The 109,525-nt window shown below is 39.8% G+C and carries 78 protein-coding genes, 8 pseudogenes and 2 CRISPR repeat arrays (1 of these 88 running past the window's edge); of the genes and pseudogenes, 52 read left to right on the top strand and 34 right to left on the bottom strand.

Annotation, left to right across the window (positions count from 1 at the left end):
* A pseudogene (locus EGS47_RS18285) lies at positions 1–206 on the top strand (IS4 family transposase); the annotation flags it as partial.
* A 59-nt stretch (positions 207–265) separates the two neighbouring features.
* On the opposite strand, the pseudogene chrA reads toward EGS47_RS18285, so the two are convergent.
* Together chrA and EGS47_RS18275 are read right to left on the bottom strand one after the other, a co-directional pair.
* Positions 266–1,614, bottom strand: a pseudogene (gene chrA / locus EGS47_RS18280) (chromate efflux transporter).
* A gap of 2 nt (positions 1,615–1,616) precedes the next feature.
* Positions 1,617–2,531: pseudogene (locus tag EGS47_RS18275) on the bottom strand (chromate resistance protein ChrB domain-containing protein).
* Positions 2,532–2,896: 365 nt separating this feature from the next.
* Here EGS47_RS18275 and EGS47_RS18270 point away from each other — a divergent pair.
* Together EGS47_RS18270 and EGS47_RS18860 are read left to right on the top strand one after the other, a co-directional pair.
* Positions 2,897–4,989: pseudogene (locus EGS47_RS18270) on the top strand (ATP-dependent nuclease).
* Positions 4,990–4,994: 5 nt separating this feature from the next.
* A pseudogene (locus EGS47_RS18860) lies at positions 4,995–6,725 on the top strand (UvrD-helicase domain-containing protein).
* Between the two features lie 88 nt (positions 6,726–6,813).
* On the opposite strand, the gene EGS47_RS18260 reads toward EGS47_RS18860, so the two are convergent.
* Together EGS47_RS18260 and EGS47_RS18255 are read right to left on the bottom strand one after the other, a co-directional pair.
* Positions 6,814–8,022, bottom strand: a complete 1,209-nt coding sequence (locus EGS47_RS18260) for an IS256-like element ISAba26 family transposase (protein WP_000343018.1) — start codon at positions 8,020–8,022, stop codon at positions 6,814–6,816.
* Between the two features lie 101 nt (positions 8,023–8,123).
* Positions 8,124–9,346: pseudogene (locus tag EGS47_RS18255) on the bottom strand (tyrosine-type recombinase/integrase).
* 171 nt (positions 9,347–9,517) lie between these two features.
* On the opposite strand from EGS47_RS18255, the pseudogene EGS47_RS18250 reads away from it, so the two are divergent.
* From EGS47_RS18250 to EGS47_RS18235, 4 genes and pseudogenes are all read left to right on the top strand, one after another.
* A pseudogene (locus tag EGS47_RS18250) lies at positions 9,518–10,564 on the top strand (fumarate reductase/succinate dehydrogenase flavoprotein subunit); the annotation flags it as partial.
* Positions 10,565–10,582: 18 nt separating this feature from the next.
* Positions 10,583–10,827: pseudogene (locus tag EGS47_RS18245) on the top strand (4Fe-4S dicluster domain-containing protein).
* Positions 10,828–10,890: 63 nt separating this feature from the next.
* A complete protein-coding gene (locus tag EGS47_RS18240) occupies positions 10,891–11,883 on the top strand; it encodes a HEAT repeat domain-containing protein (protein WP_005003451.1) in 993 nt (330 codons plus the stop codon).
* The gene (locus EGS47_RS18235) at positions 11,873–12,151 is read left to right on the top strand and encodes a gamma-butyrobetaine hydroxylase-like domain-containing protein (RefSeq protein WP_005003454.1); all 279 of its coding nucleotides are present in this window, start codon (positions 11,873–11,875) and stop codon (positions 12,149–12,151) included. The genes EGS47_RS18240 and EGS47_RS18235 overlap by 11 nt, the downstream gene beginning before the upstream one ends.
* 178 nt (positions 12,152–12,329) lie before the next feature.
* On the opposite strand, the gene EGS47_RS18230 is transcribed toward EGS47_RS18235, so the two are convergent.
* Positions 12,330–12,707 (bottom strand): diacylglycerol kinase, encoded by a 378-nt coding sequence (locus tag EGS47_RS18230; RefSeq protein WP_005003455.1) that lies wholly within the window; start codon positions 12,705–12,707, stop codon positions 12,330–12,332.
* A gap of 384 nt (positions 12,708–13,091) precedes the next feature.
* Between EGS47_RS18230 and EGS47_RS18225 the strand changes: the two genes are divergently transcribed.
* The 3 genes from EGS47_RS18225 (at position 13,092) to EGS47_RS18215 (ending at position 18,485) form a co-directional block, all read left to right on the top strand.
* Positions 13,092–16,190, top strand: coding sequence for an efflux RND transporter permease subunit (locus tag EGS47_RS18225; protein ID WP_119686970.1), 3,099 nt, complete (start codon positions 13,092–13,094; stop codon positions 16,188–16,190).
* A 239-nt stretch (positions 16,191–16,429) separates the two neighbouring features.
* Entirely contained in the window at positions 16,430–17,779 is a 1,350-nt protein-coding gene (gene mgtE / locus EGS47_RS18220) for a magnesium transporter (protein ID WP_119686969.1), read from the top strand.
* Positions 17,780–17,945: 166 nt separating this feature from the next.
* Entirely contained in the window at positions 17,946–18,485 is a 540-nt protein-coding gene (locus EGS47_RS18215; protein WP_125269859.1) for a DUF4112 domain-containing protein, read from the top strand.
* Positions 18,486–18,557: 72 nt separating this feature from the next.
* Here EGS47_RS18215 and htpX read toward each other — a convergent pair whose 3' ends face one another.
* Together htpX and EGS47_RS18205 are read right to left on the bottom strand one after the other, a co-directional pair.
* The gene (htpX, locus tag EGS47_RS18210; RefSeq protein ID WP_004990141.1) at positions 18,558–19,463 is read right to left on the bottom strand and encodes a protease HtpX; all 906 of its coding nucleotides are present in this window, start codon (positions 19,461–19,463) and stop codon (positions 18,558–18,560) included.
* 149 nt (positions 19,464–19,612) lie between these two features.
* Positions 19,613–20,473: a lytic transglycosylase domain-containing protein gene (locus tag EGS47_RS18205; protein ID WP_119686967.1), complete on the bottom strand. Its 861-nt coding sequence runs from the start codon at positions 20,471–20,473 to the stop codon at positions 19,613–19,615.
* Positions 20,474–20,977: 504 nt separating this feature from the next.
* Here EGS47_RS18205 and ttcA point away from each other — a divergent pair.
* Positions 20,978–21,883 (top strand): tRNA 2-thiocytidine(32) synthetase TtcA, encoded by a 906-nt coding sequence (gene ttcA / locus EGS47_RS18200; protein ID WP_004990137.1) that lies wholly within the window; start codon positions 20,978–20,980, stop codon positions 21,881–21,883.
* A gap of 212 nt (positions 21,884–22,095) precedes the next feature.
* Positions 22,096–22,479, top strand: coding sequence for an SCP2 sterol-binding domain-containing protein (locus EGS47_RS18195; RefSeq protein WP_004990135.1), 384 nt, complete (start codon positions 22,096–22,098; stop codon positions 22,477–22,479).
* 80 nt (positions 22,480–22,559) lie between these two features.
* Here EGS47_RS18195 and EGS47_RS18190 read toward each other — a convergent pair whose 3' ends face one another.
* From EGS47_RS18190 to EGS47_RS18180, 3 genes are all read right to left on the bottom strand, one after another.
* Entirely contained in the window at positions 22,560–23,672 is a 1,113-nt protein-coding gene (locus EGS47_RS18190) for a transglycosylase SLT domain-containing protein (RefSeq protein ID WP_004990131.1), read from the bottom strand.
* Between the two features lie 434 nt (positions 23,673–24,106).
* On the bottom strand, positions 24,107–24,589 hold the full coding sequence (greB, locus tag EGS47_RS18185) for a transcription elongation factor GreB (protein WP_005003461.1): 483 nt from the start codon (positions 24,587–24,589) through the stop codon (positions 24,107–24,109).
* 195 nt (positions 24,590–24,784) lie between these two features.
* Positions 24,785–25,840 (bottom strand): aromatic ring-hydroxylating oxygenase subunit alpha, encoded by a 1,056-nt coding sequence (locus EGS47_RS18180; protein ID WP_005003462.1) that lies wholly within the window; start codon positions 25,838–25,840, stop codon positions 24,785–24,787.
* 143 nt (positions 25,841–25,983) lie between these two features.
* On the opposite strand from EGS47_RS18180, the gene EGS47_RS18175 reads away from it, so the two are divergent.
* The gene (locus EGS47_RS18175; RefSeq protein WP_125269858.1) at positions 25,984–26,910 is read left to right on the top strand and encodes a LysR family transcriptional regulator; all 927 of its coding nucleotides are present in this window, start codon (positions 25,984–25,986) and stop codon (positions 26,908–26,910) included.
* Between the two features lie 47 nt (positions 26,911–26,957).
* Here EGS47_RS18175 and EGS47_RS18170 read toward each other — a convergent pair whose 3' ends face one another.
* Entirely contained in the window at positions 26,958–27,593 is a 636-nt protein-coding gene (locus tag EGS47_RS18170; RefSeq protein WP_004990122.1) for a TetR/AcrR family transcriptional regulator, read from the bottom strand.
* Positions 27,594–27,705: 112 nt separating this feature from the next.
* Between EGS47_RS18170 and EGS47_RS18165 the strand changes: the two genes are divergently transcribed.
* From EGS47_RS18165 to EGS47_RS18145, 5 genes are all read left to right on the top strand, one after another.
* A complete protein-coding gene (locus EGS47_RS18165) occupies positions 27,706–28,707 on the top strand; it encodes a biotin/lipoyl-binding protein (protein WP_004990120.1) in 1,002 nt (333 codons plus the stop codon).
* Positions 28,708–28,717: 10 nt separating this feature from the next.
* Complete coding sequence (locus EGS47_RS18160; RefSeq protein WP_125269857.1) at positions 28,718–30,529, top strand: ATP-binding cassette domain-containing protein; 1,812 nt, start codon at positions 28,718–28,720, stop codon at positions 30,527–30,529.
* Positions 30,529–31,656 carry an ABC transporter permease gene (locus EGS47_RS18155; RefSeq protein WP_005003468.1) on the top strand — a complete coding sequence of 376 codons (1,128 nt, stop codon included), beginning with the start codon at positions 30,529–30,531 and terminating at the stop codon, positions 31,654–31,656. Before EGS47_RS18160 ends, EGS47_RS18155 begins: the two co-directional genes overlap by 1 nt.
* Positions 31,657–31,661: 5 nt before the next feature.
* A complete protein-coding gene (locus EGS47_RS18150) occupies positions 31,662–32,780 on the top strand; it encodes an ABC transporter permease (protein WP_005003471.1) in 1,119 nt (372 codons plus the stop codon).
* Between the two features lie 157 nt (positions 32,781–32,937).
* Complete coding sequence (locus tag EGS47_RS18145; RefSeq protein ID WP_005003472.1) at positions 32,938–34,122, top strand: hypothetical protein; 1,185 nt, start codon at positions 32,938–32,940, stop codon at positions 34,120–34,122.
* A 57-nt stretch (positions 34,123–34,179) separates the two neighbouring features.
* Here EGS47_RS18145 and EGS47_RS18140 read toward each other — a convergent pair whose 3' ends face one another.
* The gene (locus EGS47_RS18140; RefSeq protein ID WP_044435868.1) at positions 34,180–35,160 is read right to left on the bottom strand and encodes a LysR family transcriptional regulator; all 981 of its coding nucleotides are present in this window, start codon (positions 35,158–35,160) and stop codon (positions 34,180–34,182) included.
* A 100-nt stretch (positions 35,161–35,260) separates the two neighbouring features.
* Here EGS47_RS18140 and EGS47_RS18135 point away from each other — a divergent pair, with 100 nt between their 5' ends.
* The 7 genes from EGS47_RS18135 (at position 35,261) to EGS47_RS18105 (ending at position 43,474) form a co-directional block, all read left to right on the top strand.
* Complete coding sequence (locus EGS47_RS18135) at positions 35,261–36,373, top strand: tartrate dehydrogenase (RefSeq protein WP_049175173.1); 1,113 nt, start codon at positions 35,261–35,263, stop codon at positions 36,371–36,373.
* A gap of 39 nt (positions 36,374–36,412) precedes the next feature.
* Complete coding sequence (locus EGS47_RS18130; protein ID WP_162897688.1) at positions 36,413–38,068, top strand: BCCT family transporter; 1,656 nt, start codon at positions 36,413–36,415, stop codon at positions 38,066–38,068.
* The gene (locus EGS47_RS18125; protein ID WP_125269127.1) at positions 38,065–39,018 is read left to right on the top strand and encodes an alpha/beta hydrolase; all 954 of its coding nucleotides are present in this window, start codon (positions 38,065–38,067) and stop codon (positions 39,016–39,018) included. The genes EGS47_RS18130 and EGS47_RS18125 overlap by 4 nt, the downstream gene beginning before the upstream one ends.
* A gap of 64 nt (positions 39,019–39,082) precedes the next feature.
* Positions 39,083–40,198, top strand: a complete 1,116-nt coding sequence (gene cntA, locus EGS47_RS18120) for a carnitine monooxygenase subunit alpha (protein ID WP_125269856.1) — start codon at positions 39,083–39,085, stop codon at positions 40,196–40,198.
* A gap of 72 nt (positions 40,199–40,270) precedes the next feature.
* On the top strand, positions 40,271–41,722 hold the full coding sequence (locus tag EGS47_RS18115; RefSeq protein WP_125269855.1) for an NAD-dependent succinate-semialdehyde dehydrogenase: 1,452 nt from the start codon (positions 40,271–40,273) through the stop codon (positions 41,720–41,722).
* Positions 41,723–41,826: 104 nt separating this feature from the next.
* Positions 41,827–42,783, top strand: coding sequence for a carnitine monooxygenase, reductase subunit CntB (cntB, locus tag EGS47_RS18110; protein ID WP_004990099.1), 957 nt, complete (start codon positions 41,827–41,829; stop codon positions 42,781–42,783).
* Positions 42,784–43,129: 346 nt separating this feature from the next.
* Entirely contained in the window at positions 43,130–43,474 is a 345-nt protein-coding gene (locus EGS47_RS18105; protein ID WP_004990097.1) for a hypothetical protein, read from the top strand.
* A gap of 63 nt (positions 43,475–43,537) precedes the next feature.
* Here the strand turns inward: EGS47_RS18105 and EGS47_RS18100 are convergent, their stop codons facing one another.
* Positions 43,538–45,370, bottom strand: coding sequence for a monovalent cation:proton antiporter-2 (CPA2) family protein (locus EGS47_RS18100; RefSeq protein WP_004990095.1), 1,833 nt, complete (start codon positions 45,368–45,370; stop codon positions 43,538–43,540).
* A gap of 570 nt (positions 45,371–45,940) precedes the next feature.
* Between EGS47_RS18100 and cas1f the strand changes: the two genes are divergently transcribed.
* The 7 genes from cas1f to EGS47_RS18065 all read left to right on the top strand — a co-directional run bounded on the left by cas1f (position 45,941) and on the right by EGS47_RS18065 (position 57,222).
* Positions 45,941–46,906 carry a type I-F CRISPR-associated endonuclease Cas1f gene (gene cas1f / locus EGS47_RS18095; protein WP_004990093.1) on the top strand — a complete coding sequence of 322 codons (966 nt, stop codon included), beginning with the start codon at positions 45,941–45,943 and terminating at the stop codon, positions 46,904–46,906.
* Entirely contained in the window at positions 46,903–50,289 is a 3,387-nt protein-coding gene (gene cas3f, locus EGS47_RS18090) for a type I-F CRISPR-associated helicase Cas3f (protein ID WP_125269854.1), read from the top strand. The genes cas1f and cas3f overlap by 4 nt, the downstream gene beginning before the upstream one ends.
* 23 nt (positions 50,290–50,312) lie before the next feature.
* On the top strand, positions 50,313–51,563 hold the full coding sequence (gene csy1, locus EGS47_RS18085; RefSeq protein WP_005003488.1) for a type I-F CRISPR-associated protein Csy1: 1,251 nt from the start codon (positions 50,313–50,315) through the stop codon (positions 51,561–51,563).
* On the top strand, positions 51,563–52,447 hold the full coding sequence (gene csy2, locus EGS47_RS18080) for a type I-F CRISPR-associated protein Csy2 (RefSeq protein WP_005003490.1): 885 nt from the start codon (positions 51,563–51,565) through the stop codon (positions 52,445–52,447). The genes csy1 and csy2 overlap by 1 nt, the downstream gene beginning before the upstream one ends.
* Positions 52,448–52,470: 23 nt before the next feature.
* Positions 52,471–53,484 (top strand): type I-F CRISPR-associated protein Csy3, encoded by a 1,014-nt coding sequence (gene csy3, locus EGS47_RS18075; protein WP_005003494.1) that lies wholly within the window; start codon positions 52,471–52,473, stop codon positions 53,482–53,484.
* A 2-nt stretch (positions 53,485–53,486) separates the two neighbouring features.
* Entirely contained in the window at positions 53,487–54,080 is a 594-nt protein-coding gene (gene cas6f, locus EGS47_RS18070; RefSeq protein WP_005003495.1) for a type I-F CRISPR-associated endoribonuclease Cas6/Csy4, read from the top strand.
* A 132-nt stretch (positions 54,081–54,212) separates the two neighbouring features.
* Positions 54,213–56,700: a CRISPR direct-repeat array (repeat unit 28 nt; unit sequence GTTCATGGCGACATACGCCATTTAGAAA).
* A gap of 96 nt (positions 56,701–56,796) precedes the next feature.
* Complete coding sequence (locus EGS47_RS18065) at positions 56,797–57,222, top strand: hypothetical protein (protein ID WP_002121608.1); 426 nt, start codon at positions 56,797–56,799, stop codon at positions 57,220–57,222.
* Here the strand turns inward: EGS47_RS18065 and EGS47_RS18060 are convergent.
* Positions 57,219–58,244, bottom strand: coding sequence for an IS1595 family transposase (locus EGS47_RS18060; protein ID WP_002121625.1), 1,026 nt, complete (start codon positions 58,242–58,244; stop codon positions 57,219–57,221). The genes EGS47_RS18065 and EGS47_RS18060 overlap by 4 nt on opposite strands.
* Before the next feature lie 120 nt (positions 58,245–58,364).
* On the opposite strand from EGS47_RS18060, the gene EGS47_RS18055 reads away from it, so the two are divergent.
* From EGS47_RS18055 to EGS47_RS18045, 3 genes are read left to right on the top strand one after another with little or no spacing between them, the layout of a single operon-like run.
* Positions 58,365–58,583: a DUF6471 domain-containing protein gene (locus tag EGS47_RS18055; RefSeq protein ID WP_002121548.1), complete on the top strand. Its 219-nt coding sequence runs from the start codon at positions 58,365–58,367 to the stop codon at positions 58,581–58,583.
* Positions 58,584–58,614: 31 nt separating this feature from the next.
* Positions 58,615–60,411: a site-specific DNA-methyltransferase gene (locus EGS47_RS18050; RefSeq protein WP_125269853.1), complete on the top strand. Its 1,797-nt coding sequence runs from the start codon at positions 58,615–58,617 to the stop codon at positions 60,409–60,411.
* Positions 60,404–63,241, top strand: coding sequence for a DEAD/DEAH box helicase family protein (locus EGS47_RS18045; RefSeq protein WP_002121599.1), 2,838 nt, complete (start codon positions 60,404–60,406; stop codon positions 63,239–63,241). The genes EGS47_RS18050 and EGS47_RS18045 overlap by 8 nt, the downstream gene beginning before the upstream one ends.
* 88 nt (positions 63,242–63,329) lie before the next feature.
* Positions 63,330–66,358: direct repeats of the CRISPR family, unit length 28 nt; unit sequence GTTCATGGCGACATACGCCATTTAGAAA.
* Positions 66,359–66,501: 143 nt separating this feature from the next.
* Here the strand turns inward: EGS47_RS18045 and EGS47_RS18040 are convergent.
* Together EGS47_RS18040 and EGS47_RS18035 are read right to left on the bottom strand one after the other, a co-directional pair.
* On the bottom strand, positions 66,502–67,191 hold the full coding sequence (locus EGS47_RS18040; protein WP_004990083.1) for a pirin family protein: 690 nt from the start codon (positions 67,189–67,191) through the stop codon (positions 66,502–66,504).
* 504 nt (positions 67,192–67,695) lie between these two features.
* Positions 67,696–69,030, bottom strand: coding sequence for a L,D-transpeptidase family protein (locus EGS47_RS18035; RefSeq protein ID WP_005003501.1), 1,335 nt, complete (start codon positions 69,028–69,030; stop codon positions 67,696–67,698).
* Positions 69,031–69,234: 204 nt separating this feature from the next.
* On the opposite strand from EGS47_RS18035, the gene hemE reads away from it, so the two are divergent.
* Both hemE and EGS47_RS18025 read left to right on the top strand, forming a co-directional pair.
* Complete coding sequence (gene hemE, locus EGS47_RS18030; RefSeq protein ID WP_005003503.1) at positions 69,235–70,308, top strand: uroporphyrinogen decarboxylase; 1,074 nt, start codon at positions 69,235–69,237, stop codon at positions 70,306–70,308.
* The gene (locus tag EGS47_RS18025) at positions 70,280–71,119 is read left to right on the top strand and encodes a DUF817 family protein (protein ID WP_004998505.1); all 840 of its coding nucleotides are present in this window, start codon (positions 70,280–70,282) and stop codon (positions 71,117–71,119) included. The genes hemE and EGS47_RS18025 overlap by 29 nt, the downstream gene beginning before the upstream one ends.
* A gap of 79 nt (positions 71,120–71,198) precedes the next feature.
* Here EGS47_RS18025 and EGS47_RS18020 read toward each other — a convergent pair whose 3' ends face one another.
* The 3 genes from EGS47_RS18020 to folE form a co-directional block, all read right to left on the bottom strand.
* Positions 71,199–72,416, bottom strand: a complete 1,218-nt coding sequence (locus EGS47_RS18020) for an MFS transporter (protein ID WP_005003506.1) — start codon at positions 72,414–72,416, stop codon at positions 71,199–71,201.
* 287 nt (positions 72,417–72,703) lie between these two features.
* Positions 72,704–73,255, bottom strand: coding sequence for a VTT domain-containing protein (locus EGS47_RS18015; protein ID WP_004990072.1), 552 nt, complete (start codon positions 73,253–73,255; stop codon positions 72,704–72,706).
* Between the two features lie 93 nt (positions 73,256–73,348).
* Complete coding sequence (gene folE / locus EGS47_RS18010) at positions 73,349–73,897, bottom strand: GTP cyclohydrolase I FolE (RefSeq protein ID WP_171063284.1); 549 nt, start codon at positions 73,895–73,897, stop codon at positions 73,349–73,351.
* 359 nt (positions 73,898–74,256) lie between these two features.
* Between folE and xdhA the strand changes: the two genes are divergently transcribed.
* Genes xdhA through xdhC form a run of 3 tightly spaced genes read left to right on the top strand, consistent with a single transcriptional unit; the run spans position 74,257 to position 79,127 of the window.
* Positions 74,257–75,756, top strand: coding sequence for a xanthine dehydrogenase small subunit (xdhA, locus tag EGS47_RS18005; protein ID WP_005003509.1), 1,500 nt, complete (start codon positions 74,257–74,259; stop codon positions 75,754–75,756).
* Between the two features lie 2 nt (positions 75,757–75,758).
* On the top strand, positions 75,759–78,137 hold the full coding sequence (gene xdhB, locus EGS47_RS18000; RefSeq protein ID WP_005003513.1) for a xanthine dehydrogenase molybdopterin binding subunit: 2,379 nt from the start codon (positions 75,759–75,761) through the stop codon (positions 78,135–78,137).
* Between the two features lie 12 nt (positions 78,138–78,149).
* Complete coding sequence (gene xdhC, locus EGS47_RS17995) at positions 78,150–79,127, top strand: xanthine dehydrogenase accessory protein XdhC (protein ID WP_171064988.1); 978 nt, start codon at positions 78,150–78,152, stop codon at positions 79,125–79,127.
* 10 nt (positions 79,128–79,137) lie between these two features.
* On the opposite strand, the gene EGS47_RS17990 is transcribed toward xdhC, so the two are convergent.
* The 6 genes from EGS47_RS17990 to EGS47_RS17965 form a co-directional block, all read right to left on the bottom strand.
* Complete coding sequence (locus tag EGS47_RS17990) at positions 79,138–79,845, bottom strand: Smr/MutS family protein (RefSeq protein ID WP_005003518.1); 708 nt, start codon at positions 79,843–79,845, stop codon at positions 79,138–79,140.
* A 142-nt stretch (positions 79,846–79,987) separates the two neighbouring features.
* The gene (trpC, locus tag EGS47_RS17985) at positions 79,988–80,794 is read right to left on the bottom strand and encodes an indole-3-glycerol phosphate synthase TrpC (RefSeq protein WP_005003522.1); all 807 of its coding nucleotides are present in this window, start codon (positions 80,792–80,794) and stop codon (positions 79,988–79,990) included.
* 10 nt (positions 80,795–80,804) lie between these two features.
* Positions 80,805–81,854 (bottom strand): anthranilate phosphoribosyltransferase, encoded by a 1,050-nt coding sequence (gene trpD / locus EGS47_RS17980; protein ID WP_005003525.1) that lies wholly within the window; start codon positions 81,852–81,854, stop codon positions 80,805–80,807.
* Complete coding sequence (locus EGS47_RS17975; protein WP_004990052.1) at positions 81,855–82,439, bottom strand: anthranilate synthase component II; 585 nt, start codon at positions 82,437–82,439, stop codon at positions 81,855–81,857.
* 343 nt (positions 82,440–82,782) lie between these two features.
* Positions 82,783–83,409, bottom strand: coding sequence for a superoxide dismutase (locus EGS47_RS17970; RefSeq protein WP_004989896.1), 627 nt, complete (start codon positions 83,407–83,409; stop codon positions 82,783–82,785).
* A gap of 146 nt (positions 83,410–83,555) precedes the next feature.
* Positions 83,556–84,314, bottom strand: coding sequence for a Nif3-like dinuclear metal center hexameric protein (locus EGS47_RS17965; RefSeq protein ID WP_005003660.1), 759 nt, complete (start codon positions 84,312–84,314; stop codon positions 83,556–83,558).
* A 171-nt stretch (positions 84,315–84,485) separates the two neighbouring features.
* Here EGS47_RS17965 and EGS47_RS17960 point away from each other — a divergent pair, with 171 nt between their 5' ends.
* On the top strand, positions 84,486–85,670 hold the full coding sequence (locus EGS47_RS17960; protein WP_005003661.1) for a trypsin-like peptidase domain-containing protein: 1,185 nt from the start codon (positions 84,486–84,488) through the stop codon (positions 85,668–85,670).
* A gap of 60 nt (positions 85,671–85,730) precedes the next feature.
* Here EGS47_RS17960 and EGS47_RS17955 read toward each other — a convergent pair whose 3' ends face one another.
* Positions 85,731–88,328, bottom strand: coding sequence for a Lon protease family protein (locus EGS47_RS17955; protein WP_370684979.1), 2,598 nt, complete (start codon positions 88,326–88,328; stop codon positions 85,731–85,733).
* A 187-nt stretch (positions 88,329–88,515) separates the two neighbouring features.
* Between EGS47_RS17955 and EGS47_RS17950 the strand changes: the two genes are divergently transcribed.
* The 3 genes from EGS47_RS17950 (at position 88,516) to rpmE (ending at position 92,495) form a co-directional block, all read left to right on the top strand.
* Entirely contained in the window at positions 88,516–90,705 is a 2,190-nt protein-coding gene (locus tag EGS47_RS17950; RefSeq protein WP_416376710.1) for an AmpG family muropeptide MFS transporter, read from the top strand.
* 336 nt (positions 90,706–91,041) lie between these two features.
* Entirely contained in the window at positions 91,042–92,040 is a 999-nt protein-coding gene (locus EGS47_RS17945) for a bile acid:sodium symporter family protein (protein WP_004989886.1), read from the top strand.
* Positions 92,041–92,270: 230 nt separating this feature from the next.
* Entirely contained in the window at positions 92,271–92,495 is a 225-nt protein-coding gene (gene rpmE, locus EGS47_RS17940; RefSeq protein WP_004989885.1) for a 50S ribosomal protein L31, read from the top strand.
* Between the two features lie 192 nt (positions 92,496–92,687).
* Here rpmE and EGS47_RS17935 read toward each other — a convergent pair whose 3' ends face one another.
* The 6 genes from EGS47_RS17935 to EGS47_RS17910 all read right to left on the bottom strand — a co-directional run bounded on the left by EGS47_RS17935 (position 92,688) and on the right by EGS47_RS17910 (position 98,148).
* Positions 92,688–93,611, bottom strand: coding sequence for a CysB family HTH-type transcriptional regulator (locus tag EGS47_RS17935; protein ID WP_004989883.1), 924 nt, complete (start codon positions 93,609–93,611; stop codon positions 92,688–92,690).
* Positions 93,612–93,658: 47 nt separating this feature from the next.
* The gene (locus EGS47_RS17930; RefSeq protein WP_004989881.1) at positions 93,659–94,720 is read right to left on the bottom strand and encodes a sulfate/molybdate ABC transporter ATP-binding protein; all 1,062 of its coding nucleotides are present in this window, start codon (positions 94,718–94,720) and stop codon (positions 93,659–93,661) included.
* Positions 94,721–94,730: 10 nt separating this feature from the next.
* The gene (gene cysW, locus EGS47_RS17925; protein WP_004989878.1) at positions 94,731–95,621 is read right to left on the bottom strand and encodes a sulfate ABC transporter permease subunit CysW; all 891 of its coding nucleotides are present in this window, start codon (positions 95,619–95,621) and stop codon (positions 94,731–94,733) included.
* The gene (cysT, locus tag EGS47_RS17920; RefSeq protein ID WP_004989876.1) at positions 95,618–96,451 is read right to left on the bottom strand and encodes a sulfate ABC transporter permease subunit CysT; all 834 of its coding nucleotides are present in this window, start codon (positions 96,449–96,451) and stop codon (positions 95,618–95,620) included. Before cysT ends, cysW begins: the two co-directional genes overlap by 4 nt.
* A 64-nt stretch (positions 96,452–96,515) precedes the next feature.
* On the bottom strand, positions 96,516–97,121 hold the full coding sequence (locus EGS47_RS17915) for an alpha/beta hydrolase (protein ID WP_004989873.1): 606 nt from the start codon (positions 97,119–97,121) through the stop codon (positions 96,516–96,518).
* Positions 97,122–97,146: 25 nt separating this feature from the next.
* The gene (locus EGS47_RS17910; RefSeq protein ID WP_119686408.1) at positions 97,147–98,148 is read right to left on the bottom strand and encodes a sulfate ABC transporter substrate-binding protein; all 1,002 of its coding nucleotides are present in this window, start codon (positions 98,146–98,148) and stop codon (positions 97,147–97,149) included.
* Between the two features lie 165 nt (positions 98,149–98,313).
* Between EGS47_RS17910 and pabC the strand changes: the two genes are divergently transcribed.
* From pabC to tmk, 3 genes are read left to right on the top strand one after another with little or no spacing between them, the layout of a single operon-like run.
* Positions 98,314–99,126 (top strand): aminodeoxychorismate lyase, encoded by an 813-nt coding sequence (gene pabC / locus EGS47_RS17905; protein ID WP_119686407.1) that lies wholly within the window; start codon positions 98,314–98,316, stop codon positions 99,124–99,126.
* A 1-nt stretch (position 99,127) separates the two neighbouring features.
* Positions 99,128–100,210 carry an endolytic transglycosylase MltG gene (gene mltG / locus EGS47_RS17900; protein ID WP_119686406.1) on the top strand — a complete coding sequence of 361 codons (1,083 nt, stop codon included), beginning with the start codon at positions 99,128–99,130 and terminating at the stop codon, positions 100,208–100,210.
* A 50-nt stretch (positions 100,211–100,260) separates the two neighbouring features.
* Positions 100,261–100,860: a dTMP kinase gene (gene tmk, locus EGS47_RS17895; protein ID WP_119686405.1), complete on the top strand. Its 600-nt coding sequence runs from the start codon at positions 100,261–100,263 to the stop codon at positions 100,858–100,860.
* A 68-nt stretch (positions 100,861–100,928) separates the two neighbouring features.
* Here tmk and nadB read toward each other — a convergent pair whose 3' ends face one another.
* Positions 100,929–102,563: an L-aspartate oxidase gene (nadB, locus tag EGS47_RS17890; protein WP_005003677.1), complete on the bottom strand. Its 1,635-nt coding sequence runs from the start codon at positions 102,561–102,563 to the stop codon at positions 100,929–100,931.
* Between the two features lie 263 nt (positions 102,564–102,826).
* Here nadB and EGS47_RS17885 point away from each other — a divergent pair, with 263 nt between their 5' ends.
* A complete protein-coding gene (locus EGS47_RS17885; RefSeq protein ID WP_004989852.1) occupies positions 102,827–104,209 on the top strand; it encodes a DegQ family serine endoprotease in 1,383 nt (460 codons plus the stop codon).
* Positions 104,210–104,376: 167 nt separating this feature from the next.
* Here EGS47_RS17885 and EGS47_RS17880 read toward each other — a convergent pair whose 3' ends face one another.
* Complete coding sequence (locus EGS47_RS17880; protein WP_035272038.1) at positions 104,377–105,804, bottom strand: glutamine synthetase family protein; 1,428 nt, start codon at positions 105,802–105,804, stop codon at positions 104,377–104,379.
* 102 nt (positions 105,805–105,906) lie between these two features.
* Between EGS47_RS17880 and EGS47_RS17875 the strand changes: the two genes are divergently transcribed.
* From EGS47_RS17875 to EGS47_RS17860, 4 genes are all read left to right on the top strand, one after another.
* On the top strand, positions 105,907–106,356 hold the full coding sequence (locus tag EGS47_RS17875) for an acyl-CoA thioesterase (RefSeq protein ID WP_005003683.1): 450 nt from the start codon (positions 105,907–105,909) through the stop codon (positions 106,354–106,356).
* 225 nt (positions 106,357–106,581) lie between these two features.
* Positions 106,582–108,399 (top strand): translation elongation factor 4, encoded by a 1,818-nt coding sequence (gene lepA / locus EGS47_RS17870; protein ID WP_004989846.1) that lies wholly within the window; start codon positions 106,582–106,584, stop codon positions 108,397–108,399.
* A 63-nt stretch (positions 108,400–108,462) separates the two neighbouring features.
* On the top strand, positions 108,463–109,290 hold the full coding sequence (lepB, locus tag EGS47_RS17865) for a signal peptidase I (protein ID WP_004989844.1): 828 nt from the start codon (positions 108,463–108,465) through the stop codon (positions 109,288–109,290).
* 23 nt (positions 109,291–109,313) lie between these two features.
* A protein-coding gene (locus tag EGS47_RS17860; protein ID WP_119686404.1) for a DUF4845 domain-containing protein crosses the window boundary here: on the top strand, positions 109,314–109,525 show its 5' portion. It continues 163 nt past the right edge of the window; only the first 212 of its 375 coding nucleotides appear in the window; it begins with the start codon at positions 109,314–109,316; its stop codon lies beyond the right edge, outside the window.

The raw sequence follows: 109,525 nt of genomic DNA, 5'->3' as shown, positions 1-109,525 counted from the left end.
TGCGATACAAACGCAAATATGGATTGCATTAATTGCCTATTTGCTGTGAACTTCGCTAAACACATGGCACAAGAAGGATGGAGTGTTCAGCGTTTACTGAGAATTATTCAGGTCAATTTATTTGAAAGGAAACTTTTAAGGTCACTCTTTGTGCCTGATAAAAATGGCGAAAACAAGAAGAACCTCAATTGAGGTTCTTCTTGTGATATTTGTGGGACAGCAGTGAGCTTAGCTTCCTTTTTTATTAAGAAATAAAACTATAAGTTTATGCACCAATATATAGAATCAAGCCACAGAATGCAGAGGCAAAAATCACATACATGACTTTGACTTCAAAATGGAACAAGGCGATGAATGCTGCAATTGCAATGAATGCGGCTTCATAGTTGAAAGAATGGTTGAATCCATTGGGCCATAAAACGTGATAACTGAAGAAGAGTGCTAAATTCAATATTACTCCTACAACAGCAGCAGTAATTGCAGTCAAAGGTGCAGTAAACTTTAATTCATTGTGTGTTGATTCAATCACTGGGGCGCCAGCTAGAATGAAAATGAAAGAAAATAGAAACGTAAACCAAGTAACAATGACAGCACCTAAGGCACCTGCTAAAAATACATGATCACTTCCTAAAAGTGCATGATTAAAGCCACCTAAAAATCCGACAAATGCAACAACCATAATCAGTGGGCCGGGTGTACTTTCACCTAGTGCTAAACCATCGATCATTTGTGTTGGACTCAACCAACCATAAAAATTTACAGCACCTTGATACACGTAAGGTAATACCGCATAAGCTCCACCAAATGTTAGCAGTGCCGCTTTAGTAAAGAACCAAGCCATTTGTGTATAGGCATGCTCCCATCCCAAGGTAAGAGTCAAACCTATAATGGGTGTAAACCATAAAATTGCACCGATAAATAAAATTTTTCCTAAGTGCTTCCAACTAAATATGGCATGTTCTGGGGTTGGAGTATCATCATCAATTAATGCTGGACCATAATCTTTTTTACCTTGCTGATGTGAACTTCCACCAGTAAAAAGCTTGGATATTTTTTACTTGCCAAGTATCCAATGATTGCAGCGCTTAGAACAATTAAAGGAAACGGAAGGTTAAAGAAAAAGAGCAACGAATGCAAGTGCAGCAATTGCCCATAAAAACTTATTCTTTAATGATCGGCTGCCAATCCGGTAAGTTGCATGAAAGACAATAGCAACAACAGCTGGTTTGATTCCATAAAAGAGACCAGCAATGATAGGAACATCACCAAACTTTACATAGACCCATGAAAGGGCGATCAGGATAAATAAAGAAGGTAAAACGAATAAGACACCAGCAACAATACCACCTATAGTCCTGTGCATTAACCAACCTATGTAGGTTGCTAATTGTTGAGCTTCAGGTCCGGGTAATAACATGCAGTAGTTGAGAGCGTGTAAGAAACGTTTTTCAGAAATCCAACGTTTTTGTCAACGAGTTCTTGGTGCATGACAGCGATTTGTCCTGCTGGCCCACCAAAACTAATGAACCCCAATTTCAGCCAGAATAGAAATGCTTGCCAAAATGAAATTGACTGTATTTCTTGTTCTGGTTCTATAACAAGTTCTTGTTCCATGATTATTCTCTTGATAGGTTGGCATATAAGCCATCGAAAATGTGATTCGATAATGCAAATAATTGATCATCGTCACTTATCTGACTTCGAATTCCTTGAATAACTTTTCAATACCGATTGCTTCGGGAGGTTCAATCCCACCTACATCAAGTAATGAACAATTTCAGCGATTTTCTTTAATGCAGGTGTTCTAGATCAAAACTATGTAAAAGAACTTCGAAGGTCACCCAATGATTGATATGACTGAAAGTTGCACCATCAAAATCGAATCCTAATGCCTCTTCTGGGCAGTCACTTGGCGTTTCTAACCAAATGAATGTTGGTGAGGTATCAATAAATGTCTTGATTAGCCATGCAGAAGCTAGGCGATCAATCCAAGGTCTTTTACGAGTTGCCCAATTCTGTTTTGATAACTAGCTTTATCGAGAAGTTGAATATGAGCTTGTATTGCTAGTGGTTCATTCACTTCACCAAGACGTGCAATTGAAAGTTCTAAAGAGGAAAGCTCATTAGAACCTGTGCTTGAGTTTCATCGGGGTAGTAGTCAATTTCTACAAGCGCATCGATACTTTTTCTTAATTTCCGGATTTGCTTGAGCAGCTCTTTCTTTTCATCTTTGGTCTGCCGATCTCTTAATTCAGACAGTTGTTTATAGAGAGCATCGTATTCTTCTTTCCGACTGAAAAAAGAAGCAAGCTCAAGATTTAAGGGTTGTTCTGCATGAAAGATATAAGCAGCCCTTGTTCTGAGATAACATCATTAGCAATAGGATCAAACTTTTCACTATGGGAAATAGGGAGCAAATAGACGCCATCTCTTAGAATTGCTGCGCCGCTTGCTTTGAGAGATCGCCAGACTCTCATACGAGTGGTTGTATTCTGTGTAGGTAGCGAGGATATGAGCAAGGATATTTTCATGTAATATACTCAACTTATTTGTTTATTATATTACATTGCTTGTATCGTGGTACAAATATTAAGAACTGATTTCTTATATCAGGATAAATATTAAGACGGGCGGCAGACAAGCTTTGATTGAAGTAAAATTAAAGTTGAAAACTATTCGATGTGTTTACGTTACTGATCTATTGTGTTGAAAAAAGGCTCAGTCGTAGTTAGCTTGTAGAGATGGCAATTTCTATTTTGAAGATTATGTTAGATAGCTTTAAAAAGTTTATGCTTAAGTTGTATATTATTATTTTTAGAAATAATAATATCTTAGTTATTAAGCTATATTCATAGTCGAATTTTTAAAAGCTTAAAATAAATAATTGGGGATAATAATGCGCATTGAAAAAATTAAAGTAGAAGGTTTTAGGCTTCTTGAGAATGTCGAATTCGGATTGGAAGAGAATTCAACTGTAATTGTTGGACGTAATAATAGTGGAAAGACATCTTTTACCAGTATTTTTGATTGTTTTTGTGGTGAATCTGGAACAAGATTTCGGCTAGAGGATTTTCAGTTTTATCACGAGAAAAATTTTTAAAAGCTAAAGAATTAAGAGAGGCGGGGGAAAGTTCAGAAGTAATATTCGAAACACTTCCTCGAATTTCTCTTATACTTACATTTCAATATAATAAACTTTCTCCTGATTTAGGTTCTCTATCCCCTTTTATTATTGATTTAGATGAAGACTCTACAACGGCTATTGCGCGAGTTGAGTATCGGCCTATTTTGAAAAATATGCATTTGCTTTTTGACCTTACCCCATCTTCCGCAGTGGTTGAACCTCGTACACATTTTTATAAAAATTTGAAGGGTAATTTGTCTAAAGCTTATGGGGTTCATGTAAGTGCAATTGATCCTACTGATAGTACAAATACGAGAGATTTTGAAGGCACATCTGCTTTAACAGCATTATTACAATGTAACTTTGTATTAGCTCAAAGAAATCTTGATAAAACAAAACTAGGGGATGCTGATGTAATAGGTAAATTGCTTAGTGAGCTATTTAAGACAGCTACAGCACCATCTGCTGCTGAGGCAGATCAAAATTTAGCTATAAGATTAAAGCAATCTGTTGAAAATATTGAGCATAATGTCCAACTCGACTTTGATGGCATGCTTAAAGAATTATTACCAGTTATGAACGTAATGGGATTTCCAAGTCTTAATGATACTGAGATAAGACCAGAGACATCATTAAACGTGGAATCATTATTATCAGGGCATACTAAGGTCGTTTATAGCGGAGTTGATGGAGTACATTTACCAGAAGGGTATAATGGTCTAGGAACCCGTAATTTGATTTACATGTTGCTACAGTTAGCAAGCTATCACAAAATCTATAGATCAAAATCAATTAGCCCCGCTACTCATTTAATATTTATTGAAGAGCCAGAAGCTCATTTACATCCTCAAATGCAGGAGGTTTTTATCAATCAATTAAATGTGGCTGTTCAAAAATTATCGGAAAATTATTCTAACAAAGATAAATGGAATATCCAGTTTGTTATCACAACACACTCCCCACATGTTGCGAATGCTGCAAAATTTGATGCTGTTAGATATTTTTATAATGAAATTCATAAGATAGAAAACGTACGTCAGACAAAGGTTAAGATTTTAAGAAGGGGTTGAGTAGTATTTCTGTTAAAGATCAAAAATTTTTACATCATATGACCTTAACGAAATGTGATCTTTACTTTGCTGATAAAGCTATCTTAGTTGAAGGGACAACAGAACGTTTATTAATGCCAAAGTTATGTCAATTAGTTGATGAGTCTCTTGATGAACCACAAAAACTAGCCAGACAATATGTTACTTGTGTTGAGGTTGGTGGAGCACATGCGCATATTTTTTATCCACTCCTTGACTTTCTGGAGTTGAAAACGTTAGTAATCACTGATCTAGATTCAACAAAAAAGGCAAAATAACTAAGAATGGAAAACAGGAAGATGCATGGGTGAAATGCCCAGTAGTTGATGGTCAGAATACATCTAATGCTGCCATTAAAAACTGGTTTTATCCTAAAGAAGTCGATGATACTGGTAAAGTTAAGAAAAAAGCTAAAAATGAGGATAGTCAAATTTCCCCGTCAGTCTTGATTGCTAAAACTGCTCAAGAGAAACAAATTAAGTTCCGTAGAATTGCATATCAAATACCAGAAGATCCAGAAACTAATATATGCGCTAGAAGTTATGAGGATGCTTTCATATTAGCTAATCTTTCTAAATTTGAATTACCTGAAGGACAAGATATTGCTGTTGCTGCTTGGGAAAAAGCACAAGGGCTTATTAAATCTGATTTCGCCTTAGAATATGCAATTCTAATAGAAGATTGGTCGGCACCAAGATATATCAAGGAAGGTCTAATTTGGTTATCTGAAATGGACACTATAAAAAATCAAACTATGAATTAACTACAGGCGAATAAGTAGCATGAGTGAGATTCTAGACAATCCAGCAATAATTGCAGCTCAACTAGCTGAAGCAAAAATTAATGCAGCTATAAAAGCAGGACGAAGTTTCCGGCTAGAAGCTGGCGCAGGTGCGGGAAAAACATTTTCTTTAGTTCATGCTCTAAAATCCATTATTAAGGAGCGTGGTAGATCATTAACGCAAACAGGTAAAAAAGTAGCTTGTATTACTTATACGGAAGTTGCAAGAAATGAGATTGCCCAAGAAATTGAAGACCATCCAGCAATTTTAGTCGATACTATACATGGATTCTCATGGGCTTTTATGCGCCAATTTCAAAAAGCCATAAGAGAGATTCTTATTGAAGATGATTCAAGAAAAGAAAAGTTGAACAAGGTGGTGGCATTGGGTCTAAATCAGTGGAATACGAGTTGGGCTTTTTTGGTGTTAATGATCAGAAAATTACACTGAGTCATGATGATATCCCAACGATGATGGCTAAATTACTAAGTAAAGAAAAGTTTCGGAAAATATTTAGCAATCAGTTTCCGGTAGTTTTTATTGATGAATATCAAGATACCAATCGCCAATTTATGGATGCTATTACAGAGTATTTCTTAAAACCAAAGGTGGGACCACTTTTTGGTCTTTTTGGAGACCATTGGCAGACTATTTATGGTAGTGAATATGAATTGGCAGAGTATCCAATCGAAGAGATTGCAAAGGGATCAAATTTTCGATCAGTTCCAGCAATTGTAGATATATTAAATAATTTAAGACTAGACTTACCACAAGCTGTCAGTTCGCCAGATGCAAAAGGTGAAGCTAGATTTTTTCATACTAATTCTTATAAGGGGAAACGAACAGATGAGAGAAGTTCTAAAGATGATTTACCAATAGATATAGCTCGATCTACTCGTACAAGTTTGATACAGAGGCTACAAAATGAGGGTGGGATATTGAAAAAACTAAGATACTGATGTTAAGCCATAATGTTTTAGCATCTGAACAAGGATACCCTCAATTAATTAAAGTATTTGACGGACGTAATGATCAATTTGCTAAAAAGAAGACCCTGTAATAAAATTTTTTGCAGAAATAGTTGAACCAATGAGTGTTAGCTATAGCTTATCAAATTATGGTGAGATGTTTAAAATCTTTGGCTCAAGGCCTGCAATAACGAAGCATGAAGATAAATCTTGTTGGCGACGGGATATGGATCAATTATTAAAACTAAGACAAGAGGGGACTATAGGGCAAGTGATAGATCATCTTAAGCAGACAAAACGTCCCTCCCCCCCAGATAGAGTGCTTAGACGAGACGATGAGCTTATTTCTCTAAGAAATTCACCTGACACGGAAATGTCTTCAACACTACTTCGTTATAATAAATTAAGAGAAATTCCATATAAAGAAGTAATCGAAGTTACAAAGTTTATTGAAAAGCAAACTCCATTTGCAACTCAGCACAGTGTTAAGGGGGCAGAGTTTGAGAATGTATTAGTAGTTTTAGGTGGTGGATGGAATAATTATAAATGGCCACAGCTTCTCGAGTTGCTTGAGACTAAAAAGTTGACTAATGCAAACACAAAAGGTTTTTATAGAGCTCGTAATCTTTTCTATGTATCGATTTCTCGCCCAATGACGAGACTGGCTGTGTTAGCTACTCAGACATTATCTGATACAGCACTTGTAACAGTGAATAATCTATTTGGAAGTGAGAATGTAATAGAATTAAGTTTAGATACATAGAGTTGTTTTCAACTTATGTATCTAACTTTTTAAACATATTTTTTGGGAAAAAATGAGCCTGTAAATTATTTTGTGTAAGTTCCATTTTTTATAAATGATCTTTTAATCGATCATCGAACTGAATCGTAAACCAATTCATTGCTAAACGCCAATTTTGAATTGGCATCGTCCATTTCTTCGCAGCATTTGATGTTGCTAAGTAAATGACCTTCTTTACTGAGTCATCAGATGAAAAGATTTTCCTTTTCTTCGTTGAATGGCGTATTACGCTATTCAACGACTCAATCGCATTTGTTGTATAAATTGCATGACGTATTTCGGCTGGATAGCTAAAGATCGTTCGGATATTTTCCCAATTGGCCCGCCAGGATTCTCCAATTTTGGGATACTGGTGATTCCATTGATCACAGAAGATGTCTAGGGATTTTAAAGCATTTTCCTCTGTACTTGCCTGATAAATCGCTTTCAGACCCGACGTAACAGCTTTGTAGTCTTTCCAGCTTACAAATCTCAGGCTATTGCGTACAACATGCACGATACACAGTTGAATATCAGTATGAGGGTAAACAGAGGCTATCGCGTCAGGGAAGCCTTTTAATCCATCTACACAGGCAACAAGAATGTCCTGTACTCCTCGATTTTTTAGCTCTGTCATGACTGACAGCCAGAATTTGGCACCTTCTGTCTGAGCAATCCACATACCCAGTAATTCTTTTTGCCCATCCATATTGATGCCTAAAGCAAGGTATACGGACTTGTTAATCACATTGGAGTGCTGACGGACTTTGACAACAATACAGTCAAGATAGACAACAGGATAAAGGCTATCTAAGGCTCTATTTTGCCACTCAGTCACTTGCTCAATCACAGCATCGGTAACTTTGCTGATGAGAGATGCTGACACATCGGCATCGTACATTTCTTTGAAGAAGGCTACAATTTCCCTATTAGTCATTCCTTTTGCATACAGTGAGAGGATTTGGTCATCCATACTGGTGATGCGTGTTTGGTGCTTTTTGATAATTTGTGGCTCAAATGAACCTTCTCGATCACGGGGAATATCTAAAGCCAGTTGTCCATCTTGAGTTGTAATGGTTTTAGAACTAAACCCATTACGGCTATTTGAGCCTTTCTTGGGCTGATGCTTTTCATAACCGAGATGGTCTGAAAGTTCAGTATTGAGTGCAGTTTCAATCATGAATTTTTTAAAGACTGCTGTCATTTGGTTTAAGTCTTCTGGTGTTTTTAGACCTTTAGCCAATTCGGCAGCCATACTTTTGATTGTTGCTTCATCCATGTGAAGTACCTTTTGTAATTATCCTCTGAAGGATAAATGAAAATTAAGTACTTACACAAAATTTAGAACAGTCCCGAAAAAATAAAGAATTTATACCTATACTATAGATTATTATTTTTATCCCAACTATCTACATGTTCAGCCCACCATTGCATCATCGTTTTACGATCATTTAACCATTGAGCATGATTGTACGATGCCCTTGTTTTATTATCTGAAACGTGGGCAAGTTGTAATTCAACCCAATCCTTATTAAAACCATTCTCATTAGCCACAGTGGATGCAGTTGCTCTTAGAGTATGCATCCTGAACTCTAATTTCATATTACTCAGGGCTGTATTCAATGTGGTTTTACCCATCATTTCCCCGTCTTCTCCTGCAAATATATATTCACTATCTGGATAAAGTGCAAATTGCTCTTTTATGATTTCAATGGCTTGGTCAGACAATGGTACAACATGCATTCTGTTCTTTTTCATATTGCGCTTGCCAGCCAAAATATCAGCCCTTGATACTGCTGGAATCGTCCATGTCTTATCTTCAAAGTCAATATATTCCTTTTTACCTCGACGTATCTCAATGCTTCTAAGCCATGTGTATATTGCGGCTTTAATAGCATTTCGTGTGCTAATTGAGCCACCGTATGCATTGAGCTTAAGCATAAGTACTTTTTTTCAGACTCAGTTAATGGTCTGGCATGGGTTACATCTGGCTGTTTAATGTAACCCCTAAGAACATAAGTAGGATCTATAGAAATGCGTTTTGTGATAATTGCATATTCCATAACCTCACCAATGATTTGTCTTACAAAAATCCCTTTAACTTCTCCTGTGCCTCTTCCTGATTTTTTGATTCTTGCCATAGTGCTATCAAGCACAGTTTTAATATCAATAGAGTCAATCTCATGAATAGGTTTGTTACCAATAAGAGGGTAAACATCTTTCTCAAAATAACTGCTTCGGCGTTGTTCCCATTCCTTGGATTGTTGAGCTTTTCGGGAATTTATAAATTCACTTGCGACTAACCGAAATGTACCATTATTTGCTTTAATTGCTTCAAGGCGTTCATTTTTCTGGTGACCTATTGGGTCTACTCCTTTGGCAAGTTGCTCTCGATATTCAATAGTTTTTAATCGAGCATATGCTAAAGTAATTTCAGGATATTTACCGATTGTGAGCATTTTTGCTTTAGTAAGAAAGCGGTAACGATAACGCCAGAATTTGCTACCAGATGGGCGGACTTCTATACAGAGCCCTGAATGATCAGCCATGCGGTATAATTCTTCACGTGGTTTTAATCTTTTGATTTTTAAATCGTTCAGCATATGTTGTGAGTAACGCTATTTTTGAAAGGGCTTACTCACAATCTTACTCACAAAAATTGGTAATTGCATGTATTACATTGTTATGGAAGGTTAGAATAAAAATATCGTTGAATCAATTGGATAGGTTGTAATGTGATTTGTATTTATAGAAGGTTAGATTGTTAATTGGCATTATCCAATCTGGAATGCTTTCAGATTAATCCACTGATTAAGGATTATAACGGTCCTGCCTGTGCGTATGTTACTGGACCGCTAGGTGGCTACACCGCCAACAGTAAAGGTGAACGCTTTATTGAATGTGATTACTGGAGCGGACAGATGATGTGGGAATTTTATCAGGAACTTGAAAGTGGTAATGGTCCTGTATTCCTTAAAGTTGATCATCTGGCCGAAGAGACTATCCAGACGATTGAGGAGATTTTACATAGCAATGAGCGTCCGAGCCGAGGGCGTTTTCATCAAGGGCGAGGCACAAATTATCGTCAAGATATGGTCGAGATGCATATTTCCGAGATTGGTTTTTGTAGTGGGCACAGTGCATCCGGCGTATGGGTGAACGAGAAAGCGGAAACTTCGGTCAAAGGCTTATATAGTGCGGGTGATATGGCCGCTGTACCGCATAATTATATGTTAGGTGCATTTACCTATGGTTGGTTTGCTGGAGTCAATGCCGCGCAATACGTGATGGATGTCGAAGACAGCAAGCTAAATCAGGCGGAGATTGAACAGGAAAAAGCCAGAATCTATGCGCCGTTATCTCGTCAGGAAGGGTTATCACCTGAACAGGTCGAGTATAAATTACGTCGCTTTGTGAATGATTATTTACAGCCGCCCAAAACACGACAAAAGATGGAAATCGGTTTGCGCCGTTTTGAAGAAATCAAGCAGGATATTTTGCAGATTGCGGTCCACAACCCACATGAGTTGATGCGCGCCGCAGAGGTATCTGTGATTCGGGACTGCGCTGAAATGGCAGCTAGAGCATCACTCTTTCGGACTGAAAGTCGTTGGGGGTTATACCACTACCGTGCAGATTTTCCCGAAAAAAACAACGAAAACTGGTTTTGCCATGCGCATCTGAAAAAAGATGAACAAGGCAATATGGTGAGTTTTAAAAAGGCCATTGAACCCTATGTGGTTCCGATTCATGAAAGTGAAGCACAGTCCTATGATCAGCTTCGTATCCAGAAAACGCATAAAGAAACTGTGACAGGTTAAACAGAAGGATCATGACAAATGGCACTTATTTTTAAAGAAATTAATCATCGTAGCGTCGCTCCAGTTTTGGTCGATGAAGATAAATGTATTGCTGACAAGGGATGTACGGTTTGTGTAGACGTCTGCCCGCTGGATTTACTGGCGATTGATCCGCATACCCAAAAGCCTTTATGCAGTTTGATGAATGCTGGTACTGCATGCCGTGTGAAAAGGACTGCCCGACAGATGCGATTCAGGTCAATATTCCATATTTATTGAAATAATTTATTGGAAGAATGACCTAGAGGGTTAACAGCTGCATTCATAACATCGAAAAAGGATAATACATGTCTATTCAATACCCACAAGTGCTTGATCTTGATGAAGATGATCAAGAATTTTTTAGGCAGTTGAACACGAATGATGAAAAAATTCGTTTCATTACCCTGATGCACATTGCAGAAGAAGAACGCGAAGAACTTTTACCATGGTTACATTATGCACTACAGCATGATCCCGCAGTGATCGTTCGTCAGGAAGCGGCAAAACGACTAGAGGGTTGGGAGGATTCAGCATCCTTACAGGCATTGGCAAATGCCTTGAATGATGACTCAATGATGGTGGTCGATGCGGCGACACAAAGCCTGAGTGAAGTAAAAAATCCTGAATCTGCCGAGATCCTTACACCTTATCTGGACTCCAATAATAGCATGGTAAAAATTGCCATATTGCGTGCGCTTAAACCATTACGATCAATTGCTTCATATGACCGTATTTTGCAACATACCCAACATCGCGATATTCATGTACGTCGCGAGGCAGTCAGTGCTTTAAGCTGGTTGCAACAACAGCAGGCCGTAGACATTCTGGCTGATATTGCTCAGAACGATATTGATCAAGAAACACGTCGTATTGCGACTGGGGGGCTGAGCTATACTCAGCAGATATCGCCGCAAGTCAGCACTGCATTAGGAAGTGCTTTACACGCTCCTGATTGGCAATTGCGGGTCGAAGCAGCTTTGACCATCGGTAAACTTAGGGCAACTGCACTTGAGCAAGCCTTATTACCATTATTGCTGGATCCATACTGGCAGGTCAGAATTGCGGTGACCAGAAGTCTGGGATTGTTAAAATCAAGATTGGCGCTGGACGGTCTGGCAGAAAATTTCAAGCATGAGATCAGTAATTTACGTAAGGAAGTTGCACTGGCACTGGGTGAGATTGGTGGCGAGCAATCTACGCAACTACTCCGCGATCATGAACAGGATTCTGATCCTGAAGTGCGTAAAGCAATTCGTATCGGTCTGGATCAGATTCGGGAATATGCGCATGCAACTTAAACCGAATATCCATGTCGATGTACAACAACATACCGTTGCATTCAAATGGCCCGATAAGGATCTGTTCATCACCCATCAACAACTTCGCGAAATCTGCCCTTGTGGTTTCTGTAAGGCCAAACGTCTACGTCACCAAGCGGATGTAGATGCACATACTGTGCAAGTTACCGCTATGTTTGATCAGGGGTATGGCGCTCAAATCTGTTTTAGTGATGGACATGATCAAGGTATTTTTCCATGGGTATTTTTGAAAAATCTTGATCTATAGCTGATTTTTTGTTTTAGCCTATTGGCTAAAAGTTTAGGGTCTCCTTATTTACTTTTTTCCTTGCTAAACTTTGTAAAATATGGCTTTGATATTGGGATGTTTATATCTTACTTAAATAGGTATAAGCATCTTTGATTTTTTTGCCTTGCCCATCATAAAATTAGAGATATTATTTTTATCACCATAAAACAATCAACCAAGTGATTGCGATCAGGCTTAAGGCAACAAATTGAGCAGCGCTGCCCATATCTTTGGCATTTTTAGACAGTTCATGTTTTTCAAGTGAAATTCGATCCACCACAGCTTCAATCGCAGAATTAAATAATTCAACAATAATGGCAATGAAACCAACGCCAATCAGTAAAATCCGTTCAACTGGGCTGAAATCCAGACTGAAATTCACCACCAATAACACAATATTCAGCAAGATAATTTGTCTAAATGCGGCTTCGAGTTTAAATGCAGCTTTAAAACCCGAGATGGAATAGCTTGTCGCATTGAGAATGCGCTTGATGCCGTTTTGACCCTTGTATGGAGAAGGAGAGGTGGTTTTCATGGACATTTACCGTTATCAAATGATGCTTTGAAGTTTGAAGAATTTTACTTAAGACTATATGAGGAATGTAGAAATTTTTGATGATTGTTATCGATCTTCAACAACCTGATTTAAAAAAGGTTGATTGGGTAGCATGCCGATATAATTTGACAGGGTGATGACGTTTTGATGTTTTTTTGATGAAGAAAAGCCCTTAAAATCGCAGTCTTTATACATAATCTCCATGATTTATCCGTTTTTTTTCTGCTCTGAAAATTTATATTAAAAATACTTGTATTTAAATAAAGACTCATTGATTATCAATAGATTATTCAAGTTGATCATCGTTGCAACTGAACATTTTTATTTGACATTTCGCTCCCTTACATTGGAAGTAAAGCGCTCATGCTCTCCAGATTTTTTATTGATCGTCCCATTTTTGCTTGTGTACTTGCCATTATTGTCATGGCGGTGGGTTTGTTTTCAGTTTTAAATTTGCCTGTTGAGCGTTATCCAGATATTGCGCCACCACGGATTACGGTTTCTGCAAGCTATAGCGGTGCCGATGCACAGGCTGTTGAAGATAGCGTGACTCAAGTCTTGGAGCAACAGATCAAGGGAATTGATCATTTACTGTATTTTAGTTCCAGTAGTGATGCCAATGGTAGCAGTCGCATCAGTCTGTATTTTGCGCAAGGGACAGATCCTGATGAAGCACAGGTTCAGGTGCAAAATGCCGTGAATGGTGCGATTAATCGTCTTCCAGATGATGTACAGCGTCAGGGGATTACGGTTCGTAAATCCTTAAGTGATTCATTTATGGTGATTGGATTGGGTGACCGTTCTGGTCGCTCAAGCAATATTGATATTTCTGATTATTTAAGCAATAACTTTGAGCTGAATCTAAGCCGTATCGAAGGTGTCGGTGAAGTTAATGTTTTTGGTTCGCAATACGCGATGCGGATCTGGCTAGATCCAACCAAGCTTAGACAATATCAACTTATGGTCAGTGATGTCCGTACTGCAATTGAAAATCAAAATACCCAAGTTGCGGCAGGGGCAATTGGTGAATTACCAGCTGGTAATGATCAATATCTGAATGCCAAAGTGACATCGGGTTCACTGCTGCAAACGCCAGAACAATTTGAAAATATTATTATCAAAGCCAATCAAAATGGCAGTTTTGTTTATCTTAAAGATGTAGCAAGGGTCGAGGTCGGTGCTGAAAACTATCAGGTGTTTAACCGACTCAATGGTTATCCAGGTTCAGGATTATCGATTTCTCTTGCAGTAGGTGCAAATCTGATGCAAACCGCAAAAGCGGTGTATGCCGAAGTCGAAACTCTCAAGAAAAATTTACCAGACGGTTATTTTGTGATTTATCCACGTGATGATACACCGTTTGTCAAAGAGTCTATTTCCCAAGTCGTTTCAACATTGGTAGAAGCCATCGTATTGGTGGTCTTGGTCATGTTTTTGTTTTTACAAAATTGGCGCGCCACCTTAATTCCAGCCATCACCGTCCCTGTGGTGATATTAGGGACATTTGCGATTTTGTCCGTTTTGGGGATGAGTATTAATACTTTGACCTTATTTGCTATGGTACTCGCAATTGGTTTATTGGTCGACGATGCCATCGTGGTGGTTGAAAATGTCGAACGGATTATGCATGAGCAACAGGTCGATGCCAGACAAGCCAGTATTCAGTCCATGCAGGAAATTGGTGGTGCTTTGGTGGGGATTACTTTGGTACTCACCGCGGTTTTTATTCCGATGTCATTTTTTAGTGGCGCGACAGGGATTATTTATCGACAATTTTCGATTACCCTTGTCGCAGCGATGGCACTGTCTTTAATGGTCGCTTTGATCTTAACGCCTGCTTTATGTGCTGTACTTCTCAAACCTCAAAACAAGCAGTTCCGATGGGCGCAGTGGTTTAATCGCAGTCTAGATAAACTTAAAAGCCATTATTTAACACTTTCTAAAAAATCCATTGATTTTAAATATATTTCTGGTGCTGCTTTTATCCTCTTGATTGTCAGCTTTGTTTTAATTTATCGGGCATTGCCGACGAGCTTCCTGCCGCAGGAAGATCAAGGTGCCTTAATGGTTCAATTCACTTTACCTGAAGGGACGCCATTGAGTAAAACTGAAGAGGTTGGTAAACAAATCTCTGATTATTTTCAGACCACTGAAAAGAACAATACCAATGGCATTATGGTGATTAATGGCCGTAATTTCTCAGGAACAGGGCAAAATCTAGGGCAAGCCTATGTTTCTCTGAAACATTGGGATGATCGTAAGGGTAATCAAAATAGCGCACAACAAATTCGTGCCAGAGCTTCGAAATATTTTTCAAAAAATAATCAGGCACGAATTAATGTCTTAATGCCGTCAGTGATTCGTGGTTTGGGGAATTCAGATAAAGTGGATTTCTGGATACAGGATGTCAAAGGTTTGGGTCGTGACAAACTGATTGCTAGTTTTCAAAATCTGCAACAGCAAAGTGCAAAGAGTCAGCAAGTCAGCAATCTTGATAAAAAAGGTAATGATGATCAGGCGGTATTAAACATTAAAATTGATCATCGGATTGCGATGGCAAATGGTGTCAATGTCAATGATATCAATCGAACTTTATCGACTGCGTGGAGTGGAACCTATATCAATGATTTTATTGATCGTGGTCGTATCAAACGGGTTTATTTGCAAGGTGATGCACCGTATCGTTCTAAACCTGAAGATTTAAGTTACTGGTTTGTCAAAAATACCAAAGGTCAAATGATCCCGTTTAATCAGTTTAGTGCTGTGCAATGGCAAGGTGCACCGCCTTTGTTGGAGCGGTTTATGGGGTATCCTGCGATTGAACTGGAAGCCGATGCCGCTAATGGTTCCAGTACAGGTCAGGCGATGCAGCAGATCAGCCAAATGGTTGCTGATATGCCAGATATCGGTTTGGCATGGAGTGGGCTTTCATATCAAGAATTACAATCGAGTCATCAGGCGATCTGGCTATATATTATTTCGATTGCATTTATCTTTTTATGCTTGGCTGCACTCTATGAAAGTTGGTCGATTCCAACCGTGGTAATGATGGCGATTCCATTAGGCATTGGTGGAACAATTTTGTTTAGTTATTGGTTTAACTTTGCCAATGATATTTATTTTCAAATTGCTTTACTGACCACGATTGGCTTGTCTTGTAAAAATGCGATTTTGATGGTCGAATTTGCGGCGAACTTGCAAGAGCAGGGTGCCAGTGCAATTGATGCTGCCTTAAAATCTGCGGGTTTGCGCTTACGTCCTATTCTCATGACTTCACTGGCTTTTGGTGCAGGTGTAGTCCCGTTGATGTTTTCTACGGGCGCAGGTGCGCTCAGTCGTCAAGCCATTGGTTATAGTGTTTTTGGTGGGGTGTTATTCGGCACGATTCTGGTTCTTCTATTCATTCCATTGATGTATGTCGTGATTCGCTCTATGTTTAAATACCAGCCAGCTAAACGATGAAATCAAAAAGATTATCTGATGAAAAACAAAACCAAAAATTGAACGGCTGAATCTTGATTGAAAATTTGATAGCCGTTCAAGTCATCGTTACCTTTTTGATATGTATTCGATCGATTAATTCAGGTAAAAAATGAAATTAAGCCAGACAGAATAGTCTAATTTTTATTCGTGTCTACGCATACTTTATAAGCATAAACAGATGAAGTTTGAAGCACTGCTTCAGTTTTTGAGGGTCGATCATGAATGCTGCGCTTTTGTCTCAAGTCTACGAAGCGATGACTCAATTTGATATTGAGCGAGCTATTACACTGGTTGCGGGCATGAAAAAGGCAGATATTGCCGAAGTGTTAGAACACATGCCAGCACAATTCAGTTGTCAGCTTTTAGAACACTTGCCGCGCCGTGCGAAAATCTTTGCCAAAATTGATCCTGCTTATCAAGCTAAGTTGGTACATGAGTTTTCACGAGCGAGTTTAGCTGAAATCGTATCTGAAATGCCCTCAGATAAGCGCACCGATTTATTCAAACGTCTGGATTCTCAAGAACAACAAGCTTTGCTACCCGCGTTGGCTCAAGCACAACGCGAAGATATACGCCGTCTTTCGACTTATCAGGAGGAAACCGCTGGCGCAATCATGAGCTCAGAATATGTCACACTAAATCAGGACATGACTGTTGCTGAGGCGATGCAGACGATCAGGTTACAGGCACCTGATGCAGAAACCATTTATGAATCTTATATTATTGATGAAAAACGTCATCTGATCGGGGTTGTTTCATTGCATGAACTCGTTTTAGCGCCCTTACAACAGTTGATTCGAGAGTTAATGAATACTGATGTGATTAGTGCCTATGTGGATGATGATCAAGATGAAGTTGCTAAGAAAATCGCGCATTATGACTTAATTGCACTTCCAGTAATTGACCATCAAGGGACTTTGTTGGGTATTGTAACTTATGACGATGCTATGGATGTCGCCAGTGAAGAAGCCAGTGAGGACTTTTTAAAAGTGGGTGGGGTAGAGGCTTCAGCCCCCAGTTTAAATATCAAGGAAGCATCGCTTTTCTTACTTTATCGTAAAAGAGTATTTTGGCTGGTGATCCTGGTCTTTGGCAGTTTGTTATCAGGTTTAGGGATTTCACATTTTGAATCGGTGATTCAATCTAATATTGTATTGGTTTTTTTCTTGCCATTACTGGTTGGAAGTGGAGGGAACGCAGGCTCGCAATCGGCAACTTTGATGGTTAGAGCTTTAGCCACGGGTGACGTGGTCATGAAAGACTGGTTTAAATTGCTTGGTCGAGAATGTCTGGTCGCCTTAGGATTAGGAATTACCATGGCGATTGCAGTCGCAATATTAGGCTATATTCGTGGCGATGCGATGGTCGCATTAGTGCTCATTTTAAGCATGATCGGCATTGTCTTGATTGGTAGTATCATTGGAATGAGTTTGCCTTTTATTTTAGATAAACTCGGTTTAGACCCTGCTAGTGCATCAGCTCCATTGGTCACTTCGATTTGTGATGCAACAGGAGTGATCATTTATTTATTTATTGCTGCTCAGTTGTTGAATCAAGTGAACATCTAGAGAATTAGGATCTAATGACATTTCATTCCTAGTTGCAATATCTGTGAAAGATCACCAGACTCTTGATGAAAGTCAGAACAAAAATACTGGAATGCATTAAACTACTTCAATCCATTTGATTTAGAGTTTTTATGACGGAACAAAAAAATTAACAGAACACGAAGTCATTAAGCTTGAGCGCGATTTGGCCAAGTTCGCCAATATGATGGATAGCGTGGTGCGTATTCCTTTTACCAAGCAAGGCGTAGGAGCAGATGCCGCCTTAAGTACAATTCCTTTTGCAGGCGATGCAGCAGGATTTGCGTTGACTTGTTATGCCATTTACAAAGCCAAGCAAATTGGCGTACCGCAACATAAGTTGAATCCAGTAATAAAGCTGGCTGCGATGGATGCGGTGGTAGGCTGTATTCCAGTCGCAGGAACATTATTTGATATTTTTATTCGCCCGAGTCGTAAGGCGCTGGATATCGTACATGAACATATTCGTGAAGAATACCAGATTCAAAGTCAATCACATGTGATACACCCGTATCTGCATGAAGCGCTGGAAAGAAAACAGCAACAGTCTGCATTTTGGCGAAATCCTGTGGTGAGCTGGATTTGGTTGCACTTACCAGATTTGATTGGGCTGATTTTTCTAATATTCTTAGTTGCGGGTCTGTGGATGGGAACGCATTATCTTTGGTCACTGTATCAAGGTCGTTAGTGATTGTGATCCCATCAATAAAAAATGCCAGTCAATCAGGACTGGCATTTCTCTTTTCATTGTTTCATTAATTTATGGACAATTTAATTGTTGTAACGCAGCAACACGTTGTTCAATGCTCGGATGAGTATGAAACAATGCGGCTAAACTAAAGCCTTGTTCTTTACCTTCAGCAATCGCAAATGCTTTCATTTCTTTTGGCATTTGATCAGGCAGTTCAGATTCAGCTTGTAGGCGTAACAACGCAGAGATCATGGCTTGTTTACCTGCTAAACGTGCACCTGCTTCATCGGCACGGTATTCGCGTTGGCGTGAAAACCATAGCACAATCGTTGAAGCCAAAATACCAAACACGATGTCCAGTACAATGGTCACGACAAAATAACCCATACCCGGCGCTTCGCCATCTTGACGACCAAATACGTTACGATCGATAAAATCACCAATCACGCGAGCAAAGAACATCACGAAGGCGTTGACGACACCTTGAATCAGAGCAAGTGTCACCATATCACCATTGGCAACGTGACCAATCTCATGTGCCAGTACTGCACGTAATTCGTCTTTATTCATCCGCTCAAGCAGACCACTTGACACAGATACAAGCGCATCGTTTTTGTTCCAGCCGGTTGCAAATGCATTGGACTGGTAAGAGGGGAAAATTCCCACTTCGGGCATTTGAATGCCTGCACGTTGCGAAAGTTCTGCAACCGTTTGCAATAACCATGCTTCCGCCTGATTACGTGGAGCATTCGGATCGATCAATTCTGTGCCTGTGGTTTTTTTCGCCATCCATTTAGACATGAACAGTGAAACGAGAGAGCCAACCATACCAAACACAAAACAGATGACCAAGAGGTTGCCTAGATTTAAGCCACCCGCGCCATGGTAACTACCGACACCGAAGAGTGACAAAATAATGCCAGCTACAACCAGTACCGCGAGGTTGGTTAGCAAAAACAAACCAATCCGCATCATTGAGTAAATCCTCTTTTAGGGTATTAAAATAAAATACAGCATGATCCTAAAATCATTAGGCTAAATATGAGGGGCTTTTCTTAAAAATTCAAGACCTATTATTTTATTTAAGGAATTTTTAAGTTAACTATTGTATGCGATCTAACTCTCTAATTTGAAATATGAATTCTGGCAGATGCTGTCGCATTATCAGTCACATAGGTGCCTGGAGCATCAGTAAAACTGTTATTCGACACAGAAATAACCTGACGACTATATTTAGTTGGGTTGTCGGTACGTGGATTAGCGGCTGTCGCTGAGCTATTATAATTGGCAGACTGGGCGATAATTTGAGGCGCTGGAGTGGTCGTCGAACTATTACTCACCCCTGAGGCGTAAAGATTGTTAAAGCGACTGGTCACACGGTGCACATAGTCTTGTGTTTCACGAAAAGGGGGAATGCCACCATATTTATCGACATTACCTTCGCCTGCATTATACGCAGCCAATGCGAGTTGAGTATTACCATTAAAGCGTTTCAGCAACCAGCTTAAATATTTGGCGCCGCCAAAAATATTTTCGTAGGGATCATAAACATTAGACACATTAAAACGCTTTGCTGTCGCAGGCATCAGTTGCATTAAACCTTGTGCACCTACAGGCGAGCGGGCATTGGTATTAAAGCCAGATTCAGTATGCATGACGGCTTTAATCAAACCTTCAGAAATACCATGCTGTTGAGCCGCCTGACGAATAATTTGATCAAATGCATTCTTATTTTTACTATAGCTTGGTAAAACGGCGGCTTCAGAGCTGCCCCAGTTGCGATAAGAATGAATATTACTATCTGGATAATACGTGGCTTTAATTTTTGTCAGTGAGCGATCCGAACTTTTTCGATTGGTCAGTAAGGTGCCGCCCTCTCGATCCTTATAAATGTAAATTTGTCCAGCATGCGTAGCTACAGTCATTATACTGGTAACGACTGCCCCCAAAATAAAATGTAAAGAAAAATGCACACTCTTTTTCATTGTATATTATTCACTGTATCAAAATGTGTAACGTCACGTAATTTAGTTTAACAAAAAAAGTAAATTGGCTAGATTTGATGTTAGTTTTTTTAAAGCTGTTTGACAAATAAAATCAAGTTTTTTTGTCTGAATCTTCATCAAAAAAAAATTAAAAAATATTTTAGAAAAGTCTGCTTGACATGTTTAAAATGTTGAAAAATATAAATAAAAATAATTGATTAAAAAATGATCAATTTAAACAAAAGCCTTATTTTCACATCACAATACTTTGTCAAGCCTAAAGAAATCCACAATTTTATCCACAGGTTTTGTGGAAAACTGTGGAAAAGTCCAAAATATAAGCATCTTGACCAAATCTTACTCAATCAGGCTTAATTTTTTCTTTAAAGCTCACCAGTATAAATCTTAAAAATGACAAAGCTGAGAAATTAAAATTCTTTAGGTGCGCTTCATGGATGAATCGGATAAAATTATGCGGTATTTTTCTTATGGTAACGTGTGTCTATGTACTCGCCAGTTGAGTCCGATCAGGGATTTAATTTTAAACCTGAGCTGCCAACCAGTTCAGCATATTATCGTTTGCTCAAAAAACTTCGCCGTCAGGTGGGTCATGCGATTCGTGACTTTAAGATGATTGAGGATGGCGATAAAGTCATGGTGTGTGTGTCTGGTGGCAAAGACAGCTACACTTTGCTGGATATTTTATTGCAGTTTAAACGTATCGCGCCGATTAATTTTGATATCGTTGCAGTAAATTTGGACCAGAAACAGCCGGGTTTTCCAGAAGATGTTTTGCCACGTTATATGGAAGAAAATCATATTCCCTATTACATTTTGGAAAAAGACACCTATACCATTACCAAGCGTTTAACCCCTGAGGGTAAAACGTATTGTGCCGTTTGCTCACGGTTACGTCGTGGTTCGCTTTATGGTTTTGCTCAGGAAATAGGGGCGACCAAAGTTGCGCTTGGACATCATCGTGATGATATTATTGCGACTTTCTTTTTAAACCTGTTTCATGGCGGTAGTCTGAAGGCGATGCCACCCAAACTTTTATCTTCAGATAAAAAGAATATTTTGATTCGTCCTTTGGCGTATGTTGAAGAAAAAGACATCATCAAATATGCCGAAATGCGTCAGTTCCCAATTATCCCATGTAATTTGTGCGGTTCTCAGGAAAACCTGCAACGTGCCATGTTGAACGACATGTTACGTGAATGGGACAAACAGTACCCAAAACGCCTACACAGTATCTTTGGTGCTTTGCAAAATGTCTCACCATCACAATTGGCAGATCGTGAATTGTTTGATTTTGAAGTACTTGATTCACAACGTGAATTGGATTTTAAAGACCCTGAAGAAATCAAGAAAAAACTGGATGTTGTTAATCTTAGTTTTGCCGCTGAATAAGCCATTTAAATGCTAACTTACTTATAAGTTAGCATTTTTTTTACTCAATGAGTTTGAAAATAATCAGAAATGAATGGTGCGTACAAAAAAGGTTAGCTCAAAATAAAAAGAACGTGCTATAACAATGCACAAGCAAATTGCTTCAAAATGATGTTGTCTATGCTTGATTTAGTCAACACAAGGAATTGAACAAATATATTTGAGGAAAAAACATGCCTGCATTTTTAACTGATGACTGGTTTTCTACTGTCGACCAATTAACTGCTGAGGCAGGTGACTTAAATTTACCACCAGCATTGGCGAATTTGGCAATTAATCTTGTTGTTACCGATTCTACTGGCAACACCGAATTAGCTTTAGATGGCGGAAAAATTCAAAAGGGTTTGTCATCAAATGCAAAAACAACGTTGAATATGGATGCTGAAACTCTTCGTAAAGTGTTTCTAGAGTTTGATATGGCTGCGGCTATGCAGGCATTTATGACGGGTAAAATTAAAGTACAGGGTGATATGTCTCAATTGATGGCATTACAGACTGCTAAACCGAGTCAGGAACAAAAAACTTTGTTCAAAAAAGTGCTTGAACAAACAGCATAATAGTGCGGTATAAAAAAGCTTAGTCCGTCTGGACTAAGCTTTTTTCTAAACAGCAACAGACTTTAAGATAAATCCAAATATTAAACATCAATCCAGCGTTCACTGGTTTTAATGTGCTCTACATAGGCTCGAATGCGAGTGACATACTGTACAGCCTGACGATAACGACCATTACTGGCTTTATTACGATTTAAATAATCATAAAAAACGACCCAGTTATTTGGGTTTTTACCTTGGTTTTGTAAACGCTTCTGGATCTGACTAACGGCACCTGGCCCCATGTTATAAGCCACTAAGGCATACCAGTTACGGTCTGGGTAGGGGATATCCTGATATTGACTGAGCATCAGATCATAATATTTAGCGCCACCTTGAATACTTTGTGCTGGATCAACACGATCGGTTACACCCATCGCCCGTGCGGTATTGTTGGTGAGCATCATCAGCCCACGGACACCTGTAGGTGAAACTGAATTAGGTTTCAGATACGATTCCTGATAACCAATTGCAGCCAGTAGTTGCCAATCCAAATCATACTTTTCAGCAGTTTTCTTGAAACTTGCCTTATAGATCGGTAAGCGATTATCTAAATCACGTTTAATGGTGGGCCATGATTCAGGCGTGACCACGTTGCGATTATAAAATGACGCTAATTGGCCAGTAATACCGTTTTGTTTGCTTTGACAAATAAATCCACTGGCTGTTTGTGAAAGTGGATCGTCGGCATATTTAAATACCCAATTCAATTGAGTATTTAGACCATTTTTGGCCAAATTGGCGTCGTCACCGCAACTGGCTGAAAATGAAATCAAATGCTTATTTTCGACCGTTTTAAAAGTTGCAGTAGTCATGGCAAAGTTTGCTTTGCCTTGTGCAACCATATTTAAGGCGGTCGCATTGTCTTTCACAGTTTTAAAATTCAGCTTAACATTTAAACTTTTTGCATACTGTCTGGTAAGGTCATAACCAAAACCATGTAAAAACTGACCTTCTTTGAACACAGTCGTGGGAGATTCAACTGCGACAACGGTGAGTGTACTGCTATTTACGACATCATTATATTGATGTGTTTTCCCCGCATTAATACTATGAAAAGGAATGAGGGCGGTGCTTAGCGCTAAGGCTCTAAATGGGATGGACGGAAATAGTGAATTTAGGCCAAGCCTCGATCCAGTGGTTGAACTACTGTGCATGTTGTCTCCGCTACAGATAATTTACGCCCTAAAAATCCAGACAAAATGCTTCCAGATTTTCAACAAGTTGGTAAATCCAAGAGGGGTGGGCAGTCATGACGTCATTCAAAAAATGACTATAGAAAAACTGACACTATGTAGAAATACTACATAGTTTAAAAAATGACCAAATGTAAGTCAGGGCGAATAATAATCACCTTGAATCTAAATGTCAAATATTCTGCATAAAAAACATACCGACCAATTGCTAAGTTAATGATTTAAAAAAGAGATGTATTTATATAATTTCTACATGTTGAAATCACGGATAAAATGCTAATTCTTGTAAAGACAATGTTGTGTTTTAGTTGGTGGAGATCATGAAATTTCACTTAAAGAGCATCGTCGGCGCAAAACCAAACCAGTTGGCTTTTTTTAAAGGGCTGGTATGAGATTCATGCAGATGGATCTGAGTAACTGATCCCAATGATATACCAGTTTTTCTTGCCAGAAGGGGTTAAGACCTGTACTTCATCATCGATGCTTTTTCCTAAACACGCTTTTGCCATAGGTGACTGGAGGGAAATGTAATCTTTGCGACCATAAATTTCTTCATCGCCGACAATACGAAACTGAATGGTTTCTCCGTCATCATTTTCTAACGCCACCCATGCACCAAAATATGCTTTACCGTCTTGTTCGGGACTATATTCAACTTTGTGTGCAATCTCAAAAAGTTTGGTCAAGTATCTGATTCGACGATCAATTTCTCTTAATTTTCTTTTATTATAGTGGTAGTCTGCGTTTTCAGAGCGATCGCCGAGACTGGCTGCCCAAGACACAATACTAGTAATTTCAGGTCGTTCTTTACGTACCAGATGATTTAACTCATCTTGCAAACGTTGATAGCCTTCCGCTGTTAATAATTTTCGGTTCATCCACCCCTCCATATTTAAAAAAAGTAACTGATTGTACCAGTCCGCAAACTGGTGGTCATTTTTATCTCCAACAAGTTAAAACTGCATTGTAAAGTTTTGACAAGTTTTTTATGTTTTCAGCACTTTGAATAATGGAATGATCACAACCCGAGGTATCTTAAGCATAGGCTGTCGAGTTAAAGCCTGAGCTATACATCATACTGTATAGCGTTTACTCAAGCCTAAGTCCGCCAAGATACGACGATACATCGTTGAAGAGCGATCGGCTTCAAAATGTGCTTCCATCATCAAATCAAGCGGTAATTCTTCAGGCTTTTGTGCTTCCACCATGTCTTGATCCTCTGCAAAAATTTGTGCATTAAAGTCGTACACAGCTTGTAAATCACCTGTTGTGTCAAAATTACGAGTGAGTGGTACAAATAAACGAGTTTTATTATGAGAGATTGGACAGCAAGCATTTAAAATCTTGAGGATCCCATCATGAGGAAAATGAACAGTTAATATGGCCGAAAATGGTGGATAAACATCAAACACACGTTTCCATAAAAAACCTTCAGGAGCTAAATGCTGCAAACCGTGCGGGTAGTTACTTACATCGCTGACATATTCTGTTTGGAGGCCATAATCTGTTTTGATAGTTGAATATTTAGGAACGACAGGATTTTCACGGCTCGCAAAAGCTTCGTGATGTACCCATGCAAAATGTGCCACATCAATAAATCCTTCAAGCTGACGACCACTCGAACCTGCGATATCTACATAAGGTGGTAAAATGGCTTGATGAGCTGGATCTTCCCATGTATCAAGCACTGGGAAATGAGCAGATTCGACATCGTGGTTTTGGATGCTGGTCCAGATCAGCCCATATTTTTGCACAACAGGAAATTTGCTTAGACGAAATCGATCTGAAATCTTGGTGAGCTCTGGCTGTGCAGGTATTTTTGTACATTTGCCTGCTGCGTTATAGCGTAAACCATGATAAGGACATACAATTTCTTCACCTTCCACCCATCCTTTTGTTAAAGGAACACCACGATGTGGGCAAATATCCCGTACCAGATGAATGTCGCCAGATTCAGTTTTATACAATGCCATTTTGACATCTAACAATGTCACTTGTTGCGGTTGAGTTGAAACATCTTCAATGCGAGCCACTGGATACCAATGTTGAGAAAGAATTTCCCAATCCCGATCTTCGAATTGGCTATTGCACGGTTTATTGATTAAATTGATCACTGGGATGGCATTCATGGCTGCACCTTGTAGATAATTTTGCTGAGATTGGATGCAGTATTGAATAGATGCTGTATATTATCTATTAGAATGATTTGTATAAACTGTTCTAAAAAACAGAATGATCTTAAACGTGATGCATTTGCTAGGCCATGACATTGATGAACGTTCCATTTTCACGCTTTGCTGAGTACTTTTTGGTGGTGGCTGAAACCGAAAATTTACACAAAGCGGCAGAACAGCTTTTTATTTCTGTGTCAGCAGTGCACCGCCAAATAACGCTCGCTGAAGAACAATTAGATATTGCACTTTTTGAACGTTTGCCCAATGGTTTAAAACTAACGCTCGCAGGCGAATTACTTTATTCAGATTTATTACGTTGGAAAAAAGAATTTCAGCAAACCCGTATTCGTTTTGATGAGATACAGGGGCTAAAGCGTGGTTCTATCGAATTAGGATTGATTTCTGCTTTGAGTGATGGCTTTGTGATTGAATCCTTAGCCGATTTACAGCAGCAATATCCGTGGATTAGCTTCAATATTCATACCCATGAAAGTAAAGTGATTATTCAAAAAATTATCAACACCGAAATCGATTTTGGTTTGATTTTAGATCCTATCATTCATACTCAACTTGAGGTTTTATCTTTCATTGAAATTCCAATCGGTTTTGTCATGAGTCCAGATCATGCTCTTGCTACCCAGTCCAAACTCACACTGGCGGATACCTTTGAAAGTCGTCATATCATGGCAGATGCTCCTTTAATTATTCATGAGCGAGTGATGGCTATGTATAAAAAGCAGCATATCGTGCCTATACATCAAACCCTGACCAATGATATTCGTCTTATGATTTCCATGTTAAAAAGAAATATGGGCATTGCAATTTTAAGTTATCTGGATGTTTACACAGCGGTTGCAAATAAAGAGTTAGTGTTTGTTCCGATTCATGAAAAGGGCATTCAGCCTTTAACACTGGCGCTTTGTGCAGGGCAACGTCGTCAACTTTCCAGAATTTCTCAAATCTTGATACAACAATTGAGTCGAAAGATGGAAACATTAAAAGTCCATGTTAACGACCAAAAATAGTTTGTAAGCCTACTAAAGGCTTCACATGAATTAAAAATATCGGTTACTTATGGCTGATTTTGCTTAATGGCTTGCAAACCAGCTAGAGAGAACGTCATGAGATGTTGAAGTAATTGCTGTGAGTCCATCTGAGAAATATTTTGTAGCGGTGTTGGAACATTGTTGCTGGCAATAATCAGCATCATACATGGTGCAACGACACTTAGCACACAAGGCAAAATTGAGGGATGGTTTTCATCTAGTCCTGAGACCTGACTGATAATTTGGCGAATATAATGAAATTTTCTGGCACCATCATGTGCCATGAATTGTTCTAAATAAGGGGAAGGGGCAAATAACTCACGAATAAAAACTTTACTATGCCAAAGATCTTTTTCAACCAATTTCTGAATGAGTGTTTCAAAAAAAACTTCCAGTTTTCGAGTAGGAGAGAGTGAGCTTTGTACTAACTCCGCCAATTGCTGTTCGTCGATATAATGTCGATGGGCTTCTACCAAAACTGCTTTATATAAGCCATCTCGTCCTTCAAAATGATAATTAATTGCGGCAAGATCGACCTGAGCCAGTTGGGCAATTGCTTTATTGGTGGTTTGAGCTAAACCTTCTTGCGCAATTAAATGACCTGCTGCTTCAATAATTTTCGCTTTTGTTAAATCACCATCGCGGCGACGAGATCTGGACATAAGATAACCTAAATCAAATTTTGCTTTTTAAGTATATATTTTTTTGTCAAGTTGAGGTAATTTAAATTTAAATTGAATTTAAACTTTAATAATTTTATTCAAGGCGACTCACATGAAGAAAAGTGTCATTTTGACTATATTGGTCGTTCTGATCATTGCCCTAGCATTTGTAGCCTATTGGTATTGGAATAAAGATAAATCTTCAGAACAGGAGTTGACCTTGTATGGCAATGTTGATATTCGACAAGTGTCATTGGCGTTTGAACAGGCGGGGCGTATTCAGCGCTTAAATGTTCAGGAAGGTGATCAAGTTCATCAAGGGCAAATATTGGCAGAGCTTAATACCGATGCACTTGATATACAAAAACAACAAGCACAAGCGCAATTGAATGTACAAAAACAAGCCGTTATTGCACAGCAAGTAGGCACTCGACCTGAACAAATTACCCAAGCTCAAGCACAGTTGGCTTCTGCACAAGCACAGCTTGAAAAAGCCACTAAAGATGTTCAGCGTTTACAGTCATTGAGTAATAGTACCGCAGGGCAAGCCATGAGTCAGCAGGAACTCGATTTTGCTAGAGCCAGCCAGAAGACTGCTGCTGCCACGGTCAAAGAACAACAAGCCAATCTTGTTTTGTTAGAAAAAGGGGCAAGGGCTGAAGATCGGGCTGCCACCAAAGCACAATTTGACGTCAGTCAGGCGAATCTGAATTTGATTGAATATCAATTAAGCCAAAGTGTATTACGTTCACCAGTCAATGCTGTAGTACGCGCTAGATTACAAGAAGTAGGGGATATGACCACTGCTCAAAAAGTCGTTTATACACTGGCACTCACAGATCCTAAATGGGTACGTGTCTATGCCAATGAACAGCAATTGGGTTTAATTAAAATGGGAAATCAGGCGCAAATTTTTCGTGATTCACAACCAAACCAGCCGATTTCAGGCAAGATTGGTTACATCTCTTCTGTAGCAGAATTTACACCAAAAACAGTGCAAACCGAGGATATTCGAACCACTTTGGTTTATGAGGTTCGAGTTTATGTAAATGATCCTCACGACCAATTAAAAATGGGTCAACCTGTGACTGTTAAAATTGCCAAGACGCAGTGAGTAATTATTTATGAATGACTTGCTAAACCATACATCTGATGTGGTGATTACGCAAAATTTGCGACAGGTCTTTCGCGCAGAAAATAAAAAAATGCCTGATATTTGTGCTCTTCAGGATTTAAATATACAAATAAGATCAGGGCAACTGACTGCTTTGGTCGGACCAGATGGTGCAGGGAAAACCACATTTTTGCGTTTAATCGCGGGGTTGTATCAACCCACTTCAGGTTCTTTACAGGTACTAGGGATTGATATTTGCCAAAATCCGCAAGCCGTACAGAATCGTATTAGTTATATGCCACAACGATTTGGTTTATATGAAGATTTAACTGTTCAGGAAAATTTAGACCTCTACGCAGATTTGCATGGCGTTCCTCTTGAAATACGCAAACAACGTTTTGCTCGATTATTAGAGATTACAGATCTTAGTAAGTTTACCCAAAGACCCGCGGGCAATCTATCTGGTGGTATGAAACAAAAACTGGGTTTAGCTTGTACTTTGGTCCGATCACCCGAGTTATTACTTTTGGATGAACCCAGTGTAGGGGTTGATCCTTTGTCCAGACGTGATTTATGGCTGATTATTGAACAGCTAGTGAAAGAAGAAAGTTTAAGCGTAATTATCAGTACCGCATATATGGATGAAGCCGAACGCTGCGCTGAAGTTTATGTGATGTATGACGGGAAAATACTGCAACAAGGAACGCCACAGTATTTAAGCGAGCAGGTTCGAGGACTAACGTGGCAGGTCAAGCCGCCCGAGCAGATGAAAGCACGAGAACTACAAGCCCATTTATTGGACAATCATTCATATATTACGGACGCGGTACCTAAAGGAGATGAAGTTCGATTTATTACCCGTCCTGATCATCCTAAATTACCCGATGAACAATTACCAAAGGGCGCGGTAGTTTCAGCTCGAGAACCTGAACTTGAAGATGCTTTTATGTGGTTTTTACATCAGGCACAGCAACATGCTCCTACCACGCTTCAGTCCGCACATGATTCGGTTTCTACGGTGCAAATGACGGATGTTCAAGTGGCTAATGTGCAAGTGGCTAAGGTACCAGTTGAGTCTGTAATTGTCGTTAAAGATTTAGTACGAAAGTTTGGGGATTTTACCGCTGTGGCTAGCACCTCTTTTGATGTCAAACGAGGAGAAATTTTTGGTTTGCTTGGCCCAAATGGTGCGGGTAAAACCACGACATTTAGAATGCTATGCGGGTTGTTACCTGCAACAAGCGGGACACTTGAAGTTGCTGGATTAAATTTGCGTCATGCTCGAGCAAAAGCACGGGCGCGTATTGGTTATGTTTCCCAAAAATTCGCACTCTATGGAAATTTAACAGTTCTGGAAAATTTAAAATTTTTTGGTGGAGCTTATGGTTTATCGGGCAATAAGCTCAAACAACAAATTGAAAAAGCCTTACAACAATTTGAACTTCAGCCACAAGCCAGAAGTGGTGATTTACCCAATGGATTTAAACAGCGCTTGTCGATGGCAGCTGCTTTATTGCATCAACCAGAAATTGTCTTTCTGGACGAACCGACAAGTGGCATTGATCCTTTAGCCAGACGAGCCTTTTGGTACACCATTGGGAAACTAGCTGATCAGGGTATGACGATTATTATTACTACGCACTTTATGGAAGAAGCAGAATATTGTGACCGTATTGCGATACAGGATGCTGGCAAGATGCTGGCTTTGGGTTCTCCAAAACAAGTTCGTCGACAAGCAGGCACAGGCAGTAGTAGTGATATGAATCGCGCGTTTATTGCAATTGTAGAGCAATCTCGTGCCCATCAGCAGGAGCCGGTCTGATGAAATGGTCAGCTTCCATTTTACGTGTGGCTGCTTTAACGCGTAAGGAAATCCAGCAACTACTCAGAGATAAAAGTAGTTTAGCAATTGGTCTGATTTTACCGCTAATTTTGATTCTATTATTTGGTTATGGCTTATCTTTCGACTTAAATAATGGCCGGGTAGGCGTGGTCGCACAAAATATTACGCCTCAAAGTCAGCAATTACTTGCAGGTTTAAATGGAACGCCCTATATCACCGCAACGCCTTATAGCAGTTTTTATCAAGCTGAACAGGCGATGGGACGCGCTGAAATAGATGCTATTGTCAATTTACCTTCTGATTTTGCACAGCAAAGCGCACAAAATACTGCAACCATACAAGTCATTACTAATGGTCGATCAACCACCATTGCCTCTGCTTTACAGGGATATATTTCAGGTGCATTGCAAACAGCGCAAATCATTCAGTCTGATCGAAATAATATGGGCTCAATGCTGGGCCTGATCAGTGTCGAACAGCGTATGTGGTTTAATGAGTCAGCAAATAGTACTTGGTTTTTAGTTCCTGGATTAATGGTATTGGTATTGACCTTGATTGGTGCATTTCTCACTGGATTATTAATCGCGAGGGAGCGAGAGCGGGGAACGCTCGAAGCTTTATTTGTGACACCAGTTCGACCATTGGAAATTGTTTTATCCAAATTGATTCCTTATATCGTGATTGGCATGATCGATATTGTGATGTGTTTATTGGCTGCCAGTTTGATTTTTGATGTTCCCATTCGTGGCTCATTACTTTCGATTATGAGTGCTTCATTTTTATATTTATTGGTTTCATTGTTATTGGGATTGACGATTTCAGGTTTTTCTAGCAGCCAGTTTCAAGCTAGTCAAATCGCTTTATTGGTCAGTTTTATGCCAGCAATGATGTTATCGGGATTTGTTTTTGATACACGAAATTTACCTTGGTTGGTGCAAACGATTAGCCAAATTTTGCCTGCGACTCATTTTATGTCTTTAATTAAAACGCTATTTTTAGGCGGAGATGACTGGGGACTTTGGCTAAAAGAATGTGGCATTTTGATGGTGTATGTCGTGATTTTAATGACAGCATCCTGTCGATCACTCAAAAAACGTCTGGAGTAACAGCCATGATACATAATTTCGTGATGTGGTTGAATTACTTGATGGTATTAGTCAAAAAGGAATTCCTGACCATTTTTAGTGATCCTGCCAATCGGGTCATTTTATTTGCACCTGCCTTGATTCAGGCTTTATTGTTTGGCTATGCCGCAAATTACGATGTAAACCGAGTGGATTATGCGGTCTTGGATCAAAGTAAGACGCAAGCTTCTCAACAGTTATTATCACGTCTGGATGGCTCTGGTATTTTTCATCGAACAGCCACTCTTCAGGATCATTCACAGATTAAAGAAGTAATTGATCAGCGAACAGCTTTAGCTGTGATTAGTATCCCTTCTGATTTCGAAGATAAGCTCAACCGTGCTCAATCCTCACCTATACAGGTAATTTTAGATGGACGTAATTCCTCAACCGCAGGAATGGCAGGCACTTATATCACTAATGTTGTGAGTTCTTTAAATCAGGAGCGTTTGGGAAATATAACGCCTTTTCAACTGGAAATACGCACATGGTATAACCCAAATCAGGAGTCCAGATGGGGGATTATGCCTTCATTAATTGCTGCTTTGAGTATGATGCAAACTTTATTATTGTCCTCACTTTCAGTTGCGCGAGAACGCGAACAAGGGACATTTGACCAGCTTTTAGTGACTCCTTATACCCCGCTTCACATCATGATTGGTAAAGCATTACCCCCTATTTTTATTGGTTTAATACAATCGACTATTATTTTATTGATTATTATGTTCTGGTTCGATATTCCCATGAATGGTTCTTTGGGACTTTTATATTTTGGTTTGTTGTGTTTTAACATTGCGGTAGTGGGTGTGGGTTTATCAATTTCTGCAATTTCCCTCAATATGCAACAGGCGATGTTATTTACTTTCTTTTTGATCATGCCTTTAATGTTGTTATCCGGATTGCTAACCCCTATACAGAATATGCCACATGTTCTACAAATTGCGACGTATGCCAATCCTTTACGTTTTGGAATTGATTTGGTGCAAAGGGTTTATCTGGAAGGAGCAACTTTTAAACAGGTAAAAAATGATTTTGTACCTATGTTTGTCTTAGCAATTATTACTTTGCCATTGGCTGCGTGGCTATTTAGAAATCGTTTATCTTAAATAATGTTTGGATAGTTTTATTATTTTTCATACTGTATTTTACTAGCTGAGAATAAGGATTAAACACGTTTTGTAAAAACCGACTTCATAGTTTAGCCATTGTTCATTGAGTTGAATTTCTTCATTTTTACATGAGTTTAAACAAGGATGTAAAACTATGAAGAGGACACTTCTTTTTTTAGGATCAATAGGGCTTTTTAGTAGTATGCCAATGTATGCCTCGGATTTAAGCATTGGCGATCCAAGCACAGATATAGGTCAATTGAAACTTTCTGGCGCAATTCGCACTCGATATATTCATAAGGATTATGTGGTTGAAGCAAATGAAGGTTCAAAAAATGATGACTGGCAACTTGCTGATATTAAAACAGTTTTAATCTATGAAAATCCAGATTGGATTGCATCATTAGATTTGCGTTGCTATCAATATCATCGATTGTGTGACGCATTATTTTTAAAAGATGCATGGGCAGGTTATAAAATTTCAAATCAGCAGCGCATCTCAGTTGGTTTTCAATCAGTCGATTTTGGATTTGGACGACTATGGGGCAATAGCTATTATGAAACTTTGCTCAATACTGTAGGGCTAGAAGATATTCAAAATTTAGGGATGAAGTATCAATTTAAGGATGATCAATACAATTTTATTTTAGGTTTTTATCCTACTGATGGTGGAAATTATAAAGGGACTTCTAAAGATTCCAGTCGTTATAGTGGTAACTTCGTTGAAGCTGATGATTTGACTCAAGGTACTGATATTAATGAGAAAAATATGTGGATCACACGTTTTTCACGGAAATTTGAATTGAATGCTACAGAAAACTTTTCGACTGAAATTGGAGGATCGTACTGGTATTCAGAACTGCAAAATCATCGCACTGATCAACATGGAAATCGTCGTACATGGAGCATTTTTAGCACCACTAATTATCAGGCGTGGCAATGGTTATTTTTATTTGGAGAGCAAAATATCAAAAATGGAGATGATTTGCTGCCAAACACTTCAACGATTGGGGCATTTGATTATCCTTATCAAGTCGCCAATAAAGGCCAATATATGGCTAATGAGATTAATTATACTTTTGCCAAGCCCTTCCATCAGTTAGAAAATATTAAGCCATATGTATCTTATAGTCGTTTCTATAAAGATGAATCTGGATATCAAGATTCTGATCGTTTAATTGCGGGTTTATATTTTAACTATAAAAAAGTGGGAATACAGGGAGAATATATCTTGAGTCGTAATGATCCCATGACAGGTAGTGGTGCAGATGGACTTGCTCAAGGTGATAGTAATCAATGGAATAAGTTATTTTATTTATCGATTGGCTATTATTTCTAAAGCCGTCAATCCCATGTATAAGGCCAGCCAAATTTAATCATGAGGCTGGCTTCTTTGCTACAAAAAGACTTTTTCTGTCTGTTGGGTGATTGGTTCAATCGGTTGGATCAACTGACCACGACTTAGATTCTGAATATGTTGTAAACGGTTGATCAGTTCATTTTGAATAAATAGGATACAGGTCTGTAGTTTAGATGAACTTTTTAAACGTGAAGGATACACCGCCCAAACATCAGCATCTTGCCAGTACTGAGGCAAGATATGCTGTAACTGACCGCTAATCAATTCATCAGCCACATCCCAGATTGAACGTAGGATAATACCATGCCCCTCGGTTGCTAATTGGTGAATAATTTCACCGTTATTAGATACGAAACGTGGAGTAACGTGTACTGACCGATCTTCTGACCAATGACGAAGTTTCCACAGCACTGAGGATTGGTCACGTTCACTAATAGTTAAACAATCATGAGTCCGCAGATCTTCTAGACTTTCAGGTATTCCATTTTTCATTAGATAGCTAGGTGATGCACAGAAAATCCGAAAATTAGATGCTAATTTTTTAGCGATCATATTGGGGGCAATATCATTGCCAATGCGAATATCCAGATCAATGCTGTGTTGAATCAGGTCTTTGGTGTTATCGATGGTATCAAACTGAATTTCGAGTTTGGAATACATGGTCATCAATTTAGATAAGATCGGCGCAATATGCTTTCGCCCAAAACCGAAGCTGCTGACAATGTCGAGATGACCTGTGGGCGTGCTTAAGGGGTTATTCACCAGTTCACTGATTTCATCAAATTCATCCAGAATATTTGATACACGATCCAAAATGAGTTTGCCATCTTCAGTTAAGCTCACGTGTCGAGTACTACGATGAAACAGTTTGCAGTTCAGGTTGGTTTCTAAAATATTGATGCGTTTACTGATAAATGCAGGTGAAGCACCCAGCTCCTCAGCTGAATCGACAAAACTCTTGCGTTTGGCGACTGTGCAAAAAACCTTTAAATCCGATAGGTTAGGTAGATTATTCACGATCCGTGTCCATTGGGGTGATAGTTTTCTTATTGATCATTGTTGCTGAAAACAGCATGTTTACAGCTAAGGATATTAACCAAAGGTGTAAGGGAGCGTTATGGCAAAAAAGTATAAAGTTGCCACGATTGCGGGTGATGGGATTGGTTTAGAAGTTCTACCAGAAGGCATCAAGGTTGTAAAGGCGGCAGTAGATAAATATGGCATTCAAGTTCAAATGGATAGCTTCGATTGGGCCAGCTGCGATTATTACCTTGAACACGGCAAAATGATGCCAGATAACTGGTTCGAAGTCTTACAGGAATATGATGCTATCTTCTTTGGTGCGGTGGGTTGGCCTGAAAAGGTGCCTGATCACATTTCACTATGGGGATCATTACTCCAGTTCCGTCGTTGTTTTGATCAGTATGTGAATTTACGTCCTGTTCGGTTAATGCCTGGGGTGAAATGTCCATTGGCTGGCAAGCAACCGGGCGATATCGATTTTTATGTGGTGCGTGAAAACAGCGAAGGTGAGTATTCTGCCATTGGTGGTAAAGCCTTTGAAGGTACTGATCGTGAGTTTGTCTTGCAGGAAGCGGTGTTTACCCGTCATGGTGTTGACCGTATTTTAAAATATGCATTTGAATTTGCTGATCAGCGTGAGGCTAAAAAAATCACGGCTGCGACCAAATCCAATGGCATTGCAGTCAGCATGCCGTACTGGGACGAACGTGTCGATGAAATGGCAAAACGCTATCCACAGATCAAGGCAGATAAACAGCATGTCGATATTTTAGCGGCACGTTTTGTTCTACAGCCTGAGCGTTTTGATGTGGTGGTGGCATCGAATTTATTTGGTGACATCTTGTCGGATTTAGGCCCTGCATGCACGGGTACCATTGGTTTGGCGGCTTCGGCAAACCTCAACCCTGAACGTAAATTCCCGTCATTGTTTGAGCCTGTACATGGTTCAGCACCTGATATTTACGGTCAGCAAATTGCCAATCCGATTGCGGCGATCTGGTCGGGTGCGATGATGTTGGATTTCTTGGCAGATGGAGATGAGCAGGTCATTCAGGCAGGACAGGAAATCATGCAGGCAATTGAGCATGTGTTGGTGCATGGCCCGAAAACGCCTGATGTCGGTGGAACTGCCAAGACCTATGAAGTGGGTGATGCGATTGCATCCTGTTTGACTCAGCAAAAAATGGATTTATTCGCAATGGAGTAAGTACCCCTGAGGGAATAGTCACTATCCGAGATGGATTGAATAGATATGGATAATCAAATTACAAAACCTTATACAGATAAGACGCTTGCGATCACCAGTCTTGCCGTTGTATTTACATCGGTGGCTGGTTTGGCAATCTACTCATCTGAATCAATACAACTGGCTGCAAAATGGATGCAGTGGACCACGTCGGTGTTTACCACGCCAGTGCTTTTATTTACGTTTTTATCAATTATTTTTACCTTCGGTTTGGCCTTTAGCAAATACGGCAAAATCAAGCTTGGTGAAGGTAAGCCCCAATACAGCACCATGTCATGGATTTTCATGTTCATTTTGTCGGGGATTGGATCTTCTACCTTGTACTGGGGATTTCTAGACTGGGCCTATTACTACCAAACTCCGGGTTTGAATTTAGCCCCTGAATCGGCTGAAGCACTGAAATACAGTGTGGCTTATTCCTTCTTTCACTCCGGTTTGAGTGCATGGTCGATCTATGCTTTGGCATCGATTTCACTGTGTTACAGCTACCATGTCAGAAAGAATAAAGGCCTGAGCTTAGCGTCAATGGTGGAAGCGGTCACTGGCTTTAAAGCGACAGGACCTGTTGGACGTGTCGTTGATCTGATGTTCTTGCTGTGTATGTTTGGTGCCTTGACCATTTCACTGGTTTTGACTGCGGTCACTTTTACCAACATTCTGTCGCAACTCACGGGTATTCCCAATACCTTCATGACCAAAGTCATCATTATATTGGCGGTGTCGGTGTTATTTGCACTCAGCTCCTATGTCGGTATGGATAAAGGCATGCAGCGTTTGAGTCATATGGTGTGCTTGGGTGTGGTGCTGTTCGCGATCTACGTGCTCTGCTTTGGGCCAACCCAATTCATTATGAATAATTCATTGATGAGTTTTGGTCTGATGGCGACTAACTTTGTCGATATGAGTCTGTTTACCGACCCGATGGGCGATGGAAAATTCACCCGTGAATGGACGGTGTTCTATTGGTTATGGTGGATTTCTTATGCACCCGGTGTCGCGCTATTCGTAACACGTGTCTCAAAAGGCCGTACCATTAAAGAAGTGATTCTTGCCATGGTCATCGGCGGTAGCGTTGGTTTATGGTTCATCTTTGGCGTATTTGAAAATTACAGCGTTCATAGCTTTATTCACGGCATGGTCAATGTGCCGCAAATCTTGAGTCAGCAAGGCGGTGAAGTGGCAATTGGTCAACTGTTGGGCTTATTGCCAGCAGGCAAGCTGATGATGTGGTTGTTCCTTGGCATTATGGTGATTTTCCTTGCAGCACATATGGATGCGGTGGGCTATGCGGTTTCTGCAACCTGTACCCGTGGTTTAAGTGAAGGGCAAGATCCATCTCCGAATGCGCGTTTGTTTTGGTGTCTGATGTTAACCCTAGTGCCGATTGCGATGATCTTCTCTAAGGCGCCGTTAGACACCATGAAAACTGCGACGATTGTGACTGCCTTGCCGTTTATTGTGATTATTCTGGTGCAGACTTATGGTTTGGTGAAGTGGCTGATTGAGGATTATTCCAAGGTGCCATCACATTTGATCGAGCAGAGTAGCTTTAGTGAGCTGGAAGCCCTTGAGCATACTGATTCAAATCAACAGATGCAGATTGATATTGCTGCAACACCACTTGCACATAAAAGTAGTCAAAAGGAATTGTTATGACACAGCAACCGAACACGCGCTATGAGTTAAGCGAAGAAATGCAAAGTCTGGTGTATTGGAGCAGCATTTATTCAGCAGCGGATAACGATATTGATTCAATTCGTGCAGCCTACGATGCCATGTGCCTGCATTACACCTTGCCACGCGATGGTGCGGTCAATATTGAAGATAAAACCGTTGCGCATGCCACTCATCCCGTCAGTGTTCGGTTGTATTCCCCACTGGGTGAGGCACCTGAAGCGGGTTGGCCTTGTATTCTGTTTATCCATGGTGGTGGCTGGATGCTGGGTAATCTAGATTCACATGAATTTATTACTCGCTATTTATGTCGTGATCTGAATGTTGCAGTACTGAGTGTGGATTATCGTTTGGTACCAGAACATCATTTTCCCGCTGCTTATGAAGACTGTGAAACGGTCTATCACTGGCTCCGCGCGCATGGCGCAGACTGGAACATTGATCCAACGCAGATTGTGTTAGCTGGCGACAGTGCAGGAGGCAATTTAGCTGCGGCATTGGCGGTTCAGTTACAACATACAGGTGTGCAGGCTTGTGGTTTGGCTTTGATCTATCCATGTTTGGGCAGCAGTTTTGATACTGCGTCTTGTCAGCAACATGCACGGGCGCCGTTACTGACACTCGAGGAAATGCATTATTACTTAAGTGAATATGCACTGAATGCAAGCGACTGGCAGGACACTCGTTTAACACCACTTTTGGCAGAAGATTTGAGTGACATGCCACGTAGCTTTGTTGCGGTGGCTGAATACGATCCACTGAGTGACGATGGGCGTATTTTTGTGGACAAGTTAAAACAAGCCAATATTGCCGCCGAGTTTTATCTCGGCAAAGGATTACTACATGGCAGTTTACGTTTAGTACGGGATTGTCCTGTGGTGCAGGATTTATATCAGCAGATGCTGAGTTCGTTAAAGCAAATGTTCAAGTGATTTGAACATCAGCCAATTTTGATAAAACGGTCTTTAGGACAAAACATTTTAATGGAGTAAAACCATGAATGCAGTTGAAAAATTACCAGAAGATTTCTGTTCAAACCCAGATGTGGCATGGACATTTCCAAAAGTGTTCTATACCTCATCTCAGGTGTTTGAGCGTGAAAAAGAAGAAATTTTTGCGAAAAGTTGGATTTGCGTGGCACATGGCAGTGAAGTCGCCCAAGCCAATGACTATATTACCCGTAAGGTAATTGGTGAAAATATTATCGTGATTCGCGGCAAAGACAGCGTATTACGTGCATTTTATAATGTCTGCCCGCATCGTGGCCATGAGTTGTTAAATGGCAGTGGCAAAGCCAAAAATGTGATTACCTGTCCGTATCATGCATGGACATTCAAGCTGGATGGGAGTTTGGCATTGGCGCGTAACTGTGATCATGTCGAATCTTTCGACAAGCAAAACTCAAGCATGGTGCCGTTAAAAGTTGAGGAATATGGTGGTTTTGTCTTTATCAATATGGATGAAAATGCCACTTGTGTTGAAGATCAGTTGCCAGAGTTTGCACAAAAACTGAATGAAGCTTGTGCGGTCATTAAAGACTTGAAACTGGCTGCACGTTTCGTAACGGAAACACCTGCCAACTGGAAAGTGATCGTGGATAACTATTTAGAATGTTATCACTGCGGCCCTGCACATCCGGGCTTTGCCGACTCGGTACAGGTGGATAAATACTGGCACACCACCCATCAAAACTGGACGCTGCAATATGGTTATGCACGTTCTTCAGAAAAGTCATTCAAGCTTGATCCATCAGTCAAAGATCCAACTTTTAGCGGTTTCTGGACTTGGCCGTGCACTATGTTTAACGTTCCACCCGGCGCAAATTTCATGACCGTGATCTATGAATTTCCGATGGATGCGGAAACCACTTTGCAGCACTACGATATTTTCTTTACCAATGAAGAGTTGACCCAAGATCAGAAAGATTTGATCGAATGGTATCGCAATGTCTTCCGTCCTGAAGACCTTGAACTGGTTGAAAGTGTACAACGTGGCTTGAAATCACGTGGCTATCGCGGTCAGGGCCGTATCATGACCGATAAGCAACGTTCAGGCATCAGTGAGCATGGTATCGCGTATTTCCAGAATCTTGTTGCACAGTACCACAAGTAATTTTGTATCAGGCTCATTAAGGGTACGGTGAAGATAAGGCCGTACCTTGCTTTCAATCGATAGGATCATGACATGTCAAGTTTGCAAGGAAGTCAATTATTTCAACAACGCGGATTGATTAATGGCCAGTGGGTCAATGCGCAAACCAATGCCACCATTGCTGTGACCAATCCAGCCACGGGTGAAGAAATTGGCTTGATTCCGAATATGGGTGCTGCGGAAGCCACTGAAGCGGTTGAAGTAGCATATCAGGCTTTAGCATCGTGGAAAGGATTAACGGCACAAAAACGTGCAGATCTGTTATTGGCTTGGCATCAACTGGTTTTGAGTCATGCTGATGAACTGGCACGCATTATGACTATTGAGCAGGGGAAACCTTTAGCCGAAGCATTGGGTGAAGTGAAATATGCCGCTTCATTTATTCAATGGTTTGCCGAAGAAGGCAAACGCGTTTATGGCGATGTGATTCCGACCACCAACAGTCAGCAGCGTTTTATTGTGACCAAAGAGCCTGTCGGCGTGGTTGCAGCCATTACGCCGTGGAATTTCCCGATTGCGATGATTACCCGTAAAGCAGCACCGGCTTTGGCAGCGGGCTGTAGCATTGTGATCAAACCTGCCAATGAAACGCCGTATTGCGCACTTGCGCTTGCCAAGCTGGCAGAGATGGCAGGTATCCCAGCGGGTGTCATTAATGTGGTGACAGGCAAATCACAAGAGATTGGTTCGGTCTTTACTAGCCATGAAAAAGTCAAAAAACTGACCTTTACCGGTTCTACACCTGTGGGTCGTTTATTGATGCAGCAATGTTCAGGTACCATTAAAAAGTTAGCTTTGGAATTGGGCGGCAATGCACCATTAATCATCTTTGATGATGCCGATCTGGATAAAGCGGTACAAGGTGCAATCTTTGCCAAGTTCCGTAATGCAGGGCAAACCTGTGTTTGTGCCAATCGAATCTACGTACACGACAAGGTTTATCAGGCCTTTACCGAGAAATTTGTGCAAGAAGTACAAAAATTCAAAATCGGCAATGGTTTGGAAGCGAATGTGCAGATTGGGCCATTAATCAATGACAAAGCGGTGTTGAAAGCAAAACAGTTGATTGATGATGCCTGTGGCAAAGGTGCCCAAGTGGCGTGCGGTGGTCAACAACATGCACTTGGACAAACTTTCTTCGAACCAACGGTTCTAACCGATGTTTCGCGTGATATGGACATTGTTCAGGAAGAAATTTTTGGCCCTGTAGCCCCTTTAATTCGCTTTACAGATGAAGCGGATGTGGTGGCGCAAGCCAACGATACCATTTTTGGTTTAGCGGCTTATGTGTATAGCGAAAATATTTCACGGATTTGGCGTGTCGCTGAACAGCTGGAATATGGCATGGTTGGAATGAACTCAACGGCTATTTCCAATGAAGTTGTACCATTTGGTGGTGTCAAACAGTCAGGTGTGGGGCGTGAAGGTTCTAAATACGGTTTAGAAGAATTTATGACTATTAAATATATGTGTTTAGGATTGTAGAGACACAGTGGATTGGGCTGTTTTCGAGGACAGCCCAATCTACAATATGTGTTTAAAACTAGAGAATGCTTAGATGAGCAGAATGTGGTAAAGAGGATTTAGACATGGCTAGTCATTATGAAATGTTTGCATCAGTGGTCACACGGGTAGAGCAACTGACTCCACTAATCAAACGGTTTACATTTAAACGTCAGGACGGACAAAATTTCCCTCAATTCAATGGTGGTAGTCATATTATTGTGAAAATGAATGACCAGCTATCCAATGCCTATTCATTGATGAGCTGTGCTCAAGATCTATCGACTTACCAAGTCTGTGTCCGTAAAGATATTGAAGGTAAAGGTGGTTCAGTTTTTATGCATGATCAATGCAATGAAGGCTGTGAGATTCTTATTTCTGAACCGAAGAATTTGTTTCCATTGGCGGCAGATGGTGAGAAACATATTTTAATTGCGGGAGGTATCGGGATTACTCCGTTTGTACCGCAAATGGATGAGTTGGCTGTACGCGGTGCTGATTATGAATTGCATTATGCCTATCGTTCGTCAGAGCATGCTGCACTCTTAGAAGAGCTCAAACAAAAACATGCTGAACATATTTTCAGCTATATCGATTCGGATGGAAAATGTCTTGATCTGAATCAATTGATTGGGTCTCAACCCAAAGGTACGCATGTGTATGTGTGTGGGCCTAAGCCAATGATTGATGCGGTGATCGATCGTTGTAATTATCATCGTTACCGCGATGAATATATTCATTGGGAACAGTTTGCATCTACTGTACCAGAAGAAGGTGAAGCATTCACAGTGGTACTTGCGAAATCCAATCAACAAGTCGAAGTTCAAGCTAATCAAACCATTTTACAGGCAATTGAACTCCTCAACATTGATGTGGAGTGTTTATGTCGTGAAGGGGTGTGTGGGACTTGTGAAACCATGATTCTGGAAGGTGAGGCAGAGCATTTCGATCAGTATCTGAGTGATGATGAAAAAGCATCACAGCAGTCCATGATGATCTGCGTGTCACGTGCTAAAGGGAAAAAATTAGTATTGAATTTATAAGTTGTATGGATTAGAAAGATAGCTTGATCAAGAATGATTTCTTTTAAAAGTATAATTCAAAGTGAGAATACTTGGTCTAAAGTTGTTTTACTCAAAGACATTAGACTTCTTTCATAATTGTTTAGACCCTCTTTATTTTTCTCCTCTATGGGAGAATAATCAAGAGGATTTAAACAATGATCAAAGCGGTCTCCTGCATAATTAAAATAAAATATTTAGAGTTCATCTGCTTTCACTACTACATATGTAATCCTTTCAAGTAATGCTGTTAAATCTTGTGTGAAACACTATGCCTTTGTCCTGATTCATTCCATGATAAATGTGAATAAACGATTGAGTATTTATAATGAAATACTGTAAAGATAAGGCGTCAATTTTTTTTAAATTATCATTAATTGTATGTAGTGTTGTTGCAGGAATAACGCATGCAAGTTCAGATCAGGCATGGAAACAGCACGATCAGGCGATTAAAACTGCATGTGCGAAAGCCAGTACCTTAAAAAATGTAAAAGCAGTCAGCGATATTATGTTATTTGATGATCGTGTGGGTTATTCGGCTGTAGTCCTAGAAGGAAATTATCCGCAGAAACATATGAAGAATCAAAAAGGACGTGAACTTTGCTTGTATCAAAGACAACAGAAAAGAGCAGTCGTCACACCAGCTGATAGTCTTTTAACAATAAAAAAATAAAACCGAATCATGTCTAACTCGGTTTTATTCATATTTGCGGAAAAGAAGGATATAAAGATTCAGTTATTGTTTCATAGCCGACTTATCTGAATCATTTAAAATTTGACTGTGGGTTTTAGGTTTGATCAGTGGTGAAGTTGGACGAGGTTGATGTTCAGTGTTTGAAAATTGAAAACCTATACCTGCATCTATGTCATCCGCTGCAATTTCAGTTTCAAAACGCTCTTTATCCAATTCTCGTATTTCTTTGGTGATCGCGTGGATTTCACTACTCTCTACTCCCAAAGCATCAAGTGTGGCACCGCCAAACAGCAATGCTGATTCAAAGGTTTCACGAATTTGGTAATCGACATCTTTTTTGACCAATGATAATGAATGTTCACGGTCATAAGAGCGCACTAACAATTTGGCCAGTGGAAATTCATGTTTGACTAATTCAACGATACGGTTGGTCGTTTCTTTATCATCCACACATACCATAATTGCCTGAGCATTTGCGGCTCCAGATGCATGCAAAATATCTAAACGAGTCCCATCACCATAATAAATTTTGAAACCAAATTTTGTGGCATTTTGAATCATGTTGATATCAGTGTCGATCAATGTGACATCCACGCCACGCGCCAGTAAAAGCTGACTGGCAACTTGCCCAAAACGTCCAAATCCGATGAGTAGTACACGTCCATGTAAATTATTGGCGACTTCGATATGGTCAAGAGAGGCAGAACTCTTTGGACTGATGAAACGTTTGGCCAAAATACCAAGCAGGGGGGTAAAAATCATGGACAAAACCACAATCGCCGTGAGATTGGATTTGATCGTTTCATCAATCACTTGCGCACTTGCGGCGGCTGTAAAAAGCACAAATGCAAACTCACCCCCTTGTGCCATCAGTACCGCACGATCTAGAGCAACTGCATGACTACTTTTCGTGAGACGCGCGACAAAATAAATGAGGACAGCTTTGGTGAACATCAACGCAATGACGCTACTGAGAATAAGGAGCCAGTTATTTTGTACAACCGATAGATTAAGTGACATTCCTACACTAAGGAAAAATAGACCTAATAAAATACCGCGAAATGGTTCAATATCAGCTTCAATCTGATGACGAAAAGTCGATTGAGAGAGTAAAACACCTGCAAGGAATGCGCCCATTGCCATAGACAAACCACTAACTTGCATGAGTAATGCTGCGCCTAAAACGACCAACAATGCTGCGGCTGTCATGACTTCACGCGCTTTGGCAGCCGCCAGAACTTTAAATAATGGATTGAGCAGCCAACAGCCAGCCGCAATGAGACCTGCGATAGCTACCAGTGCAATCCCGATATCTTTTAAACGATCTGGTGTACTTTCAACCACTTGATTCGGAGACATAAAGGCAACAATGGCGAGCAATGGCACAATCAGTAGATCTTCAAACAATAAAATAGCGACAATTTTTTGGCCATTGGGCTGACTTAAATCACCACGATCTCCCAAAATTTGCATCACGATGGCCGTTGAAGTGAGAACAAAACCTGCCGCACCAATAAAGGCAATTTGCCATGCAAAACCATACAGTAAACCAATTGCAGTGAGTCCTATTGTACAAAACGTAATTTGTAGTGTGCCTAGACCAAAAATATCACGTCGCATATTCCATAAATGAGAAGGCTGCATCTCCATCCCAATGATAAAGAGATACATGACAATGCCGAGTTCAGCGATATGTAAAATAGAAGCGGGATCATGGATAAACGCAAAACCAAATGGACCAATAATTAAGCCTGCAATAAGATAACCAAGGACTGATCCAAGCCCTAAGCGTTTAAAAATTGGGACTGCGATCACAGCCGCAGCCAGTAAAATAACAGGGCTGAGTAGTCCTAGAGAATGTGCTTCTGCTGCCATGAAAATGTGTCCAAAGAACAAAATGGTGTTAAAAAAGAAATCATCATTGTTTATATGTCAGATAGATCATAACAATCTTTTACTGTTATATAGAGAAAACTTGAGTTTTTAACTCAAGTTTTTCTGAAAATTTGCTTAAATTTATTGATAAATTAGTGAAAATCATAAAAAGACTTTGAAAGATTTGAAATTAAAATGATTAAAAAATCATAAAACGTTCAAAATATTGTACTAATACAGCTTGATCTAATCATCTTACTTTATTCATTTATCATTATAAAAATTAGAGATTGATGGCGGTATTGCTTGATTGAATTACCCGTTAGATCGATCTGTAATAATAAAATTTATTCTAAACTGATATCTGTGGGACAAAGAGAATTTGATCAATATGAAAGTGATTTTATGATTGATTTAAAGCGAATAGTGATAATCGAAAATTAAAATAATTTTTGTCTTTAAGGATAAATATACACGACATTTTATGACGTTTAACAGAAAAAATGATGTAAAACAAAAACGGACGTATGTTAATTTAGTTAATAACATCAAAGCAATACGATGATAAAAATGGAACAACTTTCACCATCAGACTTAAAAGCGATATTACATTCTAAGCGAGCCAATCTTTATTATCTTGAACATTGCAGAGTCATGCAAAAAGATGGTCGCGTTTTATATTTAACTGAGGCCAAAAACGAAAACCAATACTGGAATATTCCGATTGCCAATACCACAGTAATTTTATTAGGAACGGGGACATCGATTACCCAAGCAGCCATGCGAATGCTTGCCAGTGCAGGGGTATTGGTGGGGTTTACAGGTGGAGGTGGGACGCCACTGTTTATGGGATCTGAAATTGAATGGATGATGCCACAAAGTGAATATCGACCCACGGAGTACATGCAAGGCTGGATGAGTTTTTGGTTTGACGATGCTAAACGTTTGGAAGTGGCAAAAGCTTTTCAAATAGCCCGTATCGAGTTTATCCGCAGAATCTGGGCAAAAGACAAAGACCTCAAAGATGAGGGCTTCTATCTTGATGATGCAGATATCGAACAAGCTTTAACTAGTTTTGAAAAGAAAATTCCACATCAAAGCAAAGTCGGTGATTTGTTGCTTGCTGAAGCGCAGACGACCAAGCAACTTTATAAAATCGCAGCGACGCGTTGCAAACTCAGTTTTGAACGAAATCCTGAACAAGGGGATTTAGCGAATGACTTTTTGAATCATGGCAATTATCTGGCTTATGGACTGGCAGCAACCACACTTTGGGTATTAGGTATTTCACACAGTTTTGCAGTCATGCATGGCAAAACCCGTCGTGGTGCATTAGTGTTTGATGTGGCTGATTTAATAAAGGATGCAGTGGTTTTACCGTGGGCTTTTATTTGTGCAAAAGAGGGGATGTCTGAGCAGGAGTTTCGTCAGCAGCTTTTGCAGAAATTTACAGAATATCGGTGTCTGGACTGGATGTTTGAACAGGTGAAATTACAGGCGTGTCGAAACTTTCCAAATTTGGAGAGCGAATTATGATTGTCACCTTTATTTCCCAATGCGAAAAGAAAGCGATTCCTCGAACTCGTCGTGTGTTAGATGCATTTGCTGATCGTATTGGGGATAACACATGGCAAACAGTCATTACGGAAGATGGTTTGATTGCTGTTAAAAAATTGTTGAGAAAGACTGTCACTAAAAGTACGGCAGTCAGTTGCCACTGGATTCGTGGTCGTCGTAGAAGTGAATTGATGTGGATTGTAGGGAATCGGAACAAATTTAATAATGAAGGCATAGTCCCTGTAAATACTACACAGAAAAAATTAGATCAAAATAAATGGGAAAACGATTGGCATTATTTGCCCTTAATCAAAGCATTGGTGGCGGTATCTGCTTTATTGCATGATTGGGGTAAAGCTACTGTTTTATTTCAAGAAAAATTACAGCGCAAAAGTAAAAATGCAAAAAAGGGTGATCCGTTAAGACATGAATGGATTTCTTGTTTATTACTCAATGCTTTGGTGCAATCGTCAGGAAATAATCAGTCTGATGAAGCATGGCTAGGTTTACTCATGCAACACAGTTGGGATGAACAAACACTTAAAAATACGTTATTGCAAAATTCTGATCAATCAAAAGTGCTTGACCAACTCCCGCCATTGGCGCAATTGGTGGCATGGTTGATTGTTTCACATCATCGGTTGCCTGCATTAGATGAAAAATCTCGTAGAGAATATGCGGATATAAAAAAAGACACGTTCGACAGTTTATTCAAAAGTATTAAATCAAATTGGGGATATCAAAATAAACAGGATGAAACGGAGTACAAGCAACGTTTAAAGCTATGTTTCGAGTTTGAACAAGGACTATTAAGCCAATCGGTTGAATGGACAACACAGTTAAAAAAATGGTCAGGTCGTTTAGTTCAAGAATTAAGCTCATTAGAGCAAATTTTTAAAGATGGCAGTTGGCGAGTCGTTTTACACCATGCTCGACTCTGCTTAATGTTAGGCGATCATTATTATTCATCTTGTAATGCTGATTTAAATTGGAAAACCAGTTTATCGCTCATAGCGAATACCGATCCAAAAACGAAAGAGGGCAAACAAAAGCTTGATGAGCATTTGGTGCGTGTCAGTGATAATGCCATGCGAGTCGCGCAGTCTTTGAGTCGTTTGGCTGACGAGATGGAACCCGCTTATGACTTGAAAAAGCTAAAAAAGAAAAGCCCAGAAGGTTTTGAATGGCAAGATCAAGCGGTTAAAGGCATTCAGCAATTTATCCAGAAAAATGAAATTGCAGCCGATAAAGGCTGGTTTATTGTCAATATGGCCAGTACAGGTAAAGGCAAAACCATTGCCAATGCCAAAATTATGCAGGCTCTTTCGAAAGATGCGCAATCATTACGCTATATTTTGGCATTAGGGTTAAGAACTTTAACTTTACAAACGGGTGATTCTTATCAACATGATATTGGTTTAGCTAAAGATGAGTTGGCAATTCTAATTGGCTCAAAAGCAGTGCAGGAATTACATCAACAAAAAAATAAAGCGAGTCATGAATCTGAAGAGGCGGATATTGAGGAATTAGGTTCGGAGTCTTTAGAAGAATTATTAGGCAATGAACTGATTTATGACAATATGCCTCAAGCTGATTTTATGGATGCACTATTCCCTCAACATCAAGCCGAGCGCAACAAAGCTTTTTTATATAAACCTGTTTTAGTCTGTACCATTGATCACATTATCTCGGCAACTGAAACCAAACGAGGTGGAAAATATATTTTACCGAGCTTGCGATTATCATCATCCGATTTAGTGATTGATGAAGTGGATGATTTTAATGGGCAAGATTTAATTGCGATTGCGCGACTGGTGCACTTGGCAGGCATGCTTGGACGTAAAGTCATGATTTCATCGGCAACCATTCCACCTGCTTTAGCAGAAGGGTTTTTCAATGCGTACCAGCAAGGGTGGCAGTTGTATTGTGCATTTAAAAAAATAAAAAAAACAGATGTGCAGTGTATGTGGGTCGATGAGTTTAAAACGCAAATTCAATCGATTGACTTACTTGAGCCAAAAAATAGTATTCAAAACTATCAAACGGCGCATGCTCAATTTGTGAAAATCCGTGCAGATGCCTTAAATCAGCAAATCATTAAGCACAAAGCTTATATTGTTGATTGTAAGGATTTGGTGGCTGAAAAAGAACAGCCCCGTTTAGAAGAAAGTATTCAACAGCAATATTTCAAACGAATCAAAATTGAAGCTGAAAAGCTGCATCAAGCACATCATAGTATTGATGCCAAAACTGGGAAAAAAGTTTCTTTTGGCGTGATACGTGTTGCCAATATTTCGCCTTGTGTTGCACTCACCCGATATTTGTTAAACGCCGAATGGTCGGAAAATGTTGCACCACGGGTGATGGCTTATCATAGTCGGCAGGTGCTATTATTGCGTAGTAAACAAGAACAACATTTAGATGAAACGCTGAAACGTAAAGAAAAACAGGGTGAACAGCCTAAGGCATTTTTAGAAACAGGCAATGATGGCGTTATTCGTCAACATTTAGATACCACAGATTGCGGTGATGTAATTTTTATTCTCGTTGCAACACCAGTTGAAGAAGTCGGACGAGATCATGATTTTGATTGGGCTATTATCGAGCCATCATCTTATCGTTCGATTATTCAGTTAGCAGGGCGTGTTTTACGACATCGTAAATTAGAACAAGATATTCAGCAGTCGAATATTGCGTTGATGCAATATAATCTGAAAGGTCTACGTGGGGCGAAAGTTGCTTTTGAAAAACCAGGGTTTGAGGTTGATTCTGCTAAAGCGAATTTTATTTTGGAGACAAAAGATTTATCTAAACTGATTGATATTGAAAATCTAGTACAAGTTAATGCCATTCCAAGAATTCGAGCCAATGAGCCTTTGCAGGCAATTAAAAACTTGGCAGATCTTGAGCATGCGGTCATGATTGATGCGCTTACATCATATCAAAAACAAGGTGCTAAACCCTTGAATGCATGGTTGACGCAAAAATGGTTTTTAACCGCATTGCCGCAGCAATTTACGCCATTTCGACAGAGTACCGCCAACATTCAGCTTTTTGCTGTGTTGAAAAATGGCAAGCTTGCATTTTGTGAACGAGATGATTTTGGTGAGTATATTGATCGTAGTGGTCTCTACAAGATTAAGCCGTATGAATTAAATGTCATTGAACAACAGCGATTATGGTTAAATCGTGATTATCACGACATTTTAAGTTGTATGGCACTTGATAAATTAAATGAAAATGAGGATATTAATGCAAAGATTGAAAAATTATCAAGGCGTTATGGGGAAGTTATGTTGCCCAAATATGATGAAGATAAGCAGTTAAATTATTCAGAACAATTTGGACTAATCATTTTATAGTAATAACAATATAGGGGGAAAGTATGACTGAGAGTATTCATACTTTTTTAAACGAGCGTAAAGAATTGTGGTTAAAAGATCATTTAAAAAAGGCAGAAACAGAAGCTGTAATTTCAGAATTAAATCAACAGGCAGATGATAAATTTAGCTTAAATGAATGGTTGCCTGATGCGGCAAAGCGTGTTTCTCAGCTTTCAATGGTGAGTCATCCAAGTAAATTCAGCCATCCAAGCGCTAAAACATCAAGTGTGATTGCTACATCGAATAAGAAGAGTGATGGTTATCTGCGTAGCGGTAATGTTGATTATAGTTTGGATGTTTTTGGTAATGCGGCTGCAATGGATGTTTTTAAATTTTTATCTTTACCTTTGACTGATCAATCAACAGTGTTAGATGGATTTGAGCAGCAAAATGAAGATTTAAAAAAACTTTTAGTTCAAAATAAGCTTGATTTTGAACAGTTAAGTTTTGAGTTTTTAAAAATAAAAACAACGGATTTTTCTGTGAAAACAGATCATTTGGTAAAACAGGTGTATTTTCCAATAGCAGAGGGCGAATATCATTTATTGTCGTTATTAACGCCATCAGGTTTAATCACAAAGTTAAAACAAACCATTGATCAAATTCGTTTTTCGGAAGAAACCAAACAAGCTAAAGAAAATCGTAAGAAGAATGAGTTAAATGAGATTGGTTATGCTGATATTTATGATCTAACAGTGACTGCCTATGGCGGAACTCAACCACAAAATGTGAGTGTTTTAAATAGTCAAAATGCAGGGCGAGCTTATTTACTTTCAAGCTGTCCGCCTGTAATTGAAAAAAGAGCGATTCGTTTGCCTAAAACAGATTTTTTTGCACAGTGTTTATATCGAAGAAATTATCAGGATAGTTTTGTTCAATTGCATAAATTTATGCAATTAGATCTGAATAATATCGATATTCGCACAGCGATTCGAAACATTATTCAATTTGTCATTGATCAAGTTCTTTTACAGGCTCTAAAAACACGAGAATATGCCGAAAGTGGATGGTCAAATCAGGACTATTATGTTGGATTGCCTAAATTACAACGCATTTGGTTAGATCAAATTTATAAAGAAGAACGTGAAGAAAATTCAGAATGGCGAGATGAGCTAAGCCGAGAAATTGCAAGGTGGATCATTCGTAGCTATGAAAAAGTGATCAGCGATGCTTATAAGTTAGGAACAGGGGAGCTGTTGGATGTTAAACAGCGTATTGAGAAATCGTTACAACAGATCAAGGAGTTTTTTTAATGCGCCGCTTTATTTTAATTCCACATTTAAAAATTCATAATGCCAATGCCATGAGTAGTCCGTATAGCATTGGATTTCCTGCGATAACGGCATGGCTAGGGGCAATGCATGCCTTACAGCGTAAATTAAATGCCAAGGGGCATGATATTGAATTGACGCGACTCGCTGTGAGTTGTCATGACTTTAACTTGCAAACGCATAAAGGACAGAGTGATTTTGTTCATTCCATTATTGGTACAGCAAATCCACTAGATAAGGATGGTAGCCGACCTGCATTTATTGAAGAAGCACGTTGTCATTTAGAAGTTTCGCTTTTAATTGAATGTCAAAATATTGATCCAGATGAGAAAGAAACATTACTAAACGACATACAAAACTGTATTTCTAGTATGAAATTTGCGAGCGGTGATTTACTTGCAGTAAAAGCTTGTGAGCTTTTGACTGTTGATGAAGATGGTCAAAAAGATCAAGAACTCAAGCCAATTTTAAATAAACTCATGCTCGGTCATGTGTTGATCGAGCGTCGTGATTTAGTCATTCAAAGTATGCAAGAAGGGCAGGATGCTCTAGATGCTGTTTTAGACCATTTAAAAGTCACACATAGTTCACAAATAGATGATGATGGAAAAATCACGTGGTCAAGCAGCCGAAAAGAAAAGGGGTGGCTTGTACCCATTGCGGTGGGTTTTCAGGGAATTTCTGAATTAGGTATTGCAAAAAATCAGCGTGATGCCGACACACCGCACCGTTTTGCGGAAGCTGTTTTGACGCTTGGGGAATTTGTTATGCCTTATCGTATTAAAAGTATGGATCAACTCCTATGGCAATATCATGTTGATTTAGAAAATAATCTTTATCTTTGCCAAAACTTAATAACAAACTAATTTAATCTTTAAAAGGAAAAATCATGGCTAAAAATGACAAAGTAGTTGCAAGTGTACTTGCGTTTGAAAAAAAATTGGTTCCATCTGACGGTTATTTATATGGAACAAATTGGAATAAACGAAATGAACAAAGCGCTTTAAAACTGATTGAAAAATCTGTGCGCGGTACGGTTTCACATCGTTTAAAAAATACAACTGATAAAGACTTGTTAAAACTTAATATGGATATTGCTCATGCTAATCCACAAACTGTTGATGCTTGTGCATTAGGCGAGCATCAAGATACTTTAAAAGTTGGATTTACCCTAAAAGTATTGGGTGGAGTTGAACATCCATCTGCTTGTAATAATGAAATTTTCTTAAAATCATATAATGACGTTGCTAAAAATTATATTACTACGTATGGCTTTAGTGAGCTTGCAAAACGATATGCACTCAATCTCGCCAATGCACGTTTTTTATGGCGTAACCGCGTTGGTGCTGAAAAAGTAGAAGTGGTTGTGACTGTGAATGATCAAGCAGCAGTGACATTTAATGCTTTAAATTATCCGTTGCATAATTTTGATGCTACAGATGAAAATATACAAAATCTAGCTCATCAAATTGCAAGTGCTTTAAAAGGAGAAATTCCCTATTTACTGATTAAAGTTGAAGCTTATGCTTTGGTGGGTAAAGGTCAAGAAGTCTATCCAAGCGAAGAACTTGTATTAGATAAAGGTAAAGGTGAAAAAAGTAAAATTCTTTACCATGTAAATGATGTTGCAGCAATGCATTCACAAAAGTTAGGTAATGCTTTACGTACCATAGATACTTGGTATCCAGAATTTGATGAGAAAAAAACAGCAATTGCGATTGAGCCATATGGTGCTGTGACTAACCTCGGCAAAGCGTATCGTACCCCGAAAGATAAAAAAGATTTTTTTACCTTATTTGATAAATATGCTTTGGGTGAATCACTTGAAAATCCTGAACAAGAGCATTATGTCATGGCAGTTTTAGTACGTGGTGGTGTCTTTGGTCAAAGCAGCAAGGATTAACTATGCTCTATTATTTAGAAATTACTTTATTAGAGCAGGAGGAAATACCTCTGCATTTAATTTGGTCAAAAGTTTATACCCAATTACATATTGCTTTTGTTGAACAAGCCGATGAAGAGGGAAAGATTAGTTACGGTGTATCTTTTCCAAAATATCGCTTAATTCAGCAGAAAAAATTGGGTTATTTAGGCGATAAAATTCGTATTTTTGCGGATTCAGTCGAAGCATTGGAGCAACTGAATCTAACTCATTGGTTCGCAAGGCTGCAAGATTATGTACATGTCTTATCCGCCCGTAAAGTTCCTGAGGATAAGATCAACGGCTATGCTGCTTATTTTAAAGTTAATCCAAAATTGACGGTTGAGCAGCGTGTTGTTCATCAGGCAGAACGCCGTGGAATTTCAATTGAAGAGGCACAGGAACACTTTAAAGCATTAGATCTAACGGAGACTTTTGAACCTTATATCAATATGAAAAGCCAAACCAATGATATGAGCTTCCGTTTGATTATTGGAAAAAGACGTGTTGATGAAGCAAATATTGGAAAATTTGGAAGCTATGGATTAAGTCGTACATCTACGGTACCTGAGTTTTAACCCAATATTTTTTACACTCTTTAACAGCTTAATAAAATCAATAAGTTATAACTTTGCTTTAAAACTTTGGGTATTTCATACTTTTTAGGGATAAAGCACTGTTATAACTTTATTTTTTGCTTTATTCTTACTGTTCATGGCGACATACGCCATTTAGAAAACCCATAGAAAGAATTGGCACATCCTCAGATTGTTCATGGCGACATACGCCATTTAGAAAAGTCCATCATCAACCAAGTTCTTCACTTGGGCGTTCATGGCGACATACGCCATTTAGAAAGATCAACTGGAACATGCTTAACTTCACGAATGGTTCATGGCGACATACGCCATTTAGAAAATGTAGCAATCTTTGCTACATCCACCTTATCAGTTCATGGCGACATACGCCATTTAGAAAATGCGCTGAGAACGTGCCAACGGCGATACAAAGTTCATGGCGACATACGCCATTTAGAAATGCAAGTCAATAGCAACTTGTGTGTAATGATCGTTCATGGCGACATACGCCATTTAGAAAAATGGTTAATGAAAATAAAATCACGGCGGCGTGTTCATGGCGACATACGCCATTTAGAAATGGCACTTGTGTTTTTCGAGTAGCCATAAAAAGTTCATGGCGACATACGCCATTTAGAAAATTAACATCTGCATGACCATAATTCTCTAAGCGTTCATGGCGACATACGCCATTTAGAAAAATGCAGCTTTAGACAATGAAGCCGCAATTCAGTTCATGGCGACATACGCCATTTAGAAAAATGGAAGGAAAAATATTGGGATGAAAATCGCGTTCATGGCGACATACGCCATTTAGAAAGCCCTTAGACTCAACAATCTCAACAGACTCAAGTTCATGGCGACATACGCCATTTAGAAAAGAACGCAATGCCAAGCCAAAACACCGATCTAGTTCATGGCGACATACGCCATTTAGAAAGAACGGCTCAACAGATATTCAATCATTACTTCGTTCATGGCGACATACGCCATTTAGAAAATGCGCTGTGCCACGTTTGCGCCGCTTACCCAGTTCATGGCGACATACGCCATTTAGAAATTTTCCGCCGCTGCTGCTGCATCGGCTTCTGGGTTCATGGCGACATACGCCATTTAGAAATTGAGTCGGACGTTGATGAATCCCACGAAAATGTTCATGGCGACATACGCCATTTAGAAAGTGGACGATTCCAGATGCGGGGGTTCGTACTGGTTCATGGCGACATACGCCATTTAGAAATAGAAAATCAAAAGGTGCGGGGCAGATCAATAGTTCATGGCGACATACGCCATTTAGAAAGTATGGGTGTATTCAATGATTAGTGGGTGCGTGTTCATGGCGACATACGCCATTTAGAAAATCTCTACTTACTTCAATTATTCCATCGATTAGTTCATGGCGACATACGCCATTTAGAAATCAGCCATTACACTTAGATAAATGGAACGGCAGTTCATGGCGACATACGCCATTTAGAAAATAAAACCACAAATTTATAAATCATTTTATGAGTTCATGGCGACATACGCCATTTAGAAATCATCTCAAGAAGACATTGATGCTTCTTATTTGTTCATGGCGACATACGCCATTTAGAAAAATGCGAATGCTGCGGGTTCAGGCATTGATGTGTTCATGGCGACATACGCCATTTAGAAAGTAGTTGAGAAAAACGGAAAAACTTCACTTGCGTTCATGGCGACATACGCCATTTAGAAATTGAATGGGTAGAAATGCCCACTGTGTTACCGGTTCATGGCGACATACGCCATTTAGAAAATCAACTTAACTTCCGTGATCTGATCGTCATCGTTCATGGCGACATACGCCATTTAGAAATTAGTGATTGCATGTACCAAGCCAAAAAAGGCGTTCATGGCGACATACGCCATTTAGAAAAATTAGTCAAATATTCAGTTGAAGCTCAAGATGTTCATGGCGACATACGCCATTTAGAAATAAACACGTTTATAACTTGTATAAATCCACCAGTTCATGGCGACATACGCCATTTAGAAAAGACTATCGCAGTAGCAACATATCCAAAAATAGTTCATGGCGACATACGCCATTTAGAAAAGAACCTGGAGTCGCTGACAGAAAGTTAATCAGTTCATGGCGACATACGCCATTTAGAAATTGATGTGACTTACTCGGCACGTTTTAGAAATGTTCATGGCGACATACGCCATTTAGAAATAAGTTATTTAGCATGATTGATCTTGGTGCTGGTTCATGGCGACATACGCCATTTAGAAAATGGGTGATGAAGCGAAAAAGATTGATGACGAGTTCATGGCGACATACGCCATTTAGAAATCCACATAACACATCTTGCACATATCAATGGGGTTCATGGCGACATACGCCATTTAGAAAATTTAATAAAACATCTGTTGCTATACTTTCTGGTTCATGGCGACATACGCCATTTAGAAACATTCTTTTTACGAATAGTTTTTAATTCATCTGTTCATGGCGACATACGCCATTTAGAAAATGCGCCATTGAGAAGCGTTAGGGCCTTGAAGGTTCATGGCGACATACGCCATTTAGAAAAAGAAGAAGATCGACTGGTTTATTTGAGTAGAGTTCATGGCGACATACGCCATTTAGAAAGAATAACCCTAAATACGCGCTATTATGTAGCAACAGCACAATAAATAGAGTGATTCGCCATTTAAAATAATTCCTTTACACATAAGGAAAGGGATTATGGCTGAATCACATATCGTATCAGGATTAACTAAAAAACGTGCGGAATTGCTTGGTCAAATTGAAGCACATCAAAAAGAAATTCAACGTATCTCTGAAATGCTACTGCATGTAGATCACACTATTAAGTTATTTTCACCTGAATTTGATCTAAGAAGCGTTAAATCTAAGCGTACAAATCAAAGAAACCCTTATTTTGGAAGAGGTGAACTACAGTCATTAGTCTTAACTTGCTTGCGTGAAGCAAAAGAGCCAATGAACTACAAAGATTTAATGATGAAAGTTTTGGACATTAAAGGCATAGATTCATCTGTAGGCAATGATATTTCACCTAGCTTCATCAAAGTGCTGAACCGATTAAGAGATAAAGGTATTATTATAGCCCATAGCAATCATCGTCCTCATTTGTGGGGCATAGCGGATTAGCAGACTAAACGCTCTGATTTACGCTTATTGCCCTGCCAATAGCCACACCAATCTTTATGTGTTCGAGTTTGAGCGCATTTCATTAAAATATCAGTAAAGATTTCACCATTCGACCATCTACGAGTATCTTCACGATAAGCAGCTTCATTGGCATAGTTGGCAAGGTACATCACACCAAACTTGTGCATCTGCCCTAACTGCATACGTCTGAACCGACTAAAATAGCTTTCAGCAAGATTATTGGTCACACCATCTTTAGAACGGTATTCATATTGATGATTGACACGCTTAGTCGTGAAACGAGCATTTAGTGTATCGTATGCGGTACTTTCATCTGCATGGATTGTTGAGCCGTGTTTGATATGCTGATTGGCAAGATGATTAATGTCTTTTTGGTTTTCACTATAAACTACATAAGTTTTGGTTTTATCAGCACCTTGTAGATTACTGTTCATTGCTTTTTGGCGTAGTACCACAATGCACCGTTTATTTGGATTTTGATATTCAGCCTTGCGCCGATCTACACGGTCATCCTTGTGGTTTTTAGGGCGTACATAGCCATTTACATACGCACCATCCATGTGAACATCACCTGATAGTAATTCATCGTCACGCTGATCTATAAGGCTTTCACGGATTTTATGTGCCAATACAAAAGCAGTCTTATACTGAACACCTAAATCCCGACCTAACTGCAAAGCAGATAAGCCTTTTACAGCGTTAGAGTAAATGGCAATAGCAGCTAAATAGATTTTGAGTGGTAGTTTGTGAAAGGCAAAGATCGTACCTGATGTTACGCTGAACGTATGATTACAGCACTTGCAACGCCATTGCTTGCGTCCACGTATGAAATAGTGATGATCTTGGGTATCGCAATGAGGGCATATCGGTTGTTCTTTTCCCCACCGCATTTCTTTGAACAATAAGAAAGCTTGTTCATGGGTGATTTGCATAATTTCATATACAGATAAAGTACGAGCCTTTGCTGATAGTAGGAAATGTTGCTTAGATTCTTTTTTCATAAAATCACCCATCACAAACAAGATATGCTTAATATATTGTAATAGTTTTAATCATCAAATATAATGATTTAAAATATTATAGCGACATGCTATGTCGTTTATCTTTTATGAGGTCAAACCGTGAGTGACGATGAATGGAAAGACTATGCCAAAGGCTTAATTAAGGCAGAAATTGCCCGAAAAAATATAAGCCTGATTGATCTATCCAAAAAGCTTGAAGCAATGGGTATATCAGAAACACCACAAAACATTAGCAACAAGATCAATCGTGGTACGTTTGGGGCAATATTTATGCTTCAAATACTTAAAGCGATTGATTGTAAAGAAATTCGACTATAACCACTTACCAAACCTAAATAGGATATTCTTAATGTCTGATAATTCACTGAAAAAAGGCAGATACACACGCCATAGCAATAAAATTGGGCTTTACTCCACAAGCCATGATCGAATTGGTTTTTTAAATAATAATAACGATGTGGTTTTAAGCTTCCCTTTTAAAGATACTGTGCTTGAAGCAGGTATGAGTAAAGAGGATTCAGGGCGTGAAGAACGCTTTTTACATCAAGAAATTGATGGAAAAGATATTGATACGTTATTTGAGCCAAAAGCATTGACTAATTTTCAATATTATTCGCACCCTTGCACAGCACAGCACAGCACAGCACAGCACAGCACAGCACAGCACAGCACAGCACAGCACAGCACAGCACAGCACACAGTAGACGAATCTGAAACTAAAATAAATTTTTTTGATCAAAATGGTGAATTACAACAAAACCTTTTAATTAAAGGTAATAACCTACTCGCTTTGCATTCTTTGAAGCAACGATTTTCTAATGCAGTAAAATGTATATTCATTGACCCACCTTATTATTTTATAGATACAAAACCTGCGGACACTTTTGCATATAATTCAAACTTTAAATTATCCTCTTGGTTGGTTTTTATGAAAAATCGCCTTGAAATTGCTAGAGAGTTTTTAAAAGAAAACGGCATTATTTTCATCACTATTTCAGATGATGGCGCACATTACCTAAAGGTATTAGCAGATGATATTTTTGGACGGGAAAATTTTATTGCGGATGTAATTTGGCAATCAAGAAAATCTATTTCTAGTGATGGTTTATTATCTATTTCAAGCACACACGTTCTTACATACGCTAAAGACAAAACAGCAATCAATAAGGCTCATTTTAAATTAGCCTTGGATATAGAGGGTTTTGATCTTGAGGATGAACTAGGTAAATACAAAATTGAACCATTTGATGCTCCTAATGTCCGTGAAAATTTAGAATATAAGATTACCAATCCTAATAATGGAGATGTTTATACGCCACCTAAAGGTCGTCATTGGCGTACAACAGAAAAAGAATACCTCAGTTTACTTGAAAGAAATCGCATTCAATTTGGTTCAAAGGGCTTAACTAAACCACAATTAAAAGTATATTTAGAAGATGCTATTGAAGCAGGTAAAGGAAAAGCTGCATCAACACTTTGGTCTGATGTAACACCTGATACAATTTTATGGACTTCTACTGATACCACCACAAACGCAACAAAGCACCAACAAGCCATGTTTGGTGATGTTGTATTTGAGAACCCAAAACCTGAAAATCTAATTCAACGTGCAATAGAACTATCAACTGATGAAAATGACATCGTTCTAGACTACCATTTAGGTTCAGGAACAACATGTGCTGTCGCTCACAAGATGGGACGCAGATGGATTGGTATTGAGCAAATGGACTACATCGAAGATATAACCAAAGCTCGCTTACTGAAAGTCCTTGAGGGTGAACAAGGTGGTATTTCTAAATCGGTGGATTGGCAAGGTGGTGGTTCATTTGTTTATTTTGAGCTAAAAAAATATAACCAAGATTTTTTAAATCAAATTATGGCAGCGAATAGCAAAGGCGAATTGGATGAAGTCTATGCTGATATGGCTAAAAATGCCTTTCTAAAATTTTGGTTTGATAAAAATGAGTTTGAAAAGGACGAAAACTTCCGTTCCCTTGACTTAGATCAACGCAAGGAATTGTTGATTAGCATTTTGGATGAAAACCAATTGTTTCTTAACCATGCTGATATGCGTGACAGTCGTTACCATGTTTCAGAAGAAGAAATGAATTTAACCGATTTATTCTATGGTGCTAAAAATGACTAAACGTGTAAAAAATAAAGTTAAAGATACGCTAGACCAATTTTTATTTAGTCAAATTGAATCTAACCCTGAATATCAGGAATGGGTGCAAGATTACAAACTCCCGACTTATATAACTGATAACATCTCAAAGACATTACGTGATTATCAAGAAGTTGCGATCAAGCATTTTATTTGGTTATTTGAGCAAGACCCTGACAAAGCAAAGCATCTACTTTTTAACCTAGCGACAGGGACGGGTAAAACGCTCACGATGGCTGCTGCTATTCTGTATCTATATCAAAAAGGCTACCGCAATTTTGTGTTCTTGGTACACCAATTGCAAATTAAGAATCAGGCGGTAAAAAACTTCACCGATTATAAATTTGACAAGTATTTATTTAATCCTAAAGGGGTTAAATTAAATGGTAAAACTATTCATATCCGTGCGATTGATCGCTTTCAAGATGCCCAAAAAGATGCGATTAACTTCATGTTTTTCAGCACAGCACTGTTATATAATCGCCTGACAGAAGACAAGGAAAATAGCTTAACTGCTCAAGATTTTGCGGATAATGCTGTTGTGGTGATTGCCGATGAAGCACACCGTTTAAACGTAGATACACGTAAAAAACTCAAGAAAACCGATGAAGAAGATATTCGCAATTGGGAAACGGCTGTTCAATCGGCAATCTATGCTCGTCCCGATAATTTACTGTTAGAGTTTACCGCTACCGTAGATTTAGAAAACCCTCTCATCCATAAAAAATATCGTGATAAGTTGATTCATCGTTACGATTTTCTGCAATTCAATAAGGATGGATACAGCAAGGAAGTCGGCTTCCTTTATAACGAAGAAACGCAGATTGAAGATCAAAAGCGTTTATTGGTCATCAATGCGGTTGTGATGAGTGAATACCGCAGATTACTTGCTGATCGTGAAATGAATGTTGAGATTAATCCGATTATTTTGATTAAATCCACTAAAATTGCTAAGAGTGAGGAAGATCGGGAGTTTTTCCATAAAGTAATTAGTTCACTCAAAATAAGTGACTTAGATCATTTAAAAAACTTAAGTTCAGGCACACAGCAATCACTCATAGAAGAAGATCGAAACCGATTTATCTCTCAAATGTTTAGTTGGCTTGGTTCACGAAAATCAGGGCTGGTATCCTCTCAAGACCCTAATGGCTTAAATGCGTTTATTGCTGAAATTAAAATGCGTTTTCGTGAAGATAACAGCATGCCGTATAACAGTAAGGAGAAGGAGAAAGCATATCTACTTCCTCATTTAGATAGTAAAAGAAATGTCATTCGAGCAATTTTTTCTGTTAATGCACTCAATGAGGGATGGGATGTATTAAGCCTGTACGACATCATTCATTTTGATATTTCAGAGTCTAAAAAAGTATCACTACAAGATATTCAGTTGATTGGTCGTGGTGCAAGATTGTGTCCATACAAACTGCCAAGAGCTTATAAGATTTCTCAAATTGGAGGGTTATTTGATGAAGAACATAGTTATGAGTTCGACCCATTCAAACGTAAATTTGATAATGCACCTCATGAGCATGGGCGTATTTTGGAAACTTTCTTCTACCACTTTGTTAAAACAGGCACGTTCTTAGATAACTTGCAATATGCCTTACTCGATGAGGGAATTGTCAATAAAAGTATGGAAAAACGGACGATTAAACTCAAGTCCGAATTCCTCAATAGTGAAACCTATAGAAAAGGTTTTGTATTGGTTAATCAACAACTACACCGCAGTAAAACAACGGATACAGAAATTGATGCTACTTTTAGGAGGGAAATCAAAGCAAGTACCTACCGACTTTATACAAGAAGCTTAACGGATAAAGAGCAAAATAGTATTCAGGCAGGGATTCAGTATAAAACCATTCATTTAACGGATGAATACTTTTCACCGTTTATTATCCGTAAGGCATTAATGTCATCAGAAAATAATTTCTTTCGATTTAACCATCTGAAAAATCATATTGTTGGGATAGAGAGCATTGATGAGTTGATTGAAAAATATCTACCTTTATATGAGATTAAATATTCGTATTCGGAAGGTAAGGATATTGATCAACTTGAAGCCCATGAAAAACTGCAATTATTGGTCGGTGTGATTCTACCCGAAGTGCGTAAAGCCATAGATCGGCACATGCCACAAATTACAGGAAGTCATATTTTTAGACCAAAATCACTGTCGTCTATCTTTCAGCAAGAAAAGAACATCTACTTGGTTTCATTCCCTATCCAAGATTTAGATGGTGAAACAAGTGATCATGCACCTGATGAACGTGCAAAACCACAGTCAAGCCATGACAACCCCGATCTACAGTTTGATGTTGAAACTGCCGATTGGTACGCCTACAGTGAGAACTATGGCACAAGCGAAGAAAAACGCTTTGTTAAGTTTGTTGCAACTCAGATTGAAGAGCTTAAATCACGCTACAAGGGTGCAGAAATTTACTTGATACGCAATGAACTGGACTATTGGTTGTTTAGTCCTAAAGATGGTCGAAGGTTCAGCCCTGACTATATGCTGATCATTAATGATGCTGAAAATGGCGAAATGTACTATCAATGCCTAATTGAGCCTAAAGGCGGTCATTTACTTGAAAAGGATGCTTGGAAAGAGGAAGTATTGATAAGTTTGGACGATGAAAGCCAAATTGTTTTTGACGCAGAACAAGATGATTCAAAAAACTATGTTGAGTTCTTAAATGAAGTCAAATCGCATGGTTATAAAGAGGTCAAGTGTTTAGGCTTTAAATTCTACAATACAGAACCACGCACTGAATCAGAGTTTGCCATTGATTTCCAAACAAGAATGCCGAGTTAATCTCGGCTTTTTCTAAATGTAAGCAATTGATTATTATATCTTTGTGCGGTTGCTACATAATATCGTAAATACGCTTCATGTCTACCATGTTCATGGCGACATACGCCATTTAGAAATCAAAGATAGAATCTGACAAATAAGCAATTTGGTTCATGGCGACATACGCCATTTAGAAACAGCGATTTAATAAATAAACTGCTGCGTACTTGTTCATGGCGACATACGCCATTTAGAAAAAACTTTAATGCTAAAGGAGCGAGTTGTTCCTGTTCATGGCGACATACGCCATTTAGAAATGACCGTTTACACGCTCAGGGTTTAGCCTTCGGTTCATGGCGACATACGCCATTTAGAAAAACCGCATCTACAACTGGAATACCTGCATTAAGTTCATGGCGACATACGCCATTTAGAAAACGATCAACCAATATCACACGACCACTAGCTGGTTCATGGCGACATACGCCATTTAGAAATTTATAATATCATTTTGGTTAGTACCACCCGAGTTCATGGCGACATACGCCATTTAGAAATAATGGTGAGCGTTGCCAAGCAACACTAGCTCGTTCATGGCGACATACGCCATTTAGAAAATGTAGCCGATGGAAATGCTGTATGAAATGATGTTCATGGCGACATACGCCATTTAGAAAATAAGACATCCATTCAGTATCCTCCAAGTGATGTTCATGGCGACATACGCCATTTAGAAAATAAATGGAAAGACTCGAAAAATGTTGAACGCGTTCATGGCGACATACGCCATTTAGAAATCATATCGGTTCACACACTGGATGAATTGCTAGTTCATGGCGACATACGCCATTTAGAAAACACAAAAGAGCAAATTATTAACGCTTTAAATGTTCATGGCGACATACGCCATTTAGAAACAAGGCTTATCAACAGGACTACACAAAATAAAGTTCATGGCGACATACGCCATTTAGAAAACCAGGAGGACGCAAAAAAACCGACTGGAACGGTTCATGGCGACATACGCCATTTAGAAATGTTAAATCGACCAAGTCAGGTCTCATTCGTAGTTCATGGCGACATACGCCATTTAGAAAATTTGCCAAAATTCTCCATTTGTAGGTATTGCGTTCATGGCGACATACGCCATTTAGAAAAAACAAGTCAGGAAAATAAAATGACATTACATGTTCATGGCGACATACGCCATTTAGAAAAGAATCGTGACCGTTTCCGCGGGCGTTTTTCAGTTCATGGCGACATACGCCATTTAGAAAATCACGTACGAACTGCACACCGCGAAGTGAAGGTTCATGGCGACATACGCCATTTAGAAAAGTAACGGTTTAAACGCTGAAACAGTATTCAAGTTCATGGCGACATACGCCATTTAGAAAAGACGCATTACTTGTAACACCAGATGAGTTAAGTTCATGGCGACATACGCCATTTAGAAAGCTAAAAACACGGTAATTGACAACATTAGGGGGTTCATGGTGACATACGCCATTTAGAAATCAATGAGTGAAAGTGATGCTTGATCAAATTGGTTCATGGCGACATACGCCATTTAGAAACAATTTTCTGGTCAAGATGCGAATGCTGTATGGTTCATGGCGACATACGCCATTTAGAAATTAACATGCGTTTAACGATGACAACTCCAAACGTTCATGGCGACATACGCCATTTAGAAAATCACTGGTGATATCCACCAGAGAAGCATCAAGTTCATGGCGACATACGCCATTTAGAAACGATGCAAAACACAATAAACGCTCGTATTTAAGTTCATGGCGACATACGCCATTTAGAAAAGTAGCATAGCCTTCTGCCATACACACAATTTGTTCATGGCGACATACGCCATTTAGAAAAAGAGATTCATGCCGATGGTTTTAAGCCATATGTTCATGGCGACATACGCCATTTAGAAAATGTGTAGGAACTTCGCTAGTTCTACACCACCGTTCATGGCGACATACGCCATTTAGAAATGTTTGCCCTGTCACTACACGATCAAGGGTAAGTTCATGGCGACATACGCCATTTAGAAAGTATCGGAAAATGGGAGTGTGACATGCATAACGTTCATGGCGACATACGCCATTTAGAAAGGGCGCAAGAATAATGGGGTAGTTCATGAAGCGTTCATGGCGACATACGCCATTTAGAAATGTAGCATCGCCAGAAATTGAACCATCGGTCGGTTCATGGCGACATACGCCATTTAGAAATAGCCCCAGATAACTCCGTGCTGTATTGATCCATTCATGGCGACATACGCCATTTAGAAACAGGACTCATTACCTGCTTATGATATTCTGGAGTTCATGGCGACATACGCCATTTAGAAAACGACGACCAGCCAATTCCATGTGAACAGTCTGTTCATGGCGACATACGCCATTTAGAAACATTTAATTGGGCCACGCTGAAACTGATACAGGTTCATGGCGACATACGCCACTTAGAAACGGTACATGTTTGGCGTGTACATATGATTAACGTTCATGGCGACATACGCCACTTAGAAAGTCAGAACGTGTAGAACCGATAAAACAATTGCGTTCATGGCGACATACGCCACTTAGAAATGCTTAAAGTTCCACTTAAAAACATTATTTTGGTTCATGGCGACATACGCCACTTAGAAACATTAAAAAACCCGCCGAAGCGGGTTTGTGTTGTTCATGGCGACATACGCCACTTAGAAAAGTTTCGATTCCAGCGATCGACACTGTTTTGCGTTCATGGCGACATACGCCATTTAGAAAAAGTGGAGTGGTTAAAGTAGATGCTGTTTTTGGTTCATGGCGACATACGCCATTTAGAAATTCAAATGTTGCTTCACTATCAACCCAAAAACGTTCATGGCGACATACGCCATTTAGAAAGATTACAAAAAAGCAAGCCGCGGAATATCTTCAGTTCATGGCGACATACGCCATTTAGAAAGCGCATTCATTTGCAGCAGGTCTACGGATTAAGTTCATGGCGACATACGCCATTTAGAAAAAACAATTCAAGCAAATGCAGCAGTTTAATCCGTTCATGGCGACATACGCCATTTAGAAATTTGGGTGATATGTTGTGGCATATACTGAAAGGTTCATGGCGACATACGCCATTTAGAAATGCAAACGATGTGTAAAAGCTTAAGCTGATTGATTCACGAGAGTAGAATATGGAATCTAATCGCCCGTAAAAATGAGTTAAAAAGAAATAATATAAACAAAAACGCACTGCTTCTGGCGAAACAGTGCGTTAGGTTAATAAGATTATGCTGGTAAATCGAACCAGATCATTTCACTATCTTCAAGTGCATGAATCGTAGTTTTCTCATCAAACAATAAAGCATCACCTGCTTTAACAATTTGATTCTCAATCATAATTTGACCTTTAATCACATGCACATAATTGTGTTTTTGAGTTGCAGCAATCTCAAGTGTTTTACCAGCTTCTAACACAGCCGCTTTCACTTCTGCATTTTGGCGAATATGCATAGCAGCATTATCATTTGGTCCTGCAATCAAGTGCCATTGGTTTGGCTGTTCACTTGGATCAAGTTTGATTTGTTGATACGTTGGTTCAGCATCGCGTACATTTGGATGAATCCAGATTTGAAATAGATGCACTGGCTCATCGCTATTATTGAACTCACTATGTGCAACACCCGTACCCGCACTCATCAACTGCCATTCACCTGCGGTGATATGTTCTTCATTACCCATTGTATCACGGTGGCTCAGGCGACCATCGGTGACATAAGTCAAGATTTCCATATTGTCATGTGGATGAGTACCAAAACCATTATGTGCCGCAATCGTATCGTCATTAATCACACGAAGTGGACCAAAACCCATATATTTTGGATCATACCAGCTTCCAAATGAAAAGCTATGATAGGTATTTAACCAACCTGCTTGGACATGACCACGGTTTTCACTACGATGTAGATATGCATTCATTCTGCACCTCCCAAATTCTTATGTATTACTTCATGAACACATCGTAGCAATCCCTCAGCAAAGTAAAAACACCAGTATTGGAACAAATTGTTCTATTTGTGAAATGATTTTATGATATTTTTATAATTATTAAAAATAATAGAACAGTAAAAAGTATCAAAATAATTGATAACTAACCTGAGTTCGACAATGGATATGATACTCGTAAACGTCATCTGCAACCTGCATAGTTTAAACAAGATACTGTTTCTGCGATATATTTTAATAAATCCAAGAAGACAACAGGTTTTGCAGATGACAATGCTTTTGGTTACTTTGGACGAAACCAAAGTAACTCTAGCTGAAAGCTAATCCTAAAATTAGATGAGAACTCAGTAAGACTCCGCCAAGATCATTGTTTTTCAATAAGTTAAAGAAATATTTTCATCGAACTTACGTTAACTATAAAAGTGGAATATAAAAAAGCCCGCATTAAGATGCAGGCTTTAAAAGGGCTAATTGATTTTATTCAAGGAATTTAACAGTTACACCGCTACTGACTTTATTGCCCAAATCATTGGCATCCCAGTTGGTTAGACGAATACAACCATGTGATGCTGTTTTGGAAATCGCAGATGGGTTTGGTGTTCCATGAATACCAAAAGATTTTTTACTTAAACCAATCCAGATATTACCTACAGGGGCATTTGGACCAGGTGGCAAAGACAGTGGTTTTAAGTTATTGCCTTGAACGAAGTTACTTGGTGAATAGCTATACCAAGGGTTACGCGCAACACCCACTACCTTATAAGTACCTGTTGGAGATGGTGTATCACTACTGCCAATGGTTGCAGGAAATGAGGCAATCATTTGGTTGCGACTGTTAAATAGATATAACTGACGTGCACCTTTATGCGCAATGATCAGATGAATATCTTCTGGGAGATCATTACGCACATTGGCGACAATAATCTTTTCACCTTCTTTTTTAAAGCTTGCCTTAGGATTTAACTTTTTCAAAAAGTCTTCATCCATATGGAATTTTTCACCCAACATTTCTGTAACACGAGTGTAGTACAAACCTTTCATTTTGGCCTGTAGTGCATAATCATGGGGAATAGATGCAGCATAAGGACCTTTTAAGTCTTCTGCTGTCAAGGTGTATTCTACAAAAGCGGGTTTATTTTGCTTGGCGACCAAGGCATCCCACGTTTCTTTGGTGAGCTCACCCGTTGGTTTTAAACCATTCATTTGCTGAAAAGATGAAAGAGCTTTCAGTGTATTCATACCACTTGTGCCGTCGATTGCACCTGGAGACGCATGGGTATTATTCAGCATGACTTGCGCACGCGCATAGACTGGAAATTGACCACGTCCGATATTTTCATACCAGTCAGCATTATTTAGACCGTCAAGTGTCCAAGATGCTTTACCTGCTTGAGTTTTTGTAGCAGTTGTCGTGGCTGCTGCTTTTTGAGCAGGGGTAGGTGCAACACCTGTATCTGCATTTTTCGTTTCGCTGCTTTCAAGGTTTTGCAATGTTGCAGAGGCCTGATTCAGATCATGTTCTTCTTGAGCACTGACTTGTGCCTGATCTGAACTTGCTGGGCTAGATGTAGCCGCAACATTTGCAGCAGGAGCTGAAGCCGAATTTGTCACAGGTGACGAAACAGGACTAGATGCTGAAGATGTATTTTGAGAGAGAGGCTTACGTTCAATGGCAAGTGGATCAATCGGATCTTGAACAGATTGAGTGCGGATCACTTTTGGATTTAACGGTTGCTCGGCCGTAGGTGCAGCAAACGCTGTGCCAGTCATAATACAAGTTAGACTCAAAGCGAGCAAAGAGCGAACAAACATGTAATTCAACCTTAAGAATTATTCATATAGTTAGGACAGAAAACGGAGTAAGTATTACAGAAAATACATCACGATGCAGTAGTTCTTTTGTGTAGTTATCCAATTTTATCTTGCCTAATCTGGATTTTATCGCACAGAGAAGTTATTAAATCGCAAACCTTTTTGTTATGATGCATGCAATAAAAATTGAGATAGAGAAAGTAAATGACGACCTTAAAAAATGATCGTTTTCTACGTGCTTTATTGCGTGAACCTGTGGACACCACACCTGTATGGATGATGCGACAAGCAGGTCGTTATTTACCTGAGTACCGCGAAACGCGCGGTAAAGCGGGTGATTTTTTATCATTATGTAAAAATACTGATTTTGCCTGTGAAGTGACTTTGCAGCCTTTACGTCGATATGATTTAGATGCGGCTATTTTATTTTCAGATATTTTAACCGTACCAGATGCATTGGGTTTGGGGCTTTATTTTGAAACGGGTGAAGGGCCAAAGTTTAAAAAGACCATTCGCACTGAACAAGATGTTTTAAATTTACCTAATTTCAATGCCAAGTCCGATCTGGATTACGTCATGAATGCAGTTTCGACCATTCGTTCTGCATTGGGCGGTCAGGTTCCTTTGATTGGTTTTTCTGGAAGTCCATGGACATTGGCTACGTATATGATTGAAGGCGGTTCGAGTAAAGATTTCCGTCATACCAAACATATGCTCTATGCTCAGCCAGAAGTTTTGCATGCCTTGCTTGATCGTCTTGCTGTCGCTGTGATTGATTATTTAAATGCACAGATCGATGCAGGTGCTCAAGCGATTCAAATTTTTGATAGTTGGGGCGGTGCGTTGGCGCACCGTGAATATATTGAATTTTCACTCAACTATATGCAAAAAATTGTCGCGGGTTTACAACGTGAAAAAGACGGTCGTCGTATTCCAGTGATTTTATTTACCAAAGGTGGTGGTCAATGGTTAGAACCAATGATTGCGACAGGTGCTGATGCGCTTGGACTGGATTGGACAACTCCCTTAAATGTTGCGCGTCAAAGTATTGCAGGTCGTGCTGCTGTACAGGGGAATCTAGATCCTGCGGTATTGTATGGCTCTAGAGCATCCATTGAAAAATCTGTCAAAGCAATGCTGGACGATGCCTATGCCAATGGTGAAACAACAGGTTATGTAGCAAATCTTGGACATGGCATCACGCAATGGGTAGATCCTGCTCAACCGAAAATTTTTGTTGATACCGTACATGAATATAGCGCCAAATACTTGGGATAAGGTTTTTGTGTACGTTCTGAAACTTGTTTCTCAATTTTGTTTTAAGGCAGCTTCGGCTGCCTTGTTTGGTATTTTATTACTGCTCGCATTTGTGTTTACTGCGCCGATGGGCAGTCATGACTATCTTGGTTTTTATCGTTATGACTATTTGCTTTTTTATGCCTTGGCGATTCAAGCTTGTTTACTTTACTTAAAACTTGAATCTTGGGCTGAGGCCAAAGTGATTGCTTTGTTTCATATCATGGCGATGGTGATGGAGATTTTTCTGACGCATCCCGCGATCGCTTCATGGCAATATCCTCAGCCTGCTATATTTAAACTTTGGACAGTGCCACTTTTTGCTGGATTTATGTATTCAGCAGTCGGAAGTTTTTTTGCTCGTTCTCTACGTTTATATCATATCTCATTTGAGGCTTTGCCACGTTTTGGCAATATGCTGGCATTGGCGTTATGTTCATATATCAATTTTATGAGCAAATTTTTTATCCCAGATCTGCGTTATGCCTTATTCCTTTGGAGTGTCGTCATTTTCTGGAAAACTCGATTAACTTTTTGTTTATCTGCAAGAGCCTTTCAACTCCCCATGTTACCTGTACTTTTAGTCTTGGCATTTATCATCTGGATTGCTGAAAACATTAGTACTTTTTATAAAATCTGGCTCTACCCAAGTCAGGTGAATGCTTGGCATATGGTGGGTTGGGGCAAACTTGGATCGTGGTATTTATTGTTATTGTTAAGTTTGGTTTTGGTGTTAAAAATACTGGGAAATCGAAGTCATAATGGGCGTTGGAAACTAAACGAATTTCAATAAAATACAAAATTATCTTGGGCTTTCCAAAGGCGTTTTTTAGCAATTTTGAAAATGATAGGGCACGTTAGTGCCCTAAATTTTATGGGTTGATTCGTGTTTGCAGCGCAAACTTTCGCGTATAAATATTGATGAGACAACCTAATAATGCACAAAATGCAGCTGTGATAAAGACCGATGGATAGCCCAGATAAAGGGCAACTAGTCCAAATACAGGGGCATAAATGGCGTAGGCAATATCCTGACAGGCTGAAAACACGCCCATTGCCGTACCACGAATTTGAGCAGGAGCGCCTTTAATCAGTTCGACTCCTAAAGCTGGATAAATTAAAGAACATCCTGCGCCAGTCACTACTGCACCGATTAATGCAATTTCCACACGTGGTGATATAAATAATAAAAATAGGCCAATGGCTTCAATGATTAATGAATATTTAACCAGTTTAAAGCCCGAAACTTTATCAGTTAAATGTCCACAGAAAATCCGCACAGCCACAAAAGCCAAACCAAAAAAGGTCAGTGCATAACCTGCATAGGCCCATTGTTGCTCTTTAAAATAAAGAGCGACAAATGTGCCGATACAGGCAAAACCGACACCTTGTAAAGCTAATACCAGACCAAAACGCCAAACGTATTGAATGACCTGTTTGAGTGGTGGATAGGTGCCTGTATGCGGTTGAGTCGCTCGGATAAAAATATCAATTAGCAAAGAGACAAGGGGTAAACTGATCAGAAGCAAAGCAACCGCGTAAAATCCAAAGCTTTCATATAACCAGAGTCCCAAGGGTGCGCCTGCGGCCAAAGCACCAAACATGGCCATGCCTGTAAAGGATAGTAATTTTCCTGCACGTGCTTGTCCGACTAAGCCAAGTCCCCAAGTTAAATGTCCGCTGACCAGTAAACTTTCTGCATAACCATGAACCAAACGGCCGAGCAGTAAGATCACAAACTTGAATATCATCGAAACAGGTGCAAAAAAAGCCAGAATATAAATGAATCCTGCCATTAATAAAGATGCCATACCTTGCAAAGTCGCGCGTTTTGCGCTGATTTGATCGGCAATACGACCTGCATAAGGACGTGTCAAAACTGTGGCTACAAATTGTGTACCAACAGCGATACCCACCCAAAAATTATTGAATTTTAAACTGTCATGCACATACAGTGGAATCACTGCAAGAGGAGCGGAGATGGTGAGATAAGAAAGAAAAAGCGCGATCACTAAAGGGTAAAGCGTTTTAGTATCGTTATCTAACGAGGAGGGTGCTGTCATGGTCATATTTTGATTAGACTGTGTCATTTGGTACTCCATGGAAGGGATACCGTATAGACACGTGCATCCACTTCCATTATTAAAAAATACTGGAACAGATGCGTTGGATAACGTGAACGCTTACGATTTTAGTCAGGCAATGAATGACCTGCTAACGCTTTGGCAGAATATCCCATGTTTTACAGCAATGATCAAGCTGATTTTTATAAATTAAATCATCGTTATTCAATAGCGATTAGATTATCTTTGATAACTTTATAGAGCCTTTTAGTTTTCTCGCATCGGATAAAATAAAACGAACTGATGATAGAAATCTATTCAATATCACCAATAAACATCACGGTATGACCAAGTAAATAACCTGCGGTTACCAACAAGGCAATCCAGATAAAAGCCCCGACAATGTTATACAAGGAGAACACACTATAATTCATGCCACTCGAACCCGCAGCAAAAGGGGCAAAAGAGCGTACAAATGGGATAAACCGAGCGACTAATATCGTCAAGGCGCCATGTCGTTTAAAGTAATCATGGGTTTTTAATAAATGTTCGTGCTTAATCAAGCGTGATTTGATTTCAAAAATACGCACTCCCATACGACGACCAATATGATAATTCACCATATAACCAAGTGTGGCTGCGATAGAAAGCAAGATGATGATAAAACCAAGATTCATCATGGGGATGGTTGAACAAAGCGCACCAACCGCAAGAAGTAGACTATCACCTGGCAAAAAAAACATGAAAACGAAAGCCGTTTCACAAAAGATAATCAAAAAGAGCAGGGCATAAATCCATAACCCATATTGTTGAATCAAAATAGGCAGATAATGTTCAAAACTGAGTAAAAAATCGAAAAATTCCACTAACGATCTACCTTCATTATTACTTCGTTAATGTCAATAATCGCCAGACTTTATGTAATTGTCTGGCTGATAATTTAAAACTTTGGCAGAAAGTTAATAACTCTCAGGTACAGCACTTAAAAATTCACGACGAACTTCTTTATCGGTTTTAAAGTCACCTAAAAAAGACACAGTACGCGTCGTCGATTCCTGTTTACCTACGCCACGCATCATCATACACATATGTGCTGAATCAATCATGACAGCAACGCCACGTGCTTGTGTTACTTCTAATACAGCCTCTGCAATTTGCTGCGTCAGATTTTCCTGAATCTGTAAGCGACGCGCAAACATTTCAGTAATACGGGCAAATTTAGATAATCCTAAGACTTTACCCTCAGGTAAGTAGGCGATATGCACACGTCCGTAAAATGGCAAAAGATGGTGTTCGCATAAAGAATAAAATTCAATATTTTTAACCAACACCATTTCATGGTTATCTGATGGAAAAACCGCACTATTGGTGACTTCTTCCAGTGTTTTGCCATAGCCAGAGGTCAAAAAAGAAAATGCCTTGGCAGCTCGAATAGGCGTATCTTTAAGCCCAGGACGATTTAAATCCTCACCCACTGCGGTCAGAATATTTGCATAGGATTGCTGCATTGACATAAGACGTATTGGCTTACTCTATTAAACAAGCTCGGCATTGTATCAGAAAACCGATCAAGTGGGTCATGTAACTTTGCAGGATATTTATTCAGATGGTGCTTCATATAGAAAAGCTGAATAAAATTCAGTTTTATTGTGGCTGATATTTCATCAAATGCTAATTTTCTCCTCATTTTGTGATAAAAATCTGCTAAAAAAGAATAATAGTTTGGCTGTTTATAGTTGATTTTAAAGATATATCTAAACTCTTATATCGGTTATTTACAACTGCAAAAACCAAGTCATCACATTTAATGTGGCATTTTATTTGCTCGTCTTTGAGTATCTGGATGCAGAAGTAAAAAGGATAGAAAATGTCAGCACGTCCCATCACGTTTTATTTCCGAGGACAATGCCAGCAAATTGAAATGCTTGCACCAACCACGACCGTTTTACAATATTTACGTGAATATGTTTCGGCTGAGAAAACGCGCCAAACTGGAACCAAAGAAGGCTGTGCAGAGGGCGACTGTGGGGCATGTACGGTGGTCATTGGAGAGTTGGTGAATGATCAATTACAACTGCGTAGTGTCAATGCATGTATTCAGTTTTTACCTACTTTAGATGGTAAAGCCCTTTTCACCGTAGAAGATCTTCAGCAACTCATTTCAGCTTCAACAGGTCAAATGCATCCTGTGCAGCAAGCAATGGTTGAACAACATGGCTCACAATGTGGCTTTTGTACTCCAGGCTTTATCATGTCGTTGTGGTCAATGTACGAAAATGAACAACATGCTCCCAATAAAGAAAAAGTCAGCGATTATGTTTCAGGGAATTTATGCCGCTGTACGGGTTATCGTCCAATTTTAGATGCCGCACAACAAGCTTACAACTATCCACGTGTGCAATTAGAACGTGAAAAAGTCATCAAAGTTTTGACGGAGATTCACGCTTTACCGTCTTTAGAATTAAATTATCTGGGGCAGCAATTCTTTGCGCCTAAAACCTTACAGGAATTTGCAAGTTTACGTCAGCAATTTCCACAGGCACGTATTGTCGCAGGTAGCACCGATGTCGGATTGTGGGTGACGAAGCTCGGTCGAAACTTGGGCGATATGTTATATATTGGTCAGGTTGAAGAGTTAAAGAAAATAACAGTAAGCAATGATCAACTTGAGATTGGTGCCAATGTTAGTTTAAGCGATGCATTGGCTAAAATATCTGACATTTATCCAGATTTTTCTGAATTACAGCGCCGTTTTGCTTCCATGCCCATCAAAAATGCAGGGACTTTAGGCGGTAATATTGCCAATGGTTCTCCAATTGGCGATTCAATGCCTGCTTTAATCACACTGGATACCATGTTGCGCTTGCGCTGTAGCGAGCAAACTCGTGAAATCACTTTGGCTGATTTTTATCTGGATTATCAAAAGACAGCTTTGCAGGCAAGTGAATTTGTTGAAGCGATTTTAATTCCTGTGCGTCAAGATAGTATCCATTTTAAATTTGCCACTTATAAAATCTCAAAACGTTTTGAACAGGATATTTCGGCGGTGTGTGCTGCCTTGAGTTGTGAGTTAGATAAGAATAAAGTGGTTCAATCCATCAAAATCGCATTTGGCGGTATGGCGGCGATTCCAAAACGCGCTTTAAAGACCGAAAAAGTTTTGTTGGGTCAAGTGATGACTCCTGAATTACTTGAACAGGCACAAATTGCATTAGCGCAGGATTATCAGCCGTTGAGCGATGGTCGAGCCAGTAGTGCTTACCGACTGCAAGTGGCACAGAACTGTTTACAGCGGTTTTATGTAGAAAAAATTCAAGCGCAAAATCTTACTCGAGTTGAAGATTTAATCGCATTGGTGGAGGTATAACAATGAATCAGTCCATCGACTTAAAGAGTTTAAAAGCATCGGCCAAAGCAGGGCAATCGATTCCACATGAAAGTGCGCATTTACATGTAACAGGGCAAGCGACCTATATTGATGATTTGCCAGAGCTTGAAAATACCTTACATCTGGCAGTCGGTTTTTCTCAATGTGCAAAAGGTAAAATCACACAATTTGACCTAAACGCAGTTCGTCAGGCAGATGGTGTCTATGCAGTGTATACGGCTGATGATGTCACTATTGAAAACAATTGGGGACCAATTGTCAAAGACGATCCGATTTTTGCCAAAGATCAGGTCGAATTTTATGGTCAGGCGTTGTTTGTGGTGGCAGCTAAAACTTATCAACAGGCACGTAGAGCTGTGCGTTTAGCCCAGATTGAATATGCTCCTGAAACCCCGATTTTAAGTATTCAAGAGGCGATTGAACAGCAATCTTGGGTGTTGCCACCTGTCGATTTTAGTCATGGTGAGGTTGAGCAGGCATTTCAAACTGCATCGCATCAACTTTCTGGTTCTATTGAACTCGGTGGACAAGAGCATTTTTATCTAGAAGGGCAGATTTCGTATGCGGTTCCTCAAGAAGATCACACTTTAAAAGTCTATTGCTCGACTCAGCATCCCACCGAAATGCAATTACTGATTTGTCATGCATTAGGTTTCAATATGCATCAGGTCAGCGTTGAGGCACGTCGTATGGGCGGTGGCTTTGGCGGTAAGGAATCGCAGTCGGCACAATGGGCGTGTATTGCCTCTCTTGCAGCACAGAAATCTGGTCGTCCATGCAAACTTCGTTTAGACCGTGATGACGATATGAGTTCGACGGGTAAACGTCATGGTTTTGCCTATGAGTGGTCGGTGGCTTTTGACGATTTAGGAGTTTTACAGGGTTTAAAAGTTCAATTGGCATCCAATTGTGGTTTCTCTGCGGATTTATCAGGCCCAGTGAATGAGCGTGCGATTTGTCATATTGGCAATGCGTATTATCTAAATGCCGTGCAACTGCGTAATTTACGTTGTAAAACCAATACCGTATCCAATACAGCCTATCGTGGTTTTGGTGGACCACAGGGAATGTTTGTCATTGAAGTGATTATTGACGACATTGCCCGTTTTCTAAAATGCGATCCAGTCTTGGTGCGTCAACGTAACTTTTTTGCAGAAAAGCCTGGCAATGGTCGTGACCATATGCATTATGGCGCAGAAGTTCGGGACAATGTTGCGCCACAAATTGTCGAAGAGTTATTGGAAAGTAGTCAATATTTTAAACGTAAACAAGCGATTGATTTATTTAACCAAGATAATAACATCATTAAACGTGGAATTGCGCTGACACCACTCATGTTCGGTATTTCCTTTAATGCGGTGCATTATAACCAAGCAGGTGCACTGGTCTATGTGTATATGGATGGCACAGTTGCCATCACCCATGGTGGCACCGAAATGGGGCAGGGTTTATATACCAAAGTGCGTCAAGTTGCTGCGCATGAACTCGGTTTAGCCATTGATCAGGTGCGTTTGGTTGCAACGGATACGTCACGTGTACCGAATACTTCAGCAACTGCGGCTTCGAGTGGTGCTGATTTAAATGGTAAAGCCGTACAAAATGCCTGTATCAAGATTCGTGAACGCCTTGCCAAACTTGCGGCTGAAATAAGTCAAAGTGATGTTGAAGGCATTCAGTTTGAAGATAATCAAGTCACTACAAGTAATGGTCAGTCGTGGGCATTTCCTGATTTGGTTAATCGTGCTTATATGGCACGGGTGCAGCTTTGGGACAGTGGTTTTTATAAAACCCCAGAAATTCATTATGATCAGGTCAATCATTTAGGTCGTCCATTTTTCTACTATGCCTACGGTGCGGCGGTCAGTGAAGTGGCGATTGATACTTTGACGGGGGAAATGAAAGTATTAAGAACTGATATTTTGCATGATGTCGGTCGTTCGATTAACCCAGCCATTGATATTGGTCAGATTGAAGGTGGTTTTATACAAGGCATGGGCTGGCTCACCACTGAAGAGCTGTATTGGCAACCGCAAGGGCCACATGTAGGACGTTTATTTACCCATGCGCCGTCGACATATAAAATCCCGACTAGCGTCGATATTCCGCATGTCTTTAATGTCAAATTGTTTGATAATCAAAACGCTGTCGATACTATTTATCGCTCTAAAGCTGTGGGCGAGCCGCCGTTTATGTTAGGACTTTCGGTATTCTCTGCGATTCGCCAAGCCGTACAAGCTGCGATTCCAGAGGATGCACCGCTTGAGTTAAATGCACCCGCGACAGCAGAAGAAATTCTACGTGCGATTTCAATCGGTCGAGGTCATGCATTGCTGGATCGCCCAGAACCAAAATTGCGTTAACCATTAAACATGATGCAGCATTTACAATGGTGGCGAGACTTGGTCGAATGGCAGCAGCAAGATATTTCTGTCGTATTGGTCACTGTGCTTCGTGCAGATGGTTCAACCCCACGAGAAGTAGGGGCAACCATGCTGTTACGACTCGATCAGCAACAACAGATTCAGCAATCTGATACTATCGGTGGCGGACATTTGGAGTTTCAGGCGATCGATATTGCCAAACAAATGCTATTGAGTTCTGAATCATGCCATCAACGGATTGAACGATTCAATCTTAGTGCACGTTTAGGACAATGTTGTGGCGGAGTGATGTGGCTGTTATTTGAAAAAATAGAAGCCATTAAGGATGAACTGATTGCTTGTCAGGCTGCATGGCAAAAACGTCAAAGTATCATCAGGACAGTGTCGGATGGTCAGGCATCCAGTTGGTCGATTGCAAATGATTCATCGGCTTCATCTAACAGTGAATTTCAGCAAGATGATTCCAGATGGCAATGGATTCAAAGTATTCAACCCTATGCCATGAAAGTGATGATTTTTGGTGCAGGTCATGTGGGTGAGGCGATTGTGCGCTGTTTATTGCCGATCGGGGTACAGATCACTTGGGTGGATAATCGGGACGACATTTTTCCACGTGATTTAATGGATCAAGTCAAGTGTATCAGTACTGATGTGCCAGAAGCGGAAATTACTCATTTTGATCGATCAGGGGCAATTTTGATTTTAACCCACGATCATCAGTTAGATTTGCAATTGTGTTTTGAAGCGTTGAAACCTTCAGATCAAGCTTTTACCTATGTCGGAATGATTGGCTCAAAAAGTAAACGGGCGATTTTTGAAAAACGCATGAGTGCACGGGGTTATCCACAAACTCAACTTGAATCTCTGGTTTGCCCGATTGGTATCGATGGGATTAGCTCCAAGCAACCTACAATCATTGCAGTGTCAGTCGTGGCACAGTTGCTACAGGTGTTTAATATTCAGAAATGATGCAATGGAATCATTTCTGTGCATCATATTTTGGATTCTTTTCTGCCCGTTTAAGTAAAACCAAAACCGCACCTGTACCGCCTTGATTTTCTGGTGCGCTGACAAATGCCAATACATCGCGATGCTGGCGTAACCAGCCATTCACATAGGTTTTTAAAATGGCTTCTGGTCCTTTGCCATGTACGATTTTAATCACATTTTGATTTTCAGCTTTTGCTATTTGAATAATCTCAAGGACTGCTGAACGAGCCTGCTCAACGGTACAGCCATGTAAATCAACCGCTTCAAACCAGCGTAATTTACCCGCTTTTAAGTCTTCAAAGACTTTATGCTGTAAGGTCGCAATGCGATAACTCAGGCTGGCTTGACTGGCAACAGGGTTTAAAATGGCCTGGGTATCTGAAATTTCAGTCATTTCAGTTTCAGCAGCACCTTCTGCTGCAGCACGTTTTGCCAGTGTCTGAGCATCAACCTTTTTACTACGGCTGGGTCTGACATTGGCGATATTGCCATGATCAATAGGTTGAACGCCTTGCAAGGCCTTACTAAACAGTTGGCTGTCATCTTCCGGTTCTATTTTTTTCGGACCGTTATAAATGGGCTGCTTATTTGCAGTTTGTTTGTTACTTGCTTGTTCCTGACCGTTCGAGATTTGTTTTTTAAACTGTTTTAACAAGTCCTGTTGGGCTTTGGAAAGGGAGGTGTCGTGCTTACTCATGATTGAAATAGAAAATCACAATAGAAAAATATATTGTGATGATTATAGTATTAAAAGTGGAATAGATGAAAAAATCAAACTATTCAATAACAATAGAATCACTGACTTTTTAAGAGCAAGTAATTCTATTGTGATCAAAAAATCAAAGCTGCTCTGGCACACCAAATAACGCAGTAAATGCCTGATCTGGTCGAGGCTGCTTCATAAAGCTTTCACCGACCAAAAATGCATGAATATCATGTTGCTGCATCATGGCGATATCGGCAGGAGTGGCAATCCCACTTTCAGTCACTAGTAAACGCGATGGATCGAGCAGTTTCTTTAAGCGCAAGCTGGTATTTAAATCGACATCAAATGTTTTAAGATTACGATTATTCACACCCAATAAGCACTGTTCAGAGAGTTTGAGTGCGCGCTCTAACTCTTCTTCGTCATGCACTTCAACCAAGACATCCAGATTATATTCAAATGCAGTCTTAGACATTTCTTCAAGTTGCTGATCCGATAAACATGCCACAATCAATAAAATACAGTCTGCCTGTAAAGCACGGGCTTCAATGACATTGTAAGGATCAACCAAAAAGTCTTTGCGTAATGCAGGCAGATTGCAATTTTCACGAGCAATCGCAATATTTTCATCGGCACCCTGAAAAAAATCCACATCGGTCAGTACAGATAAACAGGCTGCACCTGCCTGTTCATATTGCGCCGCAATTTCCGCAGGATTAAAGTCAGCACGAATCACACCTTTAGAGGGCGATGCTTTTTTAATTTCAGCAATCACACCGGGACGTTTACTACGCAAAGACTGTGCAAAGCCACGAACAGGTGTTGCCAGTTTTGCCCATTCTTCTACGTCTTTTAGGCTACGTTGTTTTAAACGATCTGCCAGTTCTTCATGTTTACGATCAACGATTTTACCCAGAATGGTATTTTGAATCTGAATCATTTGGATAACCTCAGTTGTTTGAGTATTGCTTCAATGCTTTTGTAAATTCAGACAGAATGCTCATTTTTTCTAAAGCCTGCCCACCGTAAATAATATCATGCGCCAATGCCACACCTTGTTTATAACTGGTGCTGAGTCCTGATACATAAATACCAGCCCCTGCATTGAGGGCAATCATATTTGCGGCTTTTTCACCAATTTCAGATTTTTTACGTCCCAACGCGTCTTTAATCAATTTCAGACTGGCGCTAGAGTCTTCCACAATTAAACCACTCAAAGTTTGAGAAGTGATGCCTACATCTTCAGGATTTAAAATCCATTCGATAATTTCACCATTTTTCAACTCTGCGACATAAGTGGGAGAGGCAAGGCTAATTTCATCCAGTCCATCTTTGGAATGCACCACCATGACATGTTCTGCACCAAGTTGCTTCATCACTTCTGCAATTGGGCGACACAGTTCATCTGAAAATACCCCAATCACAAAGCGTTTTACCCCAGCCGGATTCGTAAGCGGGCCGAGTAAATTGAAAATACTACGAATGCCGAGTTCACGGCGTGGACCAACCGCATATTTCATGGCTTTATGATGATTTGGCGCAAATAAAAAACCAACGCCCATCTCACGGATGCAACGTTCAGTTTGTTGCATATCAAGATCTAGGTTAATCCCAGCTTGTTCTAATAAGTCTGATGAACCCGATTTGCTAGATACACCACGATTGCCATGCTTGGCAATGGTGGCACCTGCCGCAGCAATCACAAAACTGGACGCAGTGGATACATTAAACAGATTTTGACCATCACCGCCTGTACCTACAATATCAACCAAATAGTTGATATCACTCACGTCGATTTTAATTGCCAGATCACGCATGACACGCGCCGCAGCGGTAATTTCATCGATACTTTCACCTTTCATGCGCAAACCCATCATCAAGGCACCGATTTGTGCTTCGGTGGCTTCGCCCTGCATGATGCTACGCATCACATCTTCCATTTGTGCTTGGGTCAGATGAATATTTTTGGTGATATGATTTAACGCTTGTTGAATATTCATTTATGCATAAATCTCTAAAAAATTCTTGAAGATTTGGTGACCATGCTGGCTTAAGATAGATTCAGGGTGAAACTGCACACCTTCTACAGGCAATGTCTTATGTTTAACCCCCATGATTTCTTCCATAGAGCCATCAGCTTGGTTAGTCCAGCAGGTCACTTCCAGACACTCAGGTAACGTTTCCTGTTCAATCACTAAAGAGTGATAACGTGTTGCTGAAAATGGCGATGGCAAATCACTAAAAATGCCTTTATCAATGTGATGCATATCTGATAAACGACCATGCATCACCGTTTTGGCACGAATAATATTGCCACCAAAAGCCTGACCGATTGCCTGATGCCCTAAACAAACACCGAGCAGGGGAATTTTGCCTGCGAAGTGATGAATGGCAGGAATGGAAATCCCTGCTTCAGTCGGAGAACATGGGCCAGGACCGACTACCAAATACTTTGGTTGCCATCGTTCAATGTCCTCAAGAGTGACTTGGTCATTGCGAACTACCTTAACGTCTTGATTTAACTCGCCAAAATATTGGACGATGTTGTACGTAAAAGAGTCGTAATTGTCGATCATGAGCAACATTGTAATTGCAACCTATTGAAAATTAATTAGATATTAAATTATTGGCTTAAGGTTGACCGTTTGGTAACCCATTTGAGTAACTCTATCCAAAATTAAGCCGTTAAATTAAGCGGTTACTTTATCAGAATTTGTATTATTTGTGATGATCTTATTCATGTATCAATCAAGCTTGTATGGTGTTTGACTGGATTTAAGCGTCAATCATTTCATTAAAACCAGCTCTTAGACTTGCTAATGAATGGAGAATATTTAGCCATAGAAAAGCACCCTTCAAGTTAGACTGAATGTGTCCAACTTTAGGGGTGCAATTCAAAACTTAGGCGGCTTTGTAGAAAATAAAAACTTATTTTTCTACGCCTGCTGGTTGACCTGCAAGTTTTGCATTTGCATAATCCCAGTTTACAAGGCTTTCAAGGAAAGTAGAGATGTATTTCGGACGTGCATTGCGGTAGTCGATATAGTAAGCATGTTCCCAAACGTCAATCGTCAACACAGCAACTTGACCATGTGCAAGTGGAGTATCAGCATTTGAAGTTTTAGTAATCGAAAGTTTACCATTCACTTCATCAGCCACTAACCATGCCCAACCAGAACCGAATTGAGTCGTTGCTGCATTAGCAAATTCTTCAGCAAATTTTTCGTAAGAACCAAATGCTTCATCAATTTTAGCTGCGATTGCGCCAGTTGGTTTACCGCCGCCATTTGGCGCAATTGAGTTCCAGTAAAAAGTATGGTTCCAAACTTGAGCAGCGTTATTAAAGATACCTGCTTTAGATGCATCACCCGCAGCAGCTTGGATGATTTCTTCTAAAGTTTTACCTTCAAGATCAGTACCTTTGATCAAGTTATTTAAATTAGTCACATAAGTTTGATGATGCTTGTCATGGTGAAATTCTAAAGTTTCTTTAGAAATATGTGGCTCAAGTGCATCGTAAGCATAAGGTAATGCAGGTAAAGTAATGGTTGTCATGTTCCAATTCCTTGCGTTAGCTGGGTAATAGAATTAAGTGGCTTCATTGTAAATGATTATTTATGCAAAAGGTGATTGTTTTAAATAACAATACACAATAAAGCCTTAATTAATACGTATATATAAATACCTGTAATAAATACGTCTTAAATTGGATTATTCAACTCAATATAATGGTGTTCGAGTGAAAATTGGTCGGATAACGCTTTTGCCAAACGTTGTACCCCATACCGCTCAGTTGCATGGTGCCCACAAGCAAAATAATGCACATTCAGTTCTTGAGCTTCATAAAAAGTCCTTTCGCTGACTTCTCCAGAGATATAGGCATCACAGTCCTGTAGCGCCGCTTTATGAATAAAGTCTTGTGCACCACCTGTGCAAAAACCAACCTTTTGAATATTGGATTTTCGTGCAGCTAAATGAACGATATTAAAATCAAAGATCTGTTGTAATTTATTTTTAAATTCTTCAGGAGTGAGGGCTTTTTTTAAGTAACCAATATTTCCAATAGGATGCCGTTCGTTACTGTCCAATGCTTCTATTTCATGTAATCCCAAAAGCTCAGCAATTGCAGCGTTATTACCCAAAGCAGGATGAGCATCTAAAGGAAGATGATAAGCCACTAAAGAAATATCATTTTGAATCAGTTTTTTAATTCGATTGCCACGCATTCCTGTAATCGGGTAGGGTTCGCCTTTCCAGAAATAGCCATGATGAACCAAGAGTAAATCTGCACCAAGCTCAATAGCCGCATCAATTGCGGTTTCTGAAGCAGTCACCGCAGAAACAATGCGTTTGACCTCTTGTTTTCCCTCGATTTGCAAGCCGTTGGGTGCATAATCTTTAAACTCCGCACTTTGTAGGGTTTGGTCGCACCACTTTATAATGTCATCTAAGTTTGCCATGAATCACTTGACTCTGAATCTATTTAACCAAGTTCATCAAAACATATTTTTAATAGTAACTAAAGCTAGACAAATCTTTTTTATGTTTTTCAGTTATCCATAAACTTATGCTTTACAATGAGTAAACTCTTTTTTCTTCAATAAATTAAATCAAACTTAGAGGGTGTAAACGTGCGTCGTGCTTTTACATGGTTACCGTGGGTACTTCTCATCATTGTCATTATTAGTTTTCTTTCATGGCAAAAGCTTAATCAGCCGAAAGCGCCTATTGCTGCTGATGGGGTCAAAATGCCTGCTGAAAATGTCAAACCTTTAATTGATACTTCACGTGCAGGTGGCGTCGTTTCTTATAGTGCGGCTGTGAAAGTCGCTGCCCCAGCAGTGGTCAATATTTTTACGACCCAAAAAATAAAGCAAGCGGCAAATCCTTTATTGAATGATCCGGTTTTTCGTGAATTTTTTGGCAATCAATTGCCACAGCAACCGAAACAGGAAAATGAAAATAGTTTAGGGTCTGGTGTGATTGTCCGCCCTGATGGTTATATTCTGACCAATAACCATGTGATTGCGCAGGCGGATCAAATTGTCGTTGGATTGAATGATGGTCGTCGTGCAGTTGCCAAAGTGATTGGAACTGATCCAGATACAGATTTAGCCGTAATCAAAATTGATCTGGATAAACTCCCTGTTTTACCGTTTAAACTCAGTGGTAATGAAGTCGGTGATGTGGTTCTCGCCATTGGTAATCCATTTGGAGTCGGACAAACAGTGACTCAAGGTATTATTTCTGCGACAGGTCGTTCAGATTTAGGTATCAACACTTATGAAGATTTTATTCAGACTGATGCAGCGATCAACCCAGGTAATTCTGGCGGGGCATTGATTGATGTCGCAGGTAATCTGATTGGGGTCAATACCGCAATTTTCTCTCAATCTGGTGGCTCTCTCGGGATTGGATTTGCGATTCCTGCGCAGGTATGTCAGCAAGTACTTAATTCGATTTTAAAAGATGGTCGTGTCATTCGGGGTTGGTTGGGTATTAGTCTGGTTGCACCCAATCAGGATCAGGATGATGTTTTAGCCCCACGTCAAACAGGTGTGGTGGTTGCTGATGTATTGCGCGGTGGGCCTTCGGATCAGGCAGGCGTGAAAGTAGGTGATAAAATTTTAAAAGTGAATGACGAAGTGATTAATTCAGCATCGCATTTAATTAATTATGTGGCTTTACAAGCGCCAAATACGACCGTGAAACTTGAAGTAGAACGTAACGGTCAAACTGCAACTCTTGATGTTACAGTGGGTGAGCGTAAAAACCAAAATCAAAGTTCACAGTATATTCCACTACCAAAACGATAAATTTTTCAGCAGATAAAAAAAACAAGCCTCATGATGAGGCTTGTTTTTTTATGGATCATTTTATTTTTTTCGACGTCTAAATACAGGATGTAAAACAGCAGCTTCTTCTACCGCAGCTTCATTTTCTAGATCCTCATTTTTTGCCTTTTTCTTCTTTTTTTTCTTTTTTTTGGGTTCGTCCTCGACCTCGTCACCATCTTCAATGGCTTGCCAGTATTCGAGTTGTTCCATGACTGCCGCGTAAATAGAGCCTTTGCTATAGTGACCTTTTTTATCCAATATGCCTACAGGTCGTGCCATCAATATTTCTAAAGCCTGATCAATAGTTTCAATGGCATGAACATGGAACTGACCTGCTTCAACCGCTTCAATCACATCCTGACGTAACATCAAATGCTGCATGTTTTGACGAGGGATGATGACACCCTGTTTACCCGTTAAACCTTGTAATTTACAGGCATCATAGAAGCCTTCAATTTTGGCATTGACGCCGCCAATCGGTTGAACTTGCCCCAATTGATTCATCGAACCTGTAATTGCCCATGATTGATCAATTGGAATCTGGCTAATCGCAGAAATTAAGGCCGAAAGTTCTGCAACTGTTGCACTGTCACCATCGACTTGTCCATAGCTTTGTTCAAACGCCAGTGCCGCAGAAAAATGTAAAATTTGCGAACGACCAAAATGCGCTTTTAGAAAACTCGACATCAGTAACACACCTTTGGCATGCAACGATCCACCTAATTCGACACTACGTTCAATATCCAGAATATCACCACCGCCTTGATAAACTGAAGCAGTTAATCTTGAAGGTAGGCCAAACTCGACATCTGCATAATGAATGACAGACAGCGCATTAATCTGACCCAGACGATGACCTTGTGTTTCAATCAATTGGGTGCCACGCGATAAATCTTGCCAGTACAATTCACGTAAATAACCCAAGCGATACTGGCGATGATGCAAGGCTTGGTTGACATGTTTGTCCGAAACAGTTTTGTCACCTGCGGTAAAGGCATGATGATGAGCTTCACGAATTAAATCGCCTAATGTCGATGCATGTAAAGACAATGAGCTTTGGTCTTCAGCCTGACGGCTTGAATCTGTTAAAAGTGCAGACAATGCTGAACGATCAAAAGGCAACAACTTATCCACTTGTACATAATCGGCAATGAGTTGCATATAAGCCTGCTCATTGCTGTCATTACGTTGTAATGTATCGGTGAAGTCAGCTCGAATCTTGAATACACTTCCAAGTTCAGGTTCAACTTCTAAAATTTCATAATAAATTTCAGGTTCCGCCAACAATACCACCTTTATTTCTAAAGGAATTGCCGCAGGTTCAATGGAAATGCTCCCCGTTAAGGTCAGCATATGTTCAAGTGAAGAAAGCTTGAGCTGTCCAGACTTCAGTGCACGTTTCAGCCCTTGCCATGCATAGGGTTGTTCAAGTAACTGTTCAGCTTCCAGCATCAAAAAACCACCAATGGCTTTGTGCAGTGAGCCAGGGCGAATTAAGGTGAAATCTGTGGTGATGGTCCCATTTTGAGTTAACTGCTCGACGTGCCCAAGCAAATTATAATGAGTTGGGAAGTCTTCAAAAATTACAGGTGCGCCAGCGTTTGGCTTATTGCTAACAATAGCATTGGCCTGATAGCGCGCAGGAACTCGATTAAACAGCGCAGGGGAAAAGTCATCTTCTTCCTGCGCCAAAATCGTTTCAACATTTTGAATAATATCTTCAGCATAACGCTGTAAAAAATCGTCTAGCCCCGCAACGCTCTGATTTTTTTTGATCAATAAATCAATTCGCGGTAGAACCACTTGTTTGGCAATATCACGATTCAGCTCAGATACCTGATCTCGCGCATCGTCTTCCAGATCGCCCAAATGCAATCCTAGACGTTCCAGCTTTTTATCCATATAACGCATATTGGATGCGATTTCAGCGCGCTGCTTGGTAGAAAGGGCATTGATTTCATTCTGAGTCATTTCCTGAACTTGATCATCTTTGACATGTACAGGCACAAAGCAATGTTCTTCATTGCGTGAAATCAGTTTTAGATCCAGCGTTTCGCCTTCTTTGGTCAACTCAACCAACGCTTCTTGTTGTTCATCACCTGTTTCCTGACGAATCTGTTCAATACGATTGTGATAGGTTTCGGCGGTGAAACGTCGTTCAAGTTGTTTTAAAATGGTTTGCCAAGCTTGATGCAAGGCATTTTGAAATTTTGGTCCTTGACCTGCTGGGAATCTTAAAGCAAGTGGTTGACGTGGATTTTTAAAGTTATTCACATATACCCAGTCATCAGGTGTTGGCATATTTTTGGCGTGTTGTTGCAGCAAACGCTTGATCATGGTGCGTTTACCTAAACCTGCGGTTCCAACGGCAAAAATATTATAGCCTGAATAAGGTAGCGAAATCCCTGCCTCTACAGAGGCACGGGCACGATCTTGGCCCAGAAAATTATTCAGCGGTTTAATCCGTCGTGTAGACGATGGAATCTTGTCCAGATTAGTAATATGAGTCAGTTGTTCAGCTTTTAATGTGGTCTTTTCTAATGTCGTTTGAATCTCTGCTCGTTCAAATGCCGATGGTAGATTATTGCTTTTTAGAGTTGTCGCTGTGGTTGAAGTTGAAGATAATGTTGAAGCCATTTGATCGTGTCTTTGGGTCACAGGTGAAATCCAAAAAATAAACTAGAGGTAAGATTTAAAGGTATACAGGTTTAGGGCAAAATATCAAGCTTCACAGCATTTTTTCTCAATTTAAATGACAAGCTTTTCACAAACAATATTGAAAGCTTGGACATAACACGATTGAATAGGCTGTTTTATAAAATCTTTGGAAAATAATAACCGAATGACCACTCAAACTAATGGATGGAAAGCCGCTTTTACGGCCTTTCTTGATCGCCGTGCCCTGATTATGTTGTTTCTGGGATTTTCTGCGGGTATTCCCATCCTGCTCATTTTTTCAAGCCTATCTTTATGGCTTGGGGAAGCAGGCATTGATAAAAGCGCAGTGACTTTTTTTAGCTGGGCGGCACTTGGTTATTCCTTTAAATTTGTATGGGCACCATTGATTGATGAATTGCCAGTTCCTGTTTTGACCAAAACTTTAGGCCGCCGTCGTGCGTGGTTGCTGATTGCACAGCTACTCATTATCGTGGCGATTTGTATCATGGCTTTTTCTGATCCATCGCTTGGTCAGAGTTATTTGATTCAGATGGCGGTAGGAGCGGTGTTACTGGGTTTTTCCGCAGCGACACAGGATATCGTGATTGATGCATATCGGATTGAGCTTGCTGAAACGCAAATGCAGACAGTTTTAGCATCGACCTATAACGCAGGTTATCGCATTGGCATGATCGTGGCAGGTGCAGGGGCTTTGTTTTTAGCTGCTTATCTTGGAACATCCAAAGGTAACTATATCTATGAAGCTTGGAAATATACCTATTTAACCATGGCAGCCGTGATGCTGGTGGGTATCATTACCACGCTTGTGGTGCGCGAACCACAGGTCAATCGAGTATATAAAACCTATAAACGTAGTGATTATTATCGTTTGGTGTTTGTATTTTTTGTGGCAGTGGCAACTTTTGTTGTGACTTATATTTATTCGGGCAAAGTTACCGATCTACTCGCAAGTGCTGCCAATGTTACGGATAATGCTGCTTTATTTGGTTTGGAAGCTTTACGCTTTTTAACGGCTGCTGCCTGTGCTTTATTGATTGGTTATTTACTGGTGCATGCTGGTGTGGTGAACAAGCAAATGGCCTTGGAAACATGGGTCGCACCAGTACTGGATTTCTTTAAACGGTATGGGGTCAAACTGGCATTAGTGCTGTTACTTTTAATTGGTTTTTATCGAATTTCGGACATTATTGCGGGTGTCATTTCCAATGTTTTTTATCAGGACTTGAATTTTAGTAAAGAACAAATTGCGGAAGCCGTGAAAGTTTATGGCGTTATTTTTAGTCTGATTGGTGGTTTTCTAGGCGGTTTACTTGCACAGCGCATGAATATTATGAAGCTAATGTTCGTCGGTGCGGTACTCGCCAGTTCGACCAATCTGATTTTTATCGGTTTGGTGAAATCGGGTCAGCCTTTGGCAGATATCCAGATTCAGGTTGGATCGCATCAGTACACGGCACATCCTGATGAAGTCGGTTACTTTAAGCTTTCGATTCCAAATCAAGCGTTATTAGAGAGTCAGCATATCACTGTTCAAAGTCAGTTCGCACAGGGTCAGTCAGATTCAGCGTCTGTCGATTTACCTTATTTAACGGCTAAGGTGGGTCAGCCACAAATTCAGATTTTACCGATCACCAGTGATAATCAATTATCAGCAGAAGAACTTAAACAAAGTGTGGTGGTCAAAGGTCAAGTTTCTGGACTCAATGCCAGTCAGTTAAGTACAGATCAACCGATTGTGTTCAAGCTAGATGGAAAAAGCTTTAAGGCAAAACTTGATTCCACAGGTACTTTTAGTGGGATTATCGATCAGCAAGCCTTAAAAAACTCAGCAACTAAACTGATTTCTGTAGAAGCAATTTCACCTCAAGGTCAGGCTTTGATTCATAGTCAACGTCATTATTCTTTACTTGATTCAAGTCAGTCACGCACTTTGGATATTGATCTCGATCCAATCGCGCCAGTTCAGTTGGATTCAAAAGCAAGTACAGAACTAAAAGGCAAGGTCATTAAGCCATATAGCTCGCAGTGGCTTTATTTTGCGATTATTGTGGATAATATGGCTTCAGGACTTGCAGGTGCAGCATTCATTGCATTTTTATCTAGTTTGACCAGTGTTTCGTTTACTGCTGTTCAATATGCAATTTTTAGCTCGTTGATGACTTTAACCCCTAAATTATTAGGAGGTTATTCGGGGACGATTGTGACCCATATCGGTTATCCAAAATTTTTCCTCATGACCACGTTGATTGGAATTCCGATTTTAATTTTAGTGGTATGGGTAGCCAAGCTGTTGAGAGAGCACCAAACGCTTGAATCAGAAAAGATAAGCCCATAAGGCTCAGGGTTTTTATGTGAGTTAATTTAAATCTAAAGGAATAGATGTCTTTCATCATTGTTTAACCCTCTTTATTTTTCTCCCATAGGCAGAAATAAAAGGAACTGATGGAAGAAGTCTGATGGATTAACTTAAAGTTTAAAGTGTCCAATTAGATTGAAAATGCATATAATTACCCATTGTATATCTTTGATTTAAAAGTTAAGTTTTTAAATAAATACTGAACATTTCATTTGAAAACTGGTTTTATCAAGTTAGCTCGGTAACATGAATATTTACTTACTGGTAAATTTCATTTATCGGGCTTTGTTATAAATGACTTAGGGATGTCATGCGATGTTGAAATTACTGGCGTTTGATCGTTTTACCATTTTATTGATTCTGATGGTGATTCTGGCAAGTATTATTCCTGTATCGGGACATGCCGCCAGTATTTTTGAAATGGTGACCAATGTTGCGATTGCCATTTTATTTTTTTTACATGGCGCGAAACTGTCAAGAGAAGCCATAGTCGAAGGGGTCATGCACTGGCGACTGCATTTACTGGTTTTTGCTTTTACCTTTGTGCTATTTCCAATTCTGGGCTTGATGGCTAAACCGTTTTTACTGCCGATATTGGGACAAGAGCTTTACTGGGGCTTTTTGTTTATGTGTTTTTTACCATCGACGGTTCAGTCTTCGATTGCATTTACTTCAGTCGCTAAAGGCAATGTTGCAGCCGCAGTATGCAGTGCTTCATTTTCAAATTTGATCGGTATGTTCATCACTCCTGTATTGGTCAGTTTTTTTATTTTTGGTCAGTCGAAACATAACTACGATCCAACTACATCGATCATACAGATCACGTTGTTATTATTGGTTCCCTTTATTTTGGGGCAAGTGCTTCGCTCGTGGATCTTTCCATACATGAAAAAAGTGCCGGGCCTTGTAAAGGCGTTTGATCAGGGCACCATTTTGATGGTGGTGTATGGCGCTTTTAGTAGTGCTGTGGTCGCGGGTTTATGGCATCAGGTGAACTTACTTACCTTGTTCTATTTGGTATTGGCGTGTTCAATTTTACTCACCATTATTATGCTTTTAGGATTATTTGTACCTGTTTGGCTGGGTTTTAATCGAGCAGATCAAATTACGATTTTCTTCTGTGGATCGAAAAAAACATTGGCCAGTGGCGTACCGATGGCACAAATTCTTTTTAGCGGACAGCCTTTGGGTATGATTGTTTTACCTATTATGATCTTTCATCAGATTCAGTTAATGGTGTGTGGGGTGATTGCAAATTACTGGTCGAAAAAACATGAGCCAGTCGTATCAAAAGACAAAACGGCACTGGAATAATTCGCTATCTGATATTTTTTAGCGTATAATCATGCCCACTTGTTGTGCTTAGCTCTGACGGATTCGTCTCGGTGGGCCAAGAGAAATGGTCTGTTGTGGTGTTGATCTGCTGCGTTGTCTATTTTTAGTTGACCAGCCTTTCCTTGATTTATAATTCATTTGAATTGAAAGTTGAGAGTGATCAATTGCGATAACAGCTTAAGCCTTTCTTCAATTAGGAGTCATCGACCATGCGCGCCGATATTCACCCAAAATACGAAACATTAGTTGCAACTTGCTCTTGCGGTAACGTGATTGAAACTCGTTCTGCTTTAGGTAAAGAAACTCTTTATCTTGACGTATGTTCAGCTTGCCACCCATTCTATACTGGTAAACAGAAGAATGTAGACACTGGTGGTCGTATCGACAAATTCAAACAACGTTTTGCTGGTATGTCACGTTCTATCAAACGTTAATACGAGAAAATCTAAAACCAAGTATTTATCTGGTTTTAGTTCTCACAAAAAGAACCGCAATTTGCGGTTCTTTTTTTATGTCATTTTTAGCTCATAACCATAGATTTCTTTCATCCGTCTTTTCTATTTCTGCTTAAGAGAGAAAAATAAAAAGGTTTTAAATCATGATGAAAGAAATCTTATCATATTTGATTATTCGTCTGGATAGGCCACTTTTTTCAATGCCTTGATATCTGCTTCAGGTGAGCACAGCGAAATAAACTCATACCCGTAGCCACGCAGCAAATGACCTTTACGTACAGCAATCCATGTGGTGTTTAATCCAAAAATATCTGTTTTAATTTGTTTCAAACGATAATCCCGCTCGCGGTCATAGGCGACATCATTGACAATACCAACGCCCATGCCAAGCTCAACATAGGTTTTGATGACATCTGCATCCAGTGCTGACATGACTAGATCAACATCAATTCCTGCATCTTCAAAAGCTTTGTCGATTTTGGAGCGACCTGTAAATCCACCATGATAGGTAATAATTGGAAAGTTAGCTAAAGCTTCCAGTGAAATTTTTGTTTCATGAGCAAGTGGATGATTTTGGGGAACAATAATACTGTGTTCCCATTGGTAATAAGGCACACTGGCTAGATTTTCCTCGGTAGTCAAAGATTCCGTTGCAATGCCAATATCAGCTTCGCCTTGCAGCAGCATTTCAGAAATTTCTGTCGGACTCGCTTGTTGTAAAACTAAATGTACTTTTGGAAAAAGTTTTTTAAATTGATTTACAATGGGCGGAAGCACATAACGTGCCTGAGTATGCGTGGTGGCAATCGTCAACGTACCTTCATCGACTTTATTAAAATCATCGGCCAGACGTTTAATATTTTCAGCATCGACCAGCATTCTTTCTACTATACCCAATAGTGACTGACCGGGTTCGGTTAAACCCAGTAAACGCTTACCTTTGCGAATGAAAAGCTGAACACCCAGTTCATCCTCTAAATCCTTAATATGCTTACTCACCCCTGATTGCGAGGTGTAAAGCGCTGCCGAAGCTTCGGTCAAATTAAAGTTTTGACGAACCGTTTCTCGTATGATTCTTAATTGTTGAAAATTCATAATCTTTTATCTCTCTTTTGAGGATGCATCGCATCCCCAAATTGAATCTAGGCGACTTGATCGGCAAATAAATGAAGCTGTGACGCACTCACCCAAACACTTTGATTGGGTCTAAATTGATGCTGTCTTGCTTCTTCTGGGCTTAATGCAATTTCAATCAGACGACCTTGACGATCCTGTAATTCAGCAATCACTTTTCCTGCAATCCAAATTTCACGTACAAAAATAGCTTCAATACTATTTTCATGTGGTTGGGCATGAATATGTAACTCATCTGGACGGGCAAAAGCAATGACTTTACCTTGAGGCGCATGAGCAGTTACAGGCAGAATGATTTTATTTTCACCAATATGCACAGTGCCATTGTGATGTTCAGCATCGAAACGATTCGCTTGACCCAAAAAGTCAAATACAAATGGTGTCGAAGGTTTTTCATAAACTTCGCGAGGTGAGCCAATTTGTTCAACATTGCCCTTATTCATGACAATAATTTGATCAGCCACCTCAAGTGCTTCTTCCTGATCATGGGTCACGAAAATGGAGGTGATATGCAGTTCATCATGTAATGTTCTTAACCAGCGGCGTAACTCTTTGCGTACTTTGGCATCGAGTGCACCGAAAGGTTCATCCAAAAGTAAGACACGCGGTTCAACAGCAAGAGCACGGGCAAGGGCAATACGCTGACGCTGACCACCAGAAAGTTGTGCAGGATAACGATCTGCCAGAAAACCAAGCTGAACTAGATCCAGTAGACGAGTGACACGTTTTTTGATTTCAGCTTCATTTGGACGAGTAGTGCGTGGGCGAACCCGTAAACCAAAAGCAATATTGTCAAATACAGTCATATGGCGAAACAGAGCATAATGCTGAAATACAAAGCCGACTTGACGTTCGCGCACGTGTACGTTGGTGGCATCATTGCCTTCCAGTAAAACTTGTCCTGAATCTGCGGATTCTAAACCTGCAATAATGCGTAACAACGTTGTTTTTCCACAACCAGATGGTCCAAGTAATGCAACCAGTTGTCCTTCTGGAAAATCCAGAGAAATATCTTTGAGTGCGTGGAATGCACCAAAGTGTTTTTCAATATTTTTAACTTGAATACTCATTGATCATTCCTCAAGAAACTGCTGAATCATTTCGGTTGTTTTGTTTTTCCTGACGTATTTCCACCCATGTTTTTAAAATCAGGGTAATAATCGCCAAAAATGCCAGTAGAGATGCCACAGCAAATGCGGCACTGTAGGTATATTCGTTGTATAGAATTTCTACATGTAAGGGTAAGGTATTGGTTTCTCCACGAATATGTCCTGAAACCACGGATACTGCACCAAACTCACCCATAGCACGGGCATTACACAAAATCACACCGTAAAGCAGTCCCCATTTAATATTGGGTAAAGTCACTTTTCTGAATGTTTGCCAACCTGAAGCACCCAGTACAATGGCTGCTTCTTCTTCTTCTGTGCCTTGTGCTTCCATGAGTGGAATTAGCTCACGCGCGACAAAAGGGACAGTAATAAACACAGTCGCAAGGACAATCGCAGGTACGGCATACAGAATTTTAATATCATGATCCATTAACCACGGGCCAAACCAACCTTGCATACCGAAGATCAGTACCAACATCAAACCTGCAATGACAGGTGAAACTGAAAATGGTAAATCGATCAGGGTGGTTAAAATGGATTTACCACGGAATTGAAATTTAGCAACAGCCCAAGCCGCTGCAACTCCAAACACGACATTTAAAGGCACAGCAATTGCGGCAGTGAGTAAAGTTAATTTTACAGCCGATAACGTATCCGGATTAATCAGGGCATTAAAATAGACATTGATCCCTTGTCGGAAAGCTTCTACAAAGACCAAAATTAATGGCAGGATCAGACAGCTTAAAAAAAAGATCAAGGCGATAGTTAAAAGGGTATAACGCACCCAAGTCGGTTCACGGGTCGAATCGCGTGATTGCAATTTTATTGCCAGTGCATTGCTGCTGGTCACTAAGCTCATTTTACAGTTCTCCCGGTACGACGACTTGCCCACGCCTGAATCAGATTAATCAGCAATAAGATAACAAATGAAATGACTAACATGACGACTGCAATTGTGGTCGCAGCGGGGTAGTCATATTCTTCAAGTCGAGAAATAATCATTAAGGGAGCAATTTCAGTTTTAAACGGTTGATTACCTGCAATGAAAATCACTGAGCCGTATTCACCTACACCGCGAGCAAAGGCTAAGGCAAAACCAGTAAGCAATGCTGGCAGTAAGATCGGAAAAATAATTCTACTGACAATTTGCCAACGGTTGGCACCCAATGCAGAAGCGGCTTCTTCCAATTCAGTTTCAATGTCAGCAAGCACAGGTTGCACGGTACGTACTACAAACGGAATGCCAATAAAAATCAGGGCGATAGTAATCCCGATGGAGGTATAAGCCACTTGAATACCAAGCGGTGTAAGATACTGACCAATCCAGCCGTTAGGGGCATATAAAGAAGTCAGGGCAATACCTGCCACGGCAGTAGGCAATGCAAATGGTAAATCGACCAGAGCATCGATGAAACGTTTTCCCGGGAAGGTATAACGCACTAGACACCACGCCAGTAAAGAACCAAAAACGACATTGATTAATGCTGCAATAAGAGCAGTACCAAAACTCAGCTGCAAAGACTTAAGGATTCGCTCTGAACTCAATATTTCTAGTAAACCATCCCAGCCAACACCAAAGGATTTAAAAAATACGGCTGAAAGTGGAATAAGAACAATGAGTGATAAATACGCTAGGGTAAAACCTAGTGAAAGACCAAATCCTGGCAGCACTCGGGATCGCTGCGACATGAGAACTCCTAAAAGAGTACGCCTGCCAAATAGCAGGCAAATTTAAAAAAAGATAAAACTAAAGCTAGATGGCAAATTTGAACGATGAATATCGATCACGATATGGCATGATTCGCTGTGGCTGTTTTTCCTGAAGGATATAATCAAAAATTTCTGGAAAAGGCCCAAAACCTGAAGCCACATTGATATGACCGACTTGCCCAAGATTGACAGGTTTAACTTGCCAAGCCTGAGCTAGACGCATGGCATCATCAAAGTGTAGCCACGGGTCGTTTTCACTGATGATGAGTTGGGTTGGTACATCAATCTTTAACTGATGAAAATAATTGGCATAATCATACGCACTGTTGCGTGCAAATCCTGCTTCTCCAAAACGTGCAGGATTGGCAGGTGCAACTAAGGTTAAATGTTTAACTTTTTTTCGCAGATCAGCATGTTCAGCCAAGGCCGCAACGCTGGTCAAACAACCAAAACTATGCGCCACGATTTGAATCGGTTGATCAATAAACTGAACAGTTGCAAGGAGTTGCTCCACCCATTCAGTTAACACTGGGTGATTCCAGTCTTTTTGTTGGACGCGAGAGCAGTTGATCAATTCACGTTGTAACCATGATTGCCAGTGTTGAAATTCACTTCCTCCAACACCCGGTACAATGACTGTATGTAACATGTTGCTGCTCCCGATCACAGGTTGATTATTTGGCGTTATTTTCTTTGACGAGTTGGTCAAATACGCCGCCATTATCAAAATGTTGTTTTTGTACTTTGGTCCAGCCACCAAACTCTTTGTCAATTGTTACCAGTTTCAATGGCTTAAAGGTGCTGCTATAACGTTTGAGTATGTCTGCATTGCGTGGGCGATAGAAATTTTTCGCTGCAATATCCTGTCCTTTTGGTGAATACAAGAAATTCAGATAGGCTTTGGCCAAGTTTTCATTGCCATCTTTTTTCACATTTTTTTCAACAATCGCAACGGGTGGTTCAGCCAAAATCGAAAGAGATGGGGTGATGATGTCAAATTTGCCCGGTTGTTCACGCTGTGCTAAGTACGCTTCGTTTTCCCAAGCCAGTAATACATCGCCAATACCGCGTTCAGCAAAAGTAGTGGTTGCTCCACGTGCGCCTGAATCTAAAACTTTAGTTTGTTTATAAATCTGACGTACAAATTCACGTGCTTTAGCATCGGAACCATATTGATGTTTTGCCCAAGCCCATGCTGCTAAATAGTTCCAGCGTGCGCCACCTGAGGTTTTTGGATTTGGCGTGATAATTTCAACACCCGGTTTGACAATATCGCCCCAATCCTTAATGCCTTTTGGATTGCCTTTGCGGACAAGGAAAACGATAGTCGAGGTATAAGGGGTGGAGTTTTGTGGAAATTTCTTTTGCCAGTCCGTAGGTAATAATTTAGCTTTTTCAGCAATTTCATCAATATCTGCGGCCAAAGCTAAAGTCACGACATCTGCTTGTAGACCATCGATCACCGCACGAGCTTGTTTACCCGAACCGCCATGTGATTGTTTAAAATTGACATCCTGACCAGTACGCTGTTTCCAGTACGCGCCAAATTCTTTGTTAAAATTTTCATAAAGTTCACGTGTTGGATCATATGAAACGTTTAAAAAATCTGTTGCTGCAAAAGACGAAACTGAAACCAATGCAGCCAGAATCCCCACCTTTAATTGTGCTAAACGCATGTTTTTTTCCTCAAATATATCGAAATGTTTTGAACATGCGTGCAGCATACTGCGAGTTGTTATCCATAAAAAATAATAAAAAATGAATTTTATATGAATAAAAAAGAAATAGAAAAAGCTTATGTGTTTTTAAACTAAGCTGAGAAATCAACGGGATGTTTGGCGATGTGGTGTTTTAAGAATGCAGAACAAGTGGAAGCACTGGATTTACAGGATCGGGCATTTCATTATGGAGATGGATGCTTTACTACAGCACGCATTTATCAAGGAAAGTTTGAGCTCAAAGCACGACATCTATTGCGTTTAAAAAATAGCTGTGAATATTTATATCTCAAGGCTGATCTATCACTGATCGAAAAAAGTTTAGCGAAATTGCAAAGTCAATTGGATGTTTTAAATGGCACCCTTAAAATCATCATTAGTCGTGGTGTAGGGCAGCGCGGTTATAGTCTGCCAGCACAACATGCTGATGTGTATGTCTGGTTTTATCCGCAAACGCACACCGAATTTGCTCCTCAATTCATACAAACAGGGGTATTAAATCAGGTTATAGGGATGAGCATGCCGCATTTGGTCGGGATAAAAACATTGAATCGGCTAGAGCAGGTGTTACTGAAACAGGAAGCGGATCAACAACAATGGATAGAAGCCTTGGTAACAGATATACAAGGGATGATTGTTGAAGGCGTGAGCAGTAATTGCTTTATTTATTTAAAAGATACATGGATTACACCCGAACTTCGTTATAATGGCGTGCACGGAGTGATGCGCGCTGAGATTTTATCCCGAATGGAAAAGTTTGATGTGCCTGTTGCTCATGGTTTTATCGATATGGATGAGATTGCAAATATTCAGGCGCTGTTTTTTTGTAATGCACTAAGTCCGATGAAAGCCGTGACCCATTTAGATGGAAAACCTTTAGATGCTCAAATTTGTGTAGATCTTTTTCATACACTTCAACTGAACCAGATTCACTGATATGTCAAAACCTTCAAATAAGCCTAAAGCAAAAAACAAGAAAAAGCCGCCAAACAAAATCGGTTTTTTTGCAAGAAATAGAAAATGGCTGGTGGCATTTTGCATTGTAGCCATTGCGATATTCGGTTTGCTGTGGATGAATCTATTTAAGGCTTATCCTGTAAAAGGCAAAAAAGAATTACTGGTGGTAGCTAACGGTGATACTTATTCACATTTTATTGAGCGTCTGGCAAAAGAAAATCAAGTTTCGATTCCTTTGATTCCCAAGATTTATCAGAAATTTTTTATACATGACACCATGAAAGCAGGGGTGTATGAAGTCCCTCAAGGCATGAGTATTCGCCAAGTTTTAGTGATGCTATCCAATGCTGAAAATGCACAAATGATTCGGGTTCAAGTGATTGAAGGAACGACCTTTAAGCAATTGATTGCAAATCTAAAAAAAGATCCGTATGTGACCAAGACAGTTGTTAATTTACCTGAACAACAAATCGCAAAAGAATTGGATTTGCCTTACTCGCATCCTGAAGGTTTATTTGCACCAAATACTTATTTCTTTTCAAAAGGTGAAAGCGATAAAAAAATTCTGACCGATTTATATCATTATCAAATGAAAGCTTTAGATCAGGCATGGCAAAATCGTGCGGCAGATTTACCTTATCAAAATAAATATGAAGCCTTGATTATGGCGTCCATTATTGAAAAAGAAACCAGTCTGGATCGTGAACTTGAGCAAGTGTCTGGGGTGTTTGTACGCCGTTTAAAACTCGGTATGCGCTTGCAGACTGACCCCACTGTGATTTATGGCATGGGCGATAAATATCAGGGCAAAATTAGCCGACAGGATTTGCGTACCCCGACCGCTTATAATACTTATACGATGTCTGGTTTACCGCCCACCCCGATTGCTATGCCGAGTAAAAAAGCCATTGAAGCGGCGATGCATCCTGACCAATCCAAAAATATTTACTTTGTTGCGACAGGTAATGGTGGACATAAGTTCAGTGAAACTTTGCAACAACATAATCAGGCAGTTCAGGATTATTTGTCCGTGCTAAGATCAAAAACGGATACCCAGAATTAGAACCCAAACATGTGTAACCCAAGCTCGTATCCAAAAACGACGGAGAAATTATGTTCATTAGCTTTGAAGGCACGGAAGGTGTGGGAAAAACCACGCTCATTCGCAAGATTTATGAGTATTTCGAGCGTCAGGGTGAACACCTCGTATTAACTCGTGAACCTGGGGGGACGCCTTTGGCTGAACGAGTGCGTGATTTGTTGCTTGCAGTCAATCATGAAGAAAAAATGGCGCATGATACCGAGCTTTTATTGATCTATGCAGCACGAGCGCAGCATTTACAACAAGTCATTGTTCCCGCATTAAATGAAGGTAAAACAGTACTGAGTGATCGTTTTACTGATGCCAGTTATGCCTATCAATGTGCAGGACGTGGTTTAAGCAAAGAAAAACTGAAGATTTTAAATCAAACTTTTGTCTCGCAAATGCCAGATATTACCTTTTGGTTAGATGCACCTATTGAACTTGGTATGTCACGTGCGCGTGAACGTGGCGCTTTAGACCGTTTTGAACAGGAAAAAGTCGAATTTTTTCAGCGTGTGCGTGAAGGCTATCAGCAGTTACATCAGTTATATCCAGAACGGGTAAAACGTCTCGATGCAACTCAATCGCCTGAATTGGTTTTTGAGCAAGCATTAAGTCATCTACAATAAATTATTTCAATATAAAAAACGCACGAAAAGCATAAAGCGTTCGTGCGTTTTTTATTGAGATTCTGAACTTAAACTACATTCACTAAAGGTTGTTCCACTTCAAAACTTGGCGGAGTTAGTACCGTTTTGCGTAGCTCTGTTCCGAGTTCAGGATAATCTAGAGTGTAGTGCAAACCGCGAGATTCTTTACGTTGCATAGCGCATCGTACAATCATTTCTGAAACAAGCACTAAATTTCGCAGTTCAATCAGATTTTTACTGACCCGATAATCCTGATAATATTCAGTGATTTCCCGCTTTAACATTTCGATGCGATGTAAAGCTCGTTCCAGTCGTTTAGTGGTTCGTACGATCCCCACATAGTTCCACATGGTCGAACGTAATTCATCCCAGTTTTGCAAAATGACCACGTCTTCATCTGCATCTGTAACCTGTGATTCATCCCAAGTAGGAACATCAGGCCATTTAAAATTGGAATCAAATTTGTTTTGAATATCCTGTGCAGCACTCATGCCATAGACAAAACATTCAAGTAATGAGTTACTGGCCATACGGTTAGCGCCGTGCAAACCTGTATAAGAGGTTTCACCGATGGCATATAAGCCTTCGATGTCTGTCTGGCTATGTTCATCTACCACTACACCACCGCAGGTATAATGTGCTGCTGGAACCACTGGAATCATATCTTTGGTGATATCAATGCCCAGTTCAAGCAAGCGGGTATAAAGTGTTGGAAAATGCTCCTGAATGAACTCAGCAGGTTTATGGGTAATGTCGAGCCAGACATGGCGAATCCCCAAGCGTTTAATTTCATGGTCAATCGTTCGGGCTACAATATCTCGCGGTGCGAGTTCAGCGCGCTCATCAAAACGTAGCATAAAACGTTCACCATCTGGTAAGCGTAAATATGCACCTTCACCCCGCATGGCTTCTGTAATTAAAAAAGATCGCGCCTGTGGATGATATAAACAGGTCGGATGGAATTGATTAAATTCCATATTCGCCACACGACAACCAGCACGATAAGCCATGGCAATCCCATCACCTGTGGCAATATCAGGGTTTGAGGTATAAAGATAGGCTTTCATTGCGCCACCACAGGCGAGAGCGGTAAATGGAGCTAAAAAGGTATGCACTTTTTCGGTTTTTTCGTCGAGCACATACAGTCCAATGGCACGATTACTTTGATCTTTTCGCCCTAATTTATGTAATGTAATGACATCAATCGCGATGTAATTTTCAAAAATAGTCAGATTTTTTTGTTCTTTGGCGCGTTGTACCAATGTGGTAGAAATTGCTTTGCCTGTTGCATCTGCTGCGTGAATAATTCGGCGCTGTGAATGTCCGCCTTCACGTGTGAGATGAAGCTGATCTTCTTCATCAAGTGTAAATTCAACACCATGATTTAGAAGAAAATCAACCGATGATCGACCACCTTCAACCGTTTGTTTAACTGCATCGAGTTCACATAAATGTGCACCTGCAATCATCGTGTCATCAATATGCTGTTGAATGGAATCAGTTTCATCCAGTACCGCTGCAACACCGCCTTGTGCATAAAAAGTACTGGCTTCAGTCAGGGAGGATTTCGCTAAAACCGCAATGTTGTAATGACTTGGTAATGACAAAGCAAGGCTTAACCCAGCGCCGCCACTCCCCACAATGATCACATCAAAATGATGAGTTGTGTTTGAATCAGACATGTCCATCAGCTAATTTACAAAAAGTTTGCTAATAACACGCTTTTTTTTAAGAAAAGGCAAGACTCTATATGCTTAAATCTAAGTCGAATTTTCAATAAACTTTCAGTTTTTAAAAATTTGAATGATCAAAATAGAGAAAATTTAAAGGAATAATCGCAATTTTTTTATTCTGGAAATAATAAACATATTATTACGGAAATATAGAAAAAGTTGTGCTAAAACAATTGGGTCTAACCTAAAACTAGTGTGTGAGTTCGTGTTACATGAATAGTCGCTCTTTACAAAATGGAATGTATGCTATGGTTTTTACCATGGCGGCTGTACAAGCGGATGCTGCAACCCCTGTTGATTTTTCAAGTCTGGTCGAGCAAGCCAGCCCAGCAGTGGTCAGTGTCAATGTTGTAAAAAAAATGACTCAGGAAGAGTTGTTACAGCAACAAGTGCCCGAGATTTTACGTCGTTTTTTTGGTAATCAAGTCGTCATTCCACAACAACAGGCTCCACAAGAAAAAGTAGGATACGGGAGTGCCTTTTTTATTAGTAAGGATGGATATCTACTTACCAATCATCACGTCGTTGAAGACGCTTCACGAATTACCGTGACCTTGCAGGATCGACGTGAAATTGATGCAAAAGTGATTGGAAGTGATGAGCGTACTGATGTGGCATTACTCAAAGTCGATGGAACTAATTATCCTTCCTTGAAAATAGGCAATGTTGATCAATTAAAAGTGGGTGAGCCTGTGCTTGCCATTGGTTCACCATTTGGTTTCGATTATTCTGCTTCAGCAGGTATTGTCAGTGCCAAATCACGAAATATGCAGGGTGAAACCTCAGTTCCATTCATTCAAACTGACGTAGCTTTAAATCCAGGTAACTCAGGCGGCCCATTATTTAACCAGCGTGGTGAAGTTGTCGGTGTGAATTCTCGTATTTTTAGTGGTACGGGAGGGTATATGGGCTTGTCATTCTCGATTCCAATTGATGTGGCAATGGATGTAGTTCAACAACTTAAAACTACGGGCAAAGTGACTCGTTCTTATTTAGGTGTGATGCTACAGGATATTGATCGTAATCTAGCCGATGCCTATAACTTACCGCGACCAGAAGGTTCACTCATCAATCAGGTTGCTCCAGATTCACCAGCTGCCAAAGCGGGATTAAAAGCGGGTGATATCATTATGAAATATAATGGTTCCCCAATTTCACGCACCTCAGATTTATTAAATTATTTGAATCGCACTATGCCAAAACAGACGATTCAGTTAGAAATACTGCGTGATGGCAAACCTCGTAATATTTCTGCGACTTTAACCACTGCGCCAGATGATACGCCAGCAACCTCAGAGCGTGCGACGCAACAAAATGGACCAGTATTAGGGATGGCAATTCGAAACCTGACAGCAGCTGAACAATCACGTCTGGATGTTCGTGGCGGTATTTTGGTTGAAGATGTGACACGTGGCGGCTTGGCTGCGCAGTCCAATATTATTTCAGGTGATGTGATTACTCAAATTAATAATACCAGTATTTTAAATACAGGTGATTTTAGTAAAGCTGTTGCTGCGTTACCTAAAAATACAGTGGTACGAGTCTCTATTATTCGTCAGGGACAACGTGCGATGTTGGGCTTGAGAATTAAATAATCATTAGGCTGCTTTGATAAGTGTTTTTTATTTCTCTATGTGGAAGAAAATAAAAAGTATCTAAACAATAAAGCATCTAAATAATGATGAAATATTTTATTTTCATCTTAAAATAAAATCCCTTTACAATATAAACCTGTAAAGGGTTTTTTTTAAATTGAAAGTAATTAAATATCCCAATTTTTTTCAGATAAAGTCATCTTATTATAAATACACTGATGTTCCGCTAATTTTAATGTATGCCACAGTTCACAAAAATCTTTGCCTAATGTTTTTTGAATAAATGATTGATGTTTAAATTGATTAAGTGCATCCAGCTGGTTAAGTGGTAAAAAAATATGATTATCTGGGTATTTTAATAAGTGGGATGGTTTTTTTATTTCTAGGCTATGGTTAAGACCGTAAAGGAGTCCAGTAAGAATGATTGCAACAGTTAAATAAGGATTGCAATCTGCACCTGCGACACGGTATTCAAAACGCTGATTTTGTTGATCAGAACAGGGCAAACGTATGGCGACATTACGGTTATTAATATTCCAGTTTGCTTCAAGCGGCACGTGTTGTCCGATTTGAAAGCGACGGTAGGAATTAATATTTGGTGCAAGAATCGCCATAGATGCTGGCATAAGTTCAATCAACCCCGTTATCGCTTTTAACAACGTTGGAGAGGGTTGATGAAGGTCATGTGAACTAAAATAGTTATTTAAAAGTGAGTTGCATAAACTCACATGAAAGTGCATGCCGCTCCCTGCTTGGTTCAGGTCTGGTTTGGCTAAAAAACTGGCGTGGAGATGATGGTGTTTGGCGACTTGCTTAACGATACGTTTTAGCGACATTACTTGATCACAGATCTTTAAAACATCGGCACTATGTGGAATATTTATTTCATATTGACCTGCGGCTGACTCTGAAACAATCGAAACAATTTGAATGCCTTGCAAATTGGCAATATGTTCTATTTCATCGAGTAGAGCTTGATAATCATCGGGTGCGTTCATATCAAAGCATTGACTGGCAAAAGTATATCCATCAGCTTTTGCATCTGATGGGTATAAATAAAACTCAAGTTCCGCTGAAATGATGGGAAAGTAGTCTTGTTCATTACATTCTGTCAAAAGTTTGCTTAAGATATTACGCGGTTCATAACCACATGCAGTCCCGTCTTGTTCTCGCATCGTCAAATAAACCTGAGCATTTGATTCAGGCTGAATGGGACAAGGCTTTAAACTTCCCAAGATGGGAAGACATAAATAATCAGGTTCACCGATATATTTACCTAGTCCAGTTTCTTCAACGACTTTTCCATCTAAATCCATCGCATAAATTGAAAGTGGGAAGTAACAACCCTTATGAAGTTGTTTTAGTGTATGAATATCAATTCTTTTTCCGCGAATATGTCCATTTAAATCATGTAAAATAATATCAACATGTTGAGTGTTTGGATTTTTTTCTAAATATAGTTGGACTTCATCTTCAAAGTTAAGTTTGTCTGTAGGATTTATTGCTTTAGAAATAAAATTGGATTTAGGTTTAAATGGATTGTTTTTATAAAACATATCATCTGCATGTTGTTTTGAAATATTCAGGCTACTCATCATAAAAACCTAGGCTGGGATCATGTATAAAATCCTAGATGAATCAGATTGGGAAGTAACGTAAAATGTGCGTAACTTTTTTATGCAAATAGCTTTTGGCAAATGAGTGCAATTTTTGATTTAAAATTAACGGTAAATCCTGAGCATATTGATCAATTGGGGCATGTGAACAATGTCAGATATGTCCAGTGGATGCAGGATGTCGCAACAGCACATATCGAGCGATTAGGCTTGGGTCTCAAACAATATTTGGAAATGAATCATGCTATGGTGGCTGTAGAACACCACGTACAGTATCGAAAAGCTGCCTTTGAAGGAGAGGAAATCATATTGCGTACATGGCTTGATGCGATTGATAGTTTGTATTTATCCCGCCAGTACGTGTTTTATCGTCCTAAAGACCAAAGTGTCTTATTCGTTGGGAAAACTAAATGGGCTTGTGTTGAAATCAGTACAGGTCGGCCAAAACGCATGTCACCCACCTTTACCCAAACCTACCAACCTTTAGCTCAGGAGATCAATCCGATCGATTTTACCGTGAATTATGACTAAGCGAACGGATTCATCTGCTTTTGCTTCAATCTTTTCAAAGGGTTTCATCAATACTTAGAGCGCATTTTGTGAGGATTACATGAATAGTTTTAAAAGCAGAATGATCGCACTATATTTTTAATCTGGGGTTGCTTATACTGTGCAGCAATTTAGGACAGTCCTTTTACATCTTGCATACTGTATGAAGTATTGCATTTAGAGATGTACTTTTTTTCAGAGTAATCTATGGCGTCGGCTAAAAAATCCGTTGATATCAAAAATATTCGTAACTTTTCGATCATTGCTCACATCGATCACGGCAAGTCAACTTTGGCTGACCGTTTTATTCAGATGTGTGGTGGTTTACAAGACCGTGAAATGCAGGCTCAGGTCTTGGATTCAATGGAGCTTGAACGCGAACGTGGGATTACCATTAAAGCGGCATCGGTCACATTATATTATACGCATCCAAATGGTCAGGAATATCAACTGAACTTCATTGATACACCAGGGCACGTTGACTTTTCTTATGAAGTTTCTCGCTCACTTGCTGCTTGTGAAGGTGCATTATTGGTCGTCGATGCTGCGCAGGGTGTAGAAGCACAGTCAGTTGCAAACTGTTACACCGCGATTGAGCAGGGATTAGAAGTTCTTCCCATTTTAAACAAAATTGATTTACCACAGGCTGAACCTGAACGCGTCATTCATGAAATTGAAGAAATCATCGGGATTGAAGCGACAGATGCACCCACCTGTTCAGCGAAAACTGGTTTAGGTGTTGAAGGTGTACTCGAACGTTTAGTCGATGTAATCCCGCCTCCAGAAGGTGATCGTGAAGCACCGCTACAAGCCTTGATTATCGACTCATGGTTCGATAACTATTTGGGCGTGGTGTCTTTGGTACGGATCAAGCAAGGACGTATTCGTAAAGGCGATAAAATGCTGGTCAAATCCACAGGTCAGGTCCATCCTGTAACTTCTGTGGGGGTGTTTAATCCGAAACATACCGAAACAGATATCCTTGAAGCGGGTGAAGTTGGTTTCGTGATTGCAGGGATTAAAGATATTTTTGGTGCGCCAGTGGGTGACACTATCACTTTATCTTCAACACCTGAAGTTGCGACTTTACCAGGTTTTAAAAAGGTTAAACCACAGGTGTACGCAGGCTTATTTCCGATTGATTCCAGTGATTTTGAACCATTCCGAGAAGCATTACAAAAACTACAAATTAATGATTCTGCTTTGTTCTTTGAACCTGAAAGTTCAGATGCACTTGGTTTTGGCTTCCGTTGCGGCTTCTTGGGTATGCTGCACATGGAAATCGTACAGGAACGTTTAGAGCGTGAGTATGATCTGGATCTGATTAGCTCTGCACCTACGGTGGTATATGAAGCCGTAACTAAAAAAGGCGATACCATTTACATCGACAGCCCATCTAAAATGCCAGATGGGAGTTTGGTTGAGGATTTGCGTGAACCGATTGCAGAATGTCACATTCTTGTTCCTCAGGAATATCTAGGCAATGTCATGACCTTGTGTATCGAGCGTCGTGGTGTGCAAAAGGATATGAAATTTTTAGGCAATCAGGTTTCTGTGACTTTTGAAATTCCGATGGCAGAAGTGGTGATGGATTTCTTTGATAAATTGAAATCGTGTTCGCGTGGTTTTGCATCCTTGGATTATAACTTTGTGCGTTTTGAAAGTTCATCTCTGGTTAAGGTTGATGTATTAATTAATGGTGAAAAGGTCGATGCCTTGGCCATGATCTGTCACCGTCAGGATGCGCGTCATCGTGGTATTGCACTGGTTGAAAAGATGAAAGATCTGATTCCACGTCAAATGTTTGATGTGGCGATTCAGGCGGCGATCGGTGCGCAGGTGATTGCTCGCTCTACTGTTAAAGCGATGCGTAAAAATGTCTTGGCGAAATGTTATGGTGGTGACGTATCGCGTAAGAAGAAATTACTTGCGAAACAAAAAGAAGGTAAGAAACGCATGAAACAGGTGGGTAGTGTTGAAATCCCGCAAGAAGCGTTCTTAGCTGTATTAAAAGTCGATAGATAAGATGAGGTAAAGCATTGCTTTATCTTGCCGAAAAACGAGCAGCTGAGCTGCGAGTGAGGTTTTGTGGATTTTGATTTTAATTTGATTCTCGTTCCAGTCACGCTGTTATTTTTTATCGTATGGTTACTCGATAAATTGGTGCTTAAACAGCGCGCAACGAAAGGACGTGAAAATGAAAATTTTCTGATCACATGGGCATATGACTTTTGGCCTGTGCTGGCGGTGGTACTCATTTTACGCTCTTTTTTGTACGAGCCATTTAATATCCCTTCGGATTCGATGGTACCAACACTAGAAACAGGTGATTTCATCTTAGTTAACAAATTTGACTATGGTGTGCGTTTGCCGATCATCAATAAGAAAATTATTGATGTTGGAGAGCCTGAACGTGGTGATGTCATTGTATTCCGTTATCCACCGCAACCTACGATTAGTTATATTAAACGTGTGGTCGGTTTACCTGGCGATCATATTGTCTATGATCACGGTGAGTTGACGATTAACGGTCAAAAAGTACCAAAGGTTGCGACTGAATTTCATCGTGAAAAAGATATCTTGGATACACCGACCTCGATTTATCATAAAGAAACCTTGGGAACTCATACCCATCTGATGCGTGAACTTGAAGGGGTGAATATTGCTCGTCAAGCGCCGTTCATCAATTATATAGAAAATGGTAAATATTCGAATCAAGATGGTTTATATTGGGAAGTGACTGTTCCAAAAGGGCATTATTTTGCAATGGGCGATAATCGAGACCAAAGTGCAGATAGCCGTTTTTGGGGATTCGTTCCTGAGGAAAACTTAACAGGTCGAGCTTTTTATATCTGGATGCATAAAGAGCCAGGCTTTAAGATTCCATCGTTCAGTCGAAATGGGAAAATTGACTAAAAACACGATTAGGAATATTACAAATGCGTAAGTCTCAACAAGGCGCTTCGTATTTAGCCATTTTATTTGGGGTAATTTTATTTGCACTGGCAGTCAAGGCTGCCGTTGCAATCTGGCCAGCTTATTGGGATGACCGAGTGATTGATAGTCAAATTGAGGAGCTCATCCAAAAGAGCGCTTCAGATATCACACCTGCCAAATTCGATATGCAAATGGATCAGCGTTTGGACATGAA

The organism is Acinetobacter sp. FDAARGOS_515 (assembly GCF_003938865.1).
Taxonomy (GTDB): Bacteria; Pseudomonadota; Gammaproteobacteria; order Pseudomonadales; family Moraxellaceae; genus Acinetobacter; species Acinetobacter ursingii.
The sequence above is the reverse complement of the archived record's forward strand: the minus strand, read 5'-3'. Positions and strand labels throughout refer to the sequence as shown.

Bases quoted from the DNA above. Each gene is read 5' to 3' on its own strand.
- EGS47_RS18125 (WP_125269127.1), top strand. From the start codon at position 38,065: ATGACACAGCAACCGAACACGCGCTATGAGTTAAGCGAAGAAATGCAA.
- EGS47_RS18145 (WP_005003472.1), top strand. From the start codon at position 32,938: ATGAAGAGGACACTTCTTTTTTTAGGATCAATAGGGCTTTTTAGTAGT.
- EGS47_RS18050 (WP_125269853.1), top strand. From the start codon at position 58,615: ATGTCTGATAATTCACTGAAAAAAGGCAGATACACACGCCATAGCAAT.
- EGS47_RS18195 (WP_004990135.1), top strand. From the start codon at position 22,096: ATGCCTGCATTTTTAACTGATGACTGGTTTTCTACTGTCGACCAATTA.
- xdhB (WP_005003513.1), top strand. From the start codon at position 75,759: ATGAATCAGTCCATCGACTTAAAGAGTTTAAAAGCATCGGCCAAAGCA.
- cysW (WP_004989878.1), bottom strand. From the start codon at position 95,621: ATGAGCTTAGTGACCAGCAGCAATGCACTGGCAATAAAATTGCAATCA.
- EGS47_RS17915 (WP_004989873.1), bottom strand. From the start codon at position 97,121: ATGTTACATACAGTCATTGTACCGGGTGTTGGAGGAAGTGAATTTCAA.
- EGS47_RS18165 (WP_004990120.1), top strand. From the start codon at position 27,706: ATGAAGAAAAGTGTCATTTTGACTATATTGGTCGTTCTGATCATTGCC.
- EGS47_RS18260 (WP_000343018.1), bottom strand. From the start codon at position 8,022: ATGGATGAAGCAACAATCAAAAGTATGGCTGCCGAATTGGCTAAAGGT.
- EGS47_RS18100 (WP_004990095.1), bottom strand. From the start codon at position 45,370: ATGGCAGCAGAAGCACATTCTCTAGGACTACTCAGCCCTGTTATTTTA.
- EGS47_RS17945 (WP_004989886.1), top strand. From the start codon at position 91,042: ATGTTGAAATTACTGGCGTTTGATCGTTTTACCATTTTATTGATTCTG.
- EGS47_RS17880 (WP_035272038.1), bottom strand. From the start codon at position 105,804: ATGAGTAGCCTGAATATTTCAAAACAACATGCAGATGATATGTTTTAT.
- EGS47_RS17970 (WP_004989896.1), bottom strand. From the start codon at position 83,409: ATGACAACCATTACTTTACCTGCATTACCTTATGCTTACGATGCACTT.
- ttcA (WP_004990137.1), top strand. From the start codon at position 20,978: ATGTACTCGCCAGTTGAGTCCGATCAGGGATTTAATTTTAAACCTGAG.
- EGS47_RS17875 (WP_005003683.1), top strand. From the start codon at position 105,907: ATGAGTGCAATTTTTGATTTAAAATTAACGGTAAATCCTGAGCATATT.
- EGS47_RS18225 (WP_119686970.1), top strand. From the start codon at position 13,092: ATGCTCTCCAGATTTTTTATTGATCGTCCCATTTTTGCTTGTGTACTT.
- cas3f (WP_125269854.1), top strand. From the start codon at position 46,903: ATGATTGTCACCTTTATTTCCCAATGCGAAAAGAAAGCGATTCCTCGA.
- EGS47_RS18235 (WP_005003454.1), top strand. From the start codon at position 11,873: ATGCAACTTAAACCGAATATCCATGTCGATGTACAACAACATACCGTT.
- EGS47_RS18155 (WP_005003468.1), top strand. From the start codon at position 30,529: ATGAAATGGTCAGCTTCCATTTTACGTGTGGCTGCTTTAACGCGTAAG.
- EGS47_RS18045 (WP_002121599.1), top strand. From the start codon at position 60,404: ATGACTAAACGTGTAAAAAATAAAGTTAAAGATACGCTAGACCAATTT.
- rpmE (WP_004989885.1), top strand. From the start codon at position 92,271: ATGCGCGCCGATATTCACCCAAAATACGAAACATTAGTTGCAACTTGC.
- lepA (WP_004989846.1), top strand. From the start codon at position 106,582: ATGGCGTCGGCTAAAAAATCCGTTGATATCAAAAATATTCGTAACTTT.
- EGS47_RS18065 (WP_002121608.1), top strand. From the start codon at position 56,797: ATGGCTGAATCACATATCGTATCAGGATTAACTAAAAAACGTGCGGAA.
- htpX (WP_004990141.1), bottom strand. From the start codon at position 19,463: ATGATGCGGATTGGTTTGTTTTTGCTAACCAACCTCGCGGTACTGGTT.
- EGS47_RS18105 (WP_004990097.1), top strand. From the start codon at position 43,130: ATGAAATACTGTAAAGATAAGGCGTCAATTTTTTTTAAATTATCATTA.
- folE (WP_171063284.1), bottom strand. From the start codon at position 73,897: ATGCAGCAATCCTATGCAAATATTCTGACCGCAGTGGGTGAGGATTTA.
- trpD (WP_005003525.1), bottom strand. From the start codon at position 81,854: ATGAATATTCAACAAGCGTTAAATCATATCACCAAAAATATTCATCTG.
- EGS47_RS17975 (WP_004990052.1), bottom strand. From the start codon at position 82,439: ATGTTGCTCATGATCGACAATTACGACTCTTTTACGTACAACATCGTC.
- xdhC (WP_171064988.1), top strand. From the start codon at position 78,150: ATGCAGCATTTACAATGGTGGCGAGACTTGGTCGAATGGCAGCAGCAA.
- pabC (WP_119686407.1), top strand. From the start codon at position 98,314: ATGTGGTGTTTTAAGAATGCAGAACAAGTGGAAGCACTGGATTTACAG.
- nadB (WP_005003677.1), bottom strand. From the start codon at position 102,563: ATGTCTGATTCAAACACAACTCATCATTTTGATGTGATCATTGTGGGG.
- EGS47_RS18150 (WP_005003471.1), top strand. From the start codon at position 31,662: ATGATACATAATTTCGTGATGTGGTTGAATTACTTGATGGTATTAGTC.
- EGS47_RS18230 (WP_005003455.1), bottom strand. From the start codon at position 12,707: ATGAAAACCACCTCTCCTTCTCCATACAAGGGTCAAAACGGCATCAAG.
- EGS47_RS18040 (WP_004990083.1), bottom strand. From the start codon at position 67,191: ATGAATGCATATCTACATCGTAGTGAAAACCGTGGTCATGTCCAAGCA.
- EGS47_RS18205 (WP_119686967.1), bottom strand. From the start codon at position 20,473: ATGAAAAAGAGTGTGCATTTTTCTTTACATTTTATTTTGGGGGCAGTC.
- EGS47_RS17965 (WP_005003660.1), bottom strand. From the start codon at position 84,314: ATGGCAAACTTAGATGACATTATAAAGTGGTGCGACCAAACCCTACAA.
- cntA (WP_125269856.1), top strand. From the start codon at position 39,083: ATGAATGCAGTTGAAAAATTACCAGAAGATTTCTGTTCAAACCCAGAT.
- EGS47_RS18025 (WP_004998505.1), top strand. From the start codon at position 70,280: ATGAATATAGCGCCAAATACTTGGGATAAGGTTTTTGTGTACGTTCTG.
- mltG (WP_119686406.1), top strand. From the start codon at position 99,128: ATGTCAAAACCTTCAAATAAGCCTAAAGCAAAAAACAAGAAAAAGCCG.
- EGS47_RS18170 (WP_004990122.1), bottom strand. From the start codon at position 27,593: ATGTCCAGATCTCGTCGCCGCGATGGTGATTTAACAAAAGCGAAAATT.
- cysT (WP_004989876.1), bottom strand. From the start codon at position 96,451: ATGTCGCAGCGATCCCGAGTGCTGCCAGGATTTGGTCTTTCACTAGGT.
- EGS47_RS18240 (WP_005003451.1), top strand. From the start codon at position 10,891: ATGTCTATTCAATACCCACAAGTGCTTGATCTTGATGAAGATGATCAA.
- EGS47_RS18035 (WP_005003501.1), bottom strand. From the start codon at position 69,030: ATGTTTGTTCGCTCTTTGCTCGCTTTGAGTCTAACTTGTATTATGACT.
- EGS47_RS17910 (WP_119686408.1), bottom strand. From the start codon at position 98,148: ATGCGTTTAGCACAATTAAAGGTGGGGATTCTGGCTGCATTGGTTTCA.
- trpC (WP_005003522.1), bottom strand. From the start codon at position 80,794: ATGATTCAGATTCAAAATACCATTCTGGGTAAAATCGTTGATCGTAAA.
- cas1f (WP_004990093.1), top strand. From the start codon at position 45,941: ATGGAACAACTTTCACCATCAGACTTAAAAGCGATATTACATTCTAAG.
- csy2 (WP_005003490.1), top strand. From the start codon at position 51,563: ATGCGCCGCTTTATTTTAATTCCACATTTAAAAATTCATAATGCCAAT.
- EGS47_RS17955 (WP_370684979.1), bottom strand. From the start codon at position 88,328: ATGGCTTCAACATTATCTTCAACTTCAACCACAGCGACAACTCTAAAA.
- greB (WP_005003461.1), bottom strand. From the start codon at position 24,589: ATGAACCGAAAATTATTAACAGCGGAAGGCTATCAACGTTTGCAAGAT.
- EGS47_RS18060 (WP_002121625.1), bottom strand. From the start codon at position 58,244: ATGAAAAAAGAATCTAAGCAACATTTCCTACTATCAGCAAAGGCTCGT.
- EGS47_RS17930 (WP_004989881.1), bottom strand. From the start codon at position 94,720: ATGAGTATTCAAGTTAAAAATATTGAAAAACACTTTGGTGCATTCCAC.
- EGS47_RS18135 (WP_049175173.1), top strand. From the start codon at position 35,261: ATGGCAAAAAAGTATAAAGTTGCCACGATTGCGGGTGATGGGATTGGT.
- tmk (WP_119686405.1), top strand. From the start codon at position 100,261: ATGTTCATTAGCTTTGAAGGCACGGAAGGTGTGGGAAAAACCACGCTC.
- EGS47_RS18115 (WP_125269855.1), top strand. From the start codon at position 40,271: ATGTCAAGTTTGCAAGGAAGTCAATTATTTCAACAACGCGGATTGATT.
- EGS47_RS17885 (WP_004989852.1), top strand. From the start codon at position 102,827: ATGAATAGTCGCTCTTTACAAAATGGAATGTATGCTATGGTTTTTACC.
- EGS47_RS18160 (WP_125269857.1), top strand. From the start codon at position 28,718: ATGAATGACTTGCTAAACCATACATCTGATGTGGTGATTACGCAAAAT.
- cas6f (WP_005003495.1), top strand. From the start codon at position 53,487: ATGCTCTATTATTTAGAAATTACTTTATTAGAGCAGGAGGAAATACCT.
- EGS47_RS17990 (WP_005003518.1), bottom strand. From the start codon at position 79,845: ATGAGTAAGCACGACACCTCCCTTTCCAAAGCCCAACAGGACTTGTTA.
- csy1 (WP_005003488.1), top strand. From the start codon at position 50,313: ATGACTGAGAGTATTCATACTTTTTTAAACGAGCGTAAAGAATTGTGG.
- mgtE (WP_119686969.1), top strand. From the start codon at position 16,430: ATGAATGCTGCGCTTTTGTCTCAAGTCTACGAAGCGATGACTCAATTT.
- EGS47_RS18190 (WP_004990131.1), bottom strand. From the start codon at position 23,672: ATGCACAGTAGTTCAACCACTGGATCGAGGCTTGGCCTAAATTCACTA.
- xdhA (WP_005003509.1), top strand. From the start codon at position 74,257: ATGTCAGCACGTCCCATCACGTTTTATTTCCGAGGACAATGCCAGCAA.
- EGS47_RS18020 (WP_005003506.1), bottom strand. From the start codon at position 72,416: ATGACACAGTCTAATCAAAATATGACCATGACAGCACCCTCCTCGTTA.
- EGS47_RS18180 (WP_005003462.1), bottom strand. From the start codon at position 25,840: ATGAATGCCATCCCAGTGATCAATTTAATCAATAAACCGTGCAATAGC.
- EGS47_RS18175 (WP_125269858.1), top strand. From the start codon at position 25,984: ATGAACGTTCCATTTTCACGCTTTGCTGAGTACTTTTTGGTGGTGGCT.
- EGS47_RS17935 (WP_004989883.1), bottom strand. From the start codon at position 93,611: ATGAATTTTCAACAATTAAGAATCATACGAGAAACGGTTCGTCAAAAC.
- cntB (WP_004990099.1), top strand. From the start codon at position 41,827: ATGGCTAGTCATTATGAAATGTTTGCATCAGTGGTCACACGGGTAGAG.
- csy3 (WP_005003494.1), top strand. From the start codon at position 52,471: ATGGCTAAAAATGACAAAGTAGTTGCAAGTGTACTTGCGTTTGAAAAA.
- hemE (WP_005003503.1), top strand. From the start codon at position 69,235: ATGACGACCTTAAAAAATGATCGTTTTCTACGTGCTTTATTGCGTGAA.